We start from the raw sequence: 106,320 nt of genomic DNA on the forward strand, positions 1-106,320 counted from the left end.
TCTCGAGCACCTCCCCGCTGCCCGACGTGGAGCACGGCGGCGAGGCCTACGAGCAGCTCGCCGGCGGCGGGCGCCCGGGCGAGGGGCACTCTCTGGTCTACCAGCGCCTGTGGAACCCCACCGTCGCCCGGTTCGAGGACGCCCTGGCGGAGCTGGAGCACACCGACGAGGCGGTCGCCTTCGCCTCGGGCATGGCCGCGGTGAGCGCCTCGCTGCTGGCCTGCGTGGCCGCTGGCACGCCCCACGTGGTGGCCGTGCGGCCGCTCTACGGCGGCACCGACCACGTCCTGGGCACCGGCCTGCTGGGCACCGAGGTGACCTGGGCCGAGCCGCACGAGGTGGCCGAGGCCGTCACCGACCGCACCGGGCTGGTGATCTGCGAGACGCCCGGCAACCCCACGCTCGACCTGGTGGACCTGCAGGCCGTGGTGGCCGCCGCCGGCGACGTGCCGGTGCTGGTGGACAACACCTTTGCCACCCCGGTGCTGCAGAACCCCGCCGACCACGGCGTGACCCTGGTGCTGCACTCGCTCACCAAGGCCATCGGCGGCCACGGCGACCTGCTGGGCGGAGCCGTGGCGTGCACGTCCGAGTGGGCGGTCCGCCTGCGCCAGGTGCGCGCAGTGACCGGCGGGCTGCTGGCCCCGCAGGTGGCCTACACGGCGCACCGCGGGCTGCAGACGCTGCCGGTGCGTGTGGAGGCGGCGACCCGCACCGCGCAGGAGGTGGCCGCGTGGCTGGCCGGGCAGCCCCAGGTGGCCGAGGTGCTCTACCCGGGCCTGGCCACCGGTGCCGATGCCGAGCTGGTGGCCCGGCAGATGCGCGGCCCCGGCTCGATGCTCGCCTTCCGTCTGGCCGGCGGGTACGACGCCGCCTCGGCCACGGCGCAGGCCTGCCGCATGATCGTGCACGCGGTGAGCCTGGGCGGGGTGGACACCCTGGTGCAGCACCCCGCGGCCCTCACCCACCGCCCGGTGCCGCCGGACGCCCGCCCCGCCGCGGACGTGCTGCGGCTGTCGGTGGGGCTGGAGTCGTCGGCGGCGATCATCGCCGACCTCGAGCAGGCGCTGGCGCAGGCCTGAGGCTCACGCCTCCAGCCGGTCGGCGTTGGCGGTGTGCGCGTCCCTGGCGTACGCCGCCAAGCCCTCGGCCACGTCCTCGTAGGTCTGCCGGAAGCGCGGGTCGCTGACGTACAGCTCGCCCAGGCCGCGGTGAATCTGCGGGGTGCACTCGTAGAACCAGCGCGTGATGTGCTGGCGGTGGGCCTCGGCGGCGCCCATGGCGCGCTGCGAGGTGGCGGGCTCACCGGCCCGCATCACCGAGGCGAGGTCGGCCAGCAGCTGATCGGCCTCGGTCTTGATGGCCTCCCAGTCGGCCTTCTCGTAGCGCCGCGTGCGCTGCTGGGACTCGGCCCACTGCGGGCTGTCGCCCCAGCGCCGCTCGGACTCGGCCTGGTAGTCGTCCAGGTTGTCGGCGAAGGAGTCGCCGAAGATCTCGCGCTGCTCGGCCCGGCTGATGCGGTAGCCGTGGTTCTCGGTCTCCTGCGGGTGGGTGTTCATCTCGGCCTCCAGTGCCGTGTCGATGGCGTCGAGCAACCCGGTCAGCTGCTCGACCTGTCGGATGACCGCCTCGCGACGCTCCCGCAGCCGGTCGGCGACGCCGCCCCCGTCGGCCACCTGCGCGATCTCCTCCAGGGAGAGGCCCAGGCGCCGCAGGAACACGACCCGCTCGAGGCGGGCCACGTCATCGGCCGTGTACAGCCGGTAGCCGGACCACGACCGGTGCGAGGCACCGGCGAGGCCCACCTGGTCGTAGTGGTGCAGGGTGCGCACCGTCACGCCGAGGTGCTCGGCCACCTGGCCGACCGTCAGGTCGTCGGAATCGGTCATGGCCACCACTGCACCGCCTCACGTCGCGTCAGGGTCAAGTGTGGACCGGCGAGGGTCAGTCCGGAGGTGGCGGCAGGCCACCCGTCCCGGCGGCGGGGCGCGGGGCGGCACGGGAAACCGCCCGCCGCACGGGAAAGGTGCCGGCTGCACAGGAAATTTCCCGTGCGGCCAGCACCTTTCCCGTGCCCGGCGAGCCTTCCCGTGTGGGAAGCCGGACTAGCGGGGCGGATGCGGGCAGGGAGCCCGCCCGGCCGGTCAGGACTTCTTGCGGGTGCCTGCCTTCACGGTGCGGGTGGTGGTGGAGGCCGGCTTCTTGCGCGCGGTCGACTTCCCGGACGACTTGGACGCCGCCTTGCGCACCGGCTTCTTCTTCGGCCCCTCGGCACGCTTCTGCGCGAGCAGCTCGAAGGCCTGCAGCTCCGAGACGTCCTCCGGCCGCATGGAGCGCGGCACGGTCACGTTCGTCTCGCTGTCGGTGATGTAGGGCCCGAAGCGCCCGTCCTTGATGACGACCTTCTTGCCCGAGACCGGGTCCTCGGCGAACTCCGCGAGCGGCGGGTTGGCCGCCGAGCGCCCGCGCCGCTTGGGCTCGGCGTAGATCCTCAGCGCCTCCTCGAGGGTGACGGTGAAGATCTGCTCCTCGCTGGCCAGCGAGCGCGAGTCCGTGCCCTTCTTGAGGTACGGCCCGTAGCGCCCGTTCTGCGCGGTGATCTCGGCGCCGGACTCCGGGTCCGCGCCCACCACCCGCGGCAGCGAGAGGATCCTCAGGGCGTCCTCGAGCGTCACCGTCCGCACGTCCATGGAGGTCAGCAGCGAGCCGGTCCGCGGCTTCACCAGGTCCTTGCCACGGCCGGTGGTCTTCTTGCCCTCGGCCTCGAAGCGCGCCACGTCCTCGTCGGTGAACACCTCGGACACGTACGGGCCGTAGCGGCCCGTCTTGGCCACCACGTCGCGACCCGTCTCCGGGTCCTGCCCGAGCACCCGCCCGTCGGAGGCCGCCTCCGAGAGGTACTGCCGCGCCATCTCGGGCGTCAGCTCGTCCGGCGCGATGTCGTCGGGGATGCTCGCGCGCAGCGGCTTGGCCTCCTCGCCGTCGGCAGCGGATCCGGAGCGGGCCCGGGACACGACCTCGGCCCCCTCGGGCACCTCACCGGTGGCCGGGTCGGTGCCGGCCGGTGCGACCTCCTCGACGTACGGGCCGTAGCGGCCCACGCGCACGACGATGCCGTCGCCGATGTCGATGGTGGACACACCCTTGGCGTCGATCTCGCCCAAGTCCTCCACCAACGCGCGCAGCCCGGCGGCCTGCGTGGCCTCGTCACCGAAGTAGAACCGCTGCAGCCACGCCACGCGGTCCTCCTCCCCGGCGGCGATGCGGTCCAGCCCCTCCTCCATCGAGGCGGTGAAGTCGTAGTCCACCAGGGTGGGGAAGTGCTTCTCCAGCAGGGTGGTCACGGCGAACGCCAGCCAGGTGGGCACCAGCGCGCTGCCCTGCGTGCGCACGTAGCCGCGGTCCTGGATGGTGCCGACCGTCGCGGCGTAGGTGGACGGGCGGCCGATGCCCTTCTCCTCCAGCGCCTTCACCAGCGTGGCCTCGGTGTAGCGCGGCGGCGGAGAGGTCTCGTGGCCCAGCGCCTCCACGCGGGAGGCCTGCAGCGCCTGCCCGGCCGAGAGCTGCGGCAGGCGCGACTCCTTGCCCTTGCCCCCCTCGGCGGGGGTGGCGCCGTAGCGCTCGGCGTCGCGGCCCTCCTCGTAGGCCGCGAGGAAGCCCCGGAAGGTGATGACCGTGCCCGATGCGGTGAGCTCGGCGGCCTGCACGGCCTCGCCGCCCACCTGCACTCCGGCCAGCGGCGCGGCGATGCGCACGGTGGCCGTGGAGCCCTTGGCGTCGGCCATCTGCGAGGCGACCGTGCGCTTCCAGATGAGCTCGTACATGGCGTACTCGCTGCCGCGCAGCTCGCCGGCCACCTGGGCCGGGGTGCGGAAGGTGTCACCGGCCGGGCGGATGGCCTCGTGGGCCTCCTGCGCGCCCTTGGCCTTCTTGCCGTACACGCGCGGGGAGTCCGGCACGTACTCGGCACCGTACAGGTCGCGGGCCTGCTGGCGGGCGGCGGTGATGGCCGACTGCGACAGCGTGGTCGAGTCGGTACGCATGTAGGTGATGTAGCCGTTCTCGTACAGGCGCTGCGCCACGCGCATGGCGTCCTTGGAGCCCAGGCGCAGCTTGCGGCTGGCCTCCTGCTGCAGCGTGGAGGTGATGAACGGCGCCGCGGGCCTGCGGGTGTACGGCTTCTCGCTGACGTCGGAGACGGTGACCTCCGCCGCCTCGATGCCGGCGGCGACGGCCTCGGCATCGGCCTGGCGCAGGTGGGTCACCTGGGCGCCGGACTTGAGCTGACCGGCATCGGTGAAGTCCCGGCCGGTGGCCACGCGGGTGCCGTCGAGGCTGGTGAGGCGGGCGGTGAAGGTGCGGTCGCCGGCCGGCGCGAGATCGGCCTCGACGTCCCAGTAGGCGGCGACCTTGAAGGCCATGCGGGCGCGCTCGCGCTCCACCACCAGACGGGTGGCCACGGACTGCACGCGGCCGGCGGAGAGGCCCTGCTTGACCTTGCGCCAGAGCACCGGGGAGACCTCGTAGCCGTAGAGACGGTCGAGGATGCGGCGCGACTCCTGGGCGTCCACCATGCGGTCGTCGAGGTCGCGGGTGTTGTTCACCGCGGCCTGGATCGCGTCCTTGGTGATCTCGTGGAAGACCATGCGCTTGACCGGCACCTTGGGTTTGAGCGCCTGCAGCAGGTGCCAGGCGATGGCCTCGCCCTCGCGGTCCTCATCGGTGGCCAGGTAGAGCTCGTCGGCCTCCTTGAGGGCCTTGCGCAGCTCGGTGACCTTCTTCTTCTTGTCGGCATCCACCACGTAGTAGGGGTCGAAGCCGTTGTCCACGTCCACGGCGAACTTTCCGTAGGGGCCCTTCTTCATGTCCGCGGGGAGCTCGCTGGGCGTCGGCAGGTCGCGGATGTGACCGACACTGGCCTCCACGCGGTACTCGTCTCCCAGGTACTGGCCGATGGACTTGACCTTGGTGGGCGACTCGACGATGACGAGCTTGCTGCCCTTGGCTGCCGGGGACATGCGACTCCTTCTGCCGACCGGGCGTGCGCTGGAATCGTCAGCGCTCTGCGGCGCCGGGGTCGACGGCGGCCACCGTAGCCCACGACCGCGGGTAGTAGTCGCAGGCCCGGGACCGGCCCAGGGGCACCACGCGCGAGGGCCGGGACGCCTACGAGGTCGCCGCGTCGTCCCGCATTCAGCACCTGACCGCCAACACGTAGGCGATCCTCTCGGCCGAGGTGGGCGACACCTCGCGGCGCAACGCCACGGAGATCGCACACAACACCACAGCGCTGGTGCAGGCCACCGACACCGAGGACGTCCCGGACGCCGCCGCCATCCTGCGGATGCACCGCACCCTGCTGCACGAGGTCGACCCGCGCGCCGGCCACTGGCGCACACGACCGGCTGCGGTCCGGAGATCCGGCCCAAACGGCGGACCTCCGGACTGAAGACGGTCATCTGTGGCCCCGGGCAGCACCCCGCCCCCCTCGGGCTGAGGTGACCACTCGACTGGACGCGGACGCCTGGTCGAACCCCACCACACCCTTGCGCTACTCCGTGTGACGTGTTTCACTCGCGAGACGCGGTTCATTCCAGAGGCATGAGAGGCATGAGAGGCATGCTCGCAGTTGCCGTCGCTGCGGGCAGCGTGAGTGTGACACCGCCCCCCACCACCAATTCCGCCTCCGCCTACGAACACACAGGCTGTTCTTTTCGCACCGACTACCGCTGGCACGTGGATTCTGTGAGTTCGGCCGACGAGCAAGCATGGCGTTCGGCGCTCGTGGACGTGGCCTCCACCGACGTGGACTTCCAACCCGCCCGAGCAGGCATCGAGACGACGGTCAATCTCTATACAAAGAACTATGGGACCACCTCGTGGGACGGGTACGCGAAGTGGTTCAACTGCACCACCTCTGCGGTGGCCTACACGAACCGGGACCACACCCGGTCCTCCTCGAACACCAAGAAGCAGGCCTTGGCGGCCCACGAGATCGGCCACACCGTCGGGCTCGATCACGAGACTGGGTGCGTCATCATGGTCGACAACACAGCAAAGCGCTCCGCCTGCGGCCTCGTGAAGCTCACCACCGACGACCGGAGGGGTATCAATGCGCTCTACTGACACACGTCCTTGGACGGCCGTCGCTGCTGCCACCGCCATCGCTCTGTCCCTGGCTGGGTGCAACGACGCACAGGAGTCCGGCGGCATGGCGGCCGAGACGTCCCCACCCGCCTCCAGTGGAGAGGGAAACGTCGCGGTCAGCAAGGTCGATTCCGCGGAGAGCCTCGCCGACCTGCTCACGGAGTCGGACGCCGTCGTGCAGGCCACGGTGACCTCCACCGAGGACCTGTCCGTCAACGGTGTCGACTTCGTCCGCGCCGAGATGAGGGTCCAGCGCAGCTCCGACCCCACCCTCCGGGGCACGACCATCCACGTGCGCCAAACGGACTTCGGCAATCCGGCCCCGGAGAACATGCCGCGCCTCATGGAGCGGGGCAAGCCCTACCTTCTGGCGCTGCAAGACTTCCAGGGCCCGCAGGAGGTTGATGACGAGTACGTGATCACCTTCGACGAGGGCATCTGGGATGTCGGATCCGGCGCCCCGAAGAACATCGCCACCCAGGACGGCGCCCCCATCCCGGAGCTCGACATCACCGAGAAACAGGCCCAGGAACTCACCGCCCCGGAGTGACCGCACCGCCGCCACAAGGGCACGCGGTCAGGTCGGGCACAGCCCTCTCAGGCGAGGACGAGCAGCCCGTCGGCCACCATGTCGCGGATCACCGGGGCCACCTGCTCGGTGAGCAGCCCGGCATCGGCGTCCGTGAGTACCGCGATGCCGGCGATGCCCTGCCGCAGCGTGAGGTCGCCGTCGCACACCCCCACCAGGCCGGCCACCTCGGAGGAGACCTGGAACGCCCGCCGTAGCCCGCTGCCCTGGCGGATGAGCACCACCTGCGGGTCCGGGTCGCCGGGGTGGGCGAAGTGGTGCTCCACGGTCACGTCCGGCGCGTACTGCCAGTGCGCGTCCAGCAGCTCGTCGCGCGTGTGCTCGGCCAGCCAGGTGCGGGCGCGCACGCCGGCCAGCACCACCTCCCCCATCGCCGGGCCGGTGGTGCCGCGCGCCTCGGTGAGGTCGATCCAGGGCGCGCGGTCGGTCTCGGGCCGGTGCAGCACGATGACGCCGAACCCGATCTCCTCCGTGCCGCGCGCCGCGAAGTCCTCCAGCCACGCGGTGTACATCGCCTCGTACTCCTCCGTACCCGGCGTGTGGCCGCCGTCGCGCGCCCAGGTCTCGGCGTACTGGGCCGGGTCCTGCACCTCGCGCAGCACCACCCACGCATCCACACCTGCCGCCTCGAGCACGGGGCGCAGCCGGTCGCGCCAGCCCTGCCCCTCGCGCACCTCCCAGTTGCCCAGCATCGTGGCGATGCCGCCGGGCGCCAGGCGAGCGGCCACGTCGCCGATCAACCCGGTGGTGATGCCGTCGCCCTCGCCGCCGCCGTCGCGGTACTCGTAGACCGGCACACCATCAGTACGCGGGGTGATCACGAACGGCGGGTTGCTCACCACCAGGTCGAACTGCTCGTCGGCCACGGGCTCGGTGAGCGACCCGAGGCGCAGGTCGAGATCCACCTCGTTGAGCGCACAGGTGAACCGCGCGAACGCCAGGGCCCGTTCGGAGATGTCGGTGGCCACCACCTGCTCGGCATGGGGGCCCAGCAGCAGGGCCTGCACGCCGCACCCGGTGCCCAGGTCCAGGGCGCGGGCCACCTGCGGGCGCGGCGTCCAGCTGGCCAGGGTGGCGCTGGCCCCGCCGATGCCGAGCACGTGGTCGGTCGGCAGGGGGCCGCCGCCGGTGAGCATCTCGGGCAGGTCCGAGGCCACCCACCAGGCGTGGCGCTCGGTGGCGTGCGGGCGCAGGTCGACGGCGGGCAGCACCGCATCGCCCTCGGTGCGCAGCACACCCAGAGCCAGGGCGCCCTCCAGGCCCAGGGTGGGCAGGGCGAGGTCGACCTCCTCGGGGGTGAGCGGCAGACCCAGGCCGAGCAGGCGGGTGAGCAGGGCGACGGGCTCGCGGCGGCCGCGGGTGGCGAGGTCGGCCGGCAGGGGCTGCTCGCGCTCCAGGGCGTCGCTGGCCACCTCGCCGAGGCACGCCCGGATGCCCTCGATGGTGTAGCCGGCCGCCCCCAGGTCGGCGCGCAGCGCGGCGAGCTGCGGGGCCGGGTCCGTGCCGTCCTCGGCCACCAGGCGCGGCGGCGGGACGGGCTGGCGGCGGGCGGCGGGGCTCTGCGCGGGGGTGCTCACGCGGCCATCGTGCCAGCCCGGCCGCCTGCCACCACCTCGGTCAGGACGACGTGGTCACGACGAGGGCCCAGACGGTTCCCTCGGCGACCTGCACCGACACCGTTGGCCGACCCTCGAACTCCTGCCCGGAGATGCCGTACCCCGTGCGCGGCGCCGTGACCAGTTCGTCCGCGCACTGCATCGCACCGACCTCCCGTCCACCGGAACGGAGCACCATCCGTCCCGTACCGACGCAGTCGATCTGCACCCCGTCCCCGTTCTCGAGATGGATCGTGCGTGGCCCTGCCCCGGAGAAGGACCGTCCGACCGACACCACGGACGACGACTGCTCCGCATCCTCACGAACCAGGGCCTCGAGCTGGCGGGGGCGGACCTGCTCGCCCGGAGTCGTGGAGGGCGGCTGGCTGGTCCCCTCGGACGAACTTCGCCCAGGGGATCGGGCGCCAGCCGTCTCCGAGGGACGCTGCTCGGCCGAAGGTGGCACCTGGCTGGAGGTGGGTGCCTGACCCTGCTTCGCAGCCTCCCGGGAATCCCCCTGAGTACACGCAGCAGCCACGAGGAGAGCACTTGCCGCGAGACCGGCCGTCGCGACCCGCTTCACTTCCACGACCTGTTCACCCCCACCTCGTCACGCACCGGGCTGTGGGCCGTACCGGAGCCGGTGGTCCGCCACGTGCAGTCCCCGCCCTGGACCATGCGGCGCCAGGAGTACTTCTGCCCCCAGGACCCCCACTGCATCCAGCCGCCCCTCACGCCACGGGGCACGGTGTCGGACACCGAGAACGTGGTCTGGTTGACCATCTCGACAGCGATGTCGCTCCCATGGGACCGGTTGGCCTCGTAGGCCAGCACCTGGGCGTTGATACCGGCGCTCGAGCCGGACGATGTGCTGTGGCCCGTGGTGACGGCATCTCCCTTGTGCACGGTGATGGTGATCGTCTGCCCCGGCAGGCCCTTGACACGCTCTCCGGGGCCCGGCTTCCAGACCGGCCGAAAGTTGAAGGTGTCGACCTCATAGGTCGTGGGACAGCCCGTGGGCTTCTCATCGCTGGGCACGTGCGCAGCAGAGGCAGTGCCAGGCACCAAGCCCGCAACAACCACAGCGGTGGCAGTAGTAACCCCGATGAAGGTCCTCATGGCATTTTCCTTCCCCCCCCCGGCCGGGGCCGGCGCCCTCGTGAAGCACGGGAGAGGATGTGCACAGACCCTGCTCCCTCCTGCCACACCCGACAACCCCTTCAGGCGCATCTTGGGAGAGTTGTGACCAACGGCGGCATGCGACACCGCGCACGCTGGAACAGGATCCGGCGCCAGAGCATGATAAGTGCCATGCCCAGCGACGCCCCGCACACCGAGAACCCGTGACTGGCATGCCCGCCATCCGGCTCCACGGCGTCCCCGAGCAGCTGAGACAGACCCTCATCGCGAGGGCCACGACTCGGGGCCTATCCCTCAACGACTACCTCGTGGGTGAGTCGGGAAGGGTCTCCGAGCACCCTGCCCGGCAGGAGCTCCTGCGTCGCATCCGGGCACGCGGGACCCAACGCCTCCCTCCGGCAGCGGACCTCCTCGTCACCGAACGCCCACATCTGTGACGCCCGGCGTCGGGCTCACCGCACCGGACGTCGCCGTCCCCCCTGAGCCGGACGGCTCACTCCCACCAGCGCGCGGCCACCATGCCCGGCTCCCGCCCGGGCTCGATGTAGAACTCCGTGCCGAACCACGCCGCGAACGCCTCCTCGGGCAGCGCCAGCATGAACCCCACGTCGTTGGTCTGGCTGGCGTGGCACTCCAGCGCGGCGCGCTTCACCGGCAGCTGGTCGGTCACGTCGACCTCCCAGTGGATGAACGCCTCCGGCTCGCCGAACGGGTTGCCGTCGTCCGCCGGGGCGTCGGGGTCCATCGCCTCCAGCCCCAGCGCCTTGGCGCGCTCGGCACCGGCCCGCATGCGGTCGCGGTTCATGGTGCTCTCCAGCAGGCGCGGGCGGCGCTCGGCGGCGTCGGCCGCCAGGTGCGCCACCCGGTGGGCCTTCACGTGGTCGGGGTGGCCGTAGCCGCCGTGCCAGTCGTAGGTCACCAGCACGTCGGCGTCCTCCGCGTCGAGCACCGCGGCCAGCTTCTGGGCCGCTACGGCCGGGTCGGCGCTGTGGAAGGAGGTCTCGTGCGCGTTCTGCTCCCACCCGGTCATGCCCGAGTCGGTGTAGCCCAGCCAGTGCACGGCCTGCGCACCGGTCACCTCCGCGGACGCCTCGGCCTCGGCGCGGCGCCGGTCCACCACGGTCTCGCCGGGGGCCAGGTCGCCGGGGGCCACCCCGTGGTCGCCGTTGGTGCCGTAGACCACCACCACGCGGTGCCCGGCATCGGCCAGGAGGCGCATGGTGCCGGAGGTCTGGGAGGCCTCGTCGTCGGGGTGGGCGTGGAGGAAGACGACGGTCAGCGGGGCGCTCTGGCTCGATGCGGTCACACGCCCCATGGTCCCACGGGACACCTCACGCACCGGCCCGCGCGGCGACTCCCTCCAGCGCGCGGGCCAGCACGTCGCGCTGCACGGCGGCGTCCACCTCGCCCGGCACCAGAAAGCCGGCAATCGTGAGGCCGTCGACCACCGCGTGCACGCCCGGCACCTCCACCTCGGCGGTGGCGGGCAGGGCGGTGTCAGGGTCGGGCGGGGCGGGCAGGTCGAGCACGTCGGCCAGGGCCAGGCGCACCATCCACCGCTCGCCGCGCCAGGCGTCGGTGGCCGCCGGCGCCAACCGCTCGTCGGTGCGCCCGCCCGCCACGAACTCCAGGTAGGTGGCCACCTCGCGGCGCCGCTCGTCGTCCAGCGGGAGCAGCTGCTCGAGGGTGGCCCGCGCGCGCTCGGGCCCGGGCCCCTGCTCGGCACGCAGCTGCACCACCCGTGCGCCGATGCGGTCGCCCATCTCGGCCATGACGAATGCCAGCAGCTCGTGCTGGGCGGAGAAGTAGTGCCGCACCGCGCCGGGCGACCAGCCCACCTCCGCGGCGACGGCGCGCACCGAGGCGGCGTGCAGCCCCTCGCGGGCGACCAGCGCGTACACGGCGTCGGCCAGGGCGGCGCGGCGGGCGGCGTGGTCGGCGAGGCGGGGCATGGCCCCATCATGCCACGGAAACAACACAGGTGTGTTGACAACGCCACGGACCCCACCCCAGACTGCATGGCAACACACCTGTACTTCCAAGGAGTGATGATGGACGCCGGCAGCCACCTGGCCCTCGCTGGGCTCGCCCTGCTCGACAGCACCAGCTTCGGCACCCTCGTGCTGCCCGTGATCGCCCTGCTCGCCCACCCCCGCGCCGGCGGCCGCGTCGTGGCCCACCTGGCAGTGATGGCCGTCTTCTACTGGCTGCTCGGCGTGGCCCTCCTGCTCGGCGGCCAGCAGGCCCTCGCGAGCCTCGGCGGCTGGCCCGACTGGACCCGGCACCCCGCCACGTGGGTGGCCGGCGGCATCGCCCTGGTGGGCCTCAGCTACGTGCTCGACGGCACCGTCGCCCTCCCGGGCCCGTGGGCCGAGCGCGCCCGCCGCAGCAAGGAGTGGATGCGCCACGCCCTCGGACCCGATGCCGGGGCGCGCACCGTCGCGGGGATCGCCCTGGCCGCCGGGCTCGTGGAGGCCGCCTCGATGCTGCCCTACCTGGGCGCCCTCGGGATGCTGCTCGGCTCGGACCTTCCCACCGTCGGCCGACTGGGAACCCTTGCCGCCTACTGCCTGGTGATGGTGGCACCCGGCCTGCTGCTGGTGGCGGCACGCACGGCCCTCGGTCGCCGGGCCGACGGCCCGCTCGGGCGCATCGGCAGCTGGCTCGACCGCCGGGCCGGCACCGAGATGGCCTGGGTGGTGGGCATCATCGGCGTGGTGCTGGCCCTCAATGGGGCCGCGCGCCTCATGGCCTGAGGCCGCGGGTCACCAGCCACCCCGAGCGACCGGCCGCGTGCGTGGACCCGTGGTGGGGTGCCTCACCGGCCCAGGTCGGTGGGGTACGGCCGGTCGGCCACGAAGGTCTTGAGCACCAGGGTCGAGGTGAGGCGCTGCACCCCGGGCAGCGAGGAGAGCACGTCGTCCTGCAGGCGCGCGTAGGCGTCGAGGTCCTCCGTGCGGACGCGCAGCAGGTAGTCGGGGTCACCGAAGAGGCGCTGCGCCTGCAGCACCGTGGGGATGCCGGCCACCGCCTCCTCGAAGGCCAGCAGGGTGGCCCGGTCCTCCTGCCCCATGGTCACGAACACCAGGGCCTCGAAGCCCAGCCCCAGCGCCCGCGGGTCGACGCTCGCCCGGTACCCGGTGATGGCCCCGCAGGCCTCCAGGTCCTTCAGCCGGCGGTGGGTCGGGGAGACCGTGAGGCCCACGCGCTGACCGAGCTCGGTGACACTCAGTCGTCCATCCACCTGCAGTTCGGCAAGGATCTTGCGGTCAAGTGCGTCCATGGTTGCTGATTCTTCTACGGACAACCGAACGCACAGCCGATTCGGGCAGCACATTCTGCCGTTTCTCACCTATCGTCCCGCTCGCCGGCCGGGATCCGCCGCCGGACGGGGCTCGTGGAGGAGGACGGCGTGGAACTGGGACTGGTCATGGGGTTCGCGGCGATCGCGCTCACCCTCATCGCGGTGCCCGGCCCGGACTGGGCGTACGTCCTCAGCGCCTCGCTGCGGGACCGCGTGGTGGCCCCCGCCGTGGGCGGCCTCGCGCTCGGCTACGTGCTGATCACCGCCGTCGTGGCCGTGGGGGTGGGCCCGCTGCTCGCCGAGGCCCCGCTCGCACTGGTGGCCCTCACGGTCGGCGGGGCCGGGTACCTCGTCCTGCTCGGCGTGCGCACGCTGCGCAGCACGACGGGCCCCGCAGGACCGGAGGGGCAGGTGATGGCCACCGGCCCCCTCGGCTACATCTCGCGCGGCATGGCCGTGAGCGGCCTCAACCCCCAAGGCCATGCTGCTGTTCCTGTCGATCCTCCCCCAGTTCACCAACCCGGCACAGTCCTGGTCGCTCCCCGCACAGCTGGCCGCCCTGGGCCTGGTGCACGTGGTCATCAGCGGGGTGTTCTACCTCGCCCTCGGCTCGGCCGCGGGGCGCGTGCTGGGTTCCCGCCCCGGTGCCGCCCAGGCCACCACCCGGCTGGCCGGGATCGCCATGATCGCCGTGGGCGTCGGTCTGCTCGGCGAGCGCCTCCTGGAGGCCGTCCGCGCCGGGGGCGTCGTCGTCTGAGGCGGCCGGTCCCCCTCAGCGGCGCGAGCTCAGCGCCTGTCGGACGAGCTGTAGGACGACCAGCCCGCCGGCCACCACGATGAGGACCTTGGGCCCCAGGGGGAACCCGCCCTCGTCGCTGAAGACCGGCACGCGCCCGCTGGAGACGAAGAAGACCCACCCGGCGAAGAGCACCACCGGGAGGAGGGCCCCCAGCCGGGAGAGCCCGCCACGGCGACGCGGCGCCACGGCCTCCGGCTCGGTCGACAGGCCCGATGCGACCGTCATCGGCTGCGCGGAGCCGACGGATGCCGCCTCCTGGGCGCCATGGCCACCGGCCACCTCCTCCGGCCACGCGCCGGCCACGCCCGCCACCTGCAGCACGTCGTTGAGCTCGCCGGCGATGCGCTCCAGGTCCTGGCGCACCTCGGCCCGGGAGCCCAGGTCCAGGTCGAACAGGTCGCGCTGCAGGTCCAGCGCCAGGAAAAGCTGGCCGTCCACCGCCCGGAGGGCGAGGTCACCCTGGTGGCGGTGGGCCAGAGCCGCCAGGTGCTGCTGCACCGTGGGTGTGAGCAGGTAGTAGGCCTGCTGGGGGTCGGTGGCCTCCACGCGGAACCAGTCGGAGAACGCGGGGTTCTCCATCGCCAGGCCCCGGCCCCCGAGGAGGCGACTGCCCCCGGTGAAGCCCGCCCGCGAGTGCGGTGAGACCCGCACCTCGCCGCGGACCGCGCGGGCCAGCGGCAGCCAGGCCACGAGACCCCGGAAGATCTGCACGGTCTCGCGGTCCTCCCCCGACCCCTGCTGCTCGGTGATGCGGTACTCGCACACGGCGAGCGACCTGCCGGCCACCACGCCGGTGACCGACTCGCCGCAGTGCACGGAGTCGCCGGTGTCCACGATGCCGGCGTCGCGGAGCAGCCGCTCGTCGGCCGCCCCGAGCTGGAGGTGGCCCCCGGTGGTGCCGTGGAGGCGGTCCACCTCGCTCGCCCAGGAGGACAGCACCGGCTGCACCAGCTCGGCATCGGCCCGCTCACGGAACGGCCGTGCCCGGCGGGACCGGACCGCGTTGAACAGGAACGCCGCACCCGCCACGACCACCACGGCCGCGATGAAGAGGGGCACCGAGGTGCTCATGGGCACCACGCCGAGCATCCCCAGCAGGTGCACCACGATCACCGGGACCATCACCAGGGGCAGCCACCGCTTGACCAGCGCGGTCGACCGGCCGAGGCGGTCACGCTCCTCCCGGAAGGCCTCGGGGTCCACCCCGGCGGTGTCGACGACGGTGGCGGGGTCGGGTTGGCGCACGGTGCTCCTCCCTCAGGTGGGTCGGTGGGTGGGTCAGGAGAGCGACGCGGGCCGGGCCCGGCCCGCGTCCCCACCGGTCAGGTCGGCCAGGCCTGAGAGGTCCACGTCGGCACGCTCGGTCTCGCTCGCGCGGAACATCGGCTCGGTGCCGAAGCCGAACACGGCCGCCACGAGGTTGGACGGGAACACCTCGCGCCGGTCGTCCAGGCGCGCCACCGCGGCGTTGTAGCTGCGGCGGGCGGCGCTGAGCTGCTCCTCGGTGTAGGCAGCCGACTTCTGCAGCTCCACGAACGAGGCGTTGGCGCGGAACTCCGGGTACGCCTCGGCGGTGACGTTCACCGCCGACTGGGCGCGGTCCATGGCCCGGTCGGCCTCCTCCAGCTGCGGCACCGACATCTGCTCGACCGGCTGGGCGCGGCGCATCTCGAGCACGCGCTCCTGGAAGGCGGTCTCGGCCTGCACCGCGGCGGGCACCACCTGCATCTGCTTGGTGAGCAGGTCGTGGCGCTGGGTCAGGGCCACCTCGATGCCGTGCCTGGCCTGGCGCATGGCGTTGCGGGCCCGCACGAGGGCGTTGTAGAGCACCACCACGGCGATGACCACCAGCAGCAGCAACAACAGCAGCACGATCCAGATCCCGAGGTCCATCTCTCTCCCGTCCGCCGGGCCCGCGTGGCCCGGCCTCGGACGGCGACGCTAACCGAGCGACCCGGCCGCCGGCGTGGCCCCGTGGTCGGGGCCACCCCCTGCCACGGACGCACGCACGCCGCCCACCAGAGCCCGGACCTCCTGCGTGAGAATGGCCCCATGCCCGCTGACGCCACCGCCCCCGTGGAGGGCGGGCCCGCGCCGGACCCGGCGGACTGGGTGCGGCTGCTCACCGCCGGTGGACTGGCCGACCGGCTGGTGCACACCGAGACCCGTCCCGCCCGCGATGCGGTGACCGCACCCCTGCCGGAGTGGCTCAACCCGCAGGTCGAGGCGGCGCTGCGAGGTGCCGGCATCGAGCAGCTGTGGAGCCACCAGGCCGAGTTCGCCGAGCACGCCCACGCCGGACGCCACGCCGTGGTGGCCACCGGCACCGCATCGGGCAAGTCGCTGGCCTACCTGCTGCCGGTGCTCTCGGCGCTGGCCGACGGCTCCCACCACGTGACCGGCCGCGGCGCCAACGCCCTCTACCTGGCCCCCACCAAGGCCCTGGCCCAGGACCAGCTGGCCGCCGTGGAGGCGTGGATGGTGCCCGGTGTGCGCCCCGCGGTGGTGGACGGCGACACCCCGCCCGACGCCCGCACCTGGGCCCGCCAGCACGCCACCTACGTACTGAGCAATCCCGACCTGCTGCACCACTCGCTGCTGCCCGGCCACGAGCGGTGGCGGGCCTTCCTGCGCCGCCTGCGCTACGTGGTGGTGGACGAGTGCCACACCCACCGCGGTGTGCCGGGCGCCCACGTGGCCCTCGTGCTGCGCCGGTTGCTGCGCATCGCCCGGCGCTACGGCGCCGAGCCCACGGTGCTGCTCGCCTCGGCCACCGTGGCCGACCCGGCCGAGCACGCCAGCCGCCTGCTCGACGCGCCGGTGCAGTCCGTCACCGAGGACGGCTCCCCGCGCGGCCCCATGACCTACGCCCTGTGGGACCCCCAGCCCGATGCGGCCGACGGCGGCGAGCGCCCGTCCACCCTCACCGAGGCCGCGCGCACGACGGCACGCCTCGTGGCCGGGGGGCGCCAGGTGCTCACGTTCACCACCTCGCGCGTCGGTGCCGAGGTGGCCGCCCGGGCCGTCGCGGACCAGCTCGGGTTCGCCGGAGCCGGTCACCTCGGTGACGCCGTGGCGGCCTACCGCGGCGGGTACCTGCCCGAGGAGCGCCGCGGCATCGAACGGCGCCTGCGCGAGGGTGGGCTGCGGGCCGTGGCCGCGACCACCGCCCTGGAGCTGGGCATCGACGTCTCCGGCCTCGACGCGGTGGTGATGGCCGGGTGGCCCGGGCGGCGGGCGAGCTTCTGGCAGCAGGCCGGCCGGGCGGGGCGCTCCGGGCAGCCGGCGCTGGCCGTGCTGGTGGCCGGCGACAACCCGCTGGACGGCTACCTGGTGCACCACCCGGAGGCGATCTTCGACAGCGGCGTGGAGGCCACGGTGGTGGACCCCACCAACCCGCGGGTGCTGGCCGAGCACCTGGCCTGCGCCGCGGCGGAGATCCCGTTGACCGAGGCCGACTCCCTGTGGTTCGGGCCGGGCACGGCCACGGTGCGCGAGTCGTTGGTGCGCGCCGGCATGCTGCGGCAGCGGCCGACCGGCTGGTACTGGGCGGGGTCGCAGCGCCCGCACGACCTGGTGGACCTGCGCGGCATGGCCGGGACGCTGCAGCTGGTGGAGGGGCGCACCGGGCGGGTGCTGGGCACCATCGACGCGGGGCGGGCGGACTCCACGGTGCACACCGGCGCGGTCTACCTGCACGCCGGTGTGACGCACGTGGTGACCGACCTGGACCTCGAGGAGGGCGTGGCCACGGTGGCCGTCGGCGACCCGGGGTGGACCACCCGGGCGGTCACCGAGGAGGCCTTCGACGTCACCGCCGTGCGCGACGAAGCCCCCGCCGAGGGGGTCACCTGGTGCGTGGGCGACGTCTTGGTGCGCACCCGGGTGACGGCCTTCCGCCGGATGCTGCCCAGCGGTGAGGTGCTCGGGCAGCACCCGCTGGACCTGCCCGAACGCACGATGCCGACCCGCTCGGTGTGGTTCACCCTCACCCCCGAGGTGCTCGAGGCGGCGGGCGTGGACGACCTGGAGCTGGCCGGCGCCCTGCACGCTGCCGAGCACGCCCTCATCGGGATGCTGGGCCTGGTGGCCACCTGCGACCGGTGGGACGTCGGCGGGGTCTCCACCGTGCTGCACCCGGACACGGGCCTGCCCACGGTGATGGTGCACGACGCGCACCCGGGTGGGGCCGGCTTCGCCGACCGGGGCTTCGCGGCGCGCCGCCCGTGGGTGGAGGTCACGCTGGCCGCGGTGGAGGGCTGCCCCTGCAAGGCCGGGTGCCCGGGCTGCGTGCAGTCGCCCAAGTGCGGCAACAACAACGAGCCGCTGTCCAAGGCCGGGGCGGTGGCCGTGCTGCGACTCCTCACCGGGCAGTGGTCGGCGCAGTAGCCTGAGCGCGCATCGTCCCCCACCCTCCTCGAAGGCGGCTCCATGCTCCTCATCGGCCTGCTGATCCTGCTCGTTGCCGTGCTGTTCATCCTCTACGTGGTGACCGGCGCGGACGGCTCCACCACGCTGGAGGCGTTCAACGTCAGCACCACGATGCCGGCGCTCACCCTGTTCCTCAGCGGCATGGTCTCGCTCCTCGCCATCGGCCTGGGCCTGTGGCTCATGACGGCCGGGGCCCGCCGGAACGCGCGCCACCGGAAGGAGCACAAGGTGTTGGAGCGCGACGCCCGCGAGGCACGCACCCTCCGCGAGCACGGCACGACCCGCCGCGACCACCGCGCCCCCGAGACCGAGGTGCCCTACGGGGAGTACCAGGAGGAGCGCCCGCTGCGCTCCGGAGAGCGCCTGGACGGCGGGGACACGACCTCCCCGCGCCGCGACGCCTGAGCCCCACCATCGCAGCCCTGCGCCGTGGGCGCCCCCAGCCAGGGGGCGCCCACGGCGCGTTCCCAGCCTCACCGTCCCCGGGGAGGGGTCGGCGGGAGGGGTGGTGGTGACGGGGCGGGCGGACGCCCCCGACGCTTCCGGGGCCCGTCCTGCGGACGGGGGCCGGCGGTGGCCGTGACCGTGGCCGCCCCGAAGGGCGTCCCGGAGTCCACCCGCACCACGACGGTGACGTCGAAGTCCTTCACCCGACAGCCCACCAGCTGGGCCCCGTTGCGCGTGGCCACCTCGGCGGCGGCCACGCACGGGGGCACCGGCAGCAGGGCCGTGGGCGAGGTGGCCCCCGAGCCCGCGAGGGCCGCCAGGTCGGCGGCCGTGCGGGCCCGGGAGGCCGCCCTCCACGTCTGCCCGGCGGTGACCCCCGCGGCCAGCAGGGCGAGCACCGCCACACCGACCAGCAGGGCCACCATCGAGCCCGAGCCCCGTTCGCCGTCCCGCCACCACCGGGTGGCGGTCCAGCGCCGGCGACCCGGCGAGCCGGTCCTGCGGCCCGCCGGGGTGGGTGTGCTCATCGCACACCCGGTTCCATGAGCGCGGTGGCCGAGGACTCCGGGTGGAGCCCGGGGAACCACTCGGCCGGACCGCGTGCCCGGGCCTTGACCGTGACGGTGACCGACCTGCCGGTGCGCCGCTGGTGCACCGTGGCCCCCTGGGGGGCGAGGCGCTCCACCTGGTGCCGCACCTCGATGCGGGAGTCGCCACGGGACGCGGCCCGGGCACCCACCCGGGCCGCGTCCGTGACCTGCAGCAGGTCCACCACCAGCACCATCGCGGTCAACGCCATGCCCAGCACCAGCACCACCACCGGCATGGCCATGGCCAGCTCCACCGAGGTGAAGCCTCCCTCGCCGTCACGGGGGCGACCCGCGCCCACCGGGCGGAGACCTCGACGGTGCCGGGTCATCACTTGAAAGCGTCGAAGGCGGCCTTGATGACCTCCCCCATGAGCGTGGGCACCAGGTCCTTCATCATGTTCATGCCCAGCAGCACCACGGCGGCGATGACGAAGATGCCGATGGCGTACTCGGCCACCGCCATGCCCTTCTCGTTCGCGGCGCGCATGCCCTCGATGCGGGGCTGGACGAAGCGCTGGATCTTGTTCTGCATGGGACTTCCCTTTCTGTTGTGGACCCACCCCTGTGGTGGGCCCCCCTTTCCACCGGGTCAGGCCTGACCCAGGGTCTGTGTCGCCATCGCCACCACCAGCGGCACCACCGCGATGAGGACGAAGGCAGGCATGAAGACGGTGCCCAGTGGGACCACCAGGAGCACCGGGAGACGGGCCGCAGCCCGCTCGAGGGCAGCAGCGCGGTCGCGGCGGAGGTCCACCGCGGCCCGGCGCACCGTGTCGGCCGGTGGGGCGCCCGCCAGGTGCGCGAGCGTGAGCGCCTGCGCGACCGGGGTCCACGGCGCCGGGAGGCCCTCCCAGGCAAGGGCGCCCGTGACACCCCACCGCCGCGCGGCCACCACCTGCCGCAGCTGGCCGGCGAGCGGTTCGCGGACCTCGTCGGCCACCACCTCCAGGGCGTCGGTGACGGCGCACCCGGAGTCCAGGGCCAGCGCGAGCATGTCGAGCACCGCGGCCAGGTCGTCGACGTCGGCCACCGGCTCCTCCCGCCGGGCGGGCAGAAGGCCGAACAGCCGCCGACCGCTGCGTTCCCGACGCCGCCCGCCCTCGCCACCGTCCGCGGCGGGAGACGTCGGCCACCAGAGGGCCACCGCGCTCGCGGACAGCAGGGCGACGAGCAGCACCGCGGGGTTCACCGGACCACCTGCCCACGCAGGGCGCGGCGCACCAGCCGACGCGAGACGGCCCACCCGACCACCAGCAGCACCACTCCCAGCACCGCGCTGGCCAGGCCGAGCGGCTGCTCGAGGTACAGCTCCCGGGGCGACCAGCCGAGCACCGAGGAGCCGGCCAGGCCCACCAGGGGCAGCAGCGAGAGCATGTACATGGAGGCCATCGCGCCCGAGGCCGCCGCCTGCGCCGTCTGCCGGCTCTCCCGGCTGCGCCGCACCGTGTCGGCTGCCGTGGCCACCGCCGGGGCGAGGGCCGCACCGGAGCGTTCCGAGAGCGCCCACGCGCTGGCCACGTGCCGCAGGGCCGGACTCTCGTGCTGCGTGGCCAGCTCCTTCCACGCCGGCCCCAGCTGCGAGCCCGCCGCAGCGGCACGGCGCACCGGGTCCAGCCAGGGCACCTGCGGCCCCGCGGAGGCGACGACCTCCAGCGCCGCGTGCGGGGGCAGGCCCGCCGAGAGCGCGCTGGACAGCCCGTCGAGCAGCCGGAGCACGGCGTCGTCGGTCACCCGCACCGTGCCGAACCGGGCCCGTGCCCGCCCGAGCAGTCCCCGCACCCCGGTGCCGGTGGCCGCCACCGGGTCCACCGCAAGCAGCCCACGCACCGAGGCCACCGTGGCCTGCTGCCGCGCGGCCCGCTCCCGGCGCCCAGCCAGATCGCTGAGGCCCAGGACCACCTCGTGGCGGGCCCGCACCGGCCACAGGACCCCGGCGCCCAGCACCAGCAACGCCACCAGCACCCCGGTCACGACGACCACCCCAGCAGGGCCTCGAGGCGCTCCCAGGCGGCCGCGGGCCGCAGCGCCCCGTCGCGGAAGTCCATCGCCGGCAGGCAGCGCACCCGGCCGTCGTCACCGGTCACGAGCACCCCCACCTGGGCCAGCACCCGCCGCTCGGGGAGCCGCCGCACGTGCAGCACGCAGTCCAGTGCGCTGCCCAGCTGGGCGTGCACCGCCTGCGGCGTCATGTCCGCCAGGGCACCCAGGGCCTCGAAGCGCGCCACCACGTCCTCGATGGCGTTGGCGTGCACCGTGCCGCACCCACCCTCGTGCCCGGTGTTGAGCGCCGCGAGCAGCTCGCGCATCTCCGGACCGCGCACCTCACCCACCACCACCCGGTCGGGTCGCATGCGCAGGGACTGCTTGACCAGGTGCGTCATGTCGATGGCGCCGCGCCCCTCAACGTTGGCCGAGCGGGACTGCATGCGCACCACGTGCGGGTGCTGCACCGCCAGTTCCCGGACGTCCTCGACCACGAGGATGCGGTCGGCGGGGTCCACCAGGCTGAGCAGGGTGGCCAGCAGCGTCGTCTTGCCGCTGCCGGTCCCGCCGGAGACCACGAACGCCAGCCGTCGGGCCACGAGGTCGCGCACCACCCGGGCTCCGAGCTCGTCGAGCGTCCCCAGCCGCAGCATCTCCTCGACGCTGGGCACCACCTCCCGGGGAACACGCAACGAGAGGTGCGCCGCCCCGTCCACCAGCGGGGGCAGCACCGCGTGCAGCCGGATGCCACGACTTTATCTAGGGAGCTGATCGATCAGAGCCTGCAGGTCGCGGCCTCTCCCTACGACGACACGTCACGATCGTGGCCTCTTCCAAGCGCAGCGAACTCGCTGTGGATGAGAGCGACAAGCAGAGCTTCACCTAGCGCTGCCTCAGGCATCAGTTGCAGATCGAATGCACCTCACCCTGAAGACACACCTAGGCACACCCTTCAGGCAAGGGCCTCGTTCCAACCGCCTCGACGGTCTGCCGGACTCTTCCAGGAACCGCACGAGCATTCTCGGAAATCGAGACCACTGGACCGCAGGCGACGCAAAAGCACCACCCACGACCGACCGGCGAGAGTTCTGCAAGTCCCGATATTGCGAGGATCCGCGGTGCGTAGAGACTGCCTCTGCCCTTTGTGGAGGCAAGGTTACGGCGCCCTGACGGAGACGGTTACGAAGTCACACCCACGTTTGGATCCCGCTGGCCGCTCAGGAGGCCGCAGTCCCCCTCTCGACTCATCGAGGCGTGCGCCCTAGTCTCACCATCATGAAGAGGAACACGAAACTCTGGCCCTCAGTTCGGGGATGCACAGCCACTGGAGTGACGCTCTTGGCGTTGGCTGCGTGCACTAGCAACGGCGATAGCGACGAGCCCTCAGACGAGGGGTCCTCGACCCCTCCGAGTGCTTCAACGTCGGAGAACCCGGCGCAGGAGTACGAGGCCAAGGGGCCTGGCGGGATGGCCGCGCAGCTTAAGGGGACCCTGACGCAGCAGGAAGGATGCTGGGTCGTAGAGGGCGAGCACCAGGGCACGACCGTTCCGGTGTTCCCGAGCGGTGAGGTCGTCTGGGAGGACGACGGCCTGACCTACCAAGGCACCCACTACGGCGAGGGCGACGAGATCGAGCTGGGCGGCGGGAACCCCGGTGAGGACGCCACGAACGACTGCGAAGCCGACTCGGTGTTCCAGGTCGCCGCTTCGTCCTCGTCTAGGTGAGACCGAGAGCCCCTCAGACTCCGTCGCTCTTCTTGTACCCACGCTTCGGCCAGGCCAAGAGCCGCGTGAACCGGGGGGGCAACGATTCCGGGGGCTCGCTGGCTGCCGACATGTCTTCGGTGCTCGGCTTAGGACCTACAGGGGGAGCAAGTAGCAGCGGGGCGGACATGGAGATGCCCGTCGGATTCACCTCCGGGTCGAGCGCCTGATCCAGCTCCTGCCATGCCGCATCACGGGTTGCCGGGTCACCGTGTTGTTCGATAGTCCATTCTCGGACCCACTGTTCCTCCTCCGGCGACATCAGTGGCAGGTATCGCGTCACAGACTCAACTGCCCTGTCACGCAGACGGTCGGGAAGCGGATCCATCGCCGGGAGGAAGACAGAGGTTAGGGGTGAGGCGTCGGCCCCCTGGGTCAGGTGGTGGAGCGCCTGCATCACCTTCGACTCTCCATCGGCAGTGGAAGACCGGGCATACACGCCAGCGGCCCAGGCCAACGCCACCTCGACACGAATGGGGCGGCGTCGAAGGTTGCGCGCGATCTGCGGCTGCTGCAGGAAATGATCGATCTCCCGGCCGCTGGGCCACCGATCTGCAAGCCCCCAGATCGACAGCGTCTTGCGTCCACACTTCCAGCACTGCATGCAGGGTCGTCCGGGCAAGCCGTGCTGGCAGGAGGCTGCCGCTCGTCCATAGGCCGACTTCTCAGTGATGATGTGGGTCCCCTCCTCGGACACTCCCGCGATCACGTTGGCTACGGGCATCCCCACGGCCTGGAAGGCGGGGCCGAAGCCGGCAACGAAGGCACTATCCTCGTAGGGGCGATAAGCCTTGGCGCCCAAGAGAGTCGCGGAGGTCAAAACGGTCCCCCAGCAGACCGCGGAGGTCCCATCCTCGTCGCTCCACAACAGGGCCGGTGCGATGTTCGCCAGATCGTGAGGGAAACCCACCGGGTCCCTGAGGAGCTCCAGGTCCGTTTGCACGACCCGGGCCCGTACACCCAGCCCACGGATATGCTCCACAGCCGCCAGAGCAGCAGAGGTGTCGAACGTCCCCTCCAGGGGTTTGTCATCGAAACGGTGCCGCTGCTGGTAGTAGCATCTAGTCTCCGGTCCCAGCACCTCCAAGGCTGCGGTGCAGTCCACGCCCCCGCTATAGGCCAACGCGACAGGCCCGCCCTCGGCTCGGATGCGGGGTTCCAGGGCCGGGTCCACTGGCCCCACCTCAACGCCCTCGCCCATGAGGACGGCCGCTGCGAATACCTGGGACACGGGCCGATCCATGTCTAACCGCCCGTTGAGCCATGGGCGCATGCACATCAAGGACACCAAAGCGATCACGTCCGGGTGGATCGCAGACTCCGGCACCGGATGAAAGACGGCCTTGTTCCGCGCCAGAGTGCCGCCGGACTTCCGCGGCTCCTTGCCCTTGGGCGTGAACCGCAAGGTCAGACGGTCACCATCGTGGATCGCCCTGACACGCACGTCCTCTCCTCATCCTCAGTTCCAGCATGACCTCCACCCTGCGCGGGCCGCTGCCAGACTACTTTGCCCACTACAGAGCGCAGCACAGCCGAGTGCCTTCAGGGGCCCCGGGCGACACGACCTGATAGCTGTCTGGGCCTGGAACGCGGCTCATGCCTCAACAGAGCAGCACGGTGGGGGAAGCTAGCGCACACCCACCGAGTGCAGCGCAAGGTCGACCGAGGCAGTCCCTGTATGCCCCAAACGTCCCACAAAGACCACCGTACGGAGAATTCACTGAATGTTAACCCAAATTCCATCCATGCTCCCCTAGGCGGCCTAGCCTCGGAGTGCACACACACTCACACGCACACACGGAGAATCGTAGATGGTCGCCAGACTTATACTCGCCACCACCGCCTCCCTTGCCGTCACTGCCGCCACTGCCGCCGCAGTCGCACCGGCAACGGCCAGCGCGGTTTTCACCAGCCAGGATACGGCGCAGGGGCAGGCAGTGGACTCCCTCTCTCCCAACGCACTCGAGGAAGTTGCCCATCAGCAGGATGTGTTGATGCGAACCCTGGAACCCTTCCAGAATGACCTTTCCGAGTTTGACACGTGGATGACACATGACGCCTCCGGAAATGTGACATTCAACGTGCGGGGGCAGCGGGTCGATTCTCTCACGGAGGTGCTTGACCGCGTAAAGGGGAAGGGGATTAACGTATCCACATCTAACGCCGAGTCTGTGGGGCCAAAGGCTACCGCGGCCCTTAACGACGGCTTAATCCCCCAAGAAATCAACGGGCAGAAGGTCCTCGGCGTGGGAGTGGACCCGGAAACAAAGAGCATCCTCGTGGACCTGAAGGACTCCGACACCATTCTGGGCACGGCGGCTTCGACCAACACCTCAGCGAGGGCCGAGGTCGAACGGATTCTGATGGAATGGCCTGGCCTTCCCGATCTGGATGTTGTCATCAGGGAATCTGAGGACGCGGGGCCAGCCAGCGATCACCCCGGCGATGCAATCCTTGGTGGCGTTAACCTCAGCACCTGCACCGCCGCATTCACAGTGAAGCATAACGGCGCCGAGGGGCTTCTCACTGCAGCCCATTGCAGCAAGTACGGCATCTCGAACCGACCTGGTTATATTGGCGGTGGGCATTACACCGGAACAGGTGTCCCCATGAGCAAGCAGTGGGGACCCAACGCCGACATGCAGGCGATTCGCATCCCCTCTGACGATTTTACCAAGCCCCGATACTACAATGGCCGCTCGAATTTCAGCGTCCCTCAGTCTCGGCCCGGCGCGGCAATGAAGGGGAATATCGTCGGCCACCTAGGAAAGACGACAGGATTCAGCTACGGGTACGTCGACACGACTCAGTACAAGCCGCTCTGGGACGCATGCAACGGCCGAACCTGCAATGCATCCTTCGTGCGAGTCCAGGCCACCCAGTACCTGGGTGACAGCGGGGGCCCTTGGTTCACCCTCTCGCAGAACGTTCCCCTGGGTGTGCACCACGGTGGCGAAATTATCGGAGACAAGCCGGGAGGATGGTCCGTCTACTCTGCCCTCAGGTTTCTTCCCACGGGGACTACGGTTCAGTACTGAGACCAGGGCCGGCCCGCCGTGAAGGGACTTCCTTCAGCGGGTGATCTTCCACCCTGCTGAAGTGGTTGGACACAGTCTTCGGCTCGTCCCGCAGGGTGCGGGGCGAGCCGAAGACTGGTCGAGGGACGTTAGTCAATGCCAAGGCGAGGGACCGCTTCGTGGGTCTCTTCCACAGGCAGGTTGGTGGTCAGGCACGTGCGCGGAGGCCATGAGCATAGTCACTTTTTTGCAAGAAGCTCTCCCAGGGCATTTTGCAGTTGACGTCGTAGATCCTCGTTCTCTTCACGCAGTGCCCGGATTTCTTTTTCATGGGTCGCCTCGAGGCGTCGGATGTGTGCCCGCAGGGTGGCCTCCACCGATCCACACGCCTGTGCCTTGACGGCTTGGAGCGGCGGTTTGCGGTCACGCTCGGCGCAGATGAGTTTGGCCAGCTCGCGGTTGCGGTAGAGGTATCCGCGGGAGACGCCTGCTGCGAGGGCCACGCTGGAGAACGTCACGGGCTGACGCTTCTTGACGAGCTCCTGGAGGGCTTGGACGGCACGGTCGTGGGTCTGCTGGCTGCGCCGTGCCTGGTACTTCACCAAGGGAGTGGCGTTCATGCCGGCTCGTCGGTGTAGGGATTGGTGCGTGCCGTGGTTCCGGCACCGGTCACGGTTTCGGTGGTGTCCTCGAGGGCGTCGAAGATGGCCTCGAGGGAGCGAATCTCACGGTGGCGCTGCTCGAGCCAGACGTTGTTCTCGGGCATCGGGGTGCCGTGCCGTTGCGTGAAGGCTTCCTGCCGGAGGTCGATCAGTTCGAGTGTCTGGCGGTGCTGGCGGCGGAGCTCGGGCAGGTGGCTGGTGTCGGTGGCGAAGTGGCCGCAGGTCAGACAGGCGTTTCCCTTGTCGCAACGTCTGGTGGGGGGCAACAGACAGGTCCCGTTGGGCAGGATCCGGTCGGTGCGGCCAGACAGTTCACTGATCTCGTAGAGGTCCTGGGCGTCCAGGGTGAGCGGGGTACCGAAGCTGCCCGCGCGGCGTGCCTTGAGGAACTCGCTCTCGGCGGTCTGGGCGAGCGTCGCGGCGTAGGCCATCGTCATCTCCGGGGACTTGTGGCCGAGGTAGCGCTGGACCACGTGCACGGGCACGCCGGCGTTCAGCAGTTCGGTGGCCCGGGTGTGGCGCAACCGGTGGGTCTGGGTGAACCGCAACGGTGCACCGTCGTGGTCGAGGAGCCCCACGGCCTCGTCAAGGCGTTCCAGGGCGTGCTTGTGCGACGGGTAGGGGCGGTGGCGTAGCCCCTTGAAGTTTCGTCGCAGCTCTGGGAACAGATAGGCCGGTTCGACCTCTCGTCCGAGGCGTTCACGCACCCAGGCCTGCTGGTCGCGGATGAGGGTGACGGCGGCCTTGTCGACCAGGATGTGCGGGTCGACCCCGTCGACCTTGGTCTGCTGGTAGCGCAGCCGGGCAATGAAGTCCTCGTCCTTGGCCTGGTCGGCGTCCACTCCGGGGATCGTCACCAGGGGGTCGAAGTCGAGCATGAGGATCTCCGAGACCCTGCGGCCGGTCATGGCCTGCAGGAGCCAGGCACGGGCGGCCGAGGGATCCCCAAGGCCGCTGGCGGTGATCGGGTCGCGGCCTGGTGGGGTGACGGTGATGCTTTGGTCGGTGGGAGAGGCGAGGATGTCGATCACGCTGACCATGGTTGCGAGGTCCTCTGCCGAGATCCACTGCTCAGGGCGCGCGTCTCGCCGGCGTGACCTGCGGGAGCGGGTGTACTCAGGCGACCACAATCGGGCGTGGGCCTCGGTCAGGCCGGTCCACCGCGATTCGCCTGTCGCGGCTGCTGCTTCGTCGGCGTGGTCGAGCATGAAGCGGTAGAAGGCTTGGATCCGGGACTGTGCAGTGTGGACCTGGTTCGAGGCGATGGGGCCCTTGCGACCCGGCGCGGATGGGTCCTGCAGCCAGGACAGGAATTCCAGGAACGCCAGCCGCAGCTGTCCGGTCTCGGTGGCGATCACCGGTCCGGCCGTGAGGTCTCGGCCGGTGTGTGTGAGCCACGGGCCGAAGTACGTGCTCAGTTGGCGGGCGTGTCCCACGGCGGTGGTCCAGCGGTACATCTGGGTGGTGAGGTTCTGGCGCAGCCAGTAGCGCATACCCTCTCGGAGCCACGCGGGCTCGACGGCCCCGAGGTCGATGGTCTTGTATCCACTGGGTTCGTGCGGACGACGGGGGATGCGGTCATCGACGCGCAGGTCCCACACGTCGTGTTCCCACCATTGGCGGGTTCCGCAGCGCACGGAGACCATGAGGTGGATGTGGCGGGCAAGGCCTTCGAGATTGCGCACGCTGCCGGGGGCCGGCATCTTGCCGTTGCGGGCGTAGAACTGCTTGATCGCTTCCCGGACGACCAGGGCGTGGTGGATCTGGGAGCAGCTGAACCTCGCTGCCGGACCCTGGAGAGTCGAGCTTCCGGCCAGGGCGGTAATGGCCTCTGACCACCAGCGAAGGACCCACACGGGGATCTTCATCAGACCTTCGTCCCAGCAGGTCCACACCCACCAGGCCACCTCCTGGCGCAACCTGGGGTACCCGTGGTCCGGCCCGAGGTCGTAGGACTTGCCGGCCCGGTAGGTGCCTTGCCGCACGAAGACCTCGCAGTACGGCGGGGCATCGATCACGTACACCGGGTCCGCCCACGCCTCAGGGACCCTGGAACGTTGCGCTTCCCACGCACTGACAGGCGCTGCAGGGACGGTGGGGTCTGCTTGTGCCCAGCGGTCGTGTGGGTTCATGCGTTCAGCTCCTTCCACCCGGCAGTGAAGGTCTTCCATTCGCTGAGGTTGCGCAGTTCGGCGTCTTCGGTGACCCAGCCGTACATCTCCAAGGTGGTCTGGTAGTCCGCGTGGCCCAGGCGGCGCATGACCACGTGCGGTGGCACTCCTGCCAGGAGCAGGGCCGTGGCGTGGGTATGGCGCATCCAGTGCGGCCCCCAGTCCTGGGGAAGGTCCGGGTGGCGCCGCTTGATGGCTGCCACGCGGTCGTACACCGTGCCCGGAGCCATCGGTGCCCACAGGGGCTCGCGGGCGACGTTGACGAAGACCCAGTGCTGGTCGACCTCCGGGATGGCCAGGTCGATGCCGGCGTCGATCAGTTCCCACACGTAGGCGCTGTAGGCGGCCTCGAGTTCGTCGCTGATGTAGATCTGGCGGAACCGGTCGCTCTTGCTGCGGCACCCGTGAGGGTGGTCTTGGCGGGGTACCACGTCCACCCTTGGGGTGTCACCAGCGCCGACGTGGAAGTCGCAGTGCCGTAGCGACAGGGCCTCCCCCAGCCGCAAGGCGGTCTCGGGCAGCAGGGCGAACAGGAACTTGTCCCGCGCGGCCGACAGGCGCGCTTCTGGGGTGCTGTTGCGGGGCACGCAGTCGCCGACGATCGTGTTGATCTGCTCCGGGGTGAGTACCGGGGGACGGCCCCGGTGCGGCCTCCTGGAACGGTAGATCGGCCGGCCCCCCTGCGATGCCTTGCTGTGGTCGGTCACGCCGGCCAGGGCCCGCACGTAGGGAGCGCGTCGTGGCCGACCGGAGCTGTACAGGCGGCTGAGCGCCGTCTGGTGTCCGTTGGCGGAGGCCTGCCACGTGTAGAAGGCCAGGACGGCGGCGCTGCGCTGGGCGACGCTGGCCTCGGACAACCACACGCCAGGCGGACCGATACGCGCTACTGAGGGCAGGTCCCCGGTTCGCAGGTAGGTCAGGAAGGTCCCGAACAGGAAAGTCGGGAAATCCGTCCAATCCCACTGGCCATCCCCCAGCAGCGTGAACCACGCAGCCAGACCTCGGGCGTAGGCCTGGACGGTGTGCGGCGACGCCCGGTCCTGACGCAGAAAGTTCAGGTACTCCTCGACCGGGGTCACGGGCAGCCCCTGGGGATCCACGACCGTGTGCGTCTTCGACCCGTCGGGTAGTCGCGCCGTCAGGACCCGGGCGGCGGTCTCGACCTTGCTCACCGGCCGGCCTTCGGCTCTCGAGCAGTCCAATGGTCGCGGCCCGCGACGGACCCCAGATCGTGCGCATGGACCTGCTGCCAAGCATGCCGCAGGCTCTCCTCCCGGCTCCGGGTGCTGCTGGCCTCCCCTAGGTACAGCTCTCGGCGTCGACCTCGCTCGTGCCAGACCAAGTAGGCATAGACTCGGCGACCACCGGCGGTCTTGAAACGCACCCGGGCCAAGACCCGCCGTCCATCGTCGCCGCGGATGTGCCGGCGGGCGTGGCCGCCAGCGCTAGCGTCCTGATCGGTGGAGTTGTGACTCCGATTGTGGGGGTAGACCGACTGCCACGCATGGTCAGGGGTGGGCGTTGGTCGCCACGGCTGCTGACCTACGGGGCACATCGGTCAGTCACCCGAACTGTGCGTCAGGAGTGCTGGCGGGGTCGCCGGTGGTCACCAGGTGCAGCTTCGGTCGGGTCGGCCGGAAGGGCCAGGCGCTGCCCATCGAGTGGGACCAGTCCGACAGGGCGACATCGGTCAGAGCCTTCAGTTCGGCAGCGCTGTACCCGAATTCGACGCGGATGGAGTTCAAGGCGTCGTGCGCCGCGCGGGGCTGGATGGGGAAGCTGCAGTCGCGTGGGCCTCGTATCAGGTTGCGCGCGTTGAGCACCTTGAACCAGTAGCGGTACTGCTGGTCGGTCAGGTCCCCGTGGAGGTGGGCTCGCTTGATCAGGGATGGGATGCTCACGCCCCAGTAGGTGCTGAGTGCCTGCACGTGTTGCAGCTGGCTGGGGGTGATGCCCCGCAGCACGTCGTGGAGCTCTTCATAGGGTGCGAGGAACTCCCCGGCGAACAGGTCGGCCCGTTGTTCGACCTCCTTGATCCCGCCGTGCGGGGAGTCCAGGTCCATCACCAGGTGCCCCAGCTCGTGTGCCAAGGAGTGACGTTTGCGGTCCTCGGGGACGTCTGGTCGCAGCAGGACCACTGCCCTGACGGGCCCCGGGGTTCGCACCGTGATCGCATCGATGGCATCCATCCCCGCGGTCATCTCCAGGATGAACACCCCGGCGCTCTCCAGCTCGGCTGCCAGGTCCATGACGTGGTCGCCGATGCGCCAGGCGCTGCGCACGAGCTGCGCTGCTTCCACGGCGCCGCCGGACAGTCGGTCCACGTCGTGGGACGGCAGGTTCCGGGGGAACTCCACCCCCACCTCAGCGACGACCTTGTTGAGCATGAACGCGACCATGTTCGCCTGGGCCCGCACCTTGTTCCGTTGCCACTGCGGGGTCCTGGACTGGCTGCGAAAGTGGGTGCCCTCGGTGGGCTCCACTGGGACCGGCCGGCACAGCAGCTCGGGGCTGACCTCCAGCGCACTGGCGGCAGCCTCCAGCTTCGGCCCCATGAGTTGGGCTCGCCCGGACTCGATCTTCGAGATGTAACCGGGGGAGACGCCCATGAGTTCGGCAAGGTCCTTGCTGAGTATGCCTCGCCACTCCCGGACCAGCTTGACCGTCCCGTGGACGGCTACCTGCTCAGGCACCAGGAGCCCGGGGATTTCGGCCACGTAGCCCTGCGTCGTACTCATGCTCTGATCCTACTCTCGCTCCTCTCTCGGAACTCGTCCGGCTCTCCGCCGACCGGAAATTTTTTACTCGCTCTGCGCGTCCCGCTGAGTGCCCCGCGACAGGTTGGTGCCGAAGGTCGGACGGGGCGGGGCCGTGTAGGCAGCGGGCCGCAGGGCCGCCGCGCGCTGGGGCGACGCTCCAGCCGGCACCTGGTCCAGCATCGGGAACAGCTCTGCGAGCTGACCTAGCAGGGTCATCATGTCCAGCCACGGCACCCGAGCAGCATCACGCCGGCGCCACGAATCCAGTTGCCGCCGCGCCTCCCCCAAAGAGAACCAATAGGGATCCCACACTTCATCCGAGCTCAGCGGGGCTCGCAGCGTGCAGTCCCTCAAGCGGCCGGTGACCTCGGAGTAGTGCGGCACGAGCTCCACAGACAGGGGCTGACCGTCCAAGAGCTGCGGCGGGAGGGACTCGTCAGGCAGCTGCGCCCGGAACTTCCTGCGGCGCTCCGACCGAGGCTCGTTCGGGTCCGCCTCCAGGCGCAGGTGAATCCGCCCGTGCACCAGCAGCTCGACCCACCGATACGGAGCGTGGACGTACAGGCCTGGCTGCGACCGTGCCCACATCCCCATCCCGTTCGTCCACATGACGGTGCGCATGTTGCCGAGCATTTTGGGCACGACATCAGCCTTCTGGTCGCTGGGCACAGCCCACCGACAGAACTCGTGGGCGGCCTCGTCCGCCGCCAGCCCGATGGCCGCGATAGCTCCCAGGTGCGGCTGTATCAGGCGCAGCGCCTCGGACCTGCCCATGAAGTGGCCAGTCAGCATCTGCATGGTCTCTCCCAACGCCTTTCCTAATGTTGCTTCAATTCTGTCCTATGGGGGTAGAGTTTGACCCAGCGCGGCTCTTCTGGCCACAGGGGTCCAGCACTCGACGACTGCTTCCTGACAGCGCTTAGGCCCGTCCCCGTGCCGAGGCCCGAACAGGCGGCGTCGCCACCTCTGGGTTGCCCCAGCGCAGCACCCCTATTGCAGACAACGGTCGGCCGTGACACTCTCCGAGAAAATGAGGTGAATCCTCTACCCAGGCGAGGCACCCTCTAGTTCGACATCGCGCGTCTCATCCAACTGTGCGGATCGGGGCCACGATCAACCGTGAGAACGCTGGCTGGTTGCGATTGGCCATGCGCCAGCGATGAGGGCTGCAGCTGTGGCGCCAGTCAGCGATGGAGCGTTACAGACTTACTTCTCGCTACAGCGGCAGCAGTCCTTCGCCATCCAGTCCCGTCGACGAACATGCCCCAGATAACTCGTCACCCATGGCAAGTCGCTCCCCCTCCGAGACGTAGCAGTCACATGAGAGACGTCCGGTGGACCACCCTAGATAACCCGGGCAGTAGCCCGTCCACGCATGGTGCGGTGTCGTCCAGGCGCCGCCCGGCCAGGCCGGCCAGGCGCACCGCCAGCTGGCGCAGGTCCTCGGCCGAGCCCATCGGTGTGGCGTCGCGCTCCAGGCCCCGGCCGCGGTCCACCCAGACCCCGTCAGTGCCGTTGACCAGTACGTCGGTCACCCCGGGCTCGGCCAGCACGGGCTCCAACGGCCCGGCCCCCAGCACGCTGCGGCCCAACCGCTGGGACCGCTCGCGCACTCCTCGGTCCCCCAGACGCAGCCGCTGCGCCCCGGCCACCTCACCGACGGTGCGCTCGCTGGGAGCCCGCCCGCGGGAGATCTGCTCACGGATGCTCGACGGAGCGCTCACGACACACCCTCCACCGCACCGAGCAGCAGGGTGTCGGCCGCCTCGCGCACCGGCCCGTCGAACGCCCCGACGGGCCGCCCCTCCCGCTCGCACCGCCCCACGGTCGGGTCGTCGGCCAGCACGCCCTGCACCGGCAGCCCCGTGAGGTCCTCCACCGCGGGCACCAAGGCCCCGCCGGGGCGGTCCGTGCCACGCACCAGCAGGGACGCGTCCCCGGGCAGGGCGCCCAGCGTGCCGCGCAGGGCCGGCGCGACGGCCACCGTGGTGGGGCTCGACCCCACGAGCACCCACACGCCGTGGCACCAGCTGGCCCACCCGAGGAACTCCCCGGACCCCACCGGCGGCAGGTCCACCAGCACGAGGTCAGCGACGCCGGCCACCGCCCGGCGCGCGTGGTGCACCACGTGGCGGGGCAGGTCGGTCCACACCCCGGACCCGATGCCGTCGCGCGCCAGCAGGGCCACGCCGTGCGCCCTAGGCAGGGCGCCCACGAGCTCCTCGCCGGGCAACGCCCCGTCGCTGCGCACCAGGTCGTCCCAGTGCAGGCCGGGCGCGGACTCCATGCCGAGGGCGATGGCCAGCGCCGTGCCCCAGCGGGAGGTGTCCACGGCCACGGTGCGCAGTCCCGCCGAGGCCGCGCGCAGCGCCACGGCAGCGGTGAGGGTGGAGGCCCCCAGCCCGCCGGTGGCCCCGCCGATCCCGATCACGTGTGTCGTCATGGCCAGAACGATCGCGCCGGCCAGCACCCCCGCGCCGGGCCTCGACGGCACTCCTGTGGACCAGCCCCCGAGCCCGTCGGCAGAACACCCCCGGGCCTGTGGAGAACGGGAGATCCCCCGGGCAAAGCGAAGGCCCCAGCCGGGGGGGCAGCTGGGGCCTTCTGGCGCGCCATGCCCTGGGGGGGAAAGGCAGGTGCGCCGCGCGCTCAACCCGAAGGGAGCGCGTTGCAACCATGATGCACCCCGCTCGGGGCGAAATGCAAGACGGAACCGGACCACCCGGCCCCCGTCACACCCCCGGGAGCCGCCCGACCCGCACCGCGTCGCAGATCCGCTCCCCCGCCCGCGCCCCGCCGACGACTGCGTCACACACGTGCCGCACCCACAGTGCCACGCCCTCCGGGGTCCCCGTGGCGTAGGCCGCAGCGGCCCCCAGGTACTCCACCCCGCCGCCCGGGCGGTGCCCCGCCTCGACCACCGCCACCCCCATCGGGTCGAGCCCGCGGGAACGCACCACGGCCCGTTGCACCGCCCGCGCCACCACGCCGTTGCCACGCACGAAGGGACGCACCGCCAGCACCTCGGCGTGGGCCACGGCCGCCACCACCACCGCCGGCACCTCGGGGGGCGCGGTGAGCACCTCGCGCAGCCCAGCCAGCCGCTGCTGCACCTGCCGCACGTCCGGCGCCGGACCCATCTCCGTGAGCTCCCGCACCTGCTCCCCCTCGGCGCGGGGACGCCCCAGCTGGTCGTCGGCCACCAGCCCCCGGGCCGCGGCGGTGTGCAGGCGCGCCAGCACCTGGCTCGGCGAGGAACCCACCAACCCCTCCAGGTGCACCGCCTCCTCGGTGGCCCGCACCGCGCCCCGCACCACCGCCTCCACCGGGTCGGGCGCCGGCGACCAGGCGCGCGCCCCCACCATCGCCTCGCGCACCCAGTCCACGGGCAGCTCGGCCCCCTCCAACGATGCCGACGCCCACGCCCCGTGCACCCGCGCCTCGGTGGCGCACTCGGCGGAGCGCCGGCGCAGCGCCTCGTGCCAGCGCAGGGCGGTGCAGGCGTCGCGCGCCGCGTCGGCCGCCTCCCGCACGCCGGACAGCTCCGCCACGCGCAGCAGGGGGTGGGCGGAGGACGACGTGGGGGGCTGGACCATGCGCACAGCGTAGGGACCGGTCCCGGCGTGAGACGCGGCACTGTGCGGGGTGTGGACTGGCGCCCCGGCACGGCGGGGCGCACAATCGGGAGAAGACTCACTAGCATTGCCGCAGAACCGACGACGGGAGTAGTCATGGCCATCCCGGCCTCCAAGACCAACGTTTCCACCACCGGCCGCACCTCCGCGTCCGTGACCGAGCGCGCGAACGAGCGGTCCCTCGGCCAGATCGTCAGCGACGCCGCCGCCAACGCCCAGTCCCTGGTCCGCGACGAGATCGCCCTGGCCAAGGCCGAGATCAACCAGGACGTCCAGAAGGGCATCAAGACCGGCGCCGGCTTCGGCATCGCCGCCGTGCTCGCCGCCTACGGCTTCGGCATCCTGCTCATCGCCGCCGCCCTGGCGCTGGCCCTGGTGCTGCCGCACTGGGCCGCCTTCCTCATCGTGGCCGCCGTGCTCTTCGTCTTCGCCGGCATCGGCGCCCTGTTCGGCCTTTCGCAGATGAAGAAGATCAAGGGCAAGCCGGAGCGCGCCATCAAGGCCGCCGACCGCACCCAGAAGACGCTCAAGGCCGCGGCCGACCCCAACACCACCACGCCGCGCTCCTGACGTCCCGCCGGGACTGCGACGCACCGCGACGGCGGTCACCCCACCGGGGGTGGCCGCCGTCGCCGCGTCCGGGGACGGCCCGGCTCCCTCAGCGGTAGCCGTCCGGCACGTCGCGGACGTCGCGCGGGTCCCACGGCCGGTCGAGCCCACCGAGGCGCAGCACGGTGGAGAGCAGCCACCCCGTGTACCCCCAGACGAACAGTCCGTCCACGTCGAAACCCGGCGTCGTGCGCCCCACCCCGGGTAGTCGGGCGGTGAAGCGCCGCGCCGGGTCCACCAGGTGGCCCAGCGGCACCACGTGGATGCTGGCGACCTCCAGTTCGCTGCCCACGGACAGGGCGTGCGGCCGCTCCCACCAACCCACCACCGGGGTCACCGGGCGGAAGCTGGGCGCCACGGGCAACCGCGGCAGGCGGGCCACCATCTGCACCGATGCGGGGTCGAGGCACACCTCCTCGGTCCCCTCGCGGAGGGCGGCCTGCTCTGCGGTCTCACCGGCGTCCACCCCGCCACCGGGGAAGGACGCCTGGCCGGCGTGGTGCGCCAGACTCGACCCACGGCGGGTGAGCACCACCCCCTCGGGCCCCACGAGCACGAGGACGGCCGCGTCACGGCGAGCAGGCACCCCCTGCGCCGGCGGCGTGGCCAGCGGGCGGGCGAGGCGCTCCATCGGCGCGGCGTCGACGCGGGCCTGCAGGCCGGCGAGCCAGCGCGGCACCTGCAGCGGGTCGCCCGCGGCGGGCTCGTCGAACACCCAGGAGCGATCGGCCTCCGACGGGCTCACAGCACCACCCGTCCGTCCACCGGCTCCAGGCCGCGCGCCCGGGGCGGGAGCACGGCCTCGTCCTCGGGCAGGAACTCCACCGGCACCACGCCCTTGACCATCCCCCACGCCTGCCGGGGCGTGGTCACGCCGGTCTCGGAGGAGGGGCACCAGCGGGCCACGGGGCAGGCGCCGCAGGCGGGCCGGCGGGAGTGGCAGACGCGCCGACCGTGGAAGATCAGGGTGTGCGAGAGGTCGGTCCAGTCGCGGCGGGGGAACAGCTCGGCGACGGCGTGCTCCACCTTCACCGGGTCCTCCAGCGCGGTCCAGCCCATGCGCCGCACGAGCCGGCCGAAGTGCGTGTCCACCGTGAGGCCGGGGGTGTCGAAGGCGTTGCCCAGCACCACGTTGGCGGTCTTGCGCCCCACGCCCGGCAGGGTCACCAGATCGCGCAGCCGGCCGGGCACCTCGCCGTCGTAGCGCTCCACGAGCGCCTGCGCCAGCCCGATGACCGAGCGCGTCTTGGCCCGGTAGAAGCCGGTGCGGCGGATGAGCTGCTCCACCTCGGCGGGGTCGGCGGCGGCCAGCGCCACGGCATCGGGGTAGCGGGCGAAGAGCCCGGGGGTGACGGCGTTGACGGCCACGTCCGTGGTCTGGGCCGACATGACGGTGGCCACGAGCAGCTCGAAGGGATTGCGAAAGTCCAGCTCGCACTCGGCGTCCGGGTGGCGCGCGGCGAGCACCCGGTACATGCGGCGGGCACGTCGCGTGCGGGCCAGGTCGGTCTCGTCGGGGAGCGGGTCGGCCGCGGGCGCACTCACCGGCCCCACGATAGGCCGCCCCCTCCCGCCCCGATCCGCGGGTTCGGCTCTGTGGCGTGGCACACTGCAGGCGTGGACCTCGACATCGTGACCCGTTCGCCCCTGTTCTCCGGCCTGGACGAGGCCGCCGCCTCCGCCCTGCTCGAGCTCACCGAGCGCGGCACCTTCAAGCGGGGGCAGGTCATCTTCACCGAGGGCGACCCGGGCGACAAGCTCTACGTCGTCACCTCCGGCAAGATCAAGCTCTCCCGTACCAGCCACGACGGCCGCGAGAACCTGCTGGCCGTGCTCGGCCCGGGCGAGATCATCGGCGAGATCAGCTTCTTCGACCCGGGTCCCCGCACCGCATCGGCCATCACCGTGAGCGAGACCGAGGTGCTCTCCCTGGCCCACGCCCACCTGGGCCTCTTCCTGGAGCAGAACAGCGGTGCCTCGGTGGCCATGCTCGGCGCCCTGGCCCACCGCCTGCGCCGCACCAACGACTCCGTGGCCGACCTGGTGTTCACCGACGTGCCCGGCCGCGTGGCCAAGGCCCTGCTCGACCTCGCCGAGCGCTTCGGCACCGAGGACGGGTCCGGCATGCTGGTGCAGCACGAGCTCACCCAGGAGGAGCTGGCCCAGCTGGTCGGCGCCAGCCGCGAGACCGTCAACAAGGCCCTGGCGGACTTCGCCTCCCGCGGGTGGCTGCGCCTGGAGGCACGCGCCGTGCGCCTGCTCGAGGTGGAGCGCCTGCGCAAGCGCGCCCGCTGACCCCCCCACCCCATGACCCCCTGTGCCCGTCCCGGGCGCAGGGGGTCATGGGGTGCAGCAGGGTGCGCCGCTCAGGCGTGGGCGCGCAGGTACTCCAGCTGCGCCAGCACCGTGAGGCGGGCCGCCGGCCACACCTCGCGCGGCACGTCGGCGTACACGGTGCGCACCACCGCGTCGGCCAGGTCCTCCCCCGGCCCCGGCTGCACCCGCCCCGCCGCGGCGGCGACCTGCTCCAGGCGCTCCCGCCGGTGCTGCTGGTACCAGCCCACCACCCCGGCGGCGTCGGCCACGGACGGGCCGTGCCCCGGCAGCAGCGAGGTCACCTCGCCCGATGCCGTGAGCCGCTCGATGCGCTCCAGCGACCCCAGGTAGGCCTCCAGGTCGCCGTCCGGGTGGGCCACCACGGTGGACCCGCGGCCCAGCACGGTGTCACCGGTGAGCAGGTGGTTCTCGGCCGGCAGCACGAACGAGACGGAGTCCGCGGTGTGGCCGGGCGTGGGCACCACCACCAGGTCGAGCCCGCCCACGCTGAGGTGGTCGCCGGCCACGAGGTCGTCCTCCCCGCCCCGCACCACGGCACGCCGCACGGGCGCCCCGGTGAGGCGGTGGAAGGTGTCGGCCCCCTCGGCGTGGTCGCTGTGCCCGTGGGTGAGCAGGGTGAGCGCCACGCGCGCGCCCCGGGCCTCCACCGCGTCCACCACGGCGCGCAGGTGCTCGGGGTGCTCCGGGCCGGGGTCCACCACGACCACCTCGTCGCTGCCGGGCTCGGCCAGCAGCCAGGTGTTGGTGCCGTCCAGCGTCATCGGCGAGGGGTTGGGGCACAGCAGGCAGGTGGCGCGCTCGCCCACCGGGCCGCCGGTCCAGTCGGACCCGTCGGGCAGGTGGCTCGTGGAGGAGCGCACGCTCACCGCCTCCAGGGGGTGCGCATGACCAGACCGTCGGGGGCGTCCGGCCCCACCGGCACCTCCTCGGGCCAGGGCATCACCTCGGGCACCTCGTGGCGGCCGGCCAGCACCTCGGCGGCACTGCCCGCAGCCCGCAGGTCCTCCAGCGCGGCGATGGTGGGCGGCAGCATCAGCCCCGCGTCACCGGCAGCGCGCTCCAGCACCGCTGCAGGACGCTCCCAGCTGGCCGACACGGCCTCGCTCGTGCCGTCGTCGGGCTCCTGCCCCTCGGGGATGCGGGCGGCGAAGAACCACGTGTCGTAGCGGCGCGGCTCGCACTCGGGGGTGGTCCAGTGGTCCCGGACGCTGAGGCACTCGGTGCGCACAGTCAGCCCGAGCTCGGTCAGCAGGTCGCTGAACGCCACCTCGCGGGCCTCCACGCGGCGGCGTCCCTCCACGGCGGCCGGGGCACTCGCCTCGGCCTCGCTCACGGGACGTCCGTCGGGGTGGGCGGCCAACAGCACGCCGGTCTCCTCGAACACCTCGCGCGCGGCGGCCAGCACCAGCTGCTGCGCCGATGCCGGCGTGGTGCCGGGCATGCGGGCCGACCACTCCTGCGGCGTGGGCCCCGACCAGGCGGCGTCGGTGACCTCGTCGCGCGGGTCCACCCCGCCTCCGGGGAAGACCATCATGCCCGGCGCGAAGGCCATCGAGGCCGCGCGCGTCTGCATGAACACCTCGACGCCCTGTGCGCCGTCGCGCACCACCATCACGGTGGCCGCGGCGCGGGGCGCCACCGGGGCGGGGCGGTCCGCCTCCGGGGTGTCCAGCCAGGCACGCACCGCCGGCACGAGGGCCGGCGGCATCGGGAAGTCGCGGTGCGGGGTGGTCACGCGGGCCCTCAGGACCGGACGGCCAGGACGACCTCGACCTCGACGGGCGCGCCGAGCGGCAGCGCCGCCACGCCCACGGCCGAGCGGGCGTGCTCGCCGGCCTCGCCGAAGGCGGTGCCCATGAGCTCGCTCGCCCCGTTGACCACGGCCGGCTGGCCGGTGAAGCCGGGCTGGCTGGCCACGAAGCCCACCACCTTGACCACGCGCTCGATGCGGTCCAGGTCGCCCACCACGGACTTGGCGGCGGCCAGCGCGTTGACGGCGCAGATGCGGGCCAGCTCGGCGGCGCGCTCAGGCGTCACGTCGCCGTCACCCTCGCCCACCACGCCGGTGCCGGCCAGGGTGCCGTCGACCACCGGCAGCTGGCCGGAGGTGTAGACCAGCCCGGCGTGCTCCGTGGCGGGCACGTACACGGCCACCGGCTGGGGTGCCGGCGGCAGCTCGACGCCGGCCTCGGCCAGGCGCTGCTCGACGGCCCCCATCAGGCGCTCTTCTCGCGCTTCAGGTAGGCCACCGGGTTGGAGCCCTCGGGCCCCGGGATCACGGTGACGAGCTCCCAGCCGTCCTCGCCCCACTGGTCGAGGATCTGCTTGGTCGCGTGGACGATCAACGGAACGGTGGCGTACTCCCATGTGCGCATGGATCGGAGCCTATAGCGGATGCGGAAAGTACCCTTGGGCGCATGTCCCAGCCCTCCCCCCGGCGCACCTCCCCGTTCCTCGCGCTGTCGGCGTTCGTCGTGGCCTGCCTGCTGGCGGGCCTGCTGGCGGCCGTGCTGCTGGTCCCCGTCACCATCGGGGTGGGCCGTGCCACGCAGGCTGGCACGACCTACTTCGACGAGCTGCCGAGTGACTTCGGCGACGACGGCGTGACCCAGCAGACCCGCATCCTCACCGCCGACGGCAAGCAGATCGCCGCCCCCTTCGGCGAGAACCGGGTGGTCGTGGGCTCCAAGGACATCTCGCCGTGGATGAAGAAGGCGCAGGTGGCCATCGAGGACGAGCGCTTCTTCGACCACAACGGCGCCGACCTCACCGGCATCGGCCGCGCCCTGTTCAACAACTTCGGGGGCGGGGGCACCCAGGGCGGGTCGACGCTCACCCAGCAGTACGTGAAGGTCTCCCTGCAGGACCGCGCCCTGCGCGACGGCGACCTCGAGGCCGCCCGCCGCGCCACCACCCAGAACGGCGCCGCGGGCTACGCCCGCAAGCTGCGCGAGATCAAGTACGCCGTCTCGCTGGAGAAGACCCACAGCAAGGACGAGATCCTCACCGACTACCTCAACCTCGTCTACTACGGCGACCGCGCCTACGGGGTGGAGGCCGCCGCGCAGCACTACTTCAGCGTGCCGGCCAAGGAACTCACGATCGCCCAGGCGGCCACGCTCGCCGGCATCGTGAAGGCCCCCGGGTCCAGCGACCCGGTGCGCCACCCGGAGAAGGCCCGCGACCGCCGCGACGTGGTGCTGTTCAAGATGCACCAGCTGGGGCAGATCACCGACGAGCAGTACGAGGAGGCCCGCAAGAGCGACCTCGGCCTGAAGGTCTCCTACACCCGCCGGTCGTGCGCCACCAGCGAGTACCCCTTCGTGTGCACCTACGTGGTGGAGTGGCTGCTGCGCCAGCCCGCGCTGGGCGAGTCCGAGAACGACCGCCGCACCCGGCTGGACCGTGGCGGCCTGACCATCCGCACCACCTTCGACAGCAAGCTGCTGGACCACGCCGCCCGCGAGCTGCGCGACAAGGTGCCGGCCAAGAACGACGACGCCGTGGCCGCCGCGGCCGCCGTGGTGGAGCCCGGCACCGGCAAGGTGCGCGCCATCGCGCAGAACCGGCCCTACGGCCTGAACAGCGGCAAGGGCGAGACCGCGGTCGGCTACGCGGTGGACCGGCCGTTCACCTCCAGCGGAGGCTTCGCCATCGGTTCCACGGCCAAGCTCTACTCGGCCATCACGGCAGTGCGCGACGGCTTCCCGGTGGACGGCAGGATCGGCCTGCGCGAGACGGTGGACCTCACCGCGCTCAACTCCCGCGGCGAGGAGCGCACCGTGCCCAAGGCCGTGTTCCGTCCGCAGGAGTTCGACCCCTGCGCTGAGGTCAAGGACGGCGAGCTGTGGGCCGTGCAGAACGACCACGGCAGCTTCCGCGACGCGATCCCGTTCAAGGAGGCCACCGAGGAGTCCGTGAACACCGCGTACTCCGAGCTGACCACCGCCCTGAACCCCTGCCGCGTGCGCGACACGATGACGCAGATGGGCCTGCACCGCTCCCAGCTGGACGACCAGGGCCAGTACGTGCCCTTCTCCACCAAGCCCGGCTCGGTGGCCCTGGGCGCCGACGAGGCCAGCCCGCTGACGGTGGCCAACTCGTTCGCCACCCTGGCCTCCGGCGGCATGCGCTGCGATCCCTACCCGGTGGAGAAGATCACCGACTTCGAGGGCCGCGAGGTGGAGCTGGACGCCGAGCACTGCGAGCGCGTGCTCGAGGAGGGTGAGGCCGCGGCGGTGACCGACGTGTTCCGCTCGGTGCCCGAGACCACCTCCGGTGGCGCCTCCCGCGCCCGCCTCTCCGGGGGCCGCGTGTCGGCCGGCAAGACCGGCACGGCCGACGGCTCGGACGAGACCTGGTACACCGGCTACACCCCGCAGCTCGCGGCCTCGGTGTGGGTCGGCACGCCCGACAGTCTGGGCAACCTGCGCGACATCGAGCTGGGTGGCCGGGCCTACCCGGGCTGGCTGTACGGCTCCAGCCTGGCCGCGCCCACCTTCCGGTCGATCATGGACTTCGCCCACCGCGACATGCCGGTGGAGCAGTTCCCGACCCCGCCGGCCGAGCTGACGAAGGGCCACCTGGTGGACGTGCCGGACGTCAGCGACAAGACCGTGCTGGAGGCCCGTGAGGAACTGCGCAAGGCCGGCATCCTGGCGCTCAACACCAAGCCGTGGGCCCCGGGTGACGCCACCATCGAGAGCATCGAGACCACCAACGGCTCCCAGCAGGACACGGCCCAGTTCGTGAAGCTCACGCCGCGGACCGACGCCGAGCAGCCGAGCCCGGACCAGATCCGCAAGGAGCTGGAGGCCCAGGGCGACGGCACGCAGGGCTCGGTGGCCGACGGGAACACCGGCGAGAACTGACCGGTCGCCCCCGGCACACGCAGGGAGGGGGGGCACCCCATCGGGGTGCCCGCCCTCCCTGCGCGAGGTGGCCCGTCGCGGGCCGGGGCTCAGCCCAGGTGCTTCTTCACCGCGGCGGCCACGCGGCCGCCCTCGGCGCGGCCGGCGACCTTGGCCTGCGCGGCCTTCATGGCCTGACCCATCTGGGACGTCTCGGTGACGCCGGCCTCGGCGACGGCCTCGGCCACCAGCGCCTCGAGCTCCTCGTCGGAGAGCTGCTTCGGCAGGTAGCCCTCGATGACCTCGAGCTCGGCCTTCTCGGACTCGGCCAGCTCCGGGCGGCCGGCCTTCTCGTACTCGGCGATGGCGTCGCGGCGCTTCTTGCCCTCCTTGGTGATGACGGCCAGCACCTCCTCGTCGGTCAGCTCCTTGGCCTCGCTGCCGGCCACCTCGGCGTTCTGGATGGCGGTGCGCACCATGCGCAGGGTGGAGGAGGTCACCTTGTCGCGGGCCTTCATGGCAGTGGTGAGGTCGGCGGTGATCTGCTGCTTGAGGTCGCTCATGGGCAGATCATCCCACCGGCCGGGGCCGCCACCCTCCCCGGTGCGATGATGGCGCCGTGGACACCCGACGCCTGCTGACCCGCCTGCGCGACCGCGAACCCCGCCCCGGGGCGCTCGCCGGGGTGGGACGCGGCGCCGCGCTGGGGGCGGCCGCCGTGGCCGGCGCCGGGGCCGCGTGCGTGGCCTGGGGCCACTTCGTGGAGCGCCACCTGTACACCCTGCGCCGCTTCACGGTGCCGGTGCTGCCCGAGGGGGCGCTGCCGCTGCGGGTGCTGCACGTCAGCGACCTGCACCTGGTGCCCGGCCAGCGGCGCCGCATGCAGTGGGTGCACGACCTGGCCGCCCTGGAGCCGGACCTCGTGGTGAACACCGGCGACAACATGTCGTCCACGGCCGCGGTGCCGTGGGTGATGGCCACCTTCGACGACCTGCTGGCCACGCCCGGGGTGTTCGTGCGCGGATCCAATGACTACTTCTCCCCCCGCCCGGTGGACCCACTGAAGTACGTCACCCAGGGCCGGAGCCGCTACGGCGGGCGCACCCAGCGTGACATGCCCTGGCGGGAGCTCGTGGCCGGCTTCGAGGAGCGCGGCTGGGTGGACCTCACGCACCGCCGCCACCGCATCGAGGTGGAGGGGGTGCGCCTGGAGTTCGTGGGCGTGGACGACCCGCACCTGGAGCTGGACGACTACGCCAGCGTGGCCGGGCCGGCCGCCCGCGACGCGGACCTCACCATCGGCGTCACCCACGCCCCCTACCAGCGGGTGCTGGACGCGATGGTGGCCGACGGCGCCGGGCTGGTGATCGCCGGCCACACCCACGGCGGGCAGGTGTGCCTGCCCGGCATCGGGGCGCTGACCACCAACTGCGACCTGGACCCCGGGCGTGTCAAGGGCGTCTCCCGCTGGTGGCCCGGGGCCGGCTCGCGCCCGTCGGCGGCCGCCCCGGACGACGCCGCGTGGATGCACGTCTCGGCGGGTCTGGGTCACTCCCCGATGGCGCCCTACCGGTTCGCCTGCCGCCCGGAGGCGACGCTGCTCACCCTCGTGCCGCGGGGCTCCTCCTCGCCGTCCGCGGACTGAGCCCCACGCCGCCCGACCCGACGACGCACCTGCCCCGACCCGACGACCCGACCTCACCCCGGAGGCCCCCATGACCGGAACCCTGAACGGCCGCACCATCCTCATGTCCGGCGGGAGCCGCGGCATCGGCCTGGCCATCGCCCTGCGGGCCGCCCAGGGCGGCGCCAACGTGGCGCTGCTGGCCAAGACCGACACGCCCCACCCGGCGCTGGAGGGCACCATCCACACCGCCGCCGAGCAGATCGAGGCCGCCGGCGGGCAGGCCCTGGCCGTGGTGGGCGACGTGCGCTCCGAGGAGTCCGTCCGCGAGGCCGTGGCCGCCACCGTGGAGCGCTTCGGGGGCATCGACGTGGTGGTCAACAACGCCAGCGCCGTGGACGTCTCGCCGGCCCGCGAGCTGCCCATGAAGAAGTACGACCTCATGCAGGAGGTCAACACCCGCGGCACCTACCTGCTCACCAGCGCCGCCATCGAGCACCTGGAGCGCTCGGACAACCCGCACGTGCTCACCATGTCGCCGCCGCTGACCATGGACCCGAAGTGGTTCGGCCCGCACACGGCGTACACCATCAGCAAGTACGGCATGAGCATGGTGACGCTCGGCCTGGCCGAGGAGCTGCGGGAGGCCGGCATCGCGGTGAACAGCCTGTGGCCGCGCACCATCATCGCCACGGCGGCCATCCGCAACGTGCTGGGCGGTGAGGCCGCCATGGCCCGCGCCCGCGACCCGCGCATCATGGGCGATGCCGCGCACGCCGTGCTGGTGCGCGACGCCCGCGAGCGGACCGGCCAGTTCCTCGTGGACGACGAGGTGCTGGCCGAGGCGGGCGTCACCGACCTGAGCGTCTACGGTGGCTCGCCCGACACGCTGCAGCCCGACATCTTCCTGCCCTGACCCCCTCCGGGTACGCCCGGACCGCCCCGCCTGGAGCCCCGATGTCCCTCGTCATGAAGTTCGGCGGTTCCTCCGTCGCCGATGCCGCGCACCTCGCCCAGGTGGGTGAGCTGGTGACCGCCGCGATGCCGCGCCGCCCGCTGGTGGTGCTCTCGGCCACGGGCAAGACCACCAACGCGCTCGTGGCGGCCGCGGAGGCGGCGGAGGCCGGCCGCACCGAGGAGGCGCTGGGGCTCAGCGCGCAGGTGCGGCGCGCGCACGAGGCCATCGCGCACGAGCTGCTGGGCGGCGTCTCCCCGGAGCTGGAGTCGGCCTTCGACGCACTGTTCGGCGACCTGGACAGCCTGCTGCGGGCGGTGGCGATCCTCGCCGAGCTCTCCCCGCGCAGCCGCGACGCCATCCTCTCCACCGGCGAGCGCCTCTCCACCCGTCTGCTCTCGGACCACCTGGGCGTGCCGCTGCTGGACGCCCGCCAGCTGGTGCACACCGACTCGCGCCACGGCGCGGCCCGCCCGGACACCGAGGCCATCGCCCGCTCGGTGCAGCGCCGGGCCGTTCCGGCCCTGGAGGAGGCCGGCGCGGCGGTGACGCAGGGTTTCATCGGCAGCGACGCGCACGGCACCACCACCACGCTGGGCCGCGGTGGCAGCGACTACTCGGCCTCCCTGCTGGGGGCCGCGCTCGGCGCCGAGGAGGTGCAGATCTGGACCGACGTGGAGGGGCTGCTCACGTGCGACCCGCGCGTCGTGCCGGCCGCGCACTCGGTGCCGGAGGTGTCAGCCGCCGAGGCCGCGGAGCTCGCCGCGTTCGGCGCCAACGTGCTCCACCCGGCCACCATCGCGCCGGCCATGGAGGCGGGCGCGATGGTGACGGTGCGCCACACCCAGCGCCCCGAGGGCGACTTCACCACCATCCGCCCCGGCGAGGTGGGCACGCAGTCCGCCACCGCCATCGCGGCGCGGGGGCCGGTGACGCTGCTCAACATCACCTCCCCGCGGATGCTGGAGCACGCCGGGTTCATGCAGCGGCTGTTCGACGTGTTCGGCCGCCACGGCGTGGTGGTGGGGCTCATCTCCACCGCCGAGGTGAGCGTCTCGGTGACCGTGGAGGGCGAGGTCGACCTCGATGCGGTGGTGCGGGAGATCGGCGGGTTCGCCACCGTGGAGGTGGCGCGCGACCGCGTCATCGTGGCCGTGGTGGGCGACCGGCTGCGGGCCACGCGCGGGCTGGCGGCACGGGTGTTCGCCAGCCTGGCACCGGTGGCCAACATCGAGATGATCAGCCAGGGGTCCAACGAGATCAACCTCTCGGTGGTCATCCGCGCCGACGAGCGCGACGACGCCCTGCGCGCCCTGCACGCAGGCCTGTTCGAGGGGGACCAGCCCACCGTCTGAGGGCGGAGCGCACCACCACCAGTTGACACGGTGATGCGTCACGCTTATGTTGGTGACAGATCACCTATCAATGGAGGAGTCACCATGACCACGCTCGAGCAGCTCACCGGTACGTACACCATCGACCCGACCCACTCGCGCATCGGCTTCGTGACCCGCCACGCCATGGTCACCAAGGTGCGCGGCAGCTTCAACGACTTCGAGGGCACCGCCACCACCGGCGCCGACCTCGCCGACACCTCCATCGATCTGACCGCCCAGGTGGCCAGCATCGACACCCGCAACGCCGACCGCGACCAGCACCTCAAGGCCGGGGACTTCTTCGGCGCCGACGAGTTCCCCACCCTCACCTTCCGCTCCACCCAGGTGACCGCCACCGACGCCGACACCCTGCGCGTCACCGGCGACCTCACCATCAAGGGCACCACCCGCCCCGTGACCGTCGACTTCGACTTCGAGGGCGCCGCCACCGACCCCTTCGGCAACGAGCGCATCGGCTTCGAGGGCCGCACCAGCATCAACCGCAGCGACTTCGGCCTGACCTTCAACGCCGCCCTGGAGACCGGTGGCGTGCTGGTCTCCGAGAAGGTGGAGCTGGAGTTCGAGGTGTCGGCCATCAAGAACGCCTGATCCCATCCCACCCGCGGCACCCCCGCACTCGATGCCGTGAGGCCCGCCCCGGCGGGGCGGGCCTCACGCGTGCCCGGGCCTTGTGGGGCGACGGGCCGGCTGGGAGCGTGGTGGGCATGGAGATGACGCGCAGAATCATCGTGCTGGACGCCGCCGACCTCGAGGCCGTGTCCACCTTCTGGGCCGGCCTGCTGGACGGCACCGTGGAACGCCAGGACGACGACTGGCACCGCGTGCTGATCGACGGGGACTGGGAGTTCTGCGTGCAGCTCGCCCCGGACCACGTGCCCCCGCAGTGGCCCGACGGGCAGCCGCAACAGGTGCACCTGGACCTCTACCCGTCCGACCTCGAGGCCGCGCACGCCAAGGCCTTGGAGCTCGGCGCGACGCTGCTGCAGACCCAGGACGTGGACCCCAACGGCCGCGGCGGCTTCCGCGTGTACGCCGACCCGGCCGGGCACCCCTTCTGCCTTTGCTGGGAGGGCTCCCCCGGGGAATGAGGGTCCCCAGCCGAGGGCGCGCAGGCCGCCCGGACCCCGTCCGGTCCGGTGCGGTCACCGGCTCATGCCCTGCCCGTCGCGGGGGAACGGGGGCTAGAGTGTGCCGGTCGGTTGCACCCCGGTCGGGGTGCGAGGGAACCCGGTGAGAGGCCGGGACTGACGCGCAGCGGTATGGGCTGTGCGCGGGGACACAGTGCCACTGGCCACAGGCCGGGAAGGCGTCCTCGCGTGGGAGCCCGAGTCCGAAGACCTGCCGACGCTGTTCACCGTCCGCGGGCCTCGCGACTTGGGCCCCGATGAGAGATGTGGGTCACTCCCTTGCCTGATGCTGCCCGATCCCGGCCGCCCACCGCGGTCCTGATGGTCCTGCTCACCCTGGTGCTGCTGGCCAGCATGCTCGCCTCGCTCGCAGTGGGCGCCGTCTCCCTGCCCGTGGCCACCGTGTGGAGCGTCGTTCAGGCGCACCTGGGTGGCCAGCCCGCCGACCCGACCTGGGACGCCATCGTGTGGGACCTGCGCGCCCCGCGCACCCTGCTCGCCGCCGTCGCCGGCGCGGGGCTGGCCGTGGCCGGGGCCGGGATGCAGACCCTGGTGCGCAACCCGCTGGCCGATCCCTACCTGCTGGGCGTCTCCTCGGGCGCCGGGGTGGGGGCGACGGCCGTCATCACCACCGGCGCCCTGTCCGGACTGGGCGTCTGGGCCCTCTCCGGCGGGGCGCTGCTGGGCGCCCTGGCCGCCGCAGCCCTGGTGTTCGGGGTCGCGATGCTGCAGGGCGGCCTGACGCCGCTGCGGCTCGTGCTCACCGGGGTGGTGCTGTCGTCGGCGTTCAGCGCCGTCTCCAGCTTCCTGGTCTTCCGTTCCGGTGACCCGAGGGCGGCCCAGTCGGTGCTCTTCTGGCTGCTGGGAAGCGTCAGCGGTGCGAGCTGGCAGGTGCTGCTGCCCGCCACGGTCACGACCGTGGTCGCCGTGCTGGTGATGGTGGCCTTCTCCCGCTGGCTCGACGCGCTGTCCGCCGGCCCCGACCTCGCCGCCTCCCTCGGGATCCCGGTCAAGGGCCTGCGAGTGGCCCTGTTCGTCGGCCTCGCCGCGCTGGTCGGGGTGCTCGTGGCCGTCTCCGGCGGCATCGGGTTCGTCGGGCTCGTCGTACCCCACCTGGTCCGCATGGTGGTCGGCGCCCGCCATCGGGCCGTCGTCCCCGTGGCCGCCCTGAGCGGCGCCGTCTTCCTGGTGTGGGTCGACATGGCCGCCCGGGTCAGCGTCCGCCCCCAGGAGATCCCGCTGTCGGTGGTCACCGGCATCGTGGGAGCACCGGTGTTCCTCGTGCTCGTCGGTCGCCGCCACTACCGCTACAACGGAGCCGACTGATGCGGCTGCGAACCGACGGCTTGAGCGCCGCGGTCGGGCGGACCACGGTCCTGCAGGACGTCACCTTCGAGGTGCCCTCCGGCACCGTCACGTCGCTGGTCGGCGTCAACGGGTCGGGCAAGTCCACCCTGCTGCGCACCATCGCCGGCATCCGCCCCGCCCCGGCAGGGCAGGTCTGGCTCGGCGACCGGACGGTCGACCGCATCCGGCCCCGCGAGCGCGCCCGGCGCCTGGCCCTGGTCGCCCAGGACGAGGCGCCGCCGGAGGACCTGCTGCTCGGGGAGATGATCGCCATGGGCCGCACCCCGCTGGCCAGGCCGTGGGAGATGGGCGATGCCGACGAGCGCCGGGCCGTGCTGGAGGCCCTCGACCAGGTCGGGCTCACCGGCATGGCCGACCGGCCCTGCAGCGACGTCTCCGGCGGGGAGAGCCGCCGGGCCCTGTTGGCCCGCGGGCTGGTGCAGCAGACACCGATCCTGCTGCTCGACGAGCCCACCAACCACCTCGACGTCGCCCAGCAGCACCACCTGCTCACCCTCGTCCGCGGGTCGGGCCGCACCACGGTGATGGCCGTCCACGACCTCGGCCTGGCCGCCCAGTACAGCGACCAGGTGGTCGTCCTCGATGCCGGCCGCGTCCTCACCAGCGGCACCCCCGCCGAGGTGTTCGCCGACCCGCGCGTGGCCGATGTGTTCTCCGTCCGCTTCGTCACCTTCACCGACCCGGAGACCGGCAGCGAGCACTTCACCTGCCTGCCCCGGACCCCGCAGCCCCACCAGGAGGAAGCATGACCACCCGCACGCTCACCACGGCGGCGCTCGTCGCCGTCATCGGCCTCGGCGCCGCCGGCTGCTCCGGCCCGTCCGGCGCGGATTCCGGCGCCGGCGCGTCCTCGGCCTCGTCCGAGACGGTGACCGTGACCAACTGCGGCCAGGAGGTCACCTTCCCGTCCCCGGTCCAACGCATGCTCGTCAACGACTCCAACATGATCGCCACCACCCTGGCGGTCGGGGCGGCCGACCAGATCGTGGCGGTGACCGGCCTGGAGAAGGACAAGGCGGTCCTCGAGGAGGTCTACGGGGCGGAGGAGGTCGCCGGGCTCAAGGAGCTCGGTGAGGTCGGCATCGGCCTCGAGCCCATCCTCGCCCAGCGGCCCGACATGGTGTTCGCCGGCTACAACTACGGCTTCGGCGAGGGGCGCAACCTGATGCCCGACGACCTCGCCCAGCGCGGCATCGCGCCCTACGTGCTCACCGAGAGCTGTCGCCGTTCCCCCGACAAGGAGGAGCGCGGCGAGATGGACCCCTGGAAGGCGTTGGCCGCCGACCTGACCAACATCGGCACGGTGACCGGCCACGAGGACCGGGCGAAGGAGGTCCAGGCGGACATCGACACCCGTCTGGCCAAGCTCCGCAAGGCCCCCCAGGCGCAGCGGAAGCCGGTGGTGTTCCTCTTCGACAGCGGCACCGACGCCCCCTTCTCCAGCGGCGTGTACGGCGGACCCCAGGGCATCATCGAGGCCGCCGGGGCCACCAACCTGGCCGAGGACGTCAAGGACACCTGGACGGCCATCTCGTGGGAGAAGGTCGCGGCCGGCAAGCCGGACTACATCGCGATCGTCGACTACCCCGGGGAGAGCGTCGCCGACAAGGTCCGCACCCTGCGCACCAACCCCGCCACCAAGGACTTGCCCGCGGTGAAGCAGGGGCGCATCGTCGCCCTGCCCTACGTGGCGTGGACGAGCAGCCCACTCAACATCGATGCGGCCGAGTCCCTCCGGAAGGCCCTCGAGGAGGCCGACCTCGTGCCGGCCAGCGGCATCACGCCCACCCACGACCTGCGCGTCCACCCCTGAGCCGGGTGCCTCCTGGCGGGCACTGTTCCAGCCCGCCGGGAGGCCCCGTCATGGCCCGACCATGGCAGACCGGGCAAGAACGAATCGGCCCCGGCCGCGGATTCCGCTGGCCAGAGCCGATTTCGTGTGGTCGGGGTGACAGGATTTGAACCTGCGACCTCCTCGTCCCGAACGAGGCGCGCTACCAAGCTGCGCCACACCCCGAAGGCCTGCCGCCCTCATCGGGCAACCCCGGCATCCTACATCATGTGCGGGGTGAGTTCAGAATCCTCCACCAGCCGCCGCACGTGACCCGCCGGGACCGGCGCCGCCAACCCCACCACGGTGAGCGCCAGCCCGCCCAGCATGAGCCCCACCGGCCAGGCGGTGTCGGCCGGGTCGGTGATGGTCTGGCTCGTGCCGTCCGCGAAGTCGCAGGTCAGCGAGACGGGCAGCAGCGTGCGCTCCACACGCAGCGGCTCGGCCGCCTCCACGGACTGCCCGCGCAGGCTGGCGCACGCCTCGTAGGCGTCCACGGGGCCGAAGACGTTGACGATGAGCACCACCAGCCCCGCCAGCACCAGCAGCGGCGCCAGCCCGAGCGCCGCCAACCGCAGCGCGCCGCGCCAGCCCGAGCGCAGCTCGTCGGCATCGGGGGCGCTGGGAAACCGGCGCGAGGGCTTGCTGGCCGGCGGCTGCGCCACCACCAGCCGGGTGGAGCTCACGCCGACCCCCCGGGCCGGGCGACCACCCGTCGCCCCTCGAAGGCACGCCCCAGGGTCACCTCGTCGGCGTACTCCAGGTCGCCGCCCACCGGCAGTCCGGAGGCCAGGCGGCTCACCTTGACGTCCAGCACCTGCAGCAGGCGCGAGATGTACGTGGCCGTCGCCTCGCCCTCCATGTTGGGGTCCGTGGCGATGATCACCTCGGTCACCTCGCCGTCCCCCAGCCTCTGCATGAGCTGGGCGATGCGCAGGTCGTCCGGGCCGATGCCGTCCAGCGGGCTGATGGCCCCGCCGAGCACGTGGTACCGGCCCCGGAACTCGCGCGTGCGCTCGATGGCCTGCACGTCCCGCGGCTCCTCCACCACGCAGATGGCCGTGCCGTCGCGCTGCGGGTCCAGGCAGATGCGGCACTCCTCGGCCTCGGCGACGTTGCCGCACGTGGCGCAGAAGCGCACCTTCTCCTTGACCACCTGCAGGGCCGTGGCCAGCCGCTGCACGTCCTCGGGGTCGGCGGCCAGCACGTGGAAGGCGATGCGCTGGGCACTCTTGGGACCCACCCCGGGGAGGCGGTTGAGCTCGTCGATCAGGTCCTGGACCGCGCCTTCGTACACAGGCCGAACCCTATGCCTGGTCCGTGTGTTCCTCGATCACGGTTCCACCGAGGATCTTCTCGATGGCGGCCGTGCCGATGACGCCCACGGACTCCACGGTCTCGTCGTCCAGGTCGGGCGTGAAGTCGTCCTCCGGCGGCGGCTCGTCCTCGGGCGGGGGCTCGTCGCCACCCACCGGCCCGGGGGGCGTCGGCGCACCGCCCTCCCTCGATGCCGGGGGCCCGGCCTGGTTGCCCGGCCCGCCACTGCCCGATGCGGTGGGCCCGCCACCGGGTGCCGAGGGGGCCACCTGCGGGGCCGGGGCGTCCGCCGTGGCCCAGTCCGGGGCGGCGTCGCTGCGCTGCCCCCACTCGGGGGAACCCACCGGCCCCGCGGCACCGCCGGATCGACCCGCCGGACCGCCGGTGAAGCCACCCCCGCCGCCGGGGGCCACCTGGGCCGCCACGGACGGCGCGGACGGAGCGGCAGGTCCCCCCATCGGGCCGGGGGCACCGGCGCCCGGGCCACCGGCGGCACCGGGACCACCCGCAGCACCCCGGCCGCCGACCACGCAGCGGACCCGCGGGGTGAACCCGAGCGCCTCCTGCACGGCCGCCGCCACGCGCTGGGCGTTGTCGCCGCGGTTGAAGCGCTCGGCGATCGGCGGCACCTCGGTGCTCAGCGTGAGGCCCTCGGCGCTCAGCTCGGCCACCTGCATGGACTGCGACACCATCGCCCAGGTCACGCGACTGATGCCCTTGAGGCGGTCCAGCACCTGCGGCCACTCGTGGCGCAGCGTCTCCACCGGCACCGGGGCGACACCGGGGGCGTCGCCTCTCGCTGCCGCCGGCTCCTGTGCCGCCGACGCCCCCACCGTTGAGTCGTCGCTCGTCGGGGTCGACGGACGCTCCTGACCCCCAGAAGCGACGACTCGTTGCACCGGTGCCCCCTGGGCCGGTGCCCCCTGGGCCGGTGCCCCCTGGGCCGGTGCCCCCTGCACCGGTGCCCCCTGGGCCGGGGCACCCTGCTGCGAGGTCTGCTGAACCGGCGCCGCGTCGCCTCGGAAGGCCATCCACCGCTCCACCTTCTCCAGCCGCGCGGCGAACCCGCCCTCGCCCGCGGCCCGCGGCAGCAGCAGCCGCGCCATGATGATCTCCAGCTGCAGCCGCGGCGAGGTCGCCCCCGTCATCTCCGCCAGGCCGCGGAAGAGCACGTCCGAGGCCCGCGAGAGCTCGGCCGCCCCCAACCCGCTGGCCTGCTGGCGCAGCCGCTCCAGCTGGTCGTCCGGCACCCCGGGCAGCACCGCCTCGGTGCCGGTGGGCACGGCGTCCACGAGGATGAGGTCACGCATCCGCTCGGAGAGGTCCTCCACGAAACGGCGCGGGTCCTGCCCGGAGCCCACCACCCGCTCCACGGTGGTGAACAGCGACGCCCCGTCGCCGGCGGCGTAGGCGTCCACCACCCCGTCCAGCAGCTCGGTGTCGGTGAAGCCCAGCAGCGCCGTGGTGCCGGCCAGGGTGATGCCCTCGTCCCCGGACCCGGCGATGAGCTGGTCGAGCACCGACATCGAGTCACGCACCGACCCCCCGCCGGCGCGCACCACGTACGAGAGCACCCCCGGCTCCACGGCGATGCCCTCGCGCCCGCACACCTCGCCCAGGTACTCCTGCAGCACGGTGGGCGGCACCAGCCGGAAGGGGTAGTGGTGCGTGCGCGACCGGATGGTGCCGATGACCTTCTCCGGCTCCGTGGTGGCGAAGATGAAGAGCACGTGCTCCGGCGGCTCCTCCACGATCTTGAGCAGCGCGTTGAAGCCCGCCGAGGTCACCATGTGCGCCTCGTCGATGATGTAGACCTTGTAGCGCGAGTTCGCCGGCCCGAAGGACGCCTTCTCACGCAGGTCGCGGGCGTCGTCCACGCCACCGTGGCTCGCCGCGTCGATCTCGATGACGTCCACCGAGCCCGCGCCGCCGGTGGCCAGGTCACGACAGGACCGGCACTCGCCGCAGGGGGTGTCCGTGGGGCCCTTCTCGCAGTTGAGGCAGCGCGCCAGGATGCGGGCGCTCGTCGTCTTGCCGCAGCCGCGCGGACCGGAGAACAGGTAGGCGTGGTTGACCCGCCCGGTGGCCAGGGCCCGCTGCAGCGGGACGGTCACGTGCTCCTGACCCACCACCTCGGCGAAGGTCTGCGGGCGGTAGCGGCGGTACAGGGCGGTGCTCACGCCCCAGACCCTAGCCGCGACCGGTGACAGTGAGGCCACCGCCGACCACAGGCCCGCACCCCTGCCGGCGCACGCACCCCCGGGACGCAAAGGACCTCCCACGCACCTGGAAGAGCTCTCCTACCCTTGCTGCATTCCTGCCCTGGGGGAGTTCGGAGAGGTACCACCGCGTGGGAGGCCGCTGCACAGTCTACGCGACACCCTCCGGCAACCCGACCCGGTGGCCCACAGCCCGGGGCTGCCCCGCCACGGGGCCGTGCCGGACGACGCGCCGCGACACCGGGATTTCACTCCCGCTTCACCGACGTGTACCATCTCCGGCGGAGGATTCGCATAGCGGCCTAGTGCGCACGATTGGAAATCGTGTTGGGATAAAACCCTCGGGGGTTCAAATCCCCCATCCTCCGCCGATCGAAGGCCCCCCTCGCACGAGGGGGGCCTTCGTCACGTCCGGCGCGGATCGGCTCCCGGCCCCCTCCCGTGTGAGACATTCGGACCCCGCCCACCGGGCCCACCCTCTCGGGGAAGGAACGCCGTGCACCACGCCCGCCTGGCCGCCACCACGACCGCCGTCCTGCTGGCCGCCACCACCCTGAGCGCCTGCGGCAGCCTCGGCCACGAGGCGAAGTACCCGCAGGACCCCGTCCCCGGCCACTGCGACGACTGGGGTGAGCTGCACTCCCCCGACCGCGCCACGGTGCAGGTCAGCGTGCTCAACAACGGCGCCGGTGCCGGTGCGGCCGCCACGGCGGCCCGCGAGTTCGAGGCGCGCGGCTTCACGGTGCTCACCACCGGCAACGAGTCCGACGACGCCCCCCGCGACGCGACGGTGGTGCGCTACGGCCCGATGGGGCTCACCGCGGCCCGCACGGTGGCCCAGCAGATCGAGGGCGCCCGCATGCTGCGCGACGAGCGCCGCAACCCGTCGGTGGACGTGGTGCTGGGCAACTCCTTCGAGCAGCTGGCCCGCCAGCCCGCCGCGACGCCGGACCAGGTGCGCATGAACGTCTTCAACACCACCTCGGCCGTGGGGCGCGCCGGCGAGACCGCGCAGGCCATGCGCGACCGCGGCTTCACCGTGGACAAGGTCGGCAACGACCCGGAGAAGAAGTGGTACCCGGACGACACCGCGATCATCCGCCACGGCGCGGCCAGCGAGCCGATGGCCCGCACGGTGGCCGCCCAGGTGCCCGGCGCCCGCCTCAGCGACGACGGCCGCACCGACCGCACGGTCGACCTCGTGCTCGGCGCGAAGTTCGAGACGGTGAACGAGGACTACACCGAGCCGGAGGCCGTGCCCGAGGCGAAGGAGGGCGGCCGCATCGGCTGCGAGTGAGGCACAGCGCCGGCGCGTCGCTGTCCTGCACGTCCCGCGGCGAGGCGGAGACCTCCATCGTGCCCATGAGCTTCTCGTAGGCCGACTCCGGGTCGAGCCGCTGGCCGTACCGCGCGCGCAGCGGCGAGGCGTCCACCACCTCGTCCATGCGCGGCTGCCCGCACGGCGCCATGAGCGACTGCGGCGCCCGCAGGCGGGTGTGCGCCACGGGCGTGGGCACGCCGCTGTCGGAGAGCACCGTCACCACCGCCTCGCCCGTGCCCAGCGGGCACGCCGGCGGGCGCCACCTCGCAGCGACAGTACAAGCCCCCCCCACCCACCGGGAGCGTCACAGGCGCCACGGCCCCGCGCGCCCGCGCCGGCGGGAGGCCCCGCGTCTGCCACAGTTGGCCCGTGCACGATGCCGAGATCCACGACCCCTACGACCCGCGGACCGGGTGGACCCGCCCCGCCCCGTCGCAGGAGCCCCCGCGCCGTCCGGAGCGCACGTGGTCCGACATCGCCTTCTGGAGCGTCCTGTCGGTGCTGGCCCTGGCCGGCATCTACGGGCTCTCGCTCGTGCTGGGCCTGTGGCCCGAGCCGGAGACCACCGCCGCCAACTGCCAGACCGACATCGACGCCCCGCGGGTGTACGTGGCCGACGCGGGAGCCGGCGACACCGCCGTGCGCCGCATCAGCGAGCAGCTGCGCAACCGGGGGGCCGTGGTCATCGGCACCGCGGAGTCCACCGGCACCCAGGGCGGCGCCACCCGCATCCTCAGCGGCCCCGACAGCAAGCCGGCCGCGGAGGCGCTCGCGGAGTGGTTCCCGAAGGCCAAGCAGGTCGACGACGCCCGCGACGGGTTCGTCGCCACCATCGCGCTGGGCCCCCACACCAGGACGGTCGAGTCGTCGGTGTCGGTCGGCCCGGCCACCCAGCCCTGCACCGACTGACCGCCACCCCACCACCCACCGGGAGAACCCCGTGCGCCTGTCCGAGTCCGTCACCGTCCACGCCCCCCTGCACGAGGTGTTCGAGCGCCTCCGGGAACTCGACCAGGCCCAGCAGCACGTCCAGGGCATCGAGTCCATCGAGGTCCTCCACGGCCCGGCCCGCATGGAGGTGGGCACCCGCTGGCGCGAGACCCGCCGCATGTGGGGCCAGGACGCCACCGAGGAGATGGAGGTGGTGGAGCTGGTGGAGGGCAGCCACTACGTCACCGAGGCCGTCCACGAGGGGATGCGGTACACCAGCGGGTTCCGGGTGACCCCCGTGGGCACCGGCCGCGGGGAGGCCACGCGCGTGACCATGGACTTCGCCGCCGAGGCGCTCACCCGCCGGTCGCGCGTGGCCGCGGCGATGATGCGCCCGATGGCGCGGGTGGTGGCCAAGGAGTGCCGCAAGGACCTGCTGGACGTCAAGGCCTCGTTCGAGGGCTGATCCCGCTGGGGCCGCGGCACCGGCTGCCCCTCCCACCCCGGACACACGCGAGGGCGGCCCCGGCATCGGGGCCGCCCTCGCGGTGAAAATGGCGGTGACGGTGGGATTTGAACCCACGAATGGCGTCAACCATTACTCGCTTTCGAGGCGAGCTCCTTCGGCCGCTCGGACACGTCACCGCCCGGTAGGGTACTAGACCCTGCGCGTCACGAAAAACTCACCCAGGGTTCGCCGGCAGTCCGCCTCCCGGACACCTGCGCGCACCTCGGCCCGGTGGAGGGCCGCGCGGTCACGCAGCACGTCCCAGACCGAGCCGCACGCGCCCGCCTTGTCGTCCCACGCCCCGAACACCACCAGCGGGATCCGCGCCTGCCCGATGGCCCCGGCACACATGAGGCAGGGCTCCAGCGTCACCGCGAGGGCACAGTCCTGCAGGCGCCACCCACCCCGCGCCCGGGCGGCCTGGCGCATCGCCACCACCTCGGCGTGGGCCAGCGGGTCCCCCTCGGCCTCGCGCCGGTTCCACCCCCGCCCCAGCACCTGCCCGTCCGGCCCGATGACGACGGCCCCCACCGGCACGTCCCCGCTGGCCAGGGCGTGCTCGCCGGCCTCGAGGGCCCATCCGACCCACTCCTCCTGGGTCGGCCGGTCGGGGTTGTGCACGGTGCTCATTGACGTAAGTTTTCCCCATGCGCGTCCACGTCGCCGACCACCCGCTGATCGCCCACAAGCTCACCCGACTGCGTGACGACCGCACCGACTCGCCCACCTTCCGCCGCCTGGCCGACGAGCTGGTGACCCTGCTGGCCTACGAGGCCACCCGCGAGGTCCGCGTGCAGGAGTGCGAGGTCGTCACCCCCGTGGCCACCACCCGGGGCGTGGAGCTGGCCACCCCCAAGCCGCTCGTCGTGCCCATCCTGCGCGCCGGCCTCGGCATGCTCGACGGCATGGTGCGCCTCCTGCCCACCGCGGAGGTGGGCTTCCTGGGCATGGTCCGCAACGAGGAGACGCTCGAGGCGCACACCTACGCCAACCGCCTGCCCGCCGACCTCGACCGCCGCCAGTGCTACGTGGTGGACCCGATGCTGGCCACCGGCGGCACGCTCGTGGACGCCGTCCGCTACCTGGTGGACCTCGGCGCCGACGACATCACCGCCATCGTGCTCATCGCGGCCCCGGAGGGCATCGCGCGCGTGGAGGAGGCTCTGGCCGACCTGCAGGTGCCAGTCACCCTGGTCACCGGCGCCATCGACGAGAGGCTCGACGAGAACGGCTACATCGTGCCCGGGCTCGGCGACGCCGGCGACCGCCTGTACGGCGTGGTCTGAGGCCGCGAGGGTCGCCGTCTGGCACGATGCCGGGAGACCCCGCCGAGACGAAGAGGACCCATGAGCGTGCAAGACCGATTCAAGAAGCTGCTGTGGTGGCTGCTCCTGCTCTTCATCGTCTACGCGATCTTCACCAGCCCGGACCGCACCGGCGACATCTTCCGGGCCATCGGCGACATCATCGTGCAGGCCTTCCGCAGCCTGGGCGACTTCTACAACAGCGTCCTGGATGGGAACTGACCCACAGATCGACCTCGACCTGGTGGCCCGTTACCTGGTGACGGGTGAACGGGTCGTCATCGCGGTCCGGCGCCACTGGGTGACCGTCGTGGAACCCGTCGGCTCCGCCGTGGCCGGCCTGGTCCTGGTGCTGTGGGTGGGCAGCACCGCCCCGCAGGACCTCGTGGTGGTGGCTGACTTCCTGTGGTGGGTGTGGTTCGCCGTGCTCGGCCGCGCCCTGTTCCTGCTCTGGGAGTGGCGCCGCACCTGGTTCGTGGGCACCGACCGGCGCCTGCTGCTCACCTACGGCGTGGTGGTGCGCCGCGTGGCGATGATGCCGCTGTCCAAGGTGACGGACATGAACTACGGCCGCACGCTGCTGGGGCGCCTGCTGGGCTACGGCACGTTCACGATGGAGTCCGCCGGCCAGAACCAGGCCCTGTCGGAGATCGAGTACGTGCCGAGACCCGACCACCACTACCGGGCGCTGGTGGCCCAGATCTTCGGCGGAGAGCAGGGCGAGGGCGACCCCCTCATGCAGGACGAGGTCGACGACGACGCCCCGCAGTGGGACGACGAGCTGCCGGACACCGGGGAACCCGACGAGGCGTGGGACGACCCGGAGCGCGCGGACGGAGACGACGCCCTCGACGCCTGGGACGAGCTCTGGGACGAGGACCCCCGCGACCGCCGCAGGACCTAGACTCACGGCCCGGGTCCCGCACCCACCCCGCCGTCACCGCCGTCCCGAGGAGCACCCGTGGCCGTCCGCCCCATCACCGTCATCGGACACAAGGCCCTGCACCAGCCCACCAAGAAGGTGCAGGAGGTGACCGACGAGATCCGCACCCTGGTGGACGACATGTTCGACACCATGGAGGCCGCCGAGGGCGTGGGTCTGGCTGCCAACCAGGTGGGTGTGCGCTGGCGCATCTTCGTCTTCGACTGCAGCCACGACCCCGAGGCCGGCGCCGACGCCCGCGGCGTGGTGATCAACCCGGTGCTCGAGAAGCACCACGTCTCCCCGCTGGCCGCCGACCCCGACGAGGACCACGAGGGCTGCCTCTCGGTGCCCGGCGAGAGCTTCCCGACCGCCCGTTCGGACTGGGCGCGCGTCACCGGCACGGACCTCGACGGCAACGAGGTCGTGGTGGAGGGGACCGGCCTGCTCGGCCGCTGCCTGCAGCACGAGACCGACCACCTGGACGGGCACCTCTACGTGGAGCGCCTCTCGCCGGAGGACAAGCGCCGGGCCCGCGAGGCCGTCAAGGGCCGCGGGTGGGAGGCCCGCGGCATCACCAAGTGGGACCCCACCACCCAGACGGCCGAGAAGGTCTGACAGGCATCGACCCCGGGGCCGCTCAGAGCCCCTGGACCTCCCACTGCAGCTGGTCGGCCCGGGCCTGGCTCACCTGCGCACCGGCGAGGTCGCCTGCCGCCTTCTGTGCCCGCGCCAGCATGCGCCAGGCCGAGAACAGCTCGGGATTGCGGTGCACGTGCTCCCGAGCCCCCAGGACGGCCAGGTCCGGCCGCCCCAGGGCCAGCAGCGCGCCCTGCTGGGCGGTGCGCGACGCGTGGTCGTCCGGCCCCATCGCCAGCGCCCGCAGGGCGAGCGCCAGCCCGGTGTCGGCGTCCCCGGTCTGCACGGCCGCCATCGACTGCCACACGAGGCACCGCTGGTCGGGCCCGATGCCGGGGCACCGGCGGGTGAGGGCCTCGTACTGCGGCCGGGACGAGGCACCGAAGTCGGGATTCCACGGCGTGCGACCGGCCGCCAGCGCCGTGGCCCGGCCCGCCAGCAGCACCTCCGGGTTGGGGTCCCACGGCGCGGCCCGGTGGGTGCGCTCCAGCCCCGCGGCGGCACCGGCCGGCCCGGCGGCCACGGTGCTGCCGGCGTGGCGGTGGGCGTCCCACACCATCAGGCTGCCCACGAGCGAGACGGCCGCGGCCACCGACACCGCGGCGGCCGCCCCGCGCCGCAGCCGCCCGGCCCGGGCGCGCTCCGCCGCGGACCACCGCCGGGGCACGCGCACCAGCGGCTCGTCGTCCCGGCACGCGGCGGCGAGCCCCCCGCCCACCAGGGCGGCCCCGGGCACCACGAAGACCGGCTCGGTGTACGCGAACATCAGCGCCACGCAGAACCCCACGCCCACCACCAGCGCCGCCGGCGACCACGCGCTGCGCGGCCCCTCCCCCGGACCCGTGGTCCGCACCGCGCGCCAGAGCACCTGGCCGCACGCCACCGCCAGCGCAGTGACCGCGAGCAGCCCGACCACGCCGAGGGTGGAGGCGGTCTGGAGCACCACGTTGTGCACGGCGTCGAGCGTGACGCCGGGCCCGGCCTCGGCCTGCCAGGCCGGACCGTAGCCATCGGCCACGGAGGCCACCCAGCGCGACGGCCCCACCCCCTCGGGGTGCTCGAGCACCAGCCGGGCCGTCCGGCGCCACATCATGAGCCGCACGGTGATGTTGGTACCGGCCCCCTCCTGCTCCAGGAAGATGCGGTCGCGCGTGATGGGCAGTGCCAGCACGGCCACGACCCCGGCCACGATGACCCCGGCAGGGGCGACGACGCGGCGCACCCCCTCCGTGCGTGCCACGAGCACCAGCGAGAGGGCCGCGCCCACGAACAGCCCGAGCAGCGCCCCGCGCGAGGCGCCGAGCACCAGCAGGGCCCCACCGGCCACCGCGCCCGCCAGCGCCACGCGGGAGCGCTCACGCCACGTGACCCACCCCAGCCAGGCGGCCAGCATGAGACCCCAGAAGCCCACCGTGGAGGCGTTGCCCAGGGCGGTGACGACGCGGCCGGCACTCCCGCCCGTCGCATCGCGCACCCCCATCCACACCAGCACCCAGCCCGATGCGGTGGCGGTCCAGACCGCCCACCGGCGCCCCGCCTGGTGCGCGAACAGCAGCGCCCCCGCCGGCAGGGCCGCCAGGTACGCCCCGATCATCACCAGTCCCTCGTTGCGCGGGTAGCGCCCCACCACCGAGAGCCACGAGTTGGTGGAGAGCCAGGTGGCCAGCACCGCAGCCAGGCCCACCGCCCCCATCGCCCACCACACCGGACGCGGCAGCCGCGGGTCCTCCCGCTCCACCCACCAGAGCCCGGCGGTGCAGGTCATGACGGCGGCGATGACCACCCGACGGACCGGCTCACGGACGTCCAGGGCACCGGGGGTGGAGACCAGCGGCAGCACGCCCAGGAGCAGCACGACGGCCGCCAGGCGCAGGACGGTGGCGAGGGTCTCGCGACGCACGGGGTTCATCGGGCTCCATGTCGGTGGGCTGGTGGCGCCGTCAGGCTAGCCAGCGCGGGCCCCGGGTCCCGCATCCTGACGGGCCGTTGTGACGGTCCTGACAGACTGCGGGCCATGTGGTGGCTGCTGCTCGGGACCCTGGGCTTCGGGGCGCTCTCGGCGCTCGTCCCGGGCGTCCCCATCGAGCTGTGGCTGGGCGGGGTGGGAGCCCTCACCGACCGGGTGGGCGTGTGGACCGTCGCCTTCGCCGCCGCGCTCGGACACGCCCTCGGCAAGGTGCCCTGGTACGCCCTGGGGCGGTGGAGCGTCGGGTGGCCGTGGATGCGCCGCCAGCTGGAGAAGCCCGCCGTCGGGGAGCGCTACGACCGGCTCGTGGACTGGATGCAGCGCCACCCGGGCTGGGGGCAGGCCACGATGTTCCTCTCCAGCCTCGTGGGGGTGCCCCCCTTGGCGGTGTTCGTGGTGGTGGCCGGGCAGTTGCGCATGTCCCTCGTGGCCTGCGTGGTCTCGATGACGGTGGGCCGCACACTGCGCTTCGCCGCCCTCCTGGGCGCCTTCACCTGGGCCCTCGACCTCGTGCGATGAGGCCCCGCAGGTCGCCGATTGGCATCGGCGCCGGATGTGCCCTATAGTTTCTCCTCGTCCCGATGAGCCACTCCGGTGGATCACCGAGATGGGCGCCTGTAGCTCAACGGATAGAGCATCTGACTACGGATCAGAAGGTTTGGGGTTCGAATCCCTACAGGCGCGCACTGTGTTGAGACAGTCCTCGAAGGCCCCGGCCGCGGAAACGCGGTCGGGGCCTTCGACGTGCAGGCCCTGGCCGACGGACGACCGGCCGCAGCACCCGAGGGCCCCGCTCCCCTGGCAGCCCCACCACACGCCGAGAGCCCGGAACCTCAACGGTTCCGGGCTCTCGCGAGTCGGCGGAGACGGAGGGATTTGAACCCTCGATGGAGCTATAAACCCCAAACCCGCTTAGCAGGCGGGCGCCATAGACCAGACTAGGCGACGTCTCCTCGCATCAGGATGCGAGGAGTCAGGGTACCTGCTCCCCCGGCAGGACCGAAATCAGGTCGGCGCGCCCCACTGCGGCGGCCCCTGCAGGCACGCTCCCGGCAGTACGCTATGGGGCACCGGCCGGGGGTGCGGCCGGTGCTGATCGTCCGTGGATCCCCCCGGCACGGACGCGCCACCACCAGAGGAGCAGCGTGAGCACTTCTGCCGACCACGAGCCGCCCGCGGGCGGCTCGTCCCGTACCGGTTGGGTCCCGTCCCGGACCCGCCGGCCTCCGTCCCTCCGCCGCTCGCTGGGCCTCACGGCGCTCTCCGGCGTGGTCCCGGGCCTCGGCCTGGTGTTCACACCGGCCTGGCGCCTGGGCGCCCTCGCCGTGGGCCTCTGCCTCCTGCTGCTCCTGGGGCTGGTGGTCAAGCTCGTGAGCGGCGGCCTCGTGGGCACGGCCCTCGACGTGGCCACCTCCGGCACCCAGCTGCTGCTGCTCGCCGGCGGCGTGCTCCTGGCCGCCCTGGCCTGGATCGTCCTCATCGCGATCACTGCGCGCGTCACGCGCCCCCGCGGCCTGGACACCCGCGGCTCCCTTGCGCTCACCGGCGTGGCCCTGCTCATGAGCGGCCTCGTCCTGGCGCCGGCCGTCCAGACCCTCAACCTCGTGGCAGCGCACCGCCAGGCCGTGAGCACCGTCTTCGCCGGCGGCAGCGCACCGGCCTCCGGGGGTCCGGCCGTGCACGAGGACGACCCGTGGAAGGACTTCGACCGGGTCAACCTGCTGCTCCTGGGCTCCGACGCCGCCGAGAACCGCATGGGCGTGCGCCCCGACGCCCTCATGGTCATGAGCATCGACCCCCGCACCGGCGACTCGGTGCTGATCGGCGTCCCCCGCAACCTGCAGAAGGCCCCCGTGCCGGCCGGCAACCCACTGCACCAGCTGTGGCCGTCCGGCTACGACTGCGGCAACACCTGCCTCATCAACGCGCTGTGGTCCGAGGCCGCCAACCATGGCGAGCTGTTCGGCGACAACGCCAACCCCGGCTCCGACACCACGCGCGACTCCGTGGAGGCCGTGGTGGGACTGGACATCCAGCACGTGGTGACCGTGGACCTGCAGGGCTTCCAGCAGCTGGTGGACGCAATGGGCGGCGTCGACATCACCGTGGGCGAGCGCATCCCCATCGGCGGCAAGGTGAAGAACGGGGAGATCGTCCCCGGCTCCATCACGGGCTGGATCGAGCCCGGCCAGCAGCACATGGACGGTTACACCGCCCTGTGGTTCTCCCGCTCGCGCGCCACCACCTCGGACTACGACCGCATGAGCCGCCAGCGCTGCATGGTGGGCGCCCTGGTGGACCAGTCCAACCCGCTGGACATGGTGCGCCGGTACCCGGCCATCGCCGGCGCGCTGGAGCAGAACGTGTGGACCGACATCCCGCAGGAGGACCTGCCCGCCTGGGCCCAGCTGACGATGCGCATGAAGGACGGCCGCATGCGCAGCCTGCCGCTCACCAACGAGCGCATCGACACCTCCGACCCGGACTTCGACGCCATCCACACGATGGTGCAGCGGGCCATCCACCCGCCCAAGCCGACCGGCAAGCCCAAGCCCAAGCCGTCGACGCAGGAGCCGACCCCCGAGCCGTCGCCGAGCGACGCCGAGGACCTGGCCTCCACCTGCTGAGGCGGCCGCCCGGCCCGGGCCACGGGCCGGGCACGGCACAGGGCCCCACCTCCGAGGAGGTGGGGCCCTGTGCGCGTGGTGCTGTCGTCAGCGGCCAGCCGCGACGATCAGCGGGAAATCACTGGGGGACGACGTTCTCCGCCTGCTGGCCCTTGGGGCCCTGGGTGATCTCGAACTCCACGCGCTGGTTCTCGTCCAGCGAGCGGTAACCGTTGGTCTGGATGGCGGAGAAGTGGACGAAGACGTCGTCGCCGCCGCCGTCCTGCTGGATGAAGCCGAAGCCCTTCTCAGCGTTGAACCACTTGACGGTGCCCTGTGCCATGGGGATTCCTTTTCTTTGGATTGGCGATGACCGGCGGAAGGCGCCGATCACGAGTTGCTGCCAGAACCCCCGGCGGGCGGAGCCTGCCGTAGATCAACCAGATGTGCGTCCGTGGAGCGGACGATGTTCCTTCGACGTGCGAGGTACTGCGTCGTGCAACCTGATTCCACGGTACCACCGACAGGCCCTCCTGCCACCGGGCTGGGCGGCGCAGAGACACAGGTCACGCGGCGTCCGGAGCGGAGGGCGTGGGATTCGAACCCACGATGGCGTTGCCGCCATAGCGGTTTTCAAGACCGCCGCACTAGGCCACTATGCGAGCCCTCCCGTCCCCGGGCGGCAGGGCCGCGCACGGGGGTGGCCCACCCTACGCGGACCCCTCTCGCGCCCTCCGATTCGGCACGGTTGCAGGGCTGGCCACTTGCGTTGAGGCTGTCATGGGACATGATGGAGCCAGTGCCGGCACGAGTCGGCCTCCATCCGGAGGGGTCACGTCGGCCGTCCGACACCCCCCTCGACGCATGCAAGTGCACGAACAAGGAGTTCCCATGAACCGCACCGAGCTCGCCAGCGCGATCGCCCAGCAGGCCGACGTGTCCGCCAAGGACGCCGCCGCGGTCCTGTCCGCCATGGGCGATGTCATCTGCGAGACCGTCGGCAAGGGCGAGAAGGTCTCCCTCCCGGGTCTCATGACCATCGAGCGCGTCGAGCGCTCCGCTCGCACCGGCCGCAACCCGCGCACCGGCGAGACCATGGAGATCCCGGCCTCCTTCGGCGCCAAGCTGTCCGCCGGCTCCGCCCTGAAGGCCGCTGCCAAGGGCTGACCGCCGCGGTTCCCGGGCCCGCCGGGAACCACCCGGGCGCCCCGCCCAGCTCAAGACCGTAAGAACCCGAACACCACTGAGAGGTAGAACCATGAAGAACAAGCTCCTCCTGCTCGTCGGTACCGGCATCGGTTACGTGCTCGGCGCCCGCGCCGGCCGTGAGAAGTACGACTCCCTCGTGGAGCAGGCCCAGACGCTGTGGGGCGACCCGCGCGTCCAGGACGCCGTGAGCACCGCCAAGACCTCCACCGGGTCCGCCTTCTCCCAGGCCCAGGACCAGGTGAAGGACAAGGTGGCCGAGGTCAAGGAGAAGAACTCCGACTCGACCACCACCGGCACCGCCACCACCGGCACCTCGTCCTTCTCGCAGACGACCAACACCACCGGTCGTCCGGCCACCACCACCGGCACCACGGGCACCACCCCGACCCGCGGCGCCACCTCCGGCTTCCAGCCGACCACCAACACCTCGTCCTTCGGCGACACGAAGCACTGAGGTCGCACCACCCCGGTGGTGACGCGGCAGCCGCCGCGCGCAGCAGAGGCCCCCTCCCGGTTCGTCCGGGAGGGGGCCTCTCGCGTGCGCAGCGGGCACGGTCACGCGGTCAGGTGACGGGCCGGGGCGTCCTGCGCGTCAGATGACCCACTGGTCGGCGGCCTGGTCGCGCGTGAGGGGTGGCAGCCGGTAGGTGGAGTCCAGCGGCGCGGCAGGGATGCCGCCCACCACCTGGCCGGCCGGCACGGGCTTGAGCACCACGGCGCCCGCGCCCACGGCGGCGCCACCGGCCACCTCGATGTCACCGAGCACGGTGGACCCGGCGCCGAGCAGCACGCCGTCCCCGACGGTGGGGTGGCGCTTGACCGCGTCGCCGGAGGTGCCCCCGAGCGTGACGCCGTGGTACATCATCACGTCGTCGCCGACCACGGCCGTCTCGCCGACCACCACACCCATGCCGTGGTCGATGACGAGACGGCGGCCGATGGTGGCACCCGGGTGGATCTCCACCCCGGTGACGGCCCGGGACACCGTGCCCAGCACGCGGGCGGGCAGGCGACCGCCCGGACGCTGCCACAGGGCATGGGCCACGCGGTGCGCGGCGATGGCGTGCAGGCCCGGGCTGGTCAGGAGCGCCTCCAGACGCGAGGAGGTGGCCGGGTCGCGTGCGACCACGGCGTCGGCGTCCTCGGCGACCTGGCGGATCAGGCGGCGCAGCACGGTCAGTCCGTCAGGCCCTCGAAGAGGACGGTGGAGAGGTAGCGCTCACCGAAGTCCGGCACGACCACCACGATGGTCTTGCCGGCGAACTCGGGGCGCTTGGCGAGCTCGAGGGCGGCGTGCACGTTGGCACCGGCGGAGATGCCCGCGAGGATGCCCTCCTTGGCCGCGAGATCGCGGGCGACGCGCAGCGCGTCCTCGAGCTGGGCGTCGAAGACCTCGTCGTAGACCTCGGTGTCCAGCACCTCGGGCACGAAGTTCGCACCCAGCCCCTGGATCTTGTGCGGACCGGCCTCGCCGCCGGTGAGGATCGGGGAGTCGGCCGGCTCCACGGCGACCACCCGGATGTCGTCCTTGCGCTGCTTGAGCACCTGACCCACACCGGTGATCGTGCCGCCGGTCCCGATGCCAGCCACGAAGGCGTCGATGTCGCCCTCGGTGTCGGCCCAGATCTCCTCGGCGGTCGTCTCCCGGTGCACCTGCGGGTTCGCGGCGTTCGAGAACTGACGGGCGAGGATGCCGCCGCGCTCGGCCGCGATCTCCTCCGCCTTGGCGACGGCACCCTTCATGCCCTCGGGGCCGGGGGTGAGCACGAGCTCGGCGCCGTAGGCGCGCAGCACGCCGCGACGCTCCCGGCTCATGGTCTCGGGCATGGCCAGCACGAGCTTGTAGCCGCGGGCCGCGGCGACCATGGCCAGGGCGATGCCCGTGTTGCCGCTGGTGCCCTCCACGATGGTGCCGCCGGGCTGCAACTCACCCGACGCCTCCGCGGCGTCGATGATGGCCGCACCGATGCGGTCCTTCACCGAGGAGGCCGGGTTGGCCGACTCCAGCTTGGCGAGCACCGTTGCGCCGGCGCCCTCCGTGATGCGGTTGAGGCGCACGAGCGGGGTGCCGCCGATGGTCGTGGTGATGTCCTGGTGGATGGTCATGTCTGCGACAACATCACAACCTGTTTCTGTATTGCAAAGCCACGATGACCTCCGTGGTGAGGTGCACCACACCCGCGGCGAACGGGGGTGCGTCCGTAGACTCCCCCCATGCATCCCCTGCAGCTGCTCGCCATCCTCCTGGGTCTCGCCGTCACCGCCGTCGGCATCGCCCTGCTCACCCGCGCCGTGATGCGGATCGTGGCCGTGGTCCGCCAGGGCCAGGCCGCCGTGGGGCGCTTCGACGACCCGGTGCAGCGCACCAAGACCATGCTCTACGAGGTCTTCGCGCACCCCCGCATGCTGCGCAAGAAGTGGGTGGCGATCGCCCACTGGTTCACCATGATCAGCTTCGGGGTGTTGTTCCTGACCCTGGTGACCGCCTACGGGCAGCTGTTCAACCCGCACTTCGCGCTGCCCCTCATCGGGCACTTCCCCCCGTTCGAGTGGCTGACCGAGTTCTTCGGGTGGACCGGCCTGTTCGGGATCCTGTACCTGATCTGGCTGCGCCAGCGGATCAAGCCGTCGGCCGCCGCCAAGGAGAAGGGCGACCCGCGCCGGAGCCGCTTCTGGGGTTCCACCTTCTGGCAGGCCTACTACGTCGAGTTCACCATCCTCGGCGTGGTGCTGTGCATCCTGGCCCTGCGTGCCCTGGAGTACGCCCTCGGCCGCGTGGAGGGGGCCGAGCACGCCAGCGCCCTGCACTTCCCGCTGACCGCCTGGATGGGCTCGGCGCTGACCGGGCTCTCCGCCGGCACGCTGGGCGCGCTGATCATCGCCGTGGCGCTGGTCAAGATCCTCATCTCGATGGCGTGGATGATCACCATCGGCCTGCAGCCCACGATGGGTGTGGCCTGGCACCGCTTCCTGGCCTTCTTCAACATCTGGTTCAAGCGTCACGCCGACGGCCGCACCTCGCTGGGTGAGCTGCAGCCGATGATGGTGGGCGGCAAGCCGCTCACGAGCATGGAGCAGCTCGAGGAGATCGCCGAGGCCGACGAGGGCGACGACGAGCTGCGCATGGGTGTCGGCTCCATCGAGGACTTCACCTGGAAGGGCCTGCTGGACTTCACCACCTGCACCGAGTGCGGCCGCTGCCAGGAGCAGTGCCCGGCCTGGAACACCGAGAAGCCGCTCTCGCCGAAGATGCTGGTGATGAACCTGCGCGACGCCGCCTACGCCCAGGCGCCGTGGCAGAGCGCGACCCTCACCGCATCGGACCCCGACTCGCAAATGGCGGCGGGCTCCCCGGAGGACTTCGACATCCGCCAGCTGGTCGGCGCGACCGAGGGTGACCCGACCATCCCGTCCGGCGGCGCCGTCATCGACCCCGACGTGCTGTGGAGCTGCACCAGCTGTGGTGCGTGCGTGGAGCAGTGCCCGGTGGACATCGAGCACGTCGACGCCATCGTGGACATGCGCCGTAACCAGGTGCTCATCGAGTCGGCCTTCCCGAGCGAGCTGGGTGGCCTGTTCAAGAACCTCGAGAGCAAGCAGAACCCCTGGGGCATGGCCAACTCCACCCGCATGGACTGGGCCAAGGGCCTGGACTTCCCCATCAAGCAGGTGGGCTCGGACGTGGAGTCGCTCGACGAGGTCGAGTACCTCTTCTGGGTGGGTTGCGCCGGCGCCTTCGAGGACCGCGCGAAGAAGACCACGCAGGCCGTCGCCGAGCTGCTGGACATCGCCGGGGTCGACTTCGCCGTCCTGGGTGACGGCGAGGCCTGCACCGGTGACTCCGCACGCCGCGCCGGCAACGAGGTGCTGTACCAGATGCTGGCGCAGCAGAACGTGGAGATGCTGAACGAGGTGGGGGCCACGAAGATCGTGGTGACCTGCGCGCACTGCTTCAACACCATCAAGAACGAGTACCCGCAGAACGGCGGGAAGTACGAGGTCGTGCACCACACGCAGCTGCTGAACCGCCTCGTGCGCGAGAAGAAGCTGCAGCCGGTCGCGGCCTCCGAGGTGGCCACGCCGTCGCCGTTCGCCTCCACCGCCCCGTCGGTGACCTACCACGACCCCTGCTACCTCGGCCGTCACAACAAGGTCTACGAGGCGCCGCGTGAGCTGATCGCGACCCTGCCGGGCGTGGAGTACCGGGAGATGGAGCGTTCCAAGGAGAAGTCCTTCTGCTGTGGCGCCGGTGGTGCCCGCATGTGGATGGAGGAGAAGCTCGGCTCCCGGATCAACGTGAACCGCACCGAGGAGGCCATCGACACGGGTGCCGAGCGCATCGCCATCGGTTGCCCCTTCTGCCGCGTGATGATGAGCGACGGACTGACCGCTGCCCAGGAAGAGGGCCGCGGCAAGGACGTGGAGGTCGTCGACGTGGCGCAGATGCTTCTCGCCGGCGTGCGCCGCGGCCAGGAGACCGCGGCCGAGTCCTCCGTGGCCACTGACGAGCTCGTGGACGGTTCGACCACTGCGGACCCGGCCGCCAGCGACGCCATGACCCAGCGGATCCAGATCCCCGACGACATCTCCGAGCTCACCAAGGCGGGCTCCAGTGCCGCCGCCGGGGCAGCCCTTGCATCGGGCTCGGGCTCGGATGACGGTTCCGAGGGCGCCGAGGCTGCCTCCCGTGTCTCGGCCGAGGAGCCGCGCGAGTCCGATGGTGATGACGCCGAGGGCCCCGTGGGTTCCCGCGTCGACGAGGACGACCGCTCCCCCGAGGGCGAGACCACCGTGGACGAGCAGGGCGCCGTCGGGCAGGTCGAGGAGGAGCGGGCCGCGGGCGAGGAGCCTGCGGACGCCGTGGACGAGCCCGCGGCGGCCGGCGCGCCCTCGGACGACACGACGGATGCCACCGGTACCGCCGGTGCGACGACTGGTGACGCTGCTGCTGGTGCTGCCACCGCCGCCGGTGGCACCGCCCCACAGGCCTTCACCGGAGACCGAATCGGCGCCGACACGCCCACCCGCTTCGGCTGGGCCTCGCAGGACGGCGCCCCCACGGGCGGCACCGCCGCGTCCGCGCCCCAGACCGCCCCCGCGGCAGCCGCTGCCTCGGATGCCGACTCCGACAACACCGCCGCCGCCGAGACCGCGACGGCTGCAGCCACCGGAGATACCGCCGACGGCACCACCCCGGAGGCCGGGGCACCTGCACCGGCGGGACCGAGCGCGGGCACCGCCCCCGCGGCCTTCACCGGCCAGCGCATCGGCGTCGACACCCCCACCCGCTTCGGATGGGCCACCGATCAGGCCGCTGGCGCGCCGTCGACGAGCCAGGCAGCAGCACCTGCCACCGAGGCCACCGTTACCCCGGGTGCCGCAGGCGCCACGGGCACGGGCAGCGCACCGGCGGGGCACGGCGGCGACCGGATCGGCGGGGAGTCGCCGCGCCGCTTCGGCTGGGCCACCGGTACCGGCGGAGAGCAGGCCGAGGGCACGGCGCCCGCCGCTGCGGCCCAGCCCGAGCCCACGGTCACGGCGGCCACACAGGCCTCCCCGGAACCCGCGACGGAGCAGCCCTCCGAGAGCGCGGTGACGGAACAGACCTCGACGACCGTGACGACGAGCCAGGCCACCCCGGCCGGCACCGCCACCCCGGACGATGACGCCGCCCCGGCGGCGAGCGGGCCTATCAGCACGGCCCCGGCCGGCCACTCCGGTGACCGGATCGGCCTCGACTCCCCGCAGCGGTTCGGCTGGGCGACCGGCCGTGGCAGCGACCAGGACGCGACCGAGGGCGAAGCGTCGACGTCCCAGGCGGCCGTGACCGAGGCGGCGGGACCGAGCACCTCGACCGAGGAGCCCACCCCCACCGTCTCCGCGCCGGCCGACAGCTCCGTTCAGCGGACTGCGGCCACCGCACCGCAGGGCCACACCGGCACGACGATCGGAGCTGACTCCGCATCGCGATTCGGGTGGGCCCAGGGCGGCGCGCAGGCCGCAGAGGCCGAGGTCGAGAGGGCTGACACGCCGCCGATCGATGAGTCCCACGCCCCGGTCACGTCCACGGGCGTGATGCAGGGCGATCGGATGGATGACATCGGCCAGGAGCAGCAGCCGCAGGAGGCCGCCGACCGCCAGCCGCAGGAGGTCGTGGACCCAGGGACCACGGGCACCCCGGCCGTGGTCTCGGGCACCCAGGTCGTGGAGGACGAGGCCTCGGTCAACCAGGGCTCGGCCGAGCCGACGGCCACGGAGTCCGCCGCTCCTGAGGCCGACGCTTCCGAGCCCCCGGCGACGGGTGGCGCTCCGGTCGAGGTGCCGAACGTGGGCGAGCGAGCGTCCCGCATCGGGGCTGACTCGCCGGCGCTGCGCCTGGGTGCCTGGAAGGGCTGAGCCGGGTCGGTCCGGTACGGGAGTCCGCTGCAGGGTGATCCTGCGGCGGGCTCCCGTCGTTGTGGGGGCAGGGGTGTCCGCGTGCGTGGCGGAGCCGGTGATGGGATGGCTCCCTTCGGCGTCGGTGGCCGACGCCACCGCCGTGCTGGACACCTTTCACGTGGTCAAGCTCGGCACCCAGGGCGTCGATGAGGTCCGTCGCCGCGTCCAGCAAGAGACCCCACCGACGTCCGAAGAGAGGACGACCTACCATACGTATGGTAGGTTAGCCGAGTGGCAACGAACTGTGACATCCTCGATGCGGCTCTCGACGTCCTTCGCGCCGGTGACCCGCTGACGATCGACGCCGTCGCACGTGTCGCCGGCCTGACCAAACCGGGTGTGGTCCATCACTTCTCCACGAAGGAGGGCCTCACGCTGGCGTTGTTGGACCACCTGCTCGAGAAGTGGGAGGCCGAGCTGACCGCACGCGCTGGTGCCGACGCGGATTCGACGGCTCGCCTTCGGGCCTACCTTGAGTACGCACTCCTGGGGGACATGGATCCAGCCGACCTCGCGCTGCTGGCAGACCCACGTCTTCGCGACAAGCTGTCGGCCCGGTGGGCCGACCGGATGGCCGTCTGGTTCGGCGAGTCCACCGAGCCTCACGTCGCAGCCGTCCGACTCATCGCGGACGGCGCCTGGATCGATCGCTGCCTCGGCATGCTTCGCCTTGACGAACCGCAGCGCACTGCCGTCGTCGACGTGGCCCTCTCCCTCCTCGCAAAGGACTCATAGTCATGAAGAAATGGGTGTTTCTCGCTCTCGCGATCGGCCTCGAAGTCACCGGTTCCCTTTCGCTGAAAGCCGCCCTCGACGCACCCGGCTTCTACGCCCTCGTCATCTCCGGCTACGTCGGATCCTTCCTCGCCCTGTTCATGGCGCTGCGCAACGGGATGAGCCTCGGCGTCGGGTACGGGATCTGGGGGGCCAGCGGCGTTGCCCTGACGGCGATCATGTCTTTCGTTATCTTCCGCGAGCCCATCACCTTCGTCATGGCCATTGGGATCGCCCTCATCATGGCCGGCGTACTGCTGGTCGAACTCGGCTCGCAAGCCGCCCACAAGAAGACGGAGGCAACGTCATGACTGTCCTCGCCCTCATCTGCCTCACGGCCGCGATCATCGCCGAGGTCACCGCGACAGTCTCGCTGCGCATGGTGAGCACCGGAAAGAAACTGTGGTGGATCGGCGTCGGCGCCGGGTACGTCTTCGCCTTCACGATGCTCTCCGTCGTGCTCGCAGAAGGTGTCGCAATCGGCGTGGTCTACGGGATTTGGGCCGCGGCGGGCGTGGCGATCACCGCGATCCTCAGCCGCATCTTCTTCAAAGAACCTCTCACCTGGGTGATGAGCCTCGGCCTGATCCTGATCGTCGGAGGAGTCCTCCTCATCGAACTCGGCGCCGCACACTGACGCGCTGAACAGCCTGAGTAAACACCTGAGCTGGCAAGTGCCACGGCGGTTTGGCGGCTCTTCGGACCTTCGGTGGTGGTCAGGTCTGCAGGCCGGCAGCAGCCGGCGCGCCCACCCCACACGCTCGAACCCCGCCCCGCACCCCCCCGGGCGGAGCAGCCACGCCCTCAGCCCGTCGAGACCTCCCACGGGAACACCGGCAACGGCTGCCCGTCTCCAGCATCAGTCGTCGGACAAGGCGCCCCGCAGGCGCCGGGCGACCTCCGCCGGCGTCGGCTGGTTGTCGCCGTAGGCGGCGTCCACCACCCCGGTCGTCCGAATCTGCGTCGACAGGTCCGGCAGCCCGGGCTGCAGCTTCTCCAGCTCGGGTGAGAGCAGCTCGAACAGCCCGGTCATCCCGCGCGCCCCGCCCATCGACGAGGCCCGCAGCGGCCCCAGCGCCGCCCACCGCGGCCCCAGGGAGGTGCGCACGACCTCGTCGATCTCCTCGGGCGTGGCCACCCCCTGCTCCACCAGGTGCAGCGCCTCGGCCAACAGGACGAACTGCAACCGGTTGCCGATGAAGCCCTGCACCTCCGCGCCGACCACCACCGGGTGCTTGCCCACGGCACGGTAGGTCTCCACGGCCGTCTCCACCGTCTCCGGGTGCGTGTTCGGCCCGCCGACGACCTCCACCAAAGGAAGGACCAGCACCGGGTTGAAGGGGTGGCCCACCAGCATCCGTCCCTGCTCCAGGTTGTCGCGGGAGATCTCGCTGGAGGTGATGAATGAGCTCGAGGTCGCCAGCACCGTTCCCGGCCCCGTGGCCGCCTCGAGCTGCGCGAAGGTGCGCCGCTTCCACTCCACCTCCTCCGGCCCGGACTCCTGCACGTGTTCCGCGCCCTCGGCCGCCTCCTCCAACGATCCGGCCACCGCGAGCCGCTCACGCACCTGCTGGGTGCTCACCTCACGCCCCGCAGCCGTCAGCGCCCCGGCCGCCTCGGCCGCCGCGTCGTCGAGCGCCGCGTCCAGGCCGTCGCGCGGGTCGAACACGGCCACGTCCCAGCCGTGGCCGGCGAAGATCCCGGCCCAGCCCAGACCGATCGTCCCAGCCCCGATGACGGCCGCCCGCCGCGCGCTCACAGGTTCTCCTCCACCCACGCGCTGGCGACCTCCTCCGGCGTCTTGCCGTCAGTGACGTCGATCTGCATCTGCGCGAGGTCCTCCGCGGTCAGTTCCGAGGAGACCTTGTTCAGCGACTCGCTGACCGCGTCGTCCGCCACCTCCGAGGAGAGCAGCGGCACCACGTTCTGCGCGCTGAACAGGTCCTTGTCGTCCTCGAGGATCACGAAGTCCTTCTGCACGATCGACGGGTCGGTGGTGAAGATGTTCGCGGCGTCGATCTGGCCGTTCTCCAGCGCCTGAGCCGTCACGTTGCCACCAGCGCTCAGCTCGCGGAACTTCGCGAACTCCAGCCCGTAGACCTTCTTCAACCCGGGCACCCCCTGCGCGCGCTCCTTCCACTCCGGGGGGCCGCCGAGGGTCATGTCCCCGGCCTTGCCCTCCAGGTCGGAGATCTTCTCCAGTCCCTGCTCGTCGGCCGTGGCGCGGGTGACGACGACGTTGTCGGCGTTCTCGGCCTCCGAGTACTCGAGCACCTCCAGCCCCTCGGGCAGGCTCTTCTCGAGGGCCGCGTAGACCTCGTCGGCGTCGGTGACCGTCAGCTCCTTGTCGAAGTAGGCCGCCAACGTGCCGATGTACTCCGGGATGAGGTCGATCGAGCCGTCCTGCAGGGCCGGCAGGTAGGTCTCGCGGCTGCCGATCTCCAGCTTCTTCTCCACCTCGACGCCTTCGTCCTGCAGTGCCTTGGCGTAGACCTCGGCCAGGATCGTGCTCTCGGTGAAGTTCCCGCTGCCGATGGTCACCTTGCTCGCGGCACCCTCCTCGGTGGCGCCGGGGTCCTGCGTGGGGTCGCCGCCGCAGGCGGCGAGCGTGAGCGCGCTGATCGTGGCGAGCGCGGCGAGGGAACGGGTGGGACGCATGGTCACTCCTGGGAGATCGAGGGGGTGGATGGGGGGTCGGTAGGTCGTCGTGCGGGATCAGCAGGTGCAGCGGTCGGGCGCGCGGTCGTCATCGTGCCTCCTGGTCGGCCAGGCCGGGGCTCACGACGAGCTTCTGCACCAGGGTGAAGACCAGCTCCATCAGCAACGCCAGGCCCGCCACGAGCAGCGCCCCGCCGGCCATCTGCGTGTAGTCACGCGCCGCGAGCCCGTCGATGAGGTAGCGCCCCAGCCCGCCGAGGGAGACGTAGGCGGCGATGGTGGCCGTCGCGATGATCTGCAGCAGCCCCGCCCGCACGCCGGAGAGGATCAAGGGCAGCGCCACGGGGATCTCCACCCGCCGCAGCACCTGCATGCCGGTCATGCCCATGCCCTTCGCCGCGTCCCGCGCGGCCGGGTCCACCTCCGCGATGCCGGAGTACACCCCCGAGAGCACCGGGGGGATCGCCAGCACGGCCAGCACGATGAGGCTCGGCAGCACGAACGCAGCATCACCGGGCAGGCGCGGCGCCAGCAGCACCCACCCCAGCAGCAGCAGGCCCAGCGAGGGTAGCGCACGCAGCGCCCCGGCCAGGTTCACCGCCACCACCGAGCCCTTGCCCGTGTGCCCGATCCACAGGCCCAGCGGGACCGCCACCAGGCAGGCCAGGGCGAGCGCCGCGAACGAATACGCCAGGTGCCGCAGCACCTGCATCCAGATGCCGTCCTCCCCCTGCCAGTTGGCGGGGTCAGTCAGCCAGGCCACGATCTCGCCGACGATCATGCGCGCACCTCCCGGAGCCACGGGGTGAGCAGCCGGCGGAGCAGCAGGATCACCGCATCGAAGAGCAGGGCGAGCAGCACACACCCGGCCATGCCCACGGCGATCATGCCCAGGTCATCCCGGTTGAAGCCGCGCGTGAAGAGGATCCCGAGCTGGGGGATGCCCACCAGCGCGGCCACGCTCACGATGCTGACGTTGCTCACGGCCGCCACCCGCAGGCCCGCGGCGATGACGGGGACCGCCAGCGGCAGCTCGACGCGCGTCAGCCGCCGCCAGCGCCCGAGGCCCATCGCGGTGGCGGCCTGCCGCACGTGCTCCGGCACCGCCCCCAGGCCGTCGGCCACGTTCCGCACCAACAACGCCACGGTGTACAACGACATCGCGATCAGCACGTTCAGCGGGTCGAGGATCTGCGTGCCGATGATGCCCGGCAGCAAGATGAACAGCGCCAGCGAGGGGATCGTGTAGAGCAGCGCACTGCCGGAGACCAGGGCCGTCCGGAGTCGCGGAACCCGCGCAGCCACCCACCCCAGCGGCAGGGCGAGCGTCAGGCCGATCAGCAGGGGCAGGCCCGCCAGGTAGACGTGCGCGAGCCCGAGCTCCCAGAGCTCGGACCACTCGACGTTGCCGATCTCGCTCACGGCGCACCCCCCGCGGTGGCGTCAGCGTCCTCCCGCCTCGGCTGCTCGGGACGGGGCTCGTCCTCGTGGCGCGAGGCCGGGTCGGCGCGGTCGGTCTGCGTGATGACGTCGAGCACGTCGTGCGGACGCACCGTCCCCAGCAGCCGTCCGTCGTCGTCCACCACCACGCCGCGCTGGCTCGGGGAGGACAGCGCCGCGTCGAGCAGGGCCCGCAACGACCCGTCGCGGCGGGCGAGCGTGCCCCCCAGGCGCAGCTCACCCTCCCGGGCCGTGCCGCCCGCATCGGCCCGCAGCCACCCCAGCGGGTGGGAGTCGTCGTCGACCGCGAGCACCCAGTCGGCCCCGCGCGGCAGCGGCTCGCCGATGCGGACCGCGTCCTCCCGCTGCAGCGGCACCTCCCCGGTGTGGAAGGCCAGGGAGCGGTACCCGCGGTCGCGCCCCACGAAGTCGGCCACGAAGTCGTCGGCGGGACGGGCCATCACGCGCGCCGGGGAGTCGACCTGCGCCAGGTGGCCGCCCTCCCGCAGGATGGCGACCTGATCCCCCAGCCGCATGGCCTCGTCGATGTCGTGGGTGACCAGCACGATGGTGGTGCCGATCTCGTCCTGGAGGCGCAGGAACTCCTCCTGCAGCCGCTCGCGCACGATGGGGTCGACCGCGCTGAACGGCTCGTCCATGAGCATCACCGGCGGGTCGGCGGCCAGGGCCCGGGCCACCCCGACGCGCTGCTGCTGCCCGCCGGAGAGCTGGGCGGGGTAGCGCTGGGCGAGGTCCGGGTCGAGGCCCACCCGCTCAAGCAGCTCCAGCGCCCGGGAGCGGGCCTTCTGCTTGCTCCAACCGACCAGCAGGGGCACCGTCATGACGTTGCGCAGCACCGTCTGGTGCGGGAACAGCCCGCCGTGCTGGATGACGTAGCCGATGGTGCGGCGCAGCTCGTTCGCGTCGAGGTCGGTGTTCGGGCGCCCGTCGATCAGGATCCGGCCGTCGGACGGCTCGACCATGCGGTTGATCATCCGCAGGCTCGTCGTCTTGCCGCAGCCCGACGGCCCGACCAGCACTGTGATCTGCCCTGTGGGGCACTCCAGAGTCAGGTCGTCCACGGCCACGGTCCCGTTGCCGAAACGCTTGCTCACGCCCTCGAAGCGGATCATGGGCACGACCCTACGCGGGGCCACCGACAACCGCATCGGGACCAGCACCGGGCACCCGGGCGACGCTCACCCCATCGGGGAGGGCCGCCTCAGATCTGGGTGCGGTGGAAGTTCGCCCAGCTGCGCGAGGCGGTCGGCCCACGTTGGCCCTGGTAGTGCGAGCCGTAGGTGGCACTGCCGTAGGGGTGCTGCGCGGGCGAGGACAGCTGGAAGAAGCAGAGCTGCCCGATCTTCATGCCCGGGTGCAGCACGATCGGCAGGGTGGCCACGTTGCTGAGCTCCAGCGTGACGTGGCCGGAGAAGCCGGGGTCCACGAAGCCGGCCGTCGCGTGGGTGAGCAGTCCCAGGCGCCCGAGCGAGCTCTTGCCCTCCACGCGGGCGGCGATGTCGTCCGGGAGCGTGATCTGCTCGTAGGTGCTGCCGAGCACGAACTCCCCGGGGTGCAGCACGAACGGCTCGTCGGGCTCCACCTCCACCAGGCGCGTCAGGTCGGGCTGTTCGGCGGCGGGGTCGATGACCGGGTACTTGTGGTTGTCGAACAGCCGGAAGTAGCGGTCCAGCCGGACGTCGACGCTGCTGGGCTGCAGCATCGACGGCTCCCACGGGTCGAGGCGCACGGCCGAGTCGTCGCCGGCGTCGATGCGGGCGGAGATGTCGCGGTCGGACAGCAGCATGGGGCGAGGTTACCGGGGCGAGGGCGGTGGCTCACAGCCGTTGAACGAGACCTCGCGCGCCCGTGGCGGGCACCCCCGGGAGCCCGTGTACCATGGGCTCCCGCAACCCTCGCGGGTGTAGTTCAATGGTAGAACATCAGCTTCCCAAGCTGAATACGCGAGTTCGATTCTCGTCACCCGCTCCACCGCCCCGTCCGGCACCGCCGGGCGGGGTTCTTGCGTCCCGGGACGCCTGCGCCGCGCGCACGCAAAGCACCGCCGCACTCAGACCGCCAAGCGCGGGATCGCCTCGATGAGGGAGCGGGTGTAGTCCGTCCCCGGCGCGGACCACAGCTGTTCGGTGGGCGCCACCTCCACCAGCTCACCGCGCCGCATCACGGCCACCCGCTCACACACGTGCCGGACCACCGCGAGGTCGTGGCTCACGAAGACCAGCGTCAGCCCCAGCTCGTCCACCAGCTCCCCGATGAGGTCCAGCACCTGCCCGCGCACGCTCACATCCAGGGCGGAGACCGGCTCGTCGGCCAGCAGCACCCGCGGCGAGGGCGCCAGGGCCCGTGCGATGCTGATGCGCTGGCGCTGCCCACCGCTGAACTGGTGCGGGTGGCGCCGCATCATCGAGGGGTCCAGCCCCACCCGCACCAGCAGCTCGGCCACGCGGTCGTCCCGGTCGCCCCCGGACCACCCCTGCGCCGCGAGCGGCTCGGCCACCACGTCGCGCACGGTCATCCGCGGGTCCAGCGAGTCGCGCGGGTCCTGGAACACCATCTGCACGCTCTCCCGCAGCCACCCGAGCCGGCGCTCCGGCACGCCCGAGACCTGCCGCCCGAGCACCTCGACCCGCCCCGATGCGGGGGACTCCAGCCCCGCGACCAGTCGCAGCAGCGTCGACTTGCCCGACCCCGACTCCCCGACGATGCCGAAGCGTTCGCCGGGCTCGACGGTGAGGCTCACCCCATCGAGCGCCACGACCTGCGGCGGGGCGGAGAACAGGCTCCGGCGGGGGCGGGTGTAGACCTGTCGCACGTCCTCCACCGCGACGGCGGGAGCCTCCGGCGGGGTGCTCTCGCCGGGCTCGACCACCGCATCGATGCCGGGCGATCCGGCGAGGTCGAGCACCGTGGTCTCGGTGCCCGCGCGGGGCTTCAGGCGCGAGGCCGCCACCAGGGCCTGCGTGTACGGCTGCTGGGGGGCGCCGAAGACCTCGGCCACCGTCCCGCGCTCCACCACCTGCCCGTCGTTGAGCACCACCACGCGCTCACACACCTGCGAGACCACGGCGAGGTCGTGGGTGATGAACAGCAGCGCCGCGTCGTGCTCGCGGGCGCCGTCGAGCAGCTGGCGCAGCACGGTGGCCTGCACGGTCACGTCCAGGGCGGTGGTCGGCTCGTCGCAGATCAGCACGTCGGGGTCGTTGGCCAGCGCGATGGCGATGACCACCCGCTGTCGCTGCCCGCCGGAGAGCTGGTGCGGGTGGGCGCGGGCGACCGCGGCCGCATCGGTGATGCCCACGCTCTCGAGCAGCTCCACGGCTCGGCGGGCGGCGGCGTCCCCGCGGGCGGTGCCGTGGATCTCCATCACCTCGGCCACCTGGTCGCCCACGCGCATCGTGGGATTGAGCGCGCTCATGGGCTCCTGGAAGACCATCGAGAGGTCCAGGCCGCGGATGCGCGACATCGCACGGTCGCTGGCGCCCACCACCTGCGTGGTGGCACCCCCCTCGGGCGTGAGCTCGATGCTGCCGGTGGCGTGCAGGTTGTCCGGCAGCAGCCCCATGATCGCCAGGGCCGTGAGCGACTTGCCCGACCCGGACTCACCGATCAGACCGACGCGCTCGCCCGCATCGAGGGTGAGGTCCACCCCGGAGACCAAGGTGCGGTGGCGGGTGCCGACGGACAGGTCGCGCGCCACCAGGCGGGGGCGCGGGTCAGTCGGTGCGGGGGTGTCGGCGGCCATGTCACTCACTGGTCGACCACCTGCATCTGCGGGTCGAAGCGGTCACGCAGCCCGTCGCCGAGCAGGTTGAACCCCAGCACGGCCAGCGCGATCGCCACCCCGGGCACGATCGCCAGGCGCGGGTCCGAGGCCAGCAACGACTGGCTCTCCTGCAGCATCCGGCCCCAGCTGGGGGTGGGCGGCGGCGTGCCGAAGCCCAGGAAGCTCAGCCCCGCCTCGGCGAGGATCGCCAGCGCGAAGCTCACCGAGGCCTGCACGATGACCAGCCCCACCACGTTCGGCAGCACGTGGCGCCAGCCGATGGATGCGGGGCGCCGCCCGGCCACGCGGGCGGCGGTGATGAACTCCCGCGGCAGGATGCCCAGCGCCCCGGCACGGGTCACGCGGGCGAAGCTGGGGACGCTGGCCAGGCCGATGGCGACCATGGCGGACGTGGTCGAGGCCCCGAAGACCGCGGCGAACATGATGGCCAGCAGCAGACCGGGGAAGGCCAGGCCGATGTCGGCGGCGCGCATGATCAACCCGTCGAGCCAGCGCGGCCCCATCGCCGAGAGGATGCCGAGCGGCACCCCCAGCAGCGCAGCCACGCCCACGGCCACGAAGCCCACGTACAGCGTCGTGCGCGCCCCGACGAGGACTTGGCTGAACGTGTCGCGCCCGAACTTGTCGGTCCCCAGCCAGTGCTCGGCGCTCGGCCCTTGGAGCCGGTCGGAGGCGACCACCCGGGTGGGGTCGAAGGGGGTCCACACGTAGGAGAGCAGCGCCATCGCCACCATCACGGCCACGATCACCCCGCCGACCACCAGGTAGGCGCGGCCGGCACGGCTCGGGGGACGCCCCGCATCGCCGGTCGCGCGCGAGGGCGCGGCGGGCCCGTACGCGCCGCCGGGGGTCACGGGGGCGCTCATGCGCGTCCTCCGATGCGGGGGTCGATCACCACGTACAGCACGTCCACCAGGAAGTTGACCACCAGCACCATGGCCACCAGCACCATGACCACGTCCTGCACCAGGATCAGGTCGCGCTGCGCGACGGCGTCCACCAGCATCGAGCCCACCCCGGGGATCACGAAGACGCGCTCGATGACCACGGCCCCCACCAGCATCGAGGTCAGCGACAGGCCCAGCACGGTCACCACCGGCACCGCGGCGTTCCGCCACCCGTGGCGCGCCAGCGCCCGCCGCCGGGTGAGCCCCTTGGCCCGCGCGGTGCGGATGAAGTCGGTGTCCATCACCTCCAACACGGCGTTGCGCACGTAGCGGGCCAGGATCGCCGCCTGCACCAGCGCCAGCGAGACCGCGGGCAGCACCAGGTTGCGCAGGAACTCCCCCACCCCCTCGATGGGGGGAGTCCACCCGCCGGAGGGCAGCCACCCCAACCGCACCGCGAACAGGGCAATGAGCAGGATGCCCGCCAGGAAGGCCGGCACCGCCATGCCCACCTGGCTGGCCGCGGAGAGCACCACACCCACGCCGGACCGGTGCCGCAGGGCCATCACGGCTCCCAGCGGCACGGCGACCAGCACCGCGAGCGCCATCGCCGTGCCCACCAGCCACAGGGTGACGGCGAAACGGTCCACCAGCTGCGGGGCGATCTCCGCCCGGGAGACGTAGGACTGCCCCAGGTCCAGGGTCAGCAGGCCGGTCACCCACTCGGTGTAACGCACCGGCCAAGAGCGGTCGAGCCCGAACTCCTCCCGCATCTGCGCCACGGACTCCTCAGAGGCGTTCAGCCCCAGGGCCACCCGCGCCGGGTCACCGGGCAGCACCGCCATCACCGCGAACACGATGAGGCTCGCCACCGCCAGGCTGACCAGCAGGACGGCGAAGCGGGAGGCCAGGCGCAGCAGCATCAGAGCCGCCCGAGATCCATGCCGCTCACCGCTTCTCCCCCGCGGCGGCGCGGACCTCGGGCATGCCCATGCCGTCACCCCACAGCGAGACGTTCCGGGCCTGCGGCAGCTCGGAGCGGCGGAACACGGGCTCCTCGCCCCGCTTGCGCTGATCGTCGTAGTTCTTGAGCATCGCGATGGCCAGACCGCCCAGCGGCAGGATGGCGATGAGGTTGATGGTGGCCATGAAGCCCATCACCAGGTCGGCCAGGTTCCACACCAGCGCCACCGAGCCGAGCGCGCCGCCGACCACGCACAGCACCACCAGCACGCGGAAGACGATGATGGCCAGCTGGGCGTTGCGCTTGCCGGCCAGGAACCGGATGTTGGCCTCCCCGTAGTAGCTGTTGCCCAGGATGGAGGACCACGCCAGGAAAAAGATGACCACCGACAGGAACGGCCCGGCCCAGCTGCCCACCTGCTCCTGCAGGGCGCTCTGGGTGAGGCCGATTCCCTGCGGGTCGTCGACGCCGAACTGGGGGTTGGACAGCAGGATCACGAAAGCCGTGGCCGAGCAGACGATGATGGTGTCGAAGTAGACGCCCAGGGCCTGCACCAGACCCTGCTTGGCCGGGTGGCTCACCGAGGCCGTCGCCGCCGCGTTGGGCACCGAACCCATACCGGCCTCGTTGGAGAACAGGCCGCGGCGCATGCCCTGCATCAGCGCCGCGCCGATGCCGGCCCCCGCGACCTCCTTGAAGCCCAGCGCGTGCCCCACGATGTGGGCGAACATGGCCGGGACCTCGGTGATGTTCAGCGCCACGACCACCAGGGCCACCAGGATGTACAGCGTGGCCATCACCGGGACGATGACCTCGGTCACCGCCGAGACCCGCTTCACGCCACCGAAGATGACCACGCCGGTCAGCCCCGCCAGCACCAGGCCGGTGATCAGCGCGATGTTCTCCACCCCGGAGAGCGTGTCCTGCAGCGAGTAGCTGATCGAGTTGGACTGCACGGCGTTGAAGACGAAGCCGTAGGTGAACGTGATGATCACGGCAAAGAGCACGGCCACCGGATTCCAGCCCAGCCCGTCGCGGATGTAGTACGCCGGCCCACCGACGTACCCGTCCCCGCCCTTGACCTTGTACAGCTGGGCCATGGTGGACTCGACGAAGGCCGTCGCGCCGCCGATGATGGCCAGCACCCACATCCAGAACACCGCCCCGGGGCCACCGACGGCGATGGCGACGGCCACCCCGGCCACGTTGCCGGTGCCCACGCGGGAGGCCGCGGAGACGGTGAAGGCGCGGAAGGCGGAGATGCCGTCATCGGAGTCCGAGCCGGGCTTCTCCAGGATGTTGCGCACCATCTCCGGCAGCAGGCGCAGCTGCACGACGCCGGTGCGGAGGGTGAACCAGACACCGGCGATGACCAGGAGCACGATCACCAGGTACCAGTAGTACCCGTTGATGTCGGAGATCTTGGTGGCGAGAGCATCCATGGGGGGCAGCGTACGTGGGCCGCGGGCCGGAACCGCAGTTCCTGATGGGGTGACGCGCGCCGGAGGACGCTCACCTCATCGGCGCAGGGCGGTGAGGTCGAACCCCTCGGTGACGGCGTTGGTGGGGATGCCCTGGATGTCGGCGTCGGCCACCACCAGGTTCGGCAGGAGGAAGAGGAAGTCCGCCGCCGCGTCGGTGCTGATGATCTCGGCCGCCTTCCTCATCTGCTCGGTCTGCTCCTCCTGCGTGCCGGCGTCCGCGGCCTGCAGGGCCTTGGTCAGCTCGGGGTTCTCGTAGCGCAGGTAGTACTCGGGGTTGCCGAACACGTTGCCGAGGTCGCGCGGCTCCACGTGGGCGACGATGGACAGGTCGTAGTCGGCGCTCGAGTACACCTGCTCCAGCCACGATGCGGGGAACTCGAGCTGGTCGAGCTGCACCCGCAGACCGGCCTCCTCCAGCTGCGACTTCACCACCTGCCCGCACTCGGTGGCGTACGGCAGGGTTGGCACGCGCAGGCGCAGGGGGCGGTCGACGCCGGCCTCCTCCACCAGGTCCTTGGCCTTCTCCAGGTCGTGGGGGAAGTCGCCGGTGCGGTCGGTGTACCAGGGGTCGGTGGGCGGCACCATGGAGCCGATCAGCTCGCCCTTGCCCGCCCAGCAGGTGGCCAGCAGCGCCTGGTGGTCGATGGCATGACGGATCGCCTGGCGCAGCGGCTCGGACTGCATGGTGGCGTTGCCGTGGTTGAAGCTGAGCACGACCTCGCCGTTGGTGGTGCCCTCGATGACCTGCAGGTCGTCCTTGCCCTCGAACTGGCTGAGGGACTCCGGAGCCTGCACGGTGGTCTCGATGTCGATGTCGCCGGTGAGCATCGCGTTGTTCAGCGCGGTGCCGTCCTTAAAGTACCGGAAGACGGCCGTGGCGAAGTACGGCTTCTCGCCCGTGAAGTCCTCGCGGCGCTCCAGGGTGATGCGGTCACCGCGCTTCCAGTCGGTGACGTCGTACGGGCCGGAGCCGACCGGATTGGTGGCCAGCTCCGCATCGGTCTCGCTGGGGAAGACGGCGCCGACGCGGGTGGTCATGGCGTACAGCCAGCTGTTGCTGGGCTCGGACAGGGTGACCTCGACGGTGTGGTCGTCGGTGGCCTCGGCGGACTCGACGACGTCCATCTGGGACTTCAGCGAGCTGGTCCAGGCCGTGCCCTGCACGGCCTCGATGCTGGAGACCACGTCCTGCGCGGTGAGCTCGCTGCCGTCGGAGAAGGTGCGGTCGGTCGGCAGGGTGAAGGTGTAGGTGAGGCGGTCGTCGGACACCTCGTGCGACTCCGCGAGCGCATCGACGATCTCGCCGGACTCGGGGTCGACGGTCACGAGGGTCTCGTAGACGTTGCCGAGCAGCAGCTGCGGGATCGCGGCACCGTCACCGGTGCGGAAGTCCAACGTGGCGGGCTCGGCCACCAGGCCGAGGGTGACGGTCTCGTCGGAGGGCCCGCTGGCCCCCTCGGAGCCGGAGGTGCCGGAGCCGTCGGGGTCGGTGGAGCTCCCGGCGCTGCAGGCAGTGAGGACGAGCAGTGCAGCCCCGGCGAGGGCTGCGGCGCGGCGGGTGGAACGGTTCACGGTGACTCCCAGATCGCGGGGCGGCACCCTTGCCACCCTCGGACGGCGCACAGTCTGCGCCGTCGGGGGCCCTCTTGGCCAGTTCCCGGCGCCCGGGGGTGGTGGTTCAGGCGTCCAACCCGACGAGGGTGGGCCGCGTGGTGCGCCAGACCCACACCGCCGTACCCGCCGCCCACACACCCCAGGCCGCGGGCATCGATGCGGGGTGCGGCGTGCTGGCATCGACCGCCCACGGCAGTCCCACGTCCCCCACCAGTGCCTGGCACACCACCAGCGCGGCGGCGAGGGCCACCGCGAGGACGGAGCCCACCCAGCGCCCCAGCAGACCGATGCAGGCCAGCGCGATCCCGGCCGCCGTGAGCCCAGCGCCCACGGACTGCTCGACGACACCCGGGTAGACGATGAGGTGGACCGCTTGGCCAGGGGCCTGGCTGACGGCATCTCGCACGGACTCCGGCCACCACCCTGCGAGCACCTTCGCGAGCCGGGGGACGGCCACGGCCACCAGGGCCACAACCAGGCACGGAACGAGGGCCCACCCCCTCAGCCGTGGGTGCCCGGTGACCTCCCACAGCCGGTGGGCCGGAGCCCACGCCGCGGCCGTGGCCACTGCGGTGAGCACTGCGAGCACCTCCCAGAAGCGCACCATGCGTGGGTGGACGAGGTCCACGTGGACGGCCTGTCCCCAGCTGATGGACATCGCCACCAGTGCCAGCGCGACCGCCGCGCCCGCGGCACCCGCCGAACGGCCCGACAGCCACATTCGCCAGGGGCTCACCGGAGGGCCTCGGGGCCCAGGCGGCAGGACTTGATCTCGCTCCGGTGCTCGGCGTACCAAGCGCGGAACTCCTCGACCGACAGGGCGGACGCACCTGTCCCCTTCTCCGCCGGCCCGGGGGAGGCAGCGCGACGGCGGATCTCCTCGGCCAGGTCCGTCGAGGCCTCCATGTTCCCCTGGGCGACCCCCGGCCCGCAGGAGCTGCTGCCCGCAAGCTGTGATGCCACGCCGCGCGTCACCGTGCCCACCGCGGAGGACCGGTCCCGTTGCCCGAGGCCCCGCAAGGGGAGGTCGGTGGGTTGGTGGGATGCCGCCGCCTCGGTGGCCAGCGTCATCGGACCCGCTCCGGTCGCGCCCACCATCGCGTCGATGCTGCCGCTCGCCGCGGCCACGAGCTGCTGCTCCTCGGGGGCCGAGCAGAGGGTGACGTGCTGCCGCTCGAGGCACACCGCCTCACCGCTGGCGGTGACGATGTCGGGTCGAAGCCCCACCGAGACGGCCGCCAGTGCGACCGCACCCGCCCCCGCCGCCAGGGCACTGGCCGGCAGTTGACGGGCTCCTCGTGGGGTGGCCAAACGCCAAGCGGCCAGCAGCAGCAGCGCCCCGGCCACCAGCGCCAGCACAGCCAGTCTCGAGAGCGTCGCAGGCCAGGCCATCTCCCACCCGGGCGCGGGGAAACCATTGCCCCACCACGGCGTGATGCTGGCCAAGGGGGTGCCTCGCACCTGCGCCGGCAGGAAGAGCAGGGCGAGGGTCACGAGCGGGGCCAGGAGCACACCCCATCGGCCCAGCAGGGTGCCGAGGGCCATCCCGAGGATCGGCCACAGGGCCAGCAGTGCGATGCCGGCGACGGTCGCCAGAGCGTCCCCGAAGCCGAGCGATCCGGGCGCTCCCCGGGCGAGGGTGATGGTCAACGGCACCAGTCCAATCACGCCCCCCGCCCACAACGCGACGACCAGCGAACCCACCTCACCGGCCAAGAGACTGGGGATGCTGCGGCCGGTCGACCGCCCGGGGGCGACGCTGCCGGGACCGTGCCGCAAACCCGTCACCGCCCCCCACACCGCACCGAGCACCGCCGCCCAGACCGAGTAGTCCCGGACGGTCAAGGGAAGGCGCCCCCAGTCAGCCGGGGGCCAGTCACGGGGTGCCTCCACGGCGAAGGAGAGCGCCACGAGCAACGCCAGCACCGCGAGCGACAGCGGGTGGTGGGCGGCGGACAGGCGCCTCATGCGGCGGGCACCGGGTCGGCCAGGACGGCGCGGTAGCCCGCCTCGAGGGGAGACACGACATCGCCCCCGCCGAGATCAGCCAGATCCGCCACGGTGCCGTCGAACCGGAAGCTGCCGTGGTCCATCACGACAGCACGCTGGGCGATGTGCGCGATGTCCTCGACGATGTGGGTGGTCACGACCACGATGCGATCGCGTCCCAGCTCAGCCAGGTCGTCGCGCAACCCAGCGCGCTGGACCGGGTCCAGAGCTGCGGTGGGCTCGTCCAAGAGCACCACCTGCGGGTCATGGGCCAAGGCACACGCGATGCCGAGGCGCTGGCGCATGCCGCCGGACAGGGAGCGTGCGCGGGAGGTGGCCCGGTCCGACAGGCCCACCCGCGCCAGGGCGCGGTCTGCGGCGGCGGGCACCTCCGCCGCATCGACCCCCTGCGCCCACGCCGCGACCTCCACGTTGCGGCGGACACTGGAGAAACCCATGATCGTGAACTTCTGCGGCAGGTAGCCGATGAGGCGGCGGGCCCCCTCCAGACCCGGGCCGGGCCGCTGGCCCTCGAAGACGCGATGGTCCCCGATCGCCAGCGAACCGGCGGTCGGTGCGACGTGCGTGGCGAGGATCGACATCAGCGTGCTCTTGCCCGCTCCGTTCGGCCCCAGCAGACCGAACACGCCGGGCTCGAGGGTGAGGTCGACCGCATCGAGCGCGGTCCTGGTGCCGTACCGCTTGGTGAGCCCTGCCGCCTGCAGCTGCACGTCGTTCCTCTCGTCAGAACGTGAATCGGTCCGAGGCCACGGATGCCCCGGTGGCACCGTAGATCTTGGTGAAGTAGACGTCACCGCTGGTGCCGCCGCCCGACAGGTACTTCCGGCTACCCAAGAGGTACCCCTCGTAGCTGGAGACCACGTAGTCGGGCCCCCACTTCGCGTGGATCAACTTGCCGGTGACGTCACCCTTCGAGCACCCGGACCCGAAGCGAGAGACGTACCCCGACACCTGCCCCGGGGCGCCGTACCCCGGCGTGGCTGCGTAGATCTTGCACCCGCTTCCATCCGTCGTGCCCGCGGCCTGAGCGATCATCGGGGTGGCACAGATCGTCGCCGCCGCGACCATCAACCCCGTCCACTTCTTGTTCACGATTCCTCCAGTGTGTGAAGTGCCGGCATGTGCCGACTCAAGAATTCCACACACACACGATGTCCATACCCAGGGGAGATCTTGGGCAAACCTTTACCCAACTGAACTGGTCGAGGGCAGACGAGGTTCACGCGGACTGAGGAATTGCGGGCCACAAGGGTGCGTTCACGCCCCGGACGCCCGCCCCACCACATCGGAGGACCCATGCCCCGCCCCATCGCCCTGTTCGAGCCCATGACGCTGCGCGACCTGGAGGTCCGCCACCGGGCGTGGGTGGCCGCGATGTGCCAGTACTCCTGCGACCCCGTGACCGCGCCCGGCGTGCCCAACGACTGGCACCTGGTGCACCTGGGTGCCTTCGCCACCGGTGGAGCCTCGATGATCGTGACCGAGGCAGCGGCCGTCACCCCCGAGGGCCGGATCTCCCCCCACGATGCGGGGATCTGGAACGACGAGCAGGTGGCCGGCTGGCGCCGCGTGAACGACTTCGTGCACGGCCTGGGCACGGGCGTGACCACCGCGGTGCAGCTCGCGCACGCCGGGCGCAAGGCCTCGACCTGGCGCCCGTTCGGCACCGACGGCCGCAGCGGGTCGGTGCCGGTGGGGGCCGACGCGCAGGGCTACGCGCACAGCATCGAGACCTCCGGGTGGCAGACGGTCGCCCCCACCGACGAGGCCTTCGGCGACCTCGATGCGCCCCGCGCGCTGACCGATGCGGAGGTCCGCGCCACCGTGACCGCGTTCGGCGACGCGGCCGAGCGCGCTGTGGCGGCCGGCTTCGACGCGGTCGAGATCCACGGCGCCCACGGGTACCTGGTGCACCAGTTCATCTCGCCGTTGGTGAACACGCGCACCGACGCCTGGGGCGGCGACGAGGCGGGCCGTCACCGGTTCGGCCTCGAGGTGGTGCGCGAGGTGCGCGGGCGCGTCCCCGCATCGATGCCGGTGCTGCTGCGCATCTCCGCGACCGACTGGGAGGACGTCGAGGGCGACGTGGCCTCGCTGCAGCGGTTCGTGGTGGCCGCGGCGGAACTGGGGGTCGACTTCGTGGACGTCTCCAGCGGTGGCAACCTGCCGGCGCCGAAGATCGTCTCCGGGCCGGGCTACCAGGTGCGCTTCGCGACGGCCGTGCGGGAGGCGTTGCGGGAGGCCGGGTTCGAGGTACCGGTGGGGGCAGTGGGTGAGATCAGCTCGCCGCACCAGGCCGAGACGATCGTCGGGCAGGAGCAGGCCGATGCGGTGCTCCTCGCGCGGGCGGCTCTGGCGGACCCGCACTGGTGGATGCGCGCCGCATCGGACCTGGGGGCGCAGCCGGTGGCCATCGGGCAGTACGAGCGGGCCCGGGTGGACCGGCTGGCCTGAGCCGCCCAACTCGCCGGGCGCCGAAACCCTTCCCCGAAAGTGAATACTGGGTTAACATCGGGTGAATTACCGGGGCGGAGGCACGGGATGCCCCGCCGCACGCAGGAGGCACCCATGACCATCATCGGCACCGCCCAGCAGTACGAGCACGCGGTGGAGCGACTGGCCAGCGAGTTCGACGCCGTGTTCACCCGCGACGAGGTGGCCCGCGAGCTGCACGCCGTCCGCGAGGACATGGAGGCCACCGCCAGGGTCCGCGACCACATCCCGGTGCTGGCCGAGCGCTACGCCAAGGAGAACCTCCAGGCCCTGGCCCACGCCCGCGGCGCCACGGTCACGGGGCACCCGGTGGTGATGTTCGTCAGCCCTCGCAACGCCAGCGCCACCCAGATGGCCGCCGTGATGACGGACAAGTACTCCGGCGGCCGCATCCACGTGCTCTCCGGCGGGGTCCGCCGCGCCAAGGAGATCGCCCCCGCCGTGATCCAGGTGATGCAGGAGCACGGCATCGACACCACCACCCTGTACCCCCGCGCCGTGAACCGCGACGTGCTCCACGCCGCCGACGTGGTGGTGAGCATCGCCAGCCCCGACCTGGGCGAGGACTTCACCGCCAAGCAGCACGTGGACTGGCACATCACCCTGGACGAGGACGACGTCGAGTCCGTGCGCGCCACCCGCGACGAGCTCAAGGTCCGCGTGGACGCGCTGATCGAGTCCCTCCTGGGCGAGGGTTCCGTCCTCTCGGCCGAGGAGGCCGCCGCCTACCAGGCCGCCAAGCAGGGCAGCCGCACCCAGACCACCCCGGCCCGCGAGGCCCAGCCCGCCTGACGGACCTGATGGGGTGAGCCCGGCCGGTGCCTCGTCGCACCCGCCGGGCTCACTCGCGCCGCGACTCAGGCGAAGAGCTCCCCCACGGCCGCCCACGCCTGCTGGTCGAGTGCGTACCAGGCCCACTGCCCCCGCTTCTCGCGCGTGAGCAGCCCCGCATCGACCAGCACCTTGAGGTGGTGGCTGACCGTCGGCTGCGCCAGGTCGACCACCTCCTGCAGGTCGCACACGCAGGCCTCGCCGCCGTCGGCCGCGCGGATGGCGGCCACCAGCCGCACCCGCGCCGGGTGCCCGAGCGCCTTCATGACCGATGCCGTGTGCTCGGCCTCCGCGTCCGAGATCGCCACCGGGAGCCCACCACAGCACACATTGACGTCCATCGATGCATTGTGTCACGATTCCTCCATCGACAGCTGTCGATGCACGGGCGCGTCATTCCCCTCACGTCGTGGCGCGTCCCGTGTCCACCCCTGCACGATCCCCGCCGACGCCCTCCCCCCCCCGACCGCCCACCGAGAGGACCCCCGGTGACCACCACCCAGACCCCACCGGATGCCGCCGAGGCCCAGGTCACCGAGCGCCTCTCCACCCTGGACCGCTACCTGCCGCTGTGGATCGGCGCGGCGATGGTGGCCGGGCTGCTGCTGGGCCGCATCGTGCCCGGGGTGGGCGAGGCGCTCAACACCGTGCAGGTGGACGGCATCTCGCTGCCCATCGCCATCGGCCTGCTGGTGATGATGTACCCGGTCCTGGCGAAGGTCCGCTACGACCGCCTCGACACGGTGACCGCCGACCGGCGCATGCTGGGCAGCTCCCTGCTGCTCAACTGGGTGCTGGGCCCGGCGCTGATGTTCGCCCTGGCGTGGATCTTCCTGCCCGACCTGCCCGAGTACCGCACGGGCCTGATCATCGTCGGTCTGGCCCGCTGCATCGCGATGGTCATCATCTGGAACGACCTCGCCTGTGGTGACCGCGAGGCCGCCGCCGTCCTGGTGGCGATCAACTCGGTCTTCCAGGTGGTCATGTTCGGCCTGCTCGGCTGGTTCTACCTGGCCGTCCTGCCCGGCTGGCTCGGCCTGGACACCACCGGGCTGGACGTCTCGATGTGGCAGATCGCCAAGAGCGTGCTGATCTTCCTGGGCATCCCGCTGGTGGCCGGCTTCCTCACCCGCCACCTCGGGGAGCGCCGGATGGGCCGCGAGCGCTACGAGAACCGCTTCCTGCCGGCCATCGGCCCGTGGGCGCTGTACGGGCTGCTCTTCACCATCGTCGTGCTCTTCGCCCTGCAGGGTGAACAGATCACCTCGCGCCCGCTGGACGTCGCCCGCATCGCGCTGCCGCTGCTGGCCTACTTCGTCCTCATGTGGGGCGGTTCGTACGCCCTGGGCCGGGCGCTGGGGATGGGGTACGAGCGCACCACGACGCTGGCGTTCACCGCCGCGGGCAACAACTTTGAGCTCGCCATCGCCGTCGCGATCGCCACCTTCGGACTCACCTCCGGTGAGGCCCTGGCCGGTGTGGTCGGGCCGCTCATCGAGGTGCCGGTGCTCGTGGGGCTGGTGTACGTGTCCCTGTGGCTGCGACGCCGCCTGTTCCCCGCCTCCGTCCGCGAAGGAGCGACCGCATGACCGACCAGCCCACCCCGGCGCCCGCCGGCGACCGCCCCGCCGTCATGTACGTCTGCGTGCACAACGCCGGCCGCTCCCAGATGGCCGCGGCCTGGACGCGTGCGCTGGGCGGCGACCGGGTGGAGGTGCGCTCGTCGGGCTCCCAGCCGGCCGAGGCCGTGAACCCGGCCGCCGTGGAGGCGATGGCGGAGGTCGGCATCGATGTGGGCGCCGTGGCCCCGCGCGTGCTCAGCCGCGAGGACATGGAGGCCTCCGACGTGGTGGTCACCATGGGCTGCGGCGACGAGTGCCCGTACGTGCCCGGGGTGCGTCGCGAGGACTGGGCGCTGGACGACCCGGCTGGGCGCCCCGTCGAGGAGGTCCGTCCGGTGCGCGACGAGATCCGGCGGCGTGTGGAGGAGCTGCTGCGCTCCCTCGGCGTGGAGCCGATGGCGTGGCCGCGGCCGCAGGAGCGCGTGGTGACCTTCGTGTGCTCGAGCAACCGGGGCAAGTCGCAGATGGCCGCCGGGCTCATGCGGCGTCTGGCCGTGCCCGGCGTGCAGGTGCTCAGTGCCGGCGTGGCCGCCGCGCCGTGGGAGAAGGGCGTCAACGGGGAGTCGGCGGAGTCGCTGGGCCTGGTGGGCGCCTCGCTGGCCGGGGAGCACCCCAAGCAGCTGACGCCGGAGCTGGCGGCGGCGAGCGACGTCATCGTGCTGGTGGGCGACAACGCGCAGCTGCCGGCGGAGCTGGAGGGGCACCTGCCCGGTGACGTGCGCCGGTGGAGCACCGAGGAGCCGTCTGAGCGCGGACTCCAGGGCGCCGAGCGCATGGCGGCCCTGCGCGACGAGATCGACGGCCGGGTGCAGGCGCTGGCGGACGAGCTGCGCTGAGGCACCGGTGGACGCGGAGGCGGACGTCGTCGTCATCGGCGGCGGGCAGGCCGGACTGGCCACGAGCTACTGGCTGCGGCGCGCCGGCATCGGGCACGTGGTGCTCGACGACGCCGACGGGCCGGGTGGCGCGTGGGCGCGGATGTGGCCGAGCCTGCACGCGTTCAGCCCGCCGCAGCACTCGTCGCTGCCCGGGTGGCTCATGCCGCGGTGGACCGGTGAGGGGGCGTTCCCCTCGCGGCAGCACGTGGCCGACTACCTGACGGCGTACGAGGAGCGCTACGAGGTGCCCGTCCAGCGGCCCGTGCGGGTCGATGCCGTGCGGCGCGAGGGCGAGCGACTGGTGGTCGAGGGGCGACCCGAGGGCGAGAGATCGGCCTGGTGGGGGCGGGCCGTGGTGAGCGCCACCGGCACGTGGTCGCGGCCGTTCTGGCCGAGCGTGCCGGGCCTGCGGGAGTTCGCAGGCGCACAGCTGCACTCGGCGCAGTACCGGGGGCCGGAGTCGGTGCCGGGCGGGCGGGTGCTCGTGGTGGGTGGAGGCAACACCGGGGCGCAGCTGGCGGCGGAGCTCGCGGCATCGCGCGAGGTGGTGTGGGCGACGCAGCGTCCGCCACGCTTCATGCCGCCCGAGGTGGACGGACGGGTGCTCTTCGACGTGGCCACAGCACGGCGGGCCGCCCTCGATGCCGGCCGTCCGGACGACGGCGGGGTGGGGACGCTCGGCGACATCGTGCAGGTGCCGGAGGTGCGCGCGGCCCTGGCCGAGGGGCGCTTGGGTGCCGTGCCGATGGTGGCGCGGCTCACCGCATCGGGCGTGGTGTGGGGCGAGGAGGCGGCGGAGGCGGCCGGTTCCACGTGGAACAGCCCGCCCGTGGCGCCGGGCGAGGAGCTGCCGGTGGACGCCGTGCTGTGGTGCACGGGGTACCGACCGGCGCTGGCCCACCTGCGCCCGCTGGGGGTGCGCGGTGAGCGCGGGCACGTGGCGGTGGCACCGGGGTCGATGACGCGGGCCGCCGGGGAGCCGCGGCTGCACCTCATGGGCTACGGAGACTGGACGGGGCCGGCGTCGGCGACGCTCATCGGAGTGGGGCGGCCCGCACGCGCGGCGGCGCGGGAGATCGAGGAGGTGCTGCGGTGAGCGGGGCGGGGTCGGACGGTGCGTGGGGCGCGGTCGAGGCGTACCGACGGTCGTTCGGGGCGCTGTGTGCCGGGGTGCACGACCTGCTGCTGGACGCGCTGCCCGCCGGGCGGGTCCTGGACGTCGGGTGCGGTCCGGGCGGGCTGCTGGGACGGGCGCTCGACCGAGTGTGGGACGTGGCGGGGGTCGACCCCTCACCCGCGATGGTGGCCTGCGCCGCGCGCGTGGCACCCGGACGGGTGGAGGTCGGCGGGCTCCCGCGCCTCACGGTGGCGAGCGGGAGCCAGAGCGGGGTGGTGGCGAACTTCGTCGTGAACCACCTCGGCCACCCGGTCGACGGGGTGCGCGAGATGGCGCGCGTGCTGGCGCCGGGCGGACGCGTGGCGATGACGGTGTGGCCGGCAGGAGGCGCCGGGTGGGGTGGGCTGGTGGGCGAGGTCTTCTCCGCAGCGGACGCACGGGAGGTGGCGCCGGAGCGACTGCCCGAGGAGGTGGACTTCCCGCGGACCCCGCAGGGCCTGGCCGGCCTGTGTCGGGAGGCCGGGCTGACGGTGCGCGAGGCCCGGACCGTGGAGTGGGAGTGGGCGGTGGCCCCGGCGGACCTGTGGGCGGGTGTCGAGGCGGGGATCGCCGGGCCCGGGCGCAGGTTCCTGGCGCAGGACCAGGCGACCCGGGTGCGGGTGCGGGAGGCGTGGAGGGTTCGGGCGGGAGCCCGGGCGCAGGGTGGCGTGCTGCGCTTCTGGAACGAGGCGGTGCTGGTGGTGGGTGAGCACCGATGAGCGGATGTCCACAGGGTCCGCTGGCCGGGCAGCCCCAGCATCACACCGTCCACATGTTCGATGCGCGGGTTGCACTTGATGCAATACATGTACTATTCTTGAGGTAGCCGGTCGGACAGGGGGTCCGACCCTCGGTGAGCCACGAGGGGGTGGTGTACGTGCCCAAGACGATGCCGGAACGGTTCCCACAGGACGCAGGTGCGCCACCCCGCGTGGTCGACGGTGGCTCGACCACAGCCCCGATCGCGCCGGGGCAGCCGCCGGGCAGCGCCGGCGCCTGGCACGAGGTGACCGAGGCGTTCGCCGCCGCGGACCAGGCCGTGGACCGACTGCTGGCCGCGCTGACCGCGGCCGGCTCCGAGGAGGACCTGCCCGTCAGCCCCTCGGAGCTCGAGTGGTTGACCCGGACCGCCACGCGCTTCGGGGACCGGGGCCAGCAGGTCCGCGTACGCTCCCACTCGGTGCTGGCCACCGCGCGCCGGGCCGGGCGGGCCGTGCACGACGACGACGCACAGTTCGCGGCGGCAAAGAACGCCCGCACCTCTGGCGGGACGCGGCGCGACGCGGTACTGGCCGAGGCACTCGCGGAGCCCGTGGGCCCTCCCCCGTCTCCGGGGACCACGTCGGACGAGGCGGGAAGTCCCTCGACCCCTGAACCGGGGCCGCCCACCGCGCCGGGACCGCGTCCGTTGGCACGCGCGCTCGATGCGGGGCTGCTCTCCCAGGAGCACGCGATGGTGGTCCTGCAGGAGCTCGACGCCCTCCCCGCAGACGTGGACCCCGCACTACGACTCCGGGCCGAGGAGGTGCTCGTCCGCAAGGCCGAGCGACTGACTCCTCGTTCGTTGCGCCGGGCGGCTCGCCGCGTCCTGGGAGAGCTGGGCGTGCCGGAGGCCGTGGTGGACAGCCACCAGGACGAGCGCGTGCGCACTCAGGAGCAGAAGGCGTGGGAGGCCGCGTCCTTCTGGATGCGCGACAACGGCGACGGCACCGTCCACGGGCGGTTCACCCTCCCCGCGCTCCAGGGCCACATGCTCGGCAAGGTGCTCGATGCGCTCGTGGCACCGCGGCGACTGGCGCGCAAGGACGCGACGGACAGGACCCCAGTCGAGACTGCGGGGCCAGAGGCAACCGGGAGGGAGCACCTCTCGTGGAAGGACCGGCAGGTCGACTGGGCCCACGAGAAGGGCAAGGCCCTCTGCGAGCTGATCGACCACCTGCCCACCCACGAGTTGGGCGGTCGGACCAACGTCACGGTGCTGGTGACCACCACCCTGGAGACCCTGCGCGGTGAGACCGACCGAGCCGGCCTCACCGACACGGGGGTCGAGGTGTCTGCCGGCGAGGTGCGCCGACTGGCTGCCGGCGCGGGCATCGTCCCGGTGGTCCTCGGCGGCGACTCCGTCCCCCTCGACCTCGGGCGACGGACCCGGTTGTTCACCGAGACGCAACGCCGGGCCCTCGCCCTGCGCTACACCGAGTGCGCCGAGGAGAACTGCGATCGACCGTTCGCCTGGTGCGAGGTCCATCACGTGGACCCCTGGGGGTCCGGGTCGGCCCGGGGCGGCCCCCCGGGCGGGGCCACGGACCTGGTCAACGCCCTCCCCCTGTGCGGCCGGCACCACCGGCGGCTCGAGGACCCCTCGCTCACCCACACGATCACCTGCGACGGCGAGGGCCGCGGGGTCCTGCGTTTCCACCGGCGGGGCGGGCGGAGCAGGAGGGCGGACCAATGAGTGGACACCGCCCGCCCTGCCGTCGACCCACACGGGTCGGTCAGGTCGCTCATGCTGCCCAGGACACTCGGGCCGCTCAGGCCGTGGTGACCCCGTGGCGGGAGCAGGACGCCGTCCACCCGCGTGGCGTCACCTGCACCACCATGCGCCGACGGCAGGCAGGGCAGTACCGGGGCGGCTCCAGCTCGAGGCGCCGGGTGCAGGTGTCGTGCCCGGCATCCGCGAGCGGCTCGCCGCAGTGTCCGCAGTACGTGGGATGGACGGCGTGGGCGTCAGGGGTGGCGGCGCCGGCGTCGGCACCCCTCCCACCGCCGGCCACGACCCTCGGACCCTCAGCCGCCACGTCAGATGGTCTTGCTGAGCGCCTGGATGGGCATCTTCAGCTCGGCCAGCAGGTCGAGGTCCTGCTGCGGGTCGCGACCCAGCGTCGTGAGGTAGTTGCCCACGATGATCGCGTTGATGCCGCCGGTGAGGCCCTGGCGGGTCCCGAGCTCCCCGAGGGTGATCTCACGGCCGCCGGCGAAGCGCAGGATGGTGCGCGGCAGGGCCAGGCGGAAGGCGGCGATGGTGCGCAGCGCGTCCTGGGCCCCCATCGGCTCCAGGTCGCCGAACGGCGTGCCGGGGCGCGGGTTGAGGAAGTTCAGCGGCACCTCGTGCGGCTCCAGGGCCCCCAGCTCGGCGGCGAGCTCGGCGCGCTGGCGGACGGACTCGCCCATGCCCACCAGGGCGCCGCAGCACAGCTCCATGCCGGACTCGATGACCATGGCGCAGGTCTCGAGGCGCTCGTCGTAGGTGTGGGTGGTGACCACCTGGTCGAAGTAGGAGCGCGCCGTCTCGAGGTTGTGGTTGTAGCGGTGGACGCCCATCTCCACCATCTGGTCCACCTGCTCCTGGGTGAGCATGCCCACCGAGACCGCGATGTCGATGTCCACCTCGGCCTTGATGGCGGCGATGGCGTTGCGCAGCTGGTCCATGAGGCGCTCGTCCGGACCGCGCACGGCGGCCACGATGCAGAACTCGCTGGCCCCGGTCTCCTTGGTCTCCCGGGCGGCCTTGATGAGCTCCTTGACGTTGAGCCACACCGCGCGCACCGGGGAGGTGAACTGCCCGGACTGGCTGCAGAAGTGACAGTCCTCCGGGCACCCGCCGGTCTTCAGCGAGACGATGCCCTCGACCTCGACGCCCTCACCGTTGTGACGCACCCGCACCTCGTGGGCCAGGGCCAGCAGCTCCTCCACGCGCTCGTCGGGGAGGTTGAGCACCTGCTCCACCTGGTCGGCGTCGAGGCCCACGCCGCGCTCGAGCACCTGCTCACGGGCGACGGGGAGGATGTCCCCGGAGTCGGCGGGGCGGGCAGCGGTCAGGGTGGTGGCGTCCGTCATGCGGACCAGTGTGACCCACGGCACGCAGCGGCCGGCACCCGGGGCCGGGTGTCTCGGCAATCCTCGTGCGCGAGGCTGGTTGCACCGAGAGTCGTGACCGCACCAGCACCAGCACCGAGGAGGACCTCGCATGACCACCCGCCCCACGCCGCGCCTGCTCCCGATCGGAGTCGGCCTGCTGACCCTGGGCCTCGCCCTGTTCCTGTGCGTGTGGTTCTCCACGGACATGGCTGCCATCGACGCCATGGAGCAGGGTGGCCCGGACGCCCCCGGGATGACCACGGCCGAGCTCACGGCGATGCTCGCCTCGCCGGCCCTGCTCCTGGCGGGCCTGGTGCTCGCCCTGGTCGGCTGGGCCCGCCGGGAGGCACCTGCAGGAGCCAGCACACAGCGCCGGTGACCGGAGGCAGGGACAGGCGGTGCACGCTGCCCCGGAGGCAGGGGCACGGGTGGCGCACGCTGACCCCGGGCGCGCGGACAGAGGCGGTGCACGCTGACCCGCCCCCGCTGGCCACAACGGTTCCACCCCTCCGCAGTATCCGGTGCACGGTGTTGCACACAGTGCCGGGGCCGGGCATCATGTGTGACACAGCGCACCGGGTACTTGCCTCCGCCCGGCACGACCCCACCCTCGACGAGGAGCAGGCACCGATGAGCCACTACAAGTCCAACGTCCGCGACCTGGAGTTCAACCTCTTCGAGGTGTTCAACCGCCAGGAGGTGCTCGGTCAGGGCGTCTTCGAGGAGGTCGACGCCGACACCGCCCGGGAAGTGCTGTCCGAGGTGGCCCGCCTGGCGGAGAACGAGATCGCCGCCTCGTTCGCCGAGGCGGACCGCAACCCGCCGGTGTTCGACCCGCAGACCCACTCCGCGACCATGCCCGAGGCGTTCACGAAGTCCTACCGGGCGTGGGCCGACGCAGAGTTCTGGCGCCTCAACCTGGAGCCCGAGCTCGGTGGCACCCTGGCCACCCCCAGCCTCAACTGGGCCATCGCCGAGATGGTGCTCGGCGCCAACCCGGCCGCGTACATGTTCTCGGCCGGCTTCAGCTTCGCCAACATCCTCTTCCGCAACGGCACCGAGCAGCAGAAGAAGCTCGCCCAGCTCATGATCGACCGCCAGTGGGGCGCCACGATGGTGCTCACCGAGCCCGATGCCGGGTCCGACGTGGGCGCCGGCACCACCAAGGCCGTGCAGCAGCCCGACGGCACCTGGCACCTCACCGGCGTGAAGCGGTTCATCACCAACGGTGACGCCGACTTCTACGAGAACAACGTGCACTTCGTGCTCGCCCGCCCCGAGGGCGCCGGCCCCGGCACCAAGGGCCTCAGCCTGTTCATCGTGCCGAAGTTCCACGTCGACCTGGAGTCCGGCCAGATGGGTGAGCGCAACGGCGCGTTCGTCACCAACATCGAGCACAAGATGGGCCTCAAGGTCTCCACCACGTGCGAGCTGCGCTTCGGCGAGGACCCCGACGTTCCTGCCGTCGGCACGCTGCTCGGCGAGGTGCACGACGGCATCGCGCAGATGTTCCAGGTCATCGAGTACGCCCGCATGATGGTGGGCACCAAGGCCATCGCCACCCTCTCCACCGGCTACCTCAACGCGCTCGAGTACGCCAGGAGCCGCGTGCAGGGCGCCGACATGCTGCAGATGGGCGACAAGGCCGCCCCGCGCGTGACCATCACTCACCACCCGGACGTGCGCCGCAGCCTCATGCTGCAGAAGGCCTACGCCGAGGGCCTGCGCGCCCTGGTGCAGTACACCGCCACCTTCCAGGACACCGCCCACGCGTGGCGCGCCCAGAACCCCGGCGCCGAGCCCGAGGCCGGGTCCGAGGCGGCGATGGCCGACCGCATCAACGACCTGCTGCTGCCGCTGGTGAAGGGCGTCGGCTCCGAGCGGGCGTGGGTGCTGCTGGGCACCGAGTCGCTGCAGACCTTCGGCGGTTCGGGCTTCCTGCAGGACTACCCGCTGGAGCAGTACGTCCGCGACGCCAAGATCGACACCCTCTACGAGGGCACCACGGCCATCCAGGCCCAGGACTTCTTCTTCCGCAAGATCCTGCGCGACCGCGGCGAGGCCCTCGGCGCGGTGGCCGGTGAGGTGCAGGCCTTCCTGCAGGCCGGCGGGGCCGAGGAGCTCGCCGGTGCCCGCGAGCAACTCGGCAAGGCCCTGGCGGAGCTGCAGCAGCTGCTCGGGCTGCTCACCGGGTGGGCCCAGGCCGCCCAGTCCGACCCGCAGGAGCTCTACAAGGTGGGCCTGCAGTCCACCCGCCTGCTCATGGCCGCCGGCGACGTAGTGATCGGCTGGCTGCTGCTGCGCCAGGCCCAGGTGGCCTCCGAGAAGCTGGCCGCGGGCGCCGCCGGCGAGGACCGGGACTTCTACACCGGCAAGGTGGCCGCCGCGCGCTTCTTCGCCACCGAGGTGCTCCCGCGCATCGGGGCGGACCGTCGGGCGGCCGAGGCGACCGGCCTGGACCTCATGGAGCTCCCCGAGAGCGCCTTCTGAGCCCGGGCGGCCGAGACCACCCGGAGGGTGACCGCGCCCTCCGGGACCGCACCGGGAGCCCGACCACGACCGGTGGTCGGGCTCCCTCCCTCCACCCACGGAGTGACGGCCCCCGCCGGGACGGCCGCCTAGCGTGAGGTCGATCCCACCCCCACCGCGTCGTCCCGGTGCCGCACACCCCGTGCCGCCACCCGCGCCGCGCCATCAGAAGGAGAGCACCATGCGTACCACCCGCACCCTCGCCCTGCTGACCTCCGGCCTCGTCGCGGTCGGCACCCTCACCGCCTGCGGTGGCACCGACCCGCTGAGCAACGACGAGGCCAAGGAGGTGCTGCTCACCGAGGACAACTTCCCGCTGGACGGCTACAAGCGCGGCACCGTCGAGGACGGCGAGGCCAAGGACGAGGCCATGGACGTCTCCGAGATGGAGAATGGCCTCAAGCAGCTGGGCGAGATCAGCGAGGAGTGCCAGAAGGCCCTCGACGATCTGGACGGCCTCAAGGCCTCGGACCACATCGACCAGGGCGCCTCGGTGGACTTCACCAAGGGCCAGTCCAACGTCTCCGTCATCGCCGCTGGTGTGAAGGACGACGGCAAGAAGCTGCAGGACGCGTTCGCCACCCTGGGTGCGCACTGCGACGACATCGAGAAGTCCGAGGGGGGTCTGTCCGTGAAGATCGGCTTCGATGAGGTGGACCAGGACGACTTCAAGGGCACCCAGATCACCGTCGACGCCATGGGCCAGAAGAAGGAGACGACCATGGGCGGTCGCCTCGTCGGCGAGAACTTCGTCGGTGTCTTCGGCAGCGACGTCAGCAAGGACGACGTGCTCAAGGTGGCCGACGCGCAGGCCAAGGCCATCGAGGACAAGTGAGCCTCGGGGCCACCCGGCCCTGACCACCGCGAGGGGGCGGTCCGCACACGGTGCGGACCGCCCCCTCGGCGTGCACGCGGCTCTGCCACACTCGCGGCATGACCTCCCTGCGCCGCCCCGCCGCCGTGCTGACCGCCCTGCTCACCGTGCCCGCCATCGCCGCCTGCGGTGGCGGCCCCGACGCCCTCGACGACGCCGCCGCCGAGAAGGCCCTGCTCAGCCAGGACGACTTCCCCCTCGACGGCTTCACCCGTGGCGAGGTGACCACCGGCGTGCAGAAGGCCACCGACTTCGACCCCTCCACCCTCCCGGACACCGACGAAACGTGCCACAAGGCCCTCGAGGACTTCAGCGCCGTGAAGCCCGAGGAGTACCTCTCCAGCTCGGCCTCCGCCCGCTTCGAGGACGGCAAGGACAAGAGCGTGGACCTGCAGGTCTCCGGCACGAGCAAGGAGCCGGAGAAGCTCATCGAGATCACCCGCGCCCTCGGGGAGTGCAAGGAGGTCAAGAGCTCCGGCGGCGGGGTGGACCTGACCACGTCCTTCGAGGAGTTCGAGAACGACGACGTGCGGGGCGTCCGCGTCCGCTCCGAGGCCGGTGGCCAGACGCAGGAGATCTGGATGGGCGGCCGCACGGCCGGCGACAACGTCGTCTACGTCACCGCCACCGGCGTCTCCGAGGACGACCTCTCGAAGGTCGTCAACGAGCAGGTCTCGACGATCGAGGACTGACGCCCGAGGTGACCCGGCGGCCGGGCGACGCCCCCGGCCACGCCCGCCTCACCACCGCCGCGCGGCGAGCACGGGGAAGTCCTCCCGCTGCTGCGCCGTGTGCGCGGGGTCGAGGACGGCGCGCAGCACCTGCTCGCCGTCCCCCGCCTCGGCCAGCACGCTGCCGGCGGCGTCGACGACGACGCTCGCCCCACCCATCTCGTGGTCGCCGGCGTGGGTCCCGGCCGTGTTGCACGCGATGACGGGCATCTGGTTCTCGATGGCGCGCGCCCGCAGCAGGGTGCGCCAGTGCTCGCGGCGCGGCATCGGCCACGCGGCGGGGATGACGAGCAGGTCGGCCCCGGCGTCGAGACCGGCGCGGAAGAACTCGGGGAAGCGCAGGTCGAAGCAGGTGGCCAGGTGCGCGGTGAAGCCCTCGATCGGCACCGTCACCAGGTCGGAACCCGCCTCGATGGTGCGCGCCTCGCCGCTGCTGAAGCCGAAGCGGTGCACCTTGCGGTAGGTGGCCCGCAACGCCCCGTCGGGGCCGAACACCAGCGAGCTGTTCCACAGGTCCTTGCCCTCCGGGCCGGGCTCGGCGCTGCGCTCCACGGTGGACCCGGCGTGCAGGTGCACCCCCGCGTCGCGGGCCGCGGCAGACATCGCCCGCACCACCGCCAGGGCGGGGTCGTCCGGGCCGTCGGCGGGCACCGTGCCCACGGCGGGCACCTGCTGGGCCCGCTCCGCCCAGTGCTTCACGTCGAAGCCGCCCACGGGCCACAGCTCGGGCAGCACCACGAGGTCCTGCCCCGCCTCGGCCCGCACCATGCCGGCCACGCGCTCGATGCGGTCGGCCATGGCCTCGTCGTCGCCGTAGGACACCTGGATCACGCTGACGGAGAGCTCGCTCATCCTCCGCACGGTACCGGCAGCGCCCCCGGGCCGACGGGCCACCGGGGGCGCTGCAGGGCAGCGGGTGCGGCCGGTCCGGGGAGGCGGCCGCACCGGGTCAGGGCCGCGGGTTGCGCCCCATCCGCGAGAGCTGCTCGTTGTACGCGCGCAGCTCGGCGTCCTCGTCGCGGGCGGCCTTGCGGTCGTAGCGGCGGCTCTCCCGCTCGTCGCTGTTGGACCACTCCAGACCCACCATGATGGCCAGCACCACCACCGGCAGCTCGCCGATGCCCCACGCGATGCCGCCGCCGAGCTGCTGGTCGGCCACGAGGTCCTTGACGTACGGCAGGTCGATGGTCTGGAAGAAGTCCGGCGCCAGCAGGTAGGTGCCCATCATCATGGCCACGCCGAAGAAGGCGTGCCCGGCCAGCGTGGCCAGCATGACCACCAGGCGCAGCGGGGCGGGCCACTTGACGCCGCCGGGGTCGGGGCCGGCCAGCGTCCACACGAACAGGTAGCCCACCAGCAGGAAGTGCGCCACCATCGCGACGTGCCCGCCGTGGGTGGTGAGCGCGATCTCCAGCGCGGGCGACCAGTAGAAGACCACCAGCGAGACGAAGAAGAGCAGCGCCGCCACCACCGGGTGGCCGATGAACTGCGCGTAGCGCGAGTGCACGATGCCCAGCAGCCACTCCCGGGGGCCGATGGTGCGGTCCTTGCGGGCCGGCAGGGTGCGCATGGCCAGGGTCACCGGCGCGGCCGGCACGAGGAAGAACGGGATGGCCATCATGAGCGTCATGTGCATGACCATGTGCATGGAGAACATGACGCGGCCGTAGACCGTGGGTGCGCCGTTGACCACGTAGAGGAAGAGCAGCCAGCCGAAGACCCACAGCGGCAGCCGGTACCAGGGCCAGGCGTCGCCGCGGCGGCGCAGGCGCAGCCACCCCCACGTGTACAGGGCGATGGCCACCACGCCGATGGTGGTGAACAGCCACTCCACCTGCCAGGCCGTGAACCAGCTCGATGCCGTGAGCGCGGGCGGGCGCGGGTAGCCGGTGAGCGCCACCGCCGGGTCGCCGATGGCCTCGCCGGTGAGCTCGGGCACGGGGGTGGGTGTGCGGGCCAGCGCGGAGCCGAGGCCGGCGGCCACGGCCATGACGAGCAGCTCGAGGGTGGCCAGGCGGGCGAACAGGCCACCGGCACGCTCGGCGGCGGGGCCCTCCCCGACCTCGGTGGCCCCCGCCCCGCGCTCCGCCTGCTCGAGACGGGCCACCACCTGGCGGCGCATCACCGCGCCGAAGACACCGAGCACCACCAGGAGCCCCACCTTGGCCAGCAGCAGCTGGCCGTAGGCGGTGGTGAGCAGGTCGCCCCACCCCACGCGGAGGCTGGCGTTGAGCACGCCGCTGAGCCCGGTGACCACGAAGGCGCACAGCGCCACCACGGAGTAGCGACGCACGGCCACCGCGCGGTCCTGCCCGAGGCCGCTCCACAGCAGCGCCAGTCCGAGCAGGCCGCCCACCCACACGGCCACACCGATGAGGTGGCCGCCGTAGCCGTTGACGGCGGCGTCGTGGTCGAGCGAGCCGCCGGAGTGGCCGGTGAAGGCCAGCGGCAGGGTGGCCCCGATGGCCAGCCAGAAGGCCCAGTGCAGGCCGCTGCGCCCGGTGCTCCAGGCGCACAGCGCCGCCACCACCAGGGCCAGGATGCCAGTGAGCTGGAACTGCACGAGCAGTCCGAGGTCCCACCAGAAGGCGAAGTACTGCTGCCAGAAGCCCTCGGCCCCGATGGGGGTGCCGAGCACCTCGGAGAAGGTGAGCACCGCCAGCACCCAACTGGTCAGCCCCCACAGGAGCGACCCGACGAGGGCCACGCGCCCCAGCAGGGCCAGACGGTGCGTGGACCGCCGTTCGGGGACCACGAAGGCCGCGACGCCGAGCGCCCCGACGGTGGTGACCATGCCGGTCATGACCAGCGCCCGGACCACGGGCAGGGCCCAGCGGACGAATGCCCCCGCATCGACCAGGAGGAGCTGCCGCGTGGCGCCGCTCAGCCAGGAGGCACCCACCGCCGTGACCGCCACCAGCAGCGCAATGGCGCCCAGAGCAGCCCACGGGGCACGCTGGCGGGCTGACTCCTGCACTGCGGGAGCGGGGTTCTCCGGCGATGCCGTGGGGCGGGGCGGGGACTGCTGGGACTCGGACATCACCGACACAGCGTAGTTTGTCGGCTCTTCCGATCTGAGGGTGCAGCAGTGGTGGTGTGACCGACCAGACCAGCGCCCACGACCCGCTGAGCTACCTGCCGCTGGGCATCGAGGTGGCCGAGGGCTGAGTGACCCGCCTGCCGAACGCCCGAGATGCGCACC

The 106,320-nt window shown here is 72.2% G+C and carries 107 protein-coding genes, 7 tRNA genes, 1 other RNA gene, 4 pseudogenes and 1 riboswitch; of the genes and pseudogenes, 53 read left to right on the forward strand and 66 right to left on the reverse strand.

From position 1 onward, the window contains the following. On the forward strand, window positions 1-1,082 hold a 1,082-nt coding region (locus tag ACFFHC_RS04615; RefSeq protein ID WP_379803396.1), incomplete at its 5' end, for a trans-sulfuration enzyme family protein. 3 nt (window positions 1,083-1,085) lie between these two features. Here the strand turns inward: ACFFHC_RS04615 and ACFFHC_RS04620 are convergent. Continuing rightward, window positions 1,086-1,889 (reverse strand): MerR family transcriptional regulator, encoded by an 804-nt coding sequence (locus ACFFHC_RS04620; protein WP_180802199.1) that lies wholly within the window; start codon window positions 1,887-1,889, stop codon window positions 1,086-1,088. Between the two features lie 255 nt (window positions 1,890-2,144). Beyond that, the gene (gene topA / locus ACFFHC_RS04625) at window positions 2,145-5,018 is read right to left on the reverse strand and encodes a type I DNA topoisomerase (protein WP_379803402.1); all 2,874 of its coding nucleotides are present in this window, start codon (window positions 5,016-5,018) and stop codon (window positions 2,145-2,147) included. Between the two features lie 218 nt (window positions 5,019-5,236). Between topA and ACFFHC_RS04630 the strand changes: the two genes are divergently transcribed. The 3 genes from ACFFHC_RS04630 (at window position 5,237) to ACFFHC_RS04640 (ending at window position 6,697) form a co-directional block, all read left to right on the forward strand. Next, window positions 5,237-5,449 carry a hypothetical protein gene (locus ACFFHC_RS04630; RefSeq protein ID WP_141494751.1) on the forward strand — a complete coding sequence of 71 codons (213 nt, stop codon included), beginning with the start codon at window positions 5,237-5,239 and terminating at the stop codon, window positions 5,447-5,449. Between the two features lie 296 nt (window positions 5,450-5,745). Beyond that, window positions 5,746-6,126, forward strand: a complete 381-nt coding sequence (locus tag ACFFHC_RS04635) for a matrixin family metalloprotease (protein ID WP_379803405.1) — start codon at window positions 5,746-5,748, stop codon at window positions 6,124-6,126. A gap of 85 nt (window positions 6,127-6,211) precedes the next feature. Further along, a complete protein-coding gene (locus tag ACFFHC_RS04640) occupies window positions 6,212-6,697 on the forward strand; it encodes a hypothetical protein (protein WP_070705475.1) in 486 nt (161 codons plus the stop codon). Between the two features lie 47 nt (window positions 6,698-6,744). On the opposite strand, the gene ACFFHC_RS04645 is transcribed toward ACFFHC_RS04640, so the two are convergent. The 5 genes from ACFFHC_RS04645 to ACFFHC_RS04665 all read right to left on the reverse strand — a co-directional run bounded on the left by ACFFHC_RS04645 (window position 6,745) and on the right by ACFFHC_RS04665 (window position 11,423). After that, on the reverse strand, window positions 6,745-8,313 hold the full coding sequence (locus ACFFHC_RS04645; protein WP_379803409.1) for a DUF7059 domain-containing protein: 1,569 nt from the start codon (window positions 8,311-8,313) through the stop codon (window positions 6,745-6,747). A 40-nt stretch (window positions 8,314-8,353) separates the two neighbouring features. Next, window positions 8,354-8,560, reverse strand: a complete 207-nt coding sequence (locus ACFFHC_RS04650; protein WP_379803412.1) for a hypothetical protein — start codon at window positions 8,558-8,560, stop codon at window positions 8,354-8,356. A 350-nt stretch (window positions 8,561-8,910) separates the two neighbouring features. Continuing rightward, window positions 8,911-9,450, reverse strand: a complete 540-nt coding sequence (locus tag ACFFHC_RS04655) for a hypothetical protein (RefSeq protein ID WP_379803415.1) — start codon at window positions 9,448-9,450, stop codon at window positions 8,911-8,913. 514 nt (window positions 9,451-9,964) lie between these two features. Beyond that, a complete protein-coding gene (locus ACFFHC_RS04660; RefSeq protein WP_379803418.1) occupies window positions 9,965-10,786 on the reverse strand; it encodes a PIG-L deacetylase family protein in 822 nt (273 codons plus the stop codon). Window positions 10,787-10,802: 16 nt separating this feature from the next. Continuing rightward, entirely contained in the window at window positions 10,803-11,423 is a 621-nt protein-coding gene (locus tag ACFFHC_RS04665) for a TetR/AcrR family transcriptional regulator (protein ID WP_379803421.1), read from the reverse strand. A gap of 66 nt (window positions 11,424-11,489) precedes the next feature. On the opposite strand from ACFFHC_RS04665, the gene ACFFHC_RS04670 reads away from it, so the two are divergent. Next, window positions 11,490-12,227 (forward strand): GAP family protein, encoded by a 738-nt coding sequence (locus ACFFHC_RS04670; protein WP_083323467.1) that lies wholly within the window; start codon window positions 11,490-11,492, stop codon window positions 12,225-12,227. 62 nt (window positions 12,228-12,289) lie between these two features. On the opposite strand, the gene ACFFHC_RS04675 is transcribed toward ACFFHC_RS04670, so the two are convergent. Next, complete coding sequence (locus ACFFHC_RS04675) at window positions 12,290-12,754, reverse strand: Lrp/AsnC family transcriptional regulator (RefSeq protein WP_379803424.1); 465 nt, start codon at window positions 12,752-12,754, stop codon at window positions 12,290-12,292. A gap of 147 nt (window positions 12,755-12,901) precedes the next feature. Here ACFFHC_RS04675 and ACFFHC_RS04680 point away from each other — a divergent pair. Together ACFFHC_RS04680 and ACFFHC_RS04685 are read left to right on the forward strand one after the other, a co-directional pair. Continuing rightward, window positions 12,902-13,180, forward strand: a pseudogene (locus ACFFHC_RS04680) (LysE family transporter); the annotation flags it as partial. Window positions 13,181-13,256: 76 nt separating this feature from the next. Then, window positions 13,257-13,532: a hypothetical protein gene (locus tag ACFFHC_RS04685; RefSeq protein WP_379803427.1), complete on the forward strand. Its 276-nt coding sequence runs from the start codon at window positions 13,257-13,259 to the stop codon at window positions 13,530-13,532. Between the two features lie 15 nt (window positions 13,533-13,547). On the opposite strand, the gene ACFFHC_RS04690 is transcribed toward ACFFHC_RS04685, so the two are convergent. Together ACFFHC_RS04690 and ACFFHC_RS04695 are read right to left on the reverse strand one after the other, a co-directional pair. After that, window positions 13,548-14,819, reverse strand: a complete 1,272-nt coding sequence (locus ACFFHC_RS04690) for a DUF3137 domain-containing protein (protein WP_379803430.1) — start codon at window positions 14,817-14,819, stop codon at window positions 13,548-13,550. Between the two features lie 33 nt (window positions 14,820-14,852). After that, on the reverse strand, window positions 14,853-15,467 hold the full coding sequence (locus ACFFHC_RS04695) for a LemA family protein (RefSeq protein ID WP_379803433.1): 615 nt from the start codon (window positions 15,465-15,467) through the stop codon (window positions 14,853-14,855). Window positions 15,468-15,626: 159 nt separating this feature from the next. On the opposite strand from ACFFHC_RS04695, the gene ACFFHC_RS04700 reads away from it, so the two are divergent. Together ACFFHC_RS04700 and ACFFHC_RS04705 are read left to right on the forward strand one after the other, a co-directional pair. Further along, the gene (locus ACFFHC_RS04700) at window positions 15,627-17,963 is read left to right on the forward strand and encodes a DNA 3'-5' helicase SftH (protein ID WP_379803436.1); all 2,337 of its coding nucleotides are present in this window, start codon (window positions 15,627-15,629) and stop codon (window positions 17,961-17,963) included. Between the two features lie 42 nt (window positions 17,964-18,005). After that, window positions 18,006-18,410 (forward strand): hypothetical protein, encoded by a 405-nt coding sequence (locus ACFFHC_RS04705; protein WP_070704132.1) that lies wholly within the window; start codon window positions 18,006-18,008, stop codon window positions 18,408-18,410. Window positions 18,411-18,478: 68 nt separating this feature from the next. Here ACFFHC_RS04705 and ACFFHC_RS04710 read toward each other — a convergent pair whose 3' ends face one another. Genes ACFFHC_RS04710 through ACFFHC_RS04735 form a run of 6 tightly spaced genes read right to left on the reverse strand, consistent with a single transcriptional unit; the run spans window position 18,479 to window position 21,756 of the window. Then, the gene (locus tag ACFFHC_RS04710; RefSeq protein ID WP_101849302.1) at window positions 18,479-18,979 is read right to left on the reverse strand and encodes an Rv3654c family TadE-like protein; all 501 of its coding nucleotides are present in this window, start codon (window positions 18,977-18,979) and stop codon (window positions 18,479-18,481) included. Continuing rightward, window positions 18,976-19,371 (reverse strand): TadE family protein, encoded by a 396-nt coding sequence (locus ACFFHC_RS04715; RefSeq protein WP_101849303.1) that lies wholly within the window; start codon window positions 19,369-19,371, stop codon window positions 18,976-18,978. The genes ACFFHC_RS04710 and ACFFHC_RS04715 overlap by 4 nt, the downstream gene beginning before the upstream one ends. After that, the gene (locus ACFFHC_RS04720; protein ID WP_070704396.1) at window positions 19,371-19,574 is read right to left on the reverse strand and encodes a hypothetical protein; all 204 of its coding nucleotides are present in this window, start codon (window positions 19,572-19,574) and stop codon (window positions 19,371-19,373) included. Before ACFFHC_RS04720 ends, ACFFHC_RS04715 begins: the two co-directional genes overlap by 1 nt. A 57-nt stretch (window positions 19,575-19,631) precedes the next feature. Continuing rightward, the gene (locus tag ACFFHC_RS04725) at window positions 19,632-20,231 is read right to left on the reverse strand and encodes a type II secretion system F family protein (protein WP_101849304.1); all 600 of its coding nucleotides are present in this window, start codon (window positions 20,229-20,231) and stop codon (window positions 19,632-19,634) included. Further along, the gene (locus ACFFHC_RS04730) at window positions 20,228-21,013 is read right to left on the reverse strand and encodes a type II secretion system F family protein (RefSeq protein ID WP_070705513.1); all 786 of its coding nucleotides are present in this window, start codon (window positions 21,011-21,013) and stop codon (window positions 20,228-20,230) included. Before ACFFHC_RS04730 ends, ACFFHC_RS04725 begins: the two co-directional genes overlap by 4 nt. Then, window positions 21,010-21,756: a TadA family conjugal transfer-associated ATPase gene (locus tag ACFFHC_RS04735; protein WP_379803444.1), complete on the reverse strand. Its 747-nt coding sequence runs from the start codon at window positions 21,754-21,756 to the stop codon at window positions 21,010-21,012. Before ACFFHC_RS04735 ends, ACFFHC_RS04730 begins: the two co-directional genes overlap by 4 nt. A gap of 736 nt (window positions 21,757-22,492) precedes the next feature. Between ACFFHC_RS04735 and ACFFHC_RS04740 the strand changes: the two genes are divergently transcribed. Further along, window positions 22,493-22,750, forward strand: a complete 258-nt coding sequence (locus tag ACFFHC_RS04740; RefSeq protein ID WP_379803447.1) for a hypothetical protein — start codon at window positions 22,493-22,495, stop codon at window positions 22,748-22,750. A gap of 13 nt (window positions 22,751-22,763) precedes the next feature. Here the strand turns inward: ACFFHC_RS04740 and ACFFHC_RS04745 are convergent, their stop codons facing one another. Next, entirely contained in the window at window positions 22,764-24,020 is a 1,257-nt protein-coding gene (locus ACFFHC_RS04745) for a DUF6395 domain-containing protein (protein ID WP_379803450.1), read from the reverse strand. 580 nt (window positions 24,021-24,600) lie between these two features. On the opposite strand from ACFFHC_RS04745, the gene ACFFHC_RS04750 reads away from it, so the two are divergent. Then, on the forward strand, window positions 24,601-25,827 hold the full coding sequence (locus ACFFHC_RS04750; RefSeq protein ID WP_379803452.1) for a chymotrypsin family serine protease: 1,227 nt from the start codon (window positions 24,601-24,603) through the stop codon (window positions 25,825-25,827). Between the two features lie 218 nt (window positions 25,828-26,045). On the opposite strand, the gene ACFFHC_RS04755 is transcribed toward ACFFHC_RS04750, so the two are convergent. The 8 genes from ACFFHC_RS04755 to ACFFHC_RS04790 form a co-directional block, all read right to left on the reverse strand. Continuing rightward, window positions 26,046-26,426, reverse strand: a complete 381-nt coding sequence (locus ACFFHC_RS04755; RefSeq protein ID WP_379803454.1) for a DUF6262 family protein — start codon at window positions 26,424-26,426, stop codon at window positions 26,046-26,048. Then, a complete protein-coding gene (locus tag ACFFHC_RS04760; protein ID WP_379803457.1) occupies window positions 26,423-28,486 on the reverse strand; it encodes a tyrosine-type recombinase/integrase in 2,064 nt (687 codons plus the stop codon). The genes ACFFHC_RS04755 and ACFFHC_RS04760 overlap by 4 nt, the downstream gene beginning before the upstream one ends. 110 nt (window positions 28,487-28,596) lie before the next feature. Beyond that, the gene (locus ACFFHC_RS04765) at window positions 28,597-29,811 is read right to left on the reverse strand and encodes a tyrosine-type recombinase/integrase (protein WP_379803460.1); all 1,215 of its coding nucleotides are present in this window, start codon (window positions 29,809-29,811) and stop codon (window positions 28,597-28,599) included. A 390-nt stretch (window positions 29,812-30,201) separates the two neighbouring features. Further along, the gene (locus ACFFHC_RS04770) at window positions 30,202-31,377 is read right to left on the reverse strand and encodes an XRE family transcriptional regulator (RefSeq protein WP_379803463.1); all 1,176 of its coding nucleotides are present in this window, start codon (window positions 31,375-31,377) and stop codon (window positions 30,202-30,204) included. Between the two features lie 63 nt (window positions 31,378-31,440). Further along, complete coding sequence (locus ACFFHC_RS04775; protein ID WP_379803466.1) at window positions 31,441-32,196, reverse strand: hypothetical protein; 756 nt, start codon at window positions 32,194-32,196, stop codon at window positions 31,441-31,443. A gap of 518 nt (window positions 32,197-32,714) precedes the next feature. Further along, a complete protein-coding gene (locus ACFFHC_RS04780; protein ID WP_379803469.1) occupies window positions 32,715-33,122 on the reverse strand; it encodes a hypothetical protein in 408 nt (135 codons plus the stop codon). Next, on the reverse strand, window positions 33,119-33,841 hold the full coding sequence (locus ACFFHC_RS04785; protein WP_141762079.1) for a CpaE-like family protein: 723 nt from the start codon (window positions 33,839-33,841) through the stop codon (window positions 33,119-33,121). The genes ACFFHC_RS04780 and ACFFHC_RS04785 overlap by 4 nt, the downstream gene beginning before the upstream one ends. A gap of 289 nt (window positions 33,842-34,130) precedes the next feature. Beyond that, window positions 34,131-34,994, reverse strand: coding sequence for a Fic family protein (locus ACFFHC_RS04790; RefSeq protein WP_070705517.1), 864 nt, complete (start codon window positions 34,992-34,994; stop codon window positions 34,131-34,133). 135 nt (window positions 34,995-35,129) lie between these two features. Here ACFFHC_RS04790 and ACFFHC_RS04795 point away from each other — a divergent pair, with 135 nt between their 5' ends. Further along, window positions 35,130-35,603, forward strand: a complete 474-nt coding sequence (locus tag ACFFHC_RS04795) for a phage holin family protein (protein ID WP_083323630.1) — start codon at window positions 35,130-35,132, stop codon at window positions 35,601-35,603. Window positions 35,604-35,691: 88 nt separating this feature from the next. Here ACFFHC_RS04795 and ACFFHC_RS04800 read toward each other — a convergent pair whose 3' ends face one another. Both ACFFHC_RS04800 and nth read right to left on the reverse strand, forming a co-directional pair. Then, window positions 35,692-36,387, reverse strand: coding sequence for an NUDIX hydrolase (locus ACFFHC_RS04800; protein WP_379803476.1), 696 nt, complete (start codon window positions 36,385-36,387; stop codon window positions 35,692-35,694). Then, window positions 36,384-37,118: an endonuclease III gene (gene nth / locus ACFFHC_RS04805; protein WP_070705164.1), complete on the reverse strand. Its 735-nt coding sequence runs from the start codon at window positions 37,116-37,118 to the stop codon at window positions 36,384-36,386. The genes ACFFHC_RS04800 and nth overlap by 4 nt, the downstream gene beginning before the upstream one ends. Before the next feature lie 141 nt (window positions 37,119-37,259). Between nth and ACFFHC_RS04810 the strand changes: the two genes are divergently transcribed. After that, window positions 37,260-37,937 carry a Crp/Fnr family transcriptional regulator gene (locus ACFFHC_RS04810; protein WP_070705160.1) on the forward strand — a complete coding sequence of 226 codons (678 nt, stop codon included), beginning with the start codon at window positions 37,260-37,262 and terminating at the stop codon, window positions 37,935-37,937. A 71-nt stretch (window positions 37,938-38,008) separates the two neighbouring features. Here the strand turns inward: ACFFHC_RS04810 and ACFFHC_RS04815 are convergent, their stop codons facing one another. From ACFFHC_RS04815 to sp36, 4 genes are all read right to left on the reverse strand, one after another. Beyond that, the gene (locus tag ACFFHC_RS04815; protein ID WP_083323546.1) at window positions 38,009-38,740 is read right to left on the reverse strand and encodes an MBL fold metallo-hydrolase; all 732 of its coding nucleotides are present in this window, start codon (window positions 38,738-38,740) and stop codon (window positions 38,009-38,011) included. Between the two features lie 101 nt (window positions 38,741-38,841). Continuing rightward, the gene (locus ACFFHC_RS04820) at window positions 38,842-39,714 is read right to left on the reverse strand and encodes an NUDIX hydrolase (RefSeq protein ID WP_379803479.1); all 873 of its coding nucleotides are present in this window, start codon (window positions 39,712-39,714) and stop codon (window positions 38,842-38,844) included. An 8-nt stretch (window positions 39,715-39,722) separates the two neighbouring features. Further along, window positions 39,723-40,196 (reverse strand): RidA family protein, encoded by a 474-nt coding sequence (locus tag ACFFHC_RS04825; RefSeq protein WP_070705162.1) that lies wholly within the window; start codon window positions 40,194-40,196, stop codon window positions 39,723-39,725. After that, a complete protein-coding gene (gene sp36 / locus ACFFHC_RS04830; protein WP_141494177.1) occupies window positions 40,196-40,354 on the reverse strand; it encodes a Sp36 family protein in 159 nt (52 codons plus the stop codon). The genes ACFFHC_RS04825 and sp36 overlap by 1 nt, the downstream gene beginning before the upstream one ends. A 42-nt stretch (window positions 40,355-40,396) precedes the next feature. On the opposite strand from sp36, the gene ACFFHC_RS04835 reads away from it, so the two are divergent. Next, window positions 40,397-42,850 (forward strand): transglycosylase domain-containing protein, encoded by a 2,454-nt coding sequence (locus ACFFHC_RS04835; protein ID WP_070705163.1) that lies wholly within the window; start codon window positions 40,397-40,399, stop codon window positions 42,848-42,850. 89 nt (window positions 42,851-42,939) lie between these two features. Here the strand turns inward: ACFFHC_RS04835 and ACFFHC_RS04840 are convergent, their stop codons facing one another. After that, window positions 42,940-43,392 carry a GatB/YqeY domain-containing protein gene (locus ACFFHC_RS04840; protein WP_070705289.1) on the reverse strand — a complete coding sequence of 151 codons (453 nt, stop codon included), beginning with the start codon at window positions 43,390-43,392 and terminating at the stop codon, window positions 42,940-42,942. A 122-nt stretch (window positions 43,393-43,514) separates the two neighbouring features. Here ACFFHC_RS04840 and ACFFHC_RS04845 point away from each other — a divergent pair, with 122 nt between their 5' ends. The 8 genes from ACFFHC_RS04845 to ACFFHC_RS04880 all read left to right on the forward strand — a co-directional run bounded on the left by ACFFHC_RS04845 (window position 43,515) and on the right by ACFFHC_RS04880 (window position 51,113). Continuing rightward, a complete protein-coding gene (locus ACFFHC_RS04845) occupies window positions 43,515-44,474 on the forward strand; it encodes a metallophosphoesterase (RefSeq protein WP_180802203.1) in 960 nt (319 codons plus the stop codon). A gap of 70 nt (window positions 44,475-44,544) precedes the next feature. Continuing rightward, window positions 44,545-45,369 carry an SDR family oxidoreductase gene (locus ACFFHC_RS04850; protein WP_379803486.1) on the forward strand — a complete coding sequence of 275 codons (825 nt, stop codon included), beginning with the start codon at window positions 44,545-44,547 and terminating at the stop codon, window positions 45,367-45,369. 41 nt (window positions 45,370-45,410) lie between these two features. Continuing rightward, window positions 45,411-46,763 carry an aspartate kinase gene (locus ACFFHC_RS04855; protein WP_141494179.1) on the forward strand — a complete coding sequence of 451 codons (1,353 nt, stop codon included), beginning with the start codon at window positions 45,411-45,413 and terminating at the stop codon, window positions 46,761-46,763. A gap of 84 nt (window positions 46,764-46,847) precedes the next feature. Continuing rightward, window positions 46,848-47,393 (forward strand): YceI family protein, encoded by a 546-nt coding sequence (locus tag ACFFHC_RS04860; RefSeq protein ID WP_070705485.1) that lies wholly within the window; start codon window positions 46,848-46,850, stop codon window positions 47,391-47,393. A gap of 116 nt (window positions 47,394-47,509) precedes the next feature. Beyond that, complete coding sequence (locus ACFFHC_RS04865; protein WP_070705491.1) at window positions 47,510-47,893, forward strand: VOC family protein; 384 nt, start codon at window positions 47,510-47,512, stop codon at window positions 47,891-47,893. A gap of 93 nt (window positions 47,894-47,986) precedes the next feature. Further along, a riboswitch (cobalamin riboswitch) is annotated at window positions 47,987-48,165 on the forward strand. 88 nt (window positions 48,166-48,253) lie between these two features. Continuing rightward, complete coding sequence (locus ACFFHC_RS04870; RefSeq protein WP_237769798.1) at window positions 48,254-49,258, forward strand: FecCD family ABC transporter permease; 1,005 nt, start codon at window positions 48,254-48,256, stop codon at window positions 49,256-49,258. Beyond that, window positions 49,258-50,049: an ABC transporter ATP-binding protein gene (locus tag ACFFHC_RS04875; RefSeq protein ID WP_101849311.1), complete on the forward strand. Its 792-nt coding sequence runs from the start codon at window positions 49,258-49,260 to the stop codon at window positions 50,047-50,049. Before ACFFHC_RS04870 ends, ACFFHC_RS04875 begins: the two co-directional genes overlap by 1 nt. Continuing rightward, the gene (locus ACFFHC_RS04880) at window positions 50,046-51,113 is read left to right on the forward strand and encodes an ABC transporter substrate-binding protein (RefSeq protein WP_070705488.1); all 1,068 of its coding nucleotides are present in this window, start codon (window positions 50,046-50,048) and stop codon (window positions 51,111-51,113) included. Before ACFFHC_RS04875 ends, ACFFHC_RS04880 begins: the two co-directional genes overlap by 4 nt. Before the next feature lie 127 nt (window positions 51,114-51,240). Here ACFFHC_RS04880 and ACFFHC_RS04885 read toward each other — a convergent pair. From ACFFHC_RS04885 to ffs, 5 genes are all read right to left on the reverse strand, one after another. Then, a tRNA-Pro gene (locus ACFFHC_RS04885) sits at window positions 51,241-51,317 on the reverse strand. 35 nt (window positions 51,318-51,352) lie between these two features. After that, on the reverse strand, window positions 51,353-51,817 hold the full coding sequence (locus ACFFHC_RS04890; protein WP_379803493.1) for a hypothetical protein: 465 nt from the start codon (window positions 51,815-51,817) through the stop codon (window positions 51,353-51,355). Further along, window positions 51,814-52,428, reverse strand: a complete 615-nt coding sequence (recR, locus tag ACFFHC_RS04895; RefSeq protein WP_379803496.1) for a recombination mediator RecR — start codon at window positions 52,426-52,428, stop codon at window positions 51,814-51,816. The genes ACFFHC_RS04890 and recR overlap by 4 nt, the downstream gene beginning before the upstream one ends. A gap of 10 nt (window positions 52,429-52,438) precedes the next feature. Beyond that, window positions 52,439-54,628 carry a DNA polymerase III subunit gamma and tau gene (locus tag ACFFHC_RS04900; RefSeq protein ID WP_379803499.1) on the reverse strand — a complete coding sequence of 730 codons (2,190 nt, stop codon included), beginning with the start codon at window positions 54,626-54,628 and terminating at the stop codon, window positions 52,439-52,441. A gap of 86 nt (window positions 54,629-54,714) precedes the next feature. Continuing rightward, window positions 54,715-54,811: signal recognition particle sRNA small type (gene ffs, locus ACFFHC_RS04905), an RNA gene on the reverse strand. 139 nt (window positions 54,812-54,950) lie between these two features. On the opposite strand from ffs, the gene ACFFHC_RS04910 reads away from it, so the two are divergent. Continuing rightward, window positions 54,951-55,035, forward strand: a tRNA-Ser gene (locus tag ACFFHC_RS04910). 128 nt (window positions 55,036-55,163) lie between these two features. Continuing rightward, a complete protein-coding gene (locus ACFFHC_RS04915; RefSeq protein WP_070704237.1) occupies window positions 55,164-55,964 on the forward strand; it encodes a LytR C-terminal domain-containing protein in 801 nt (266 codons plus the stop codon). A 52-nt stretch (window positions 55,965-56,016) separates the two neighbouring features. Here the strand turns inward: ACFFHC_RS04915 and ACFFHC_RS04920 are convergent. Then, window positions 56,017-56,280 (reverse strand): annotated as a pseudogene (locus ACFFHC_RS04920) (helicase HerA-like domain-containing protein); the annotation flags it as partial. 77 nt (window positions 56,281-56,357) lie between these two features. On the opposite strand from ACFFHC_RS04920, the gene ACFFHC_RS04925 reads away from it, so the two are divergent. Continuing rightward, a complete protein-coding gene (locus ACFFHC_RS04925) occupies window positions 56,358-56,897 on the forward strand; it encodes a LytR C-terminal domain-containing protein (protein ID WP_180802201.1) in 540 nt (179 codons plus the stop codon). Between the two features lie 31 nt (window positions 56,898-56,928). Beyond that, window positions 56,929-57,384: an SRPBCC family protein gene (locus ACFFHC_RS04930; protein WP_070704243.1), complete on the forward strand. Its 456-nt coding sequence runs from the start codon at window positions 56,929-56,931 to the stop codon at window positions 57,382-57,384. Between the two features lie 89 nt (window positions 57,385-57,473). Here ACFFHC_RS04930 and ACFFHC_RS04935 read toward each other — a convergent pair. Together ACFFHC_RS04935 and ACFFHC_RS04940 are read right to left on the reverse strand one after the other, a co-directional pair. Beyond that, window positions 57,474-57,563 (reverse strand) — tRNA-Ser (locus ACFFHC_RS04935). A gap of 13 nt (window positions 57,564-57,576) precedes the next feature. Then, window positions 57,577-58,056: a nucleoside deaminase gene (locus tag ACFFHC_RS04940; RefSeq protein ID WP_070704246.1), complete on the reverse strand. Its 480-nt coding sequence runs from the start codon at window positions 58,054-58,056 to the stop codon at window positions 57,577-57,579. Between the two features lie 17 nt (window positions 58,057-58,073). On the opposite strand from ACFFHC_RS04940, the gene upp reads away from it, so the two are divergent. Genes upp through def form a run of 4 tightly spaced genes read left to right on the forward strand, consistent with a single transcriptional unit; the run spans window position 58,074 to window position 60,270 of the window. After that, window positions 58,074-58,712, forward strand: a complete 639-nt coding sequence (upp, locus tag ACFFHC_RS04945) for a uracil phosphoribosyltransferase (protein ID WP_070704249.1) — start codon at window positions 58,074-58,076, stop codon at window positions 58,710-58,712. A gap of 60 nt (window positions 58,713-58,772) precedes the next feature. Then, the gene (locus ACFFHC_RS04950) at window positions 58,773-58,952 is read left to right on the forward strand and encodes a hypothetical protein (protein WP_070704252.1); all 180 of its coding nucleotides are present in this window, start codon (window positions 58,773-58,775) and stop codon (window positions 58,950-58,952) included. After that, window positions 58,942-59,634, forward strand: coding sequence for a PH domain-containing protein (locus ACFFHC_RS04955; protein ID WP_070704255.1), 693 nt, complete (start codon window positions 58,942-58,944; stop codon window positions 59,632-59,634). The genes ACFFHC_RS04950 and ACFFHC_RS04955 overlap by 11 nt, the downstream gene beginning before the upstream one ends. 57 nt (window positions 59,635-59,691) lie before the next feature. Next, window positions 59,692-60,270: a peptide deformylase gene (def, locus tag ACFFHC_RS04960; protein WP_070704258.1), complete on the forward strand. Its 579-nt coding sequence runs from the start codon at window positions 59,692-59,694 to the stop codon at window positions 60,268-60,270. A gap of 22 nt (window positions 60,271-60,292) precedes the next feature. On the opposite strand, the gene ACFFHC_RS04965 is transcribed toward def, so the two are convergent. Further along, window positions 60,293-62,200 carry an O-antigen ligase family protein gene (locus ACFFHC_RS04965; RefSeq protein ID WP_101849317.1) on the reverse strand — a complete coding sequence of 636 codons (1,908 nt, stop codon included), beginning with the start codon at window positions 62,198-62,200 and terminating at the stop codon, window positions 60,293-60,295. Window positions 62,201-62,305: 105 nt separating this feature from the next. Here ACFFHC_RS04965 and ACFFHC_RS04970 point away from each other — a divergent pair, with 105 nt between their 5' ends. Beyond that, window positions 62,306-62,776, forward strand: a complete 471-nt coding sequence (locus ACFFHC_RS04970) for a VTT domain-containing protein (protein WP_101850112.1) — start codon at window positions 62,306-62,308, stop codon at window positions 62,774-62,776. 92 nt (window positions 62,777-62,868) lie between these two features. After that, window positions 62,869-62,941: transfer RNA gene (locus ACFFHC_RS04975), tRNA-Arg, on the forward strand. A 177-nt stretch (window positions 62,942-63,118) separates the two neighbouring features. Here ACFFHC_RS04975 and ACFFHC_RS04980 read toward each other — a convergent pair. Continuing rightward, a tRNA-Ser gene (locus ACFFHC_RS04980) sits at window positions 63,119-63,210 on the reverse strand. A gap of 192 nt (window positions 63,211-63,402) precedes the next feature. Between ACFFHC_RS04980 and ACFFHC_RS04985 the strand changes: the two genes are divergently transcribed. Further along, window positions 63,403-64,884 carry an LCP family protein gene (locus tag ACFFHC_RS04985; protein WP_070705562.1) on the forward strand — a complete coding sequence of 494 codons (1,482 nt, stop codon included), beginning with the start codon at window positions 63,403-63,405 and terminating at the stop codon, window positions 64,882-64,884. Between the two features lie 118 nt (window positions 64,885-65,002). Here the strand turns inward: ACFFHC_RS04985 and ACFFHC_RS04990 are convergent, their stop codons facing one another. Together ACFFHC_RS04990 and ACFFHC_RS04995 are read right to left on the reverse strand one after the other, a co-directional pair. Then, the gene (locus ACFFHC_RS04990) at window positions 65,003-65,206 is read right to left on the reverse strand and encodes a cold-shock protein (protein ID WP_070705563.1); all 204 of its coding nucleotides are present in this window, start codon (window positions 65,204-65,206) and stop codon (window positions 65,003-65,005) included. A 240-nt stretch (window positions 65,207-65,446) separates the two neighbouring features. Next, a tRNA-Ser gene (locus ACFFHC_RS04995) sits at window positions 65,447-65,533 on the reverse strand. Between the two features lie 221 nt (window positions 65,534-65,754). On the opposite strand from ACFFHC_RS04995, the gene ACFFHC_RS05000 reads away from it, so the two are divergent. Both ACFFHC_RS05000 and ACFFHC_RS05005 read left to right on the forward strand, forming a co-directional pair. Continuing rightward, window positions 65,755-66,030: an HU family DNA-binding protein gene (locus tag ACFFHC_RS05000; RefSeq protein WP_070705564.1), complete on the forward strand. Its 276-nt coding sequence runs from the start codon at window positions 65,755-65,757 to the stop codon at window positions 66,028-66,030. A 91-nt stretch (window positions 66,031-66,121) separates the two neighbouring features. Further along, complete coding sequence (locus ACFFHC_RS05005) at window positions 66,122-66,526, forward strand: hypothetical protein (protein WP_070705565.1); 405 nt, start codon at window positions 66,122-66,124, stop codon at window positions 66,524-66,526. Window positions 66,527-66,664: 138 nt separating this feature from the next. On the opposite strand, the gene epsC is transcribed toward ACFFHC_RS05005, so the two are convergent. Together epsC and cysK are read right to left on the reverse strand one after the other, a co-directional pair. Beyond that, on the reverse strand, window positions 66,665-67,246 hold the full coding sequence (epsC, locus tag ACFFHC_RS05010; protein WP_331250400.1) for a serine O-acetyltransferase EpsC: 582 nt from the start codon (window positions 67,244-67,246) through the stop codon (window positions 66,665-66,667). Window positions 67,247-67,248: 2 nt separating this feature from the next. Beyond that, the gene (cysK, locus tag ACFFHC_RS05015; protein WP_379803516.1) at window positions 67,249-68,178 is read right to left on the reverse strand and encodes a cysteine synthase A; all 930 of its coding nucleotides are present in this window, start codon (window positions 68,176-68,178) and stop codon (window positions 67,249-67,251) included. Window positions 68,179-68,286: 108 nt separating this feature from the next. On the opposite strand from cysK, the gene ACFFHC_RS05020 reads away from it, so the two are divergent. The 5 genes and pseudogenes from ACFFHC_RS05020 to ACFFHC_RS05040 all read left to right on the forward strand — a co-directional run bounded on the left by ACFFHC_RS05020 (window position 68,287) and on the right by ACFFHC_RS05040 (window position 73,921). Next, on the forward strand, window positions 68,287-72,468 hold the full coding sequence (locus ACFFHC_RS05020) for a heterodisulfide reductase-related iron-sulfur binding cluster (protein ID WP_379803519.1): 4,182 nt from the start codon (window positions 68,287-68,289) through the stop codon (window positions 72,466-72,468). A gap of 124 nt (window positions 72,469-72,592) precedes the next feature. Next, a pseudogene (locus tag ACFFHC_RS11590) lies at window positions 72,593-72,724 on the forward strand (transposase); the annotation flags it as partial. Between the two features lie 17 nt (window positions 72,725-72,741). Next, window positions 72,742-73,245: a TetR/AcrR family transcriptional regulator gene (locus tag ACFFHC_RS05030; RefSeq protein WP_141494187.1), complete on the forward strand. Its 504-nt coding sequence runs from the start codon at window positions 72,742-72,744 to the stop codon at window positions 73,243-73,245. 2 nt (window positions 73,246-73,247) lie between these two features. Next, the gene (locus ACFFHC_RS05035; protein WP_141494188.1) at window positions 73,248-73,595 is read left to right on the forward strand and encodes a DMT family transporter; all 348 of its coding nucleotides are present in this window, start codon (window positions 73,248-73,250) and stop codon (window positions 73,593-73,595) included. Next, window positions 73,592-73,921, forward strand: a complete 330-nt coding sequence (locus ACFFHC_RS05040; protein ID WP_141494189.1) for a DMT family transporter — start codon at window positions 73,592-73,594, stop codon at window positions 73,919-73,921. Before ACFFHC_RS05035 ends, ACFFHC_RS05040 begins: the two co-directional genes overlap by 4 nt. A 222-nt stretch (window positions 73,922-74,143) precedes the next feature. On the opposite strand, the gene ACFFHC_RS05045 is transcribed toward ACFFHC_RS05040, so the two are convergent. The 6 genes from ACFFHC_RS05045 to dcd form a co-directional block, all read right to left on the reverse strand. Beyond that, on the reverse strand, window positions 74,144-75,043 hold the full coding sequence (locus ACFFHC_RS05045; RefSeq protein WP_181443090.1) for a 3-hydroxyacyl-CoA dehydrogenase NAD-binding domain-containing protein: 900 nt from the start codon (window positions 75,041-75,043) through the stop codon (window positions 74,144-74,146). Further along, complete coding sequence (locus ACFFHC_RS05050) at window positions 75,040-75,942, reverse strand: ABC transporter substrate-binding protein (protein WP_379803526.1); 903 nt, start codon at window positions 75,940-75,942, stop codon at window positions 75,040-75,042. The genes ACFFHC_RS05045 and ACFFHC_RS05050 overlap by 4 nt, the downstream gene beginning before the upstream one ends. A gap of 88 nt (window positions 75,943-76,030) precedes the next feature. Continuing rightward, on the reverse strand, window positions 76,031-76,723 hold the full coding sequence (locus ACFFHC_RS05055) for an ABC transporter permease (RefSeq protein ID WP_141494192.1): 693 nt from the start codon (window positions 76,721-76,723) through the stop codon (window positions 76,031-76,033). Further along, a complete protein-coding gene (locus ACFFHC_RS05060; RefSeq protein WP_141494193.1) occupies window positions 76,720-77,364 on the reverse strand; it encodes an ABC transporter permease in 645 nt (214 codons plus the stop codon). Before ACFFHC_RS05060 ends, ACFFHC_RS05055 begins: the two co-directional genes overlap by 4 nt. After that, the gene (locus ACFFHC_RS05065) at window positions 77,361-78,515 is read right to left on the reverse strand and encodes an ABC transporter ATP-binding protein (protein WP_141494194.1); all 1,155 of its coding nucleotides are present in this window, start codon (window positions 78,513-78,515) and stop codon (window positions 77,361-77,363) included. The genes ACFFHC_RS05060 and ACFFHC_RS05065 overlap by 4 nt, the downstream gene beginning before the upstream one ends. A gap of 89 nt (window positions 78,516-78,604) precedes the next feature. After that, window positions 78,605-79,189: a dCTP deaminase gene (gene dcd, locus ACFFHC_RS05070; protein WP_015780500.1), complete on the reverse strand. Its 585-nt coding sequence runs from the start codon at window positions 79,187-79,189 to the stop codon at window positions 78,605-78,607. Window positions 79,190-79,300: 111 nt separating this feature from the next. Between dcd and ACFFHC_RS05075 the strand changes: the two genes are divergently transcribed. Then, window positions 79,301-79,374: transfer RNA gene (locus ACFFHC_RS05075), tRNA-Gly, on the forward strand. Between the two features lie 79 nt (window positions 79,375-79,453). Here the strand turns inward: ACFFHC_RS05075 and ACFFHC_RS05080 are convergent. From ACFFHC_RS05080 to ACFFHC_RS05120, 9 genes are all read right to left on the reverse strand, one after another. Continuing rightward, entirely contained in the window at window positions 79,454-81,145 is a 1,692-nt protein-coding gene (locus tag ACFFHC_RS05080; protein ID WP_379803534.1) for a dipeptide ABC transporter ATP-binding protein, read from the reverse strand. Window positions 81,146-81,150: 5 nt separating this feature from the next. Beyond that, complete coding sequence (locus ACFFHC_RS05085; protein ID WP_379803537.1) at window positions 81,151-82,053, reverse strand: ABC transporter permease; 903 nt, start codon at window positions 82,051-82,053, stop codon at window positions 81,151-81,153. After that, the gene (locus tag ACFFHC_RS05090; protein WP_379803540.1) at window positions 82,050-82,997 is read right to left on the reverse strand and encodes an ABC transporter permease; all 948 of its coding nucleotides are present in this window, start codon (window positions 82,995-82,997) and stop codon (window positions 82,050-82,052) included. Before ACFFHC_RS05090 ends, ACFFHC_RS05085 begins: the two co-directional genes overlap by 4 nt. A gap of 25 nt (window positions 82,998-83,022) precedes the next feature. Next, entirely contained in the window at window positions 83,023-84,480 is a 1,458-nt protein-coding gene (locus ACFFHC_RS05095; RefSeq protein ID WP_070705578.1) for an alanine/glycine:cation symporter family protein, read from the reverse strand. 75 nt (window positions 84,481-84,555) lie between these two features. Continuing rightward, window positions 84,556-86,094, reverse strand: coding sequence for an ABC transporter substrate-binding protein (locus ACFFHC_RS05100; RefSeq protein ID WP_379803544.1), 1,539 nt, complete (start codon window positions 86,092-86,094; stop codon window positions 84,556-84,558). A gap of 106 nt (window positions 86,095-86,200) precedes the next feature. Beyond that, on the reverse strand, window positions 86,201-86,872 hold the full coding sequence (locus ACFFHC_RS05105) for a hypothetical protein (RefSeq protein WP_141494201.1): 672 nt from the start codon (window positions 86,870-86,872) through the stop codon (window positions 86,201-86,203). Then, a complete protein-coding gene (locus tag ACFFHC_RS05110; protein WP_070705581.1) occupies window positions 86,869-88,104 on the reverse strand; it encodes a hypothetical protein in 1,236 nt (411 codons plus the stop codon). The genes ACFFHC_RS05105 and ACFFHC_RS05110 overlap by 4 nt, the downstream gene beginning before the upstream one ends. Then, a complete protein-coding gene (locus ACFFHC_RS05115; RefSeq protein WP_070705582.1) occupies window positions 88,101-88,856 on the reverse strand; it encodes an ABC transporter ATP-binding protein in 756 nt (251 codons plus the stop codon). The genes ACFFHC_RS05110 and ACFFHC_RS05115 overlap by 4 nt, the downstream gene beginning before the upstream one ends. A 13-nt stretch (window positions 88,857-88,869) precedes the next feature. Further along, entirely contained in the window at window positions 88,870-89,238 is a 369-nt protein-coding gene (locus ACFFHC_RS05120) for a hypothetical protein (protein ID WP_070705583.1), read from the reverse strand. A 204-nt stretch (window positions 89,239-89,442) separates the two neighbouring features. Between ACFFHC_RS05120 and ACFFHC_RS05125 the strand changes: the two genes are divergently transcribed. Next, the gene (locus ACFFHC_RS05125; protein WP_379803550.1) at window positions 89,443-90,600 is read left to right on the forward strand and encodes an oxidoreductase; all 1,158 of its coding nucleotides are present in this window, start codon (window positions 89,443-89,445) and stop codon (window positions 90,598-90,600) included. Between the two features lie 114 nt (window positions 90,601-90,714). Next, a complete protein-coding gene (locus ACFFHC_RS05130; RefSeq protein ID WP_070705585.1) occupies window positions 90,715-91,431 on the forward strand; it encodes an arsenate-mycothiol transferase ArsC in 717 nt (238 codons plus the stop codon). Between the two features lie 65 nt (window positions 91,432-91,496). Here ACFFHC_RS05130 and ACFFHC_RS05135 read toward each other — a convergent pair whose 3' ends face one another. Further along, complete coding sequence (locus tag ACFFHC_RS05135) at window positions 91,497-91,811, reverse strand: ArsR/SmtB family transcription factor (protein WP_070705586.1); 315 nt, start codon at window positions 91,809-91,811, stop codon at window positions 91,497-91,499. Between the two features lie 147 nt (window positions 91,812-91,958). Between ACFFHC_RS05135 and arsB the strand changes: the two genes are divergently transcribed. The 6 genes and pseudogenes from arsB to ACFFHC_RS05165 all read left to right on the forward strand — a co-directional run bounded on the left by arsB (window position 91,959) and on the right by ACFFHC_RS05165 (window position 97,581). Next, a complete protein-coding gene (arsB, locus tag ACFFHC_RS05140; RefSeq protein ID WP_070705587.1) occupies window positions 91,959-93,059 on the forward strand; it encodes an ACR3 family arsenite efflux transporter in 1,101 nt (366 codons plus the stop codon). Beyond that, window positions 93,056-93,490: pseudogene (locus ACFFHC_RS05145) on the forward strand (arsenate reductase ArsC); the annotation flags it as partial. The gene arsB and the pseudogene ACFFHC_RS05145, both read left to right, overlap by 4 nt. Further along, the gene (locus tag ACFFHC_RS05150; RefSeq protein ID WP_256374423.1) at window positions 93,488-93,928 is read left to right on the forward strand and encodes an arsenate-mycothiol transferase ArsC; all 441 of its coding nucleotides are present in this window, start codon (window positions 93,488-93,490) and stop codon (window positions 93,926-93,928) included. The pseudogene ACFFHC_RS05145 and the gene ACFFHC_RS05150, both read left to right, overlap by 3 nt. A gap of 7 nt (window positions 93,929-93,935) precedes the next feature. Further along, window positions 93,936-95,066, forward strand: a complete 1,131-nt coding sequence (locus ACFFHC_RS05155; RefSeq protein WP_070705589.1) for an ArsO family NAD(P)H-dependent flavin-containing monooxygenase — start codon at window positions 93,936-93,938, stop codon at window positions 95,064-95,066. Next, on the forward strand, window positions 95,063-95,845 hold the full coding sequence (locus ACFFHC_RS05160) for a class I SAM-dependent methyltransferase (protein ID WP_070705590.1): 783 nt from the start codon (window positions 95,063-95,065) through the stop codon (window positions 95,843-95,845). Before ACFFHC_RS05155 ends, ACFFHC_RS05160 begins: the two co-directional genes overlap by 4 nt. 134 nt (window positions 95,846-95,979) lie before the next feature. Beyond that, the gene (locus ACFFHC_RS05165; protein ID WP_238138122.1) at window positions 95,980-97,581 is read left to right on the forward strand and encodes an HNH endonuclease signature motif containing protein; all 1,602 of its coding nucleotides are present in this window, start codon (window positions 95,980-95,982) and stop codon (window positions 97,579-97,581) included. 76 nt (window positions 97,582-97,657) lie between these two features. Here ACFFHC_RS05165 and bsaP read toward each other — a convergent pair whose 3' ends face one another. Then, window positions 97,658-97,924 (reverse strand): biotin synthase auxiliary protein BsaP, encoded by a 267-nt coding sequence (gene bsaP, locus ACFFHC_RS11595; protein WP_446685142.1) that lies wholly within the window; start codon window positions 97,922-97,924, stop codon window positions 97,658-97,660. A gap of 1 nt (window position 97,925) precedes the next feature. Continuing rightward, complete coding sequence (gene bioB / locus ACFFHC_RS05170) at window positions 97,926-98,963, reverse strand: biotin synthase BioB (protein WP_070705601.1); 1,038 nt, start codon at window positions 98,961-98,963, stop codon at window positions 97,926-97,928. A gap of 130 nt (window positions 98,964-99,093) precedes the next feature. Between bioB and ACFFHC_RS05175 the strand changes: the two genes are divergently transcribed. From ACFFHC_RS05175 to ACFFHC_RS05190, 4 genes are all read left to right on the forward strand, one after another. Further along, window positions 99,094-99,363, forward strand: a complete 270-nt coding sequence (locus ACFFHC_RS05175) for a hypothetical protein (protein WP_070705592.1) — start codon at window positions 99,094-99,096, stop codon at window positions 99,361-99,363. Window positions 99,364-99,614: 251 nt separating this feature from the next. After that, entirely contained in the window at window positions 99,615-101,474 is a 1,860-nt protein-coding gene (locus ACFFHC_RS05180; protein WP_070705593.1) for an acyl-CoA dehydrogenase, read from the forward strand. Window positions 101,475-101,694: 220 nt separating this feature from the next. Beyond that, the gene (locus ACFFHC_RS05185; RefSeq protein WP_070705594.1) at window positions 101,695-102,348 is read left to right on the forward strand and encodes a hypothetical protein; all 654 of its coding nucleotides are present in this window, start codon (window positions 101,695-101,697) and stop codon (window positions 102,346-102,348) included. A gap of 98 nt (window positions 102,349-102,446) precedes the next feature. Beyond that, window positions 102,447-103,079 carry a hypothetical protein gene (locus ACFFHC_RS05190; RefSeq protein ID WP_379803562.1) on the forward strand — a complete coding sequence of 211 codons (633 nt, stop codon included), beginning with the start codon at window positions 102,447-102,449 and terminating at the stop codon, window positions 103,077-103,079. 48 nt (window positions 103,080-103,127) lie between these two features. On the opposite strand, the gene ACFFHC_RS05195 is transcribed toward ACFFHC_RS05190, so the two are convergent. Both ACFFHC_RS05195 and ACFFHC_RS05200 read right to left on the reverse strand, forming a co-directional pair. Then, window positions 103,128-103,970 (reverse strand): carbon-nitrogen family hydrolase, encoded by an 843-nt coding sequence (locus tag ACFFHC_RS05195; protein WP_070705838.1) that lies wholly within the window; start codon window positions 103,968-103,970, stop codon window positions 103,128-103,130. 97 nt (window positions 103,971-104,067) lie between these two features. Further along, window positions 104,068-106,158, reverse strand: coding sequence for a bifunctional copper resistance protein CopD/cytochrome c oxidase assembly protein (locus ACFFHC_RS05200; protein WP_237769830.1), 2,091 nt, complete (start codon window positions 106,156-106,158; stop codon window positions 104,068-104,070). Window positions 106,159-106,320 lie beyond the last annotated feature (162 nt).

Source organism: Kytococcus schroeteri, from assembly GCF_042433515.1.
GTDB lineage: Bacteria > Actinomycetota > Actinomycetes > Actinomycetales > Dermatophilaceae > Kytococcus > Kytococcus schroeteri.

What these genes read in the sequence shown, in the direction of transcription:
- ACFFHC_RS04620 (WP_180802199.1), bottom strand. Translation starts at nt 1,889, where the DNA reads ATGACCGATTCCGACGACCTGACGGTCGGCCAGGTGGCCGAGCACCTC.
- topA (WP_379803402.1), bottom strand. Translation starts at nt 5,018, where the DNA reads ATGTCCCCGGCAGCCAAGGGCAGCAAGCTCGTCATCGTCGAGTCGCCC.
- ACFFHC_RS04640 (WP_070705475.1), top strand. Translation starts at nt 6,212, where the DNA reads ATGGCGGCCGAGACGTCCCCACCCGCCTCCAGTGGAGAGGGAAACGTC.
- ACFFHC_RS04655 (WP_379803415.1), bottom strand. Translation starts at nt 9,450, where the DNA reads ATGAGGACCTTCATCGGGGTTACTACTGCCACCGCTGTGGTTGTTGCG.
- ACFFHC_RS04660 (WP_379803418.1), bottom strand. Translation starts at nt 10,786, where the DNA reads ATGGGGCGTGTGACCGCATCGAGCCAGAGCGCCCCGCTGACCGTCGTC.
- ACFFHC_RS04665 (WP_379803421.1), bottom strand. Translation starts at nt 11,423, where the DNA reads ATGCCCCGCCTCGCCGACCACGCCGCCCGCCGCGCCGCCCTGGCCGAC.
- ACFFHC_RS04670 (WP_083323467.1), top strand. Translation starts at nt 11,490, where the DNA reads ATGGCAACACACCTGTACTTCCAAGGAGTGATGATGGACGCCGGCAGC.
- ACFFHC_RS04675 (WP_379803424.1), bottom strand. Translation starts at nt 12,754, where the DNA reads ATGGACGCACTTGACCGCAAGATCCTTGCCGAACTGCAGGTGGATGGA.
- ACFFHC_RS04685 (WP_379803427.1), top strand. Translation starts at nt 13,257, where the DNA reads ATGCTGCTGTTCCTGTCGATCCTCCCCCAGTTCACCAACCCGGCACAG.
- ACFFHC_RS04695 (WP_379803433.1), bottom strand. Translation starts at nt 15,467, where the DNA reads ATGGACCTCGGGATCTGGATCGTGCTGCTGTTGTTGCTGCTGCTGGTG.
- ACFFHC_RS04700 (WP_379803436.1), top strand. Translation starts at nt 15,627, where the DNA reads ATGCCCGCTGACGCCACCGCCCCCGTGGAGGGCGGGCCCGCGCCGGAC.
- ACFFHC_RS04705 (WP_070704132.1), top strand. Translation starts at nt 18,006, where the DNA reads ATGCTCCTCATCGGCCTGCTGATCCTGCTCGTTGCCGTGCTGTTCATC.
- ACFFHC_RS04710 (WP_101849302.1), bottom strand. Translation starts at nt 18,979, where the DNA reads ATGAGCACACCCACCCCGGCGGGCCGCAGGACCGGCTCGCCGGGTCGC.
- ACFFHC_RS04715 (WP_101849303.1), bottom strand. Translation starts at nt 19,371, where the DNA reads ATGACCCGGCACCGTCGAGGTCTCCGCCCGGTGGGCGCGGGTCGCCCC.
- ACFFHC_RS04720 (WP_070704396.1), bottom strand. Translation starts at nt 19,574, where the DNA reads ATGCAGAACAAGATCCAGCGCTTCGTCCAGCCCCGCATCGAGGGCATG.
- ACFFHC_RS04740 (WP_379803447.1), top strand. Translation starts at nt 22,493, where the DNA reads ATGGCCGCGCAGCTTAAGGGGACCCTGACGCAGCAGGAAGGATGCTGG.
- ACFFHC_RS04750 (WP_379803452.1), top strand. Translation starts at nt 24,601, where the DNA reads ATGGTCGCCAGACTTATACTCGCCACCACCGCCTCCCTTGCCGTCACT.
- ACFFHC_RS04755 (WP_379803454.1), bottom strand. Translation starts at nt 26,426, where the DNA reads ATGAACGCCACTCCCTTGGTGAAGTACCAGGCACGGCGCAGCCAGCAG.
- ACFFHC_RS04770 (WP_379803463.1), bottom strand. Translation starts at nt 31,377, where the DNA reads ATGAGTACGACGCAGGGCTACGTGGCCGAAATCCCCGGGCTCCTGGTG.
- ACFFHC_RS04775 (WP_379803466.1), bottom strand. Translation starts at nt 32,196, where the DNA reads ATGCAGATGCTGACTGGCCACTTCATGGGCAGGTCCGAGGCGCTGCGC.
- ACFFHC_RS04785 (WP_141762079.1), bottom strand. Translation starts at nt 33,841, where the DNA reads ATGACGACACACGTGATCGGGATCGGCGGGGCCACCGGCGGGCTGGGG.
- ACFFHC_RS04790 (WP_070705517.1), bottom strand. Translation starts at nt 34,994, where the DNA reads ATGGTCCAGCCCCCCACGTCGTCCTCCGCCCACCCCCTGCTGCGCGTG.
- ACFFHC_RS04795 (WP_083323630.1), top strand. Translation starts at nt 35,130, where the DNA reads ATGGCCATCCCGGCCTCCAAGACCAACGTTTCCACCACCGGCCGCACC.
- nth (WP_070705164.1), bottom strand. Translation starts at nt 37,118, where the DNA reads ATGTACCGGGTGCTCGCCGCGCGCCACCCGGACGCCGAGTGCGAGCTG.
- ACFFHC_RS04815 (WP_083323546.1), bottom strand. Translation starts at nt 38,740, where the DNA reads ATGACGCTGGACGGCACCAACACCTGGCTGCTGGCCGAGCCCGGCAGC.
- ACFFHC_RS04825 (WP_070705162.1), bottom strand. Translation starts at nt 40,196, where the DNA reads ATGGGGGCCGTCGAGCAGCGCCTGGCCGAGGCCGGCGTCGAGCTGCCG.
- sp36 (WP_141494177.1), bottom strand. Translation starts at nt 40,354, where the DNA reads ATGCGCACATGGGAGTACGCCACCGTTCCGTTGATCGTCCACGCGACC.
- ACFFHC_RS04835 (WP_070705163.1), top strand. Translation starts at nt 40,397, where the DNA reads ATGTCCCAGCCCTCCCCCCGGCGCACCTCCCCGTTCCTCGCGCTGTCG.
- ACFFHC_RS04840 (WP_070705289.1), bottom strand. Translation starts at nt 43,392, where the DNA reads ATGAGCGACCTCAAGCAGCAGATCACCGCCGACCTCACCACTGCCATG.
- ACFFHC_RS04850 (WP_379803486.1), top strand. Translation starts at nt 44,545, where the DNA reads ATGACCGGAACCCTGAACGGCCGCACCATCCTCATGTCCGGCGGGAGC.
- ACFFHC_RS04855 (WP_141494179.1), top strand. Translation starts at nt 45,411, where the DNA reads ATGTCCCTCGTCATGAAGTTCGGCGGTTCCTCCGTCGCCGATGCCGCG.
- ACFFHC_RS04860 (WP_070705485.1), top strand. Translation starts at nt 46,848, where the DNA reads ATGACCACGCTCGAGCAGCTCACCGGTACGTACACCATCGACCCGACC.
- ACFFHC_RS04865 (WP_070705491.1), top strand. Translation starts at nt 47,510, where the DNA reads ATGGAGATGACGCGCAGAATCATCGTGCTGGACGCCGCCGACCTCGAG.
- ACFFHC_RS04870 (WP_237769798.1), top strand. Translation starts at nt 48,254, where the DNA reads ATGGTCCTGCTCACCCTGGTGCTGCTGGCCAGCATGCTCGCCTCGCTC.
- ACFFHC_RS04875 (WP_101849311.1), top strand. Translation starts at nt 49,258, where the DNA reads ATGCGGCTGCGAACCGACGGCTTGAGCGCCGCGGTCGGGCGGACCACG.
- ACFFHC_RS04880 (WP_070705488.1), top strand. Translation starts at nt 50,046, where the DNA reads ATGACCACCCGCACGCTCACCACGGCGGCGCTCGTCGCCGTCATCGGC.
- ACFFHC_RS04940 (WP_070704246.1), bottom strand. Translation starts at nt 58,056, where the DNA reads ATGAGCACCGTGCACAACCCCGACCGGCCGACCCAGGAGGAGTGGGTC.
- upp (WP_070704249.1), top strand. Translation starts at nt 58,074, where the DNA reads ATGCGCGTCCACGTCGCCGACCACCCGCTGATCGCCCACAAGCTCACC.
- ACFFHC_RS04950 (WP_070704252.1), top strand. Translation starts at nt 58,773, where the DNA reads ATGAGCGTGCAAGACCGATTCAAGAAGCTGCTGTGGTGGCTGCTCCTG.
- ACFFHC_RS04955 (WP_070704255.1), top strand. Translation starts at nt 58,942, where the DNA reads ATGGGAACTGACCCACAGATCGACCTCGACCTGGTGGCCCGTTACCTG.
- ACFFHC_RS04965 (WP_101849317.1), bottom strand. Translation starts at nt 62,200, where the DNA reads ATGAACCCCGTGCGTCGCGAGACCCTCGCCACCGTCCTGCGCCTGGCG.
- ACFFHC_RS04970 (WP_101850112.1), top strand. Translation starts at nt 62,306, where the DNA reads ATGTGGTGGCTGCTGCTCGGGACCCTGGGCTTCGGGGCGCTCTCGGCG.
- ACFFHC_RS04990 (WP_070705563.1), bottom strand. Translation starts at nt 65,206, where the DNA reads ATGGCACAGGGCACCGTCAAGTGGTTCAACGCTGAGAAGGGCTTCGGC.
- ACFFHC_RS05000 (WP_070705564.1), top strand. Translation starts at nt 65,755, where the DNA reads ATGAACCGCACCGAGCTCGCCAGCGCGATCGCCCAGCAGGCCGACGTG.
- ACFFHC_RS05005 (WP_070705565.1), top strand. Translation starts at nt 66,122, where the DNA reads ATGAAGAACAAGCTCCTCCTGCTCGTCGGTACCGGCATCGGTTACGTG.
- cysK (WP_379803516.1), bottom strand. Translation starts at nt 68,178, where the DNA reads ATGACCATCCACCAGGACATCACCACGACCATCGGCGGCACCCCGCTC.
- ACFFHC_RS05020 (WP_379803519.1), top strand. Translation starts at nt 68,287, where the DNA reads ATGCATCCCCTGCAGCTGCTCGCCATCCTCCTGGGTCTCGCCGTCACC.
- ACFFHC_RS05035 (WP_141494188.1), top strand. Translation starts at nt 73,248, where the DNA reads ATGAAGAAATGGGTGTTTCTCGCTCTCGCGATCGGCCTCGAAGTCACC.
- ACFFHC_RS05040 (WP_141494189.1), top strand. Translation starts at nt 73,592, where the DNA reads ATGACTGTCCTCGCCCTCATCTGCCTCACGGCCGCGATCATCGCCGAG.
- ACFFHC_RS05050 (WP_379803526.1), bottom strand. Translation starts at nt 75,942, where the DNA reads ATGCGTCCCACCCGTTCCCTCGCCGCGCTCGCCACGATCAGCGCGCTC.
- ACFFHC_RS05055 (WP_141494192.1), bottom strand. Translation starts at nt 76,723, where the DNA reads ATGATCGTCGGCGAGATCGTGGCCTGGCTGACTGACCCCGCCAACTGG.
- ACFFHC_RS05065 (WP_141494194.1), bottom strand. Translation starts at nt 78,515, where the DNA reads ATGATCCGCTTCGAGGGCGTGAGCAAGCGTTTCGGCAACGGGACCGTG.
- dcd (WP_015780500.1), bottom strand. Translation starts at nt 79,189, where the DNA reads ATGCTGCTGTCCGACCGCGACATCTCCGCCCGCATCGACGCCGGCGAC.
- ACFFHC_RS05080 (WP_379803534.1), bottom strand. Translation starts at nt 81,145, where the DNA reads ATGGCCGCCGACACCCCCGCACCGACTGACCCGCGCCCCCGCCTGGTG.
- ACFFHC_RS05085 (WP_379803537.1), bottom strand. Translation starts at nt 82,053, where the DNA reads ATGAGCGCCCCCGTGACCCCCGGCGGCGCGTACGGGCCCGCCGCGCCC.
- ACFFHC_RS05090 (WP_379803540.1), bottom strand. Translation starts at nt 82,997, where the DNA reads ATGCTGCTGCGCCTGGCCTCCCGCTTCGCCGTCCTGCTGGTCAGCCTG.
- ACFFHC_RS05095 (WP_070705578.1), bottom strand. Translation starts at nt 84,480, where the DNA reads ATGGATGCTCTCGCCACCAAGATCTCCGACATCAACGGGTACTACTGG.
- ACFFHC_RS05110 (WP_070705581.1), bottom strand. Translation starts at nt 88,104, where the DNA reads ATGAGGCGCCTGTCCGCCGCCCACCACCCGCTGTCGCTCGCGGTGCTG.
- ACFFHC_RS05125 (WP_379803550.1), top strand. Translation starts at nt 89,443, where the DNA reads ATGCCCCGCCCCATCGCCCTGTTCGAGCCCATGACGCTGCGCGACCTG.
- ACFFHC_RS05130 (WP_070705585.1), top strand. Translation starts at nt 90,715, where the DNA reads ATGACCATCATCGGCACCGCCCAGCAGTACGAGCACGCGGTGGAGCGA.
- ACFFHC_RS05135 (WP_070705586.1), bottom strand. Translation starts at nt 91,811, where the DNA reads ATGGACGTCAATGTGTGCTGTGGTGGGCTCCCGGTGGCGATCTCGGAC.
- ACFFHC_RS05150 (WP_256374423.1), top strand. Translation starts at nt 93,488, where the DNA reads ATGGCGTGGCCGCGGCCGCAGGAGCGCGTGGTGACCTTCGTGTGCTCG.
- bioB (WP_070705601.1), bottom strand. Translation starts at nt 98,963, where the DNA reads ATGACGGACGCCACCACCCTGACCGCTGCCCGCCCCGCCGACTCCGGG.
- ACFFHC_RS05175 (WP_070705592.1), top strand. Translation starts at nt 99,094, where the DNA reads ATGACCACCCGCCCCACGCCGCGCCTGCTCCCGATCGGAGTCGGCCTG.
- ACFFHC_RS05180 (WP_070705593.1), top strand. Translation starts at nt 99,615, where the DNA reads ATGAGCCACTACAAGTCCAACGTCCGCGACCTGGAGTTCAACCTCTTC.
- ACFFHC_RS05185 (WP_070705594.1), top strand. Translation starts at nt 101,695, where the DNA reads ATGCGTACCACCCGCACCCTCGCCCTGCTGACCTCCGGCCTCGTCGCG.
- ACFFHC_RS05190 (WP_379803562.1), top strand. Translation starts at nt 102,447, where the DNA reads ATGACCTCCCTGCGCCGCCCCGCCGCCGTGCTGACCGCCCTGCTCACC.
- ACFFHC_RS05195 (WP_070705838.1), bottom strand. Translation starts at nt 103,970, where the DNA reads ATGAGCGAGCTCTCCGTCAGCGTGATCCAGGTGTCCTACGGCGACGAC.
- ACFFHC_RS05200 (WP_237769830.1), bottom strand. Translation starts at nt 106,158, where the DNA reads ATGTCCGAGTCCCAGCAGTCCCCGCCCCGCCCCACGGCATCGCCGGAG.